This window comes from Pseudomonas sp. LS-2, from assembly GCF_003605735.1.
Classification (GTDB): domain Bacteria; phylum Pseudomonadota; class Gammaproteobacteria; order Pseudomonadales; family Pseudomonadaceae; genus Aquipseudomonas.
This window is the reverse complement of the sequence record NZ_QXTJ01000026.1, coordinates 57,672-173,014: the sequence shown is the minus strand read 5'-3', so window position 1 is coordinate 173,014 and position 115,343 is coordinate 57,672. Positions and strand designations below refer to the sequence as shown.

The following is a 115,343-nucleotide window of genomic DNA, read 5'->3' as shown; positions in this document are numbered from 1 at the left end:
CGCGCTCGATGAATTGGAAAGCAATCGGGAGATTGGGTGCATCGTGCTGACGGGCTCGGCCAAAGCCTTCGCCGCAGGCGCTGACATCAAGGAGATGGCGGAACTCAGATACCCGCAGATCTACCTCGACGACCTGTTCAGCGACAGCGACCGCGTGGCCAACCGACGCAAGCCCATCATTGCCGCCGTTTCAGGCTTTGCCTTGGGCGGCGGCTGCGAACTGGCGCTGATGTGCGATTTCATCCTGGCCTCGGACACGGCCAGATTCGGTCAGCCCGAGATCAAACTCGGCGTATTGCCGGGTATGGGCGGGACACAGCGGCTCACGCGCGCGGTGGGTAAGGCCAAGGCAATGGAAATGTGCCTGACCGGGCGCATGATCGATGCGGTGGAGGCCGAACGCGCTGGGCTGGTGGCGAGAATCGTGCCTCAGGCTCAATTGCTCGACGAGGCGCTGAAGGTGGCCCAGAGCATCGCCGCGAAGTCGCTGCCCGTGGCCATGATGGTCAAGGAAAGCGTGAACCGCGCTTTCGAGGTCAGTCTGGCCGAGGGCATTCGTTTCGAGCGCAGGGTGTTTCATGCGGCGTTCGCCAGCGAAGACCAGAAAGAAGGCATGGCTGCGTTCATAGAAAAACGCGATCCGGATTTCAAACACCGTTGATCGGGTCTGCACCTGCTAACCCTGCGCTCGCGACAGGGTTTACCTCAGGCCAGTTTTTCGGCGGGAAGCGGGCTGCGCCGGAACACGCTGCGAAGGGGACGGCAATGCCCCGGATGCACCAGACACAGCTGTTCCCCATGGCGTGTGTACAGTTGTAGCAAACGTACGCATTGCGCAGGGCTCAGCCCCAGCCAGCCCTCGGTGTCGGTCTTGCCTTCGAACAGAATGTCCTCGGCGCCGATACGCGCCAGAAGGGCGAGGTCGGGGGTCGGCATCCGCACGATGTACCAGGTGCAGTTGGCCAATGGCAGTTGCGTATCACCGGGGTGCGTCAGTTGCAGATCGTCGAGGGGCTCGTCGCCGGTTTCGTTCTCGACCGGCGAGTGGGCAGTGTTTAGCGGTGTGTAGTGAATCCCGGTGTCACTGATACTCAATGTTGCGCGGCTGGTCTGCAGGATCAACGGGGTGTGGCTGTCGATCCGCAGTTGCTCATCGGGACGCAACTGCAGCAGGCTTCCCCCGGGCTCATGGACCACACCATCGAGTTGCAACGTGCGGTTGAGCTGCGTCGCGATGGGCGCGTCGTCCAGGACGCCACAGATCACCGGCTGATCGGGATCACCCTCGAAAAACCGAACCTGCAGCCGGCTCCCGGCGGGTTGTTTTCCCACGCTGGCGAACACCGGCGCCCAACTGTCCTCTCCACCAAAGGCCGGCGACTCCGATTGCCAGTCGTAACGAATCTTCAACCGTCCGTGAGCGTCGGCTTCATCGTGGGTCTGTATCGCGCTGAAAACGCCTGTAAACGTCGGCCTGGGGCTTTCCTGTGCCGGACGAAACGGCATCGTCCACGGCAGGACCAGAAAACGGTTCTCGTAACTCGCCAGAACGGGCTTGTCGAAATGGGTGCGCTGGGGATGCAGACTGGCAACGGCAAGCGGGGACTGGTTGGCGGTGGCAATCGCCTGGAGAATCTGGACCACGTTCGCAGTCGAACAGTGCCGCAACGGCGTCAACTGCTTCGCTGAATGCTGCACTTGGGTCAGCAGCCACTGATCATTGAGCAAAGGGTCCGTGTGCCCCTCGACCCTCACCACCTGGCCGCTGCGCAATGAACAATGACGGCTGCGCCCGATGATCTCGCGGCGTTCGCAGCGCAGGCGTTGCAACTCGCGTTCGCTGACCTGGCGCTGCCGACCCGGAGGTTCGTCGGCGACGGATTGCGCCCAGACCGACTGGTTATCGGCGTACTGTTGAGCCAGCGAAACGGAAGAAAACGCCGGGGCATAGAACTCTCCGGCGTGGCTGCTGTAGCAGTTGCGCATCGACAGTTGCTCGGCCAGATGGTCGACGGCAATCGCAAACGGCCATTCCGGGAAACCCGCCGGATCGTCGGAAAACACCAGCGCATGCCGGTCCCTGTGGTGTTCGAAACGAAAGCCGATGCCTTCTTCTTCGCACAGCCGGCGCAACAGATGCAGATCGCTTTCGTCGTACTGCACACAGTGTTTTCGGGGTGGATAAAGGCCGATCAGTTGCTCGAAACGAAAGGCCTCCTCGTGCAGGCGGTGATCATGCAGCAGGTTCGCGAGAATCTGCGGGACGCTCATGCCGTTGTAGGTCCGCCTTCGAACCCTGCCGGCAAGCCGTTGCACCGAAGGCATCAGGCACAGGCGGTACAGGCTCAGCTCCGGCCCGCGGTGCAGTTGCCGCAGGGCAAAGACCTCGCCCTGCAGCCCGTCGGTTTCATTTGCTCCCGCGCCCATGGTCAACCAGGCATTGCGGTGCAGCAGGCCGGCGCAGTCCAGTGCGGGATCGGGGCTGACCAGATCCACGTCGAAGCGAAAGGGCGCATTCAGACGGTCCTGGCCGTGGACGCCGATCACCTGCAGATCGTCAGGACAGTCGGCGATGGCCAAGGTCATTACCACGTGCTGATCTTCGCGCATCCGCTATTTCACCTTGAAAATTCGAGGCGCAGAGGGTACGAAAAGCCACAGGATAAAAGGGCGACTTCTGAATTTTCGGAAACAGACTACAAGCTGCGTTTGCATATCTCAGCGTCTGTGGTGCCGTTTTCCCCGAAACTTATCCTCTTCCGTTTGATCAACTCGCACACTTCAGGGGTTTCATATGGCGGCATCGCGTATAAAATGCGCCGGGCGCCATGAAACTCCCGTGGCGTGTCATCATCGGTCACCATTTACAGCATTCATCGCCATCGGCCCGGCGCGCCACGCCGTGCCGGCATTGACGATCTATCGCCATCGGAACAAGAGAGCAATCATGGGCGCACAGTGGAAGGTCAAACACAAAGAAGCAGCAGCCAACGCCAAAGGGCGGATTTTCGGCAAGCTGTCCAAGGAAATCATGATTGCCGCGCGTTCCGGCGCGGACCCCGAGATGAACGCCCGGTTGCGTCTGGTGGTCGAGCAAGCGAAAAAGGCCTCGATGCCGCGTGAAACCCTGGAGCGGGCGATCAAGAAGGGCGCCGGCCTGACCGGTGAACACGTCCATTTCGAGAAGGTCACGTACGAAGGCTTTGCCCCGCACAAGGTGCCAGTGATCGTCGAATGCCTGACGGACAACGTCAACCGCACGGTTGCCGAGATTCGCGTGCTGTTCCGCAAAGGTCAGATGGGCGCGGCCGGTTCGATCACCTGGGACTTCGACCATCTGGGCATGATCGAAGCGGCGGGCGCTGGCGAGGCCGATCCGGAAGAAGCCGCCATCGAGGCCGGCGCTCAGGATGTCGAGGCCGGCGACGAAGGCGTGACGCTGTTCTACACCGAGCCCACCGATCTGGACGCCGTGTGCAAGGCGTTGCCGGAGTTCGGTTTCACCGTGGAGTCGGCGAAGATCGGCTACCGCCCCAAAAACCCGGTCGAAGGCTTGAGCGACGAGCAGATGGCTGAAGTCGAAGCCTTCCTCGAAGCCATCGACAGCCACGATGACGTGCAAAACGTTTATGTAGGTCTGGCGGGCTGATTCCAGGGCACAGGCTTCAGGCCAGCGCCGGGTAGTCGATGTAACCGCGCTCGTCCCCGCCGAAGAAACTGCTCCCGTCTGCGGCATTCAACGGGTGGCCACCCTGAAAACGGGCCGGCAGATCAGGGTTGGCAATGAACGGACGGCCGAACGCGATCATATCGGCGCGGCCGTCCAGCAGGGCTCTTTCGGCGCTCTGCTGGTCATAGCCGCCCGCCAGCATCAGCACGCCGGTGAAGTCGCCGCGCAGACGCTCGATGATCGCATCCCAGCGCGGGTCGAACTGTTCGTCGCGCACGGTGCCGACCATCGCTGGCTCCACCAGGTGCAGGTAGGCCAGGTTCATCGCGTCGAGCTGGCGAACGATATAGCTAAAGGTTTCTTCGGGGGTTTCGTCGCCCATCCCCATGAAACGTCCCATCGGTGTCAGTCGCACGGCGACCCGATCCGCCCCCACTTCCTCGACGACCGCTCGGGTCACCTCCAGGACCAGACGAGCGCGGTTCTGCAATGAGCCACCGTATTTGTCGTCACGCCGATTGCTGGCCGAGTTGATGAACTGGTCCAGCAGATAACCGTTGCCCGCATGAATTTCCACACCGTCCATGCCCGCCAGCAGGGCATTGCGTGCGGCTGCACGATAATCCTCGATGATGGACTCGATCCCCTCGACGGTCAGCGCCTGTGGCACCGGCACATCGCCCCAGACGCCATTGCCTTGTTCGTCAATGATGAACGTCTTGCCCGGCACCGGCAGGGCACTGGGTGCCACGGGTAAAGCCCCCTGGGGCTGAAACACCGGATGGGAAACCCGGCCCACGTGCCACAACTGCAGAAAGATCCTGCCGCCTTCGCCGTGCACCGCGTCACTGACCTGTTTCCAGCCAGCCACCTGTTCTGCACTGCGGATACCCGGCGTCCAGGCGTAACCCTGTCCTTGCTGGGAGATTTGCGTGGCTTCGGTGACGATCAATGCCGCGCTGGCTCGCTGGCGGTAGTACTCGACGTTCATCGGCGTCGGTACGTTGCCCGGTTGTCCGGCGCGGGAACGGGTGAGCGGCGCCATCGCGATGCGATGGGCCAGGGTCAGGTTGCCGAGGGTGATGGGGGTGAACAGTTTCATGGTGGCCGTCTCGCTGTGCGGAATGTGGGTGTTCGATGGCCTCCACGTTAGGGGGTGTGGCTCAGGGAGAGAATCGGTCGGCGGCGCAAAAGGGCGTTGCGTGTAACGCAAGGCAGATCACCCCGCCAAAATCTCCTGCATGAACCCCATAAACGCCTTCACCCGCTTCGACCCACGGTGATTGGGCAGGTACAGCGCCGAGATCTCGCCCTTGGCGTTATCCGGGTAGGCCGGGCTGTTTTCGAACAGCTCGACCAATTGCCCCTCGACGATGTCCTGGTCGATCAACCAGTCCGGGAGCAGGGCGATGCCGGTGCCTGAGTGAGCCAGTTCACGAAGCACTTCGGCGTTGTTGCTCTTGAAGCGTCCGTTGACCGGTACGCGGATTTCTCCGTCGAGGGAGAGAAAGGTCCAGGCCTGTTGTGGGGTGCCGTAGTTGAAGCGCAGGCAGTCGTGGCTCGACAGCTCGGCGGGTGTCTCTGGGCGGCCGTGGCGTTCGAGGTAAGCGGGGCTGGCGACGACACGCCGGCGAAACGTTCCGACCGGGCGACTCACGACGCCATCCATGGGCGCAGCCAGGCCGAGGCGAATCGACAGATCGACGCGTTCGCTGAACAGGTCGACGATGCTGTCGGTGAGGGTGATGTCCAGTTCCAGGCGCGGGTAGCGGCTCATCAGCGTCCCGAGTCTGGGCGCAATAATACGTCGGCCGAATGCCGTGGGGACCGAGATGCGCAGCGGCCCGGAGGGTTCCTCATCGCTGTCCATCACGATGGCATCGGCGTCGGCCACCTCTTCGAGGATCTTGCGCGCCCGTGAGTAATAGGCGGCGCCGGCCTCGGAGACGGTCACCTGGCGGGTGGAGCGGTTGAACAGGACGGTTCCCAGTTGCGCTTCGAGCGAGTCGATCATCCGCGTCACGCTGGAAGTCGCCACGCCCAGTTGCCGGGCCGCGGCAGAGAAGCCTTTGGCGTCGACGGTTTCCACGAACATTTTCAAGGCCAGCAGCTTATCCATCGATCATCCCGGTGCGTCCACTCATACGTTGCGCGAGTGTAGGCGGTGGCGGTCTGGGCGCCAATGGCGCCAGGTTCGATCAACGGCCATGATCTATTCCTGTATGGAATCCGCTGTATAAAAAACATGAATTTTATTTATGACCGCTGGACCTCTACCGTAGGGCGATCACGAAGCAGAGGAGCCGCCATGAGCGCCCAGTCGTCATCCCCGACCGTTGAATCGTCCGCCGCCGAAGAGCACTGGAAACGCAACCTCGCGGTCTGCGTGTTTGGCGCGTTCACCACCATCATCGCGATGACCTTGCTCCTGCCGTTTCTGCCGTTGTATGTCGAGCATCTCGGCGTCAGCGATCCTGCGGCCGTCGTGCAATGGTCCGGAGTGGCGTTCGGCGCGACATTTCTCAGCGCTGCCTTGACGGCGCCGTTGTGGGGACGGCTGGGTGATCGCTACGGCCGCAAGCTGATGTTGATTCGCGCCAGCCTGGGCATGGCGATTGCGATGTCGCTGATCGGCCTGGCAGAGAACATCTACCAACTGGTGGGGCTGCGTTTGCTTGCCGGGCTGCTGGGCGGCTATGCGTCGGGTGCGACGATCCTGGTCGCGACCCAGACCCCCAAAGAACGCTCGGGCTGGGCTCTGGGAATGCTGTCATCGGGGATCATGGCGGGCAACCTTACCGGCCCGTTGATTGGTGGACTTTTACCCCCGCTGATCGGTATCCGCAACACCTTCTTTCTGGCGGGCGGGGTGATCTTCATCACTTTTCTTGCAACCTTGTTCCTGATGAAGGAAGCGCCACGTCCAAATCGCCAGGCTGGAGCAGCCAAGGCTGGCGCGGTGCGTCCATGGGATCTGATCCCGGACAAGAAGCCGGTCATCACCATGTTCGTGGTGGCGTGTCTGGTGATGTTCTCGATCATGTCCATCGAGCCAATCATCACGGTTTACCTGATCCAGCTGGGCACTGAGAACGTAACGCTGATGGCCGGGCTGGTGATGTCTGCGACGGCACTGGCCAGTGTGTTGTCGGCCTCGCGCATCGGCAAACTGGCCGATCGCATCGGGCACTGGAGAGTGGTGATCGGTTGTCTCATCGCCGCGGCGGTGTTGCTGATCCCCCAGGCGTTCGTCACCAGTGAGTGGCAACTGGTGGTCCTGCGTTTTCTGATGGGTATTGCACTGGGCGGTCTGCTGCCGTGTATCGCAGCGATCATCCGCCATTCCGTGCCCGACGTCATCGCCGGGCGAATGCTGGGCTATTCGACGTCCAGTCAATATGTCGGGCAGGTTCTGGGACCCTTGACCGGTGGCTATCTGGGTGGGCATTTCGGCATGCCCATCGTATTCATCGCGACCTGCGTGCTGATGGCCGGATGCGCAGCCGTGATGCTGGCGATGCGGCCTCGATGATTGGCTCGCAAGGTACGGCCTGATACTTCAGTCAAGGCGAGGGGGGGGGCGAATCGTGTCCTCGCCGACCTCTGTCACCGCCGGCTTGATCGCCACGAAGCAGCGCCAGTCACTGGCACGCTGTTGACGCCTGTCAATAGCGTCTGTAACGACGGCCAATCCGTCTTTCAACAGCTGTTTTTGTAGGACTCTTCTCCAAACCGATTCAGACGCCTCTTGATCGTTTCCGGTGGTCTGGCATCGCCGCGCGGATTGACTCATCGTCCGCGCAGCGAAACGTCAGGCGTCTGTCCTGCCCTCGCTCATCCACCTCTGTCACCGCGCATGGACGCAGCGGATCAACCCTTTTGCCAAGGAGGCAAACCATGCTCGAAAAAACACCGGTGTTCTTCAATCACAGCCGCCACAAGCTGCACATCGACGGCTGCACATCCCCCATCGACGTCCTCGCCTTCGAGGGCGACGAACAACTCAACCAGCCATTTCGCTACACCGTGGAATTCACCTCGTCCGATCTGGACATCGGCCCCGAGCAGATGCTCGCCCGGGACGCCAGTTTCACCTTGCATGTCGCCGCCCACCTGCTGCCCAAGGTCTATCGCGGCCTGCCGGTGCCCGAGGTCAAACCGCTGCGCACGCTGTGCGGCAGGATCACCGCGTTCAAGCGGCTGTCTGCCTCGCGGGACGAGGCGCACTATTCGGTGGTGATGCAGCCGCGTCTGGCGCTGCTCGATCGCGGGCGCCAGTACCGCATTTACCAGCACCAGTCGGTGCCGGAGATCGTCGCAAGCATTTTGCGCAGCCGGCACGAATTCGAGGGCTACGAGTTCTCGTTCAAGCTGCTGCGCGAATACCCACGCCGCGAGCAGGTGATGCAGTACGGTGAGAGCGACCTGGCGTTCATCACGCGGATTGTCGCCGAGGTTGGCATCTGGTTTCGCTTCAGGACCAACGAGAGTGGGCTGTTCGAGGTGGTCGAGTTCAACGACGACCAGCGTCACTACCTCAACCCCGGCATGAAGATGCCGCACCTGGCGCAATCGGGGCTGGCGAGCACCGGCGAGGACGCGGTGTGGGGCTTGCAGGTCAGCCATCAGGTGGTGGAGAAGAACATCCATTTTCGCGCCTACGACCCGCGCAACGCTGCCGCCAGACTGGACAGCAACGTCGATCAGAGCCGGGGCTCGACGACGACCTACGGCGAGGCCTATCACTACGCCGAGCCCTACACCGTGCTCGGCGACAAATTCAATCAGTACGAAAAACTCGAGAGCGAAAGCGGCTACTTCTATGCGCGTCTGCGTCACGAGCTTTACCTCAACGACCGCACCCGCCTGAGCGGTTTCAGCAGTAGCGCCATTCTGGCCCCGGCGCAGATCATCGACGTCACCGGCACCGCGCCGAGCGCGTTCAAACCCGGCGCGGTGGTCACCCGGCTCATCACCCGTGCCACCCGGGNCCCGTTCGACCGCGACGTGTGCTTCCGGCCGCCGCTGCCAGCCAAGCCGCAGATCGCCGGCACCATTCCTGCGCGGGTCACCAGCCAGATCGTCGACGACCTCTACAGCGATATCGACATGGAAGGCCGCTACCGGGTCAACTTCCTGTTCGACCGCGACAGCTGGAACAACGGCGGAACAAGCATGTGGCTGCGTCTGGCCCGACCCTACGCCGGCCGCACCTACGGCCTGCACCTGCCGCTGATCTGCGGCACCGAAGTGGCCGTCGCCTTCGAAAACGGCGACCCCGACCGGCCCTACATCGCCCACGCGCTGCACGACAGCCGCCACCCCGATCACGTCACCCTCGACGACAGAGACTACACGCGCAACGTGCTGCGCACCCCGGCCAACAACAAGCTGCGCATGGAAGATGAGCGAGGGAAGGAACACGTCAAGCTCAGCACCGAACACGGCGGCAAGAGCCAGCTCAACCTTGGGCATCTGGTGGATGCGAAGAAGCAGAAACGCGGTGAAGGGTTTGAGTTGCGCAGCGATGGTTGGGGGGCGCTGCGTGCTGGCAAGGGGCTGTTTGTCAGTGCGGATGAGCAGGCCAGAGCGCAGGGTGATGTACTGGCGATGTCCAGCGCTGCGGCACTGTTGAGAACGGCCGTCCAGCAAATCGCTTACTGGCAGCAGAAAGCCCGGTCACACCAGAGCCGCGCCCCGGTTTCAGACGCCCTCGAGCAACTCAAACACAGTGCCGATGGGCTGAAGGATGCCGCCATTGTGCTCAGTGCGCCTAAAGGAATTGCCGCGGTGACGCCCGCCAGCCTGTTGCTGGAAAGTGGTCAGGCGTTGCATGTGCACACTCAGGACGACATCAACCTGGCCGCCGAGCAGCACCTGTTCGCCCATGCCAGACAGAGCATTTCGATGCTGGCCCAGGAGGAGGGCATGCGTCTGGTGTCCGGCAAGGGCCCGCTGGAAATCGAGTCTCACGACAACCTGCTCAACCTGATCGCACAGCAGGACATCAGCGTGCAGTCAGTACAAGGTCATCTGCAACTGACCGCCAAAAACGGCATCACCCTGGGCTGTGGCGGTGGCGTGATTCGCATCACCCCCACCGGGGAAATCCAGATCCACAGCCCCGGCCTGATCAGCCTCAAGGGGCAGCACCGGTTAAACGGCCCCGCCAGCGAAGCGTTCGCGCTCCCGGAACTGCCCGGCTCGGTGTGCAGGGAATGCCTGAAACGGGCCAAAGCCCTGTCGGTGGGTTTCTCGATACGGGAGACGCAGCGATGAGCCCGGTTCAGGTGGAGGACTGGATTGCCCTGATCGAGGTCGCGTGCCAGCAGGCGTCGACAGATTGCGTTGACGTCATTCTGGATCAGGCGGGGATGGCCGCGCCGCTGCTGCCCAGTGTGCTAAGCGTGCAATCCGCGATGCCTTGGCACTCGCTTTTCACCGGCTTGCCGGAGGAGGTGCTCGCCGATGTGGGGCCGTTGCTGGTGCGCATCGACTTGGCTCAGCCGTTCCAGCGTCACTGGCTGATCGGCCTGCTGCGATCACTGCCCCTCGACTCGCAGCCGCTGATGCTGATCTCCCAGTGGCCATTTGAGGCACTGGCCACTCATCTCACTCAGTGTCTGGACGCGCGCAACGGCCGCTTTTCCGGATTGCTGCGCTATTACGACCCTCGCGTGTTTGCGGTGCTGTTCAGCCATGTGCTGCGCGCCGAACAGCAACAGCCGTGGCTGCGGCCGGCGCTGCTCTGGAGCTGGCTGGACCGTGACGGGACCCCTCAGCACCTGACGGGATGCAGCGACACCCCGCAAAGCCCGCAGCCTTTCGGTGCCACCGAACTGAGCGCCCGCCAACTGGGGATGCTCAGTTGCGTGAGTGATGTCGCTCGGATGCTCAAACGCCGTGGTCATTCTCTGCCTGTCGAGCAGGGGGACGAACAGCGTTTTCAACTGTGCTACGCCGCGATGTTGCAGGCCTGCGAGGAAAGGCTGTCGCTCGACTGCGAGCGCGAAGCCTTTGTCTGCGAACAGGTGCGAAATGCCTGAGCGCTTCGCTTACACAAAGGAATCGAATCCGATGCCAAACGACAATGCTTCACCTTGCCGTGTCCCGCTGCTGGCTGGACTGCTCGTTGCTCTGATGGGGCCGGGCGCACAGGCCAGCACCCTCGGGGCCATCAACCATACCCACTGGGCGATCAATCACTTCAGCGTGGATGGCCGCTCGGGCATTGACATCATCGGTGCCTATCAAGGTGGCGGCGGTGGTTGTTGTTACGTGGCCCCTACGAAATGGCGACCGGGGATGACGGTGCGGGTGGATTGGGAGACGGGCGTGGCTTACGCAGATGGATTTCCTGGGTATGCAGATGAGGAGAAATATGTGGCGTGGCGGGACGGAATACGGGCCCAGAAACGCCAACACACCAAACTCGTCGAAATCCCCGACTACACCGGTCAGAAGGTCTGCGGTCTTACCGTGCATTTCCTGCCCTGCGACGAGTTGCAGGTCACTACCTCCTGCTACGCCTACGGCAGCCCCGAATACCCGATCAAGACGCCGTTGCATCTGCCGGAGGCGACATCATGCCCGCAATGAATCATCCCCCCGTGTGGTACCCGCCGCAGTTTCCGCTCGAAGGTCGCCTGCCGCGACACCCGCATCAGGTCTATCAGAACCTGGATCGTCAGGAGCAGTTGGCCCGCGACCATCAGAACGACTTGAGCGTCGCCGCCGGACGCCGGGTGCTGGCGCCGTGCTGCAAGACCCTGCACATCAGCCTGTGTTTCGACGGCACCGGCAATAACCTCAACAACGATTTCTACCTCTCGGAGCCGAAACACCCGACCAACATTGCCCGGCTGTTTCGCGCCAGCATCGGCGACGGCCATGCCGGGGGCACGGCGCAGACCGCAGGGGCCGAGCGCTTGATCGATCCGCCCGGCACTGGCCTCGGGGAGTATTTCAAGTACTACATGCCGGGCGTCGGCACGCCGTTTCCGGAAATCGGCGACCTGGATTACAGCACCTTCGGTCTGGCATTCGGCGGGTATGGCGAAAAGCGGATCAACTGGGCGTTGCTGATGATCGTCGATGCCCTGCGCCGGATGCTCGGCCTGCCTCGGCTGGACAACGCAGCATTGAGCGCTGCCGTCAGGGGCATGGGCACGCTGGCCGGTTATGAGTCCATGAGTGGCCATCGATCCCGCAGCCTGGTTCTCACCAGCCAGCTTGAGGCGTTGCATAAGCCGTTGCGCGCCGCGCTCCTGCATCTCAACCCCGGCCAGCCGAAGTTGCTGGGCATCAAGCTGTATGTGTACGGGTTCTCTCGTGGCGCAGCGGCGGCGCGGGCCTTCGTCAGTTGGTTGAACCGGTTGCTGACGCCCCGGGAAGGCACCTTCGCCCTGGACTTCCTCGATCTGCACCTGCCGATCACCGTGGAGTATCTCGGGCTGCTGGACACCGTGGCCTCGGTGGGGCTCGCCGATATCATGCCGAGCGTGAACGGCCACATGAGCTGGGCCGACGGCAATCAGCAACTGCCTGAAAACGGGCTGGTGAAGCGCTGCCTGCACATCATCGCCAGCCATGAACAGCGCCTGTGTTTTCCGCTGGAGTCGATTCGTCGCGAGGACGGGGGGTATCCGGACAACTGCGTCGAGGTGGTGTATCCCGGCGTGCACTCGGATCAGGGAGGAGGGTATCCGCCGGGGGATCAGGGGAAGGCTTTTAGCCCTGACATCCGAGTGGGTGACGGCCCACTGTTGTCGCAGATCGCTCTTAATGACCTGTACGCCGACGCGTTTGCTCATGGGGCTCCTCTGAAAGTCCCTGAGGGTATCCTTCCTGAGGATTTGAAAGATGATCGCTGGCGGGCAATGGATGTTGAGTTAGCGCAGGCATTTGAGGCCTCTCCAATACTTGTCAACCGCTTTAATGCCTGGCGCGAAGCAACTCTGAGCTTGGCCCCCTCAGTGAGACCGCTGTCCGACGACCAGATCGAGTGCTATCGACCGCTGTCCGGAACCGAAAGCCTCGAAAACGCCCTGCGCAACCAGATGGACTGGCTCACGGCCTGGCGCATCGACCGCTACGGGTTTCTCTCCCTCAAACAGACCGAGTTCTATCGCCAGGCCAGCGACGCCCACGCCGACCTGACAGAACGCAGCAAGGCCCAGGCCGCACGGGATGCCCGTCAGGCCACCGTGGAAACCAGTCGAGAACGGCAAGACGTCCTCGAACGGCTCGGCATGCAACCCAAAGCCCCGTTGATGCCCGGCGTGCCGGACTTCGACGCCGACATCGCCCAGACCCAATTGCGCGAAGCCGCCGAGGAGTTCGCGGCGGAGTTTCGCGGCCCGGGCGTGCTGGCCAAGGTGGCCCAGCGTGTGGCGCTGGTAGCTTTTGTGCCGGGTGTGCTCCTGCACGCTGCTAGCGCCGAGGCTCGGGCCGAGCGCGAGCGCATGAGGGACGCGGGAAAGGCCAAGGTGCTGCTGATGTTTCCGCCGCCCGTCAATGAAGTCGAACATTTCGACGAGAACAGGCGCGCAAACGTCGACGAGACCCGCAATGCCAGCAAGCCCGAAGGCCTGCTGCGGGCGCTGTTCGACGATCAGGTCCACGACTCCCGCGCCTGGTTCTTGTACGCCCAGGGCAAAGAGCTCGGTGGCACCTATTTCAGCGAACGCATGGTGTTCTTCGGCGATGCCGGTCGCCGGGATCTGGCGTTGTACGGCGAAGGCGACGGCGAGCGTCTGGCAGACCATCACTTAAGCCGTGGCCACGCCGAACCTCCTGCAAAACAGCCCCCGGTGATGGACGCCGAGCGCCTGGCCCACGTGCACAAGGCCATCGACGAGCTGTTTGCCGCGCACCACGCCAAGATCAAGGGGCGCACCGATGCAGGCGTGTGAATCGATGCTGCGACCGAGCATGCCAGTGAAAGCCAGAGGCCAGCGCCTGTTGCTGATCGCCTCGATGCTCGTCGGCACGGCCATCTCAGCGCCTGGTGCTGAGGCCGGGATCATTGAGGCCATCAACCACACCCACTGGGCAATCAATCATTTCAGCGTCGATGGCCGCTCGGGCATCGACATCATCGGCGCCTATCAAGGGGGTGGGGGCGGCTGCTGTTATGTGGCTCCGCCGAAATGGCGACCGGGGATGACCGTGCGGGTGGATTGGGAGACCGGAGTGAGTGGTACTAAAGAGTTTCCTGGGTTCGCTGACTGGCCTAAATATTTGGCGTGGAAAGCAGAGGTCAACGCCCAAACGCGCCAACACACCAAACTCGTCGAAATCCCCGACTACACCGGCCAGAAAGTCTGCGGCATCACGGTGCACTTCCTGCCCTGCGACGAGTTGCAGGTCAGCACCTCCTGCTACGCCTACGGCACCCCCGAATACCCGATCAAGACGCCGTTGCATCTGCCGCAGCCACAGTCCTGTCCGCAGAACAAACACAAACACAAAGACAACGATTCAGAGGTCAGTCAATGAAACCCATTGTTCGAAAGGGCGACGCACTGCTCGAGCACGGTGGTGCGGTGCTGGAAGGTCATTATTTGTCCGAGGGCCGGCCCATCGCATGCAAGGGCGACGCCGCTTTGTGCAGCTCCCATGGTCGCACGCAGATCGCCGAAGGTTGCGATCTGCTGCAGTTCGACAATCGCCCGGTGGCACTGCATGGGCATCGTTGCGCGTGCGGCTGTACGTTGGTCAGTTCCATGCCGGACACGCAGGTGGGGTCATGAAACCGGCACCGCACTATGCGCCGTATCCCCTCCAGCCCGCGCCTGTGTATAAACGATGGTGGGCGGCGGGATTGGTGTTCTTCGCCGTTCTGGGGGCCTTGCTTTGTATCTGGAGTCTGTCGTCCTCGGAAAAGGTCGTCCAGGCCGTGCTTTTCCAGGGCTTCCCCGTGGCGGGGGGCGTGGCGGTGCTGTGGGCGTTCTGTTTCCTGGCGAGGGCGCTGACCTACCAGCTCAATCGAGACAACGCTGCCTGCTACAGCGAAACCGCAGACCGGATAACCCGTCAATGGTGGGACGAACACCGCACAGGTGCCTCGCTGGTCGAGAGGGTGTTGCTGGCCCCGTCCTGCAGCGCGCCCCAAGTCGCTACCGACATCAGGTGGGATGAGCACAAACCGGCTGTATCGAATGCGTCGGGTCAAGGCGCCGCCGTTCGCCACCCTCAGGTACACGGTGATGACGTGCAGGAGCGCGAACGGCAACTGGCGGTGCTGCTCGCATTGCAGTGGCATGTGCAACGACAAGCCGCCGCGCTCGCCCCGCAGAGTTGCTACTGGCAGGGCTCGATGTCGAGCTGGACGGCCTTCGCGGCGCAGGCCACACAGAGCGAGCCGACGCTCGTGCTGCCCGAACGCCCCGAGCTTTTTCGCGGCATCGACACCCTTGATTCGATCATCGACTCGATGCAGGGCGCCGCCGCCGACAGCCGTGTGCTCTGCGCCGGTTGTCAGTCCACAGCGATTATCGAGGGCAGTCCGGTGCCTGCCGGCGAGGCCGCATTTCTGTGGGTGATGGCCCCCAGCGGCGGAGTGCGTGTCTGTCGAGGAGAGTGGTATGACGCCGGTGCCGATCCGTTGGCGGCCGTGGCCGAGCGAGCGATGCAACAAGCCGGACTGACCGCGCCGACAGCGGCGTGCGTGTCGTTCGCGCAACCCGACATGCCCGATCTGCCGGCCTGTGGCTGGAACCTCGACACGCAGGGGCAAGATGCCCATTTCGGCGCGTTGCCCGGCTTGCAGGGCCCGGTGGCCCTGACCCTCGCCGCCATGCACGTCGCTCAACAAGGGGTGCCTTGCAGCTGGCTCGCTGCAGATCCCCACCACACGCTTGCCCTTGGAATCGTGAACATCCCATGACTCGAAAAATTGATATGACCCGCTTCTCCATGCCGGGAATCGTTGCACTCATGGCCGCCACGGTGGCTGTTCTGATCGTGATCGCCGGCGGGCTCTGGTGGCTGTGGGCCGGCAAGCCTGCCATCGACCGTGCAGCGTGGCAGGACCTGATACTCAAGGGCGTGCTGTGCTGGATTGTGCTCTGTGCCACGGCGTTGTTGAGCTGGCACCGGGTTCAGTCCGGCATACGCAAGCTGGTGCTCAGCACGCGACCAGTGCCTGCACTCTTCAGCACGGAGTCAACCAAGGACAATGAGCCAGACCTGATTCAGGACCTGCGCGACCGTCACGGTCCTTTATGGCGCTACAAGATCCGCTTTCTGCTGGTGATGGGCGAGCCCGCGCAGGTCGAGGCCGTGGCGCCGGGGCTCCAGCAAAAACAATGGCTGGAAGCCCGGCGAACGGTGCTGCTGTGGGGCGGCAGTCTGCTCGCGCCGCAGACCAAGCCCGTTCCGCTGTGGCACAAGGTGACGCGCTGGAAACCGCTGGACGAGGTGGTCTGGGCACTTGACGTCGCCCAGAGCAAGGATGCGCCTGCCATGGGCAAATCCATACGCAATCTGCGCAGGCTTGCCCGTGAGCAGCGTTGGCAGATGAAGTTGCACGTATGGCAGGTGTGTCAAAGCGACTGGAGTCAGGATGATCGCCCGTCGCAACAGGTGGGCTGCGTGCTGCCGTCGCGCATGAATGGACAGGCATTGCAGGCAATCTTCGAGCGATACATCCCGACGCTCTGTGAAATGGGTCTGGGCCAGGTCAACGAGAAAAGGGGCCATGACTTTCTCTATCGCCTGTCTCGGGAATTGAAGGAAGAAATCATCCCCCGCTGGAACCATGTCCTGAAGCCGTTGTTCAGTGAGCTGGCCCGAGACGTGCGGCTGCGGGGGTTGTGGTTCAGCCTCCCGGTCCCCAAGAGCAAGGCCCCGAGTGATGACATCAATGACCGCTTCTGGAGCATCGATCCGGTCTGGGATGGCGTACTCGGCGACCGCAGTGCTTCGCGCAGGATCGGCTGGGCGCCCATGCGCATCGCTCAAACAGCGACGCTCACTGTCCTGGCCCTCAGTCTGGTCGGCCTGCTGGTGTCCGGATACAGCAACAGCACGCAGATCACGCAAGTGCAGCGCGCGTTGTTCGCGGTGCAGTCCTCTGAAGACCCCGACCGGCAACTGCTGTCCCTCAGCGAGTGGGTGCGCGAGCTGGGGCGTCTGGATCAGCGCGAGCGTGACGGCGGGCCTTGGTATCAGCGGTTGGGCCTGAGCCAGAACCGCACGTTGCTCGACACGTTGTGGCCGCAGTACGTGGCGGCCAACAACCGGCTGATGCGCGACCATGCAGCGGATAATTTGCAGCGTCAGTTGCAGGCGTGGGTCGATCTGCCGGCGGGCAGCGCTGAGCAAAACGCGAGCGCCTCCGTGGCTTACGACCAGTTGAAGGCCTGGCTGATGATGGTTCGCCCGGAGCAGGCCGAGCCTGTGTTTCTGGCGCGGGTGCTGGGAGAATCCGAGCCTTCCCGTGACGGGGTTTCGCCGGGCGTGTGGCGGGAGGTCTCGCCCTTGCTCTGGCAGTTCTATGCCGAGCAGTTGGGCCGCCATCCGACCTGGCGCATCGGCACCGATCCGCAACGGGTGACGCAGGTGCGTCAGCGGTTGTTGGGGCTGCTGGCCCAGCGCAACGGCGAGGACGCGCTGTATCGGCAGGCGCTGGGATCGGTCGGCCAGCAGCATCCGGCCTTGAGGTTGCGGGACATGCTGGGGGAGGTCGCGCCGTGGCCGCTGATGTCTGGCGAGGGCAGCGTGGCGGGGGTGTTTACCCGCGAGGCGTGGGAAGGGCAGATCCGTGGGGCCATCGACGAGATCGCCAAGGCCCGTCGCGAGGAAATCGACTGGGTGCTCAGCGACAACCACACGGGCGTCGCCGCCGAGCTGAAGCCCGATGCCCTCAAGGCGCGGCTGACCGAGCGCTATTTCCGGGATTACGCCGCCGCCTGGCTGGGCTTTCTCAACAGTGTGCGCTGGCAGAAAGCCGACAGCCTGAGCCAGGTGATCGATCAACTGACCCTGATCAGCGACGCCCGCGAGTCCCCGCTGATCGCCCTGATGAACACGCTCGCCTGGCAGGGACAGGCGGGGCAACGCACGGCGGCGTCCATTGGCCCGCTTGATACATCGCTTAAAAACGCCGCATTGAAAAACACCACGCCGCTCGACCACATCCCCGCTCTCGACACTGCGCTGCCGGGCCCGCTGGACGCGACCTTCGGGCCGCTGCTCACATTGATCGGCAAGGATCCTCAAGTCCGGACCGAGGATCAACGGCCGAACCTGCACGGCTTTCTGACCCAGGTCACCCGTGTGCGCCTGAAGTTGCAGCAGATCAGCAGCGCGCCCGACCCGCAGGGCATGACCCAGGCGCTGGCGCAGACCGTGTTTCAGGACAAGAGCATCGACCTCACCGACGCCCAGGCCTACGGCGGCTTGATCGCCGCGAGCCTCGGCGGACCATTGCGCGGGGTCGGACAGGCGCTGTTCGTGCAGCCGCTGGAGCAGGCCTGGCAAAAGGTGCTGCAACCGGCGGCGTCCAGCCTCAATCGCCAATGGCAGCAGTCGATCGTCGAGCACTGGGACGAGGCGTTCAACGGCCGCTATCCCTTCGCCGCCACCGGCAGTGACGCGTCACTGCCGATGCTGGGCCAGATGATTCGCGCCGACTCCGGACGCATCGAGCAGTTCTTGCAGCGCGAACTGGGCGGCGTGCTGCGCAAGGACGGCAACCGCTGGGTCGCTGATCCCCGGCATAAACAGGCGTTGCGCATCAATCCGGCGTTTCTGGCGGCGATCAATCAACTCAGCCACCTGGCCGACATGCTGTACACCGACGGTGGCATGGGCCTGGCGTTTGAACTGCGCGGCAAGGCGGTGCGCGATGTGGTGCAGACCACCTTCATGCTCAACGGCGCGCGGCATGAGTACTTCAACCAGAAGGAAAGCTGGCAGCGTTTCGCCTGGCCCGGCAGCACCGACTACCCCGGCGCGCGCCTGACCTGGACCAGCGTGCACACCGGTGCGCGGTTGTACGGGGATTTCGAAGGGACCTGGGGCTTGATCCGCCTTTTGGAGAAAGCCCGCATCACGCCGCTGGACGACGGGGACAGCCGATATCGGGTGGTGGTCGAAGCGCCCGATGGCCTGAACCTGTTGTGGCACTTGCGCACCGAGCTGGGGGCCGGGCCGATGAGTTTGCTGACGTTGCGGGATTTCACGTTGCCCAAGCAGATTTTTCTCACCACCGCGAGTGCGAGGCCCTCCCTTGCTCTAAATGAGGTTGCCCCATGAGTCTGTCGGCATTGATAGCGACTTGTCTGGGTGAGCGCGACGGATTGTCCATCGCCAGGGACCGATCTGAGGTCTGGACGTCGTGGTTGTTACCGATCAGCGCCGCGTCTGCCGTTGGCGAAGATCCGGGCTATGACGATGACTTCCAGCGCATGCGCGAGGAAGCCAACCGGTTATCCGCCGCAGACACCGATCAGGTCATTCGCCTGGCAGAAAAGCTGCTCAAGCAGACCTGCAAAGATGTGCGCGTCGCCAGCTACTACCTGTGGGCGCGGCTGCACCGCGACGGCGAGGCGGGACTGGCAGACGGTCTGAACCTGCTGGCGGCGATGGTTGAGCGCTTCGGCACCGAGCTACTGCCCGCACGGCCGAACAGCCGAAAAATGGCAATGGAGTGGCTGGCCAGCAGCAAGGTGCTGGACAGTCTATCCCTGCATCCCGAAGTGGTCCGGCCCGACGCCGAGCGAACCGTGGCGTCGCTGGTCTGGCTGACCCACGGCCTTGATGGCTTGCCGGCCGAGCAGCGAGCGGATCTCGGGGCGCTGCATGCGGCGCTGGCAAGCCGCCTGGCAACGTCGATCAAGACCACTGGCGACGGGGCGCCGCACAGCGCCAGTCACGAAACCACCGGCCAGGGTGCGGCGCCTGTCGCCAGTGCGGTCAAGTCGGCTCGCGACCTGCTGGACAACGGCCGAGTCCTGGCCGGATACCTGCGCGAGCAACCCCATGGCTGGCTGGCCGGGCATCGTCTGATGAAGAGTCTGCGCTGGGACACGATCCATCAGGCGCCGCCCGAGGATGCCAGCGGTAATACCCGTCTGGCGCCGCCCCGCAGCGAATACCGTGCCCAGCTCAAACGTCTGTACCTGCAGCAGAGTTGGAGCGAGTTGCTCGATCAGGTCGAACGGATCTTCGCCGAGAGCACCCACCATCTCTGGCTGGACCTGCAGTGGTTCCTGGTTCAGGCGCTGAGCCGCCAATCCGCACCCCACGACACCTGGGCCGACATCGCCACGCGGGACCTGAGCATGTTCCTCGAACGTCTGCCGGGGCTTGAAGAGTTGCGCTGGAGCGACGGCAGTCCGTTCGCGGATGAGACCACACGGGAATGGATCGCGCGGCAGGTTCAGGGCAGTGGGGTGTCGCACGGGATGCCCACACCTTCGGCGATTGCCACCCGTGACGTCGAGGTGCTGTCGCTGGAAAGCGAGGCCCGGGCCATGGCCGACAGCAAAGGCGTCGAGCATGCGCTGGCGTGGCTGGCCGGGCGTCCCGAGATACGCGCTGGCAGGCAGCACTGGTTGCTGCGGCTATTGATGGCGCGGGTGGCCGAACACGCCGGCAAAGGCGATCTGGCGCTGCATCTGCTGGGGGAGCTGGACCTCACGGCGCAACACCATGAGCTGCGCGGATGGGAGCCCGAACTGCATTTCGAGGTCAAGGCACGCTTGCTCACCCTGCTGCGGTTGAAGGCCCAGCGAAGTGCCGCTGACAAATCCGCCCTGAACGACCGCATGGAGCCGTTGCTGGCGGCGCTGGTGGCGATGGACCCGATACGTGCCGCGCGGTTGTGCGGCTAGCCCTCATTCAACAGGAAAATTGCTATGGACATGGACAACCTGACACTGCGCTACTTCGAAGCCGAAATGCGTTACCTGCGCGAGGCGGGGAAGGAGTTCGCCGAGGCGTTTCCCGACCGCGCAGCCGCCCTGGGCCTGGACAAACCCGGCGCACACGACCCCTACGTCGAGCGCTTGTTCGAGGGGTTCGCCTTCTTGATGGGGCGCCTGCGGGAAAAGCTCGACGACGATCTGCCGGAGCTGACCGGGGGGCTGGTGGGCCTGTTGTGGCCGCATTACCTGCGCACCAGCCCTTCGCTGTCGGTCGTCGAATTCGCGTCTGAATCGGGTGTGATGAAACAGGTCGAACACATCGGCAAGGGCTTCGAAATCCTTTCGCAACCCATCGGCCCACAGCGCACGCGCTGCCGCTACACCACGACTCAGGACCTGACCCTGCGGCCGCTGACGCTGGATACCGTGCGTCTGGCTCACGAAGCGGACGGTCGCGCGGTCATTCGACTGGCGTTTTCCTGCCACGCGTTGAGCGATTCAGTGCCGCTCGACCTGAGCGCCATCCCCCTGTATCTGAATGCCGATCCGGCCATCGCCAATGCGCTGCATCACGTATTCACTCAGAAGGCGAAAGCCTTGTACGTGCGCACGCCGGGAGCGCGCGAGCGGCAACCGCTGGACGGGTATTTCGGTGCAAGGGGGTTCAGCCGGGACGACTGTCTATGGGCACCGGACGACAGCGCGTTCAGCGGTTATCAGCTACTGCTGGAGTATTTCACCTTCCCCGAGAAGTTCATGTTCTTGACCCTGCGCGGGCTTGAGCAAGTGGAGCTGACGCCCGGCGCGGGCGGCTTCGAACTCGACGTGGTGCTGGATGGACCCTGGTCCCATGGGTTCACGCCGAGCGCCGAGCACGTTCGTCTGCACGCGGTGCCGGTGATCAACCTGTTTGCGCTGGAGGCCGATCCCCTGACGCCCGATCCGTTGCAGAGCGACTATCTGTTGCGGCCGATGCGCTTGCAGGATGGACATATCGAAATCTATTCGGTGGATCAGGTCACCGCCAGTACACGTTCGGGCCGCAAGGAGTACGTCCCGTTCACCAGTTTCCGGCACAAGGGCGGGATGCTGCGCGACGATGCGCCCGAGCGCTATTTCCACACGCGGCTCAAGCGCGGCCCGAACGGGCTGCACGACACCTGGTTGATTCTCGGTGGCGAGGGGTTCGAACAGCATGACGCACTTGCGGGCGAGCGCATGTCGCTGACACTGACCGGCACCAACGGACAATTGCCCCGCAAGGCACTGCAAAGCACGGTGCTCGACACCCTTGTGTCGTCCTCCCAGGCAGGGATGCGAGTGCGCAACCTGTGCGCGCCGACCTTGCCGTGTTATCCGCCGAACCGCGACCGCTTTCACTGGCGGGTGCTCAGCCACCTGGGGTCGAATTTTCTGCCGATGCTCGACAACGCCGAAGTGCTGCGCGGCACGCTGGCGTTGTACGACTGGACGGGCAGTGAAATGAACCGGCGACGCCTGGAGGCCATCGTCGAGGTTCGCCATCACCTGCTTCAGCGCTTCGAGCGGGGCTTCCTACTGCGCGGGGTCGACATAGAAGTCACGCTGGACACCGACGGTTTTGCCGGTGGGGGCGATGTCCACCTGTTCGGTGAAATGCTCAACCGGTTCTTTGCCCTGTATGCCGACATCCATCTGTTCACCCAGCTCACGCTGGTTCTTCAACCGACCGGGAAGTGCCTGCGATGGGACGAAAACCACAGTCAGCGGATTCCCGGATGACCGTTTCGCGATTTCTCGCGCAAATGGAAGGGCAGGTGGCGCAGGCGGGGCTTTATCGCTTCTGCCAGTTGCTGGAGAGGGCGGCGCCCGAACGCCCGCTGCTGGGCAGTACCGAGCATCCCGAGGACGATCCGGTGCGCTTTCGGCCTGACCGGGGCATGGGGTTTCCGGCCAGTGAGTTGAGGGCCATCGAGCCCTGTGCAATCGATGATCGGCACCCGCCGACGGTGCGCACTCGGCTGCTTGGTTTGTACGGGGTCGATTCGCCGCTGCCGACGGGATATCAGGATGACATTGCTCAGCGCCGTGAAGGGCACGAGGCGCTGGAAGCGTTTCTCGACCTCTTCAATCACCGGATTTTCAGCCAGTTCTATCGCATCTGGCGCAAATATTCCTACCCCGTGAGCTTTGAAGAAGGCGGGACGGATGCCACCTCCCAATGCCTGTTCGGCCTGGTCGGTCTTGGCATTCCCGGTACCGCGAGCAAGATCACCACTCCCATGTCGCGGTTTCTCGCGCTGCTCGGTGTGATGCGCTTGCCGACGCGCAATGCAGAAGGCGTCGTCGCGCTGGTCAGGCTGCTGGCGCCGAATACCCAGGCCCGGGTCACGCCCCATTGGCCGCGAAAGATTCCCCTGAATCCGCCGGCGCGTCTGTCGCCCGGCAATCCGGTCAGCCTGTCCCAAGGCACGCCGCTGGGCAGCGTTGCGCGGGATGCCAACAGCCAGCTGTTGCTCGACCTCTTCACCGATGACGCAGACGAAACCCGTGGCTGGTTCCCCGGCGGGCAGCTTCACGGTGATTTGCAGGTGCTGCTCAGGGTTTACCTGGGCTGGCGTTGCACCGCAAGGCTCCAGTTGTCGCTGCCTGTTGATCGCCTGCCGTTGCCAGCATTGGGCGATGCGGCCGTGCTGCTGGGCATGACCGCCGTACTGCGGCCCAAGTGCCAGGGCCAGTCTCACTGCCATAAGGTCAGCATCCATTTGGGCCGCTATCAGGGCCTCTCTCTAAATTCTCAGATCAAGGAAACTCAACATGCTTGCATTCGCCCTTAACGCTGCACGATTGGCTGCGCTCGGCTTGTTGCTCACGGCGTGCGGAACGGTCCAGAGCGTGACCGACAGCACGTCTTCCGTCGCAAGCCGTGTGTTCTACAAACAGATCAAAACCCTGCATCTGGATTTCGACGGCCGGGTGGCGTTGAACACCGCAGGCTCAGAACCGAGCGGCTTTTCGGTGCCGACGCTGGTACGCGTCTATCAATTGCGCGATGGCAAATCCCTGAACCCTGCGAGCTACGAAGAACTCTTGCGCGACGCTGATCGTGTGCTCGGTGACGGGGTCCTCGATCAACGATCATTGGTGGTCAGGCCGGGGGAGGGCGTGCAACTGAATATGCCGATGGACAGTCGCGCGCAGGTCATTGCGGTGGTGGCGCTGTTCCGCGAGCCTGACCTTAGTCACGGCACCTGGCGTGTGACGTTGAGCCGTGACGATCTTGACCCGGACAACCCACGGGTGATCGAACTGGCGGGCAACGGGCTGACGTTGCGGCCAATGGTCGGAGGCTAAGCAATGAGCGAGCCCAATCCATCACTCTACGAAACGCTGCTGCAGAACTTCACCGGCGAACTCGATCTGATTCGGGTCGACGAAGAAGACCAGTACATCCTGTCCGTGCTCGACAATCTGCAGCGCATCCTCAACAGTCGCGCCGGCTCCCTGAGTCATCTGCCGGATTACGGCCTCCCCGACATGGGGGTGATTCTGCAGGCGCTTCCGGGCGCCGCCCATGGGTTGATGCGGACCATGGCCGACACGCTGCTCCAATACGAGCCCCGGCTGATCGCGGTGGACATCGAGTTGCTCCCGCAAACGCAGCCGGGGTATCTGGACTATCGACTCGATGCCCGGCTGCACGGTGACAGGCAGGCGACCTTCGGCACGACGCTGGGTCCTGAAGGGCGCGCGTTGGTGCGGCATTTAAAACGGCATCGATTGATGGCCGACTCCTGACCCACTCCTCCCAACGGGCGTGTGGGAGCGGGGCCCGCTGGCATGTGTGATGAACCCTTCGCGGCTTCATTTGTACTCCGGTGCCGCAGGATTTACCCTCAGCGCCACGCCTTCGACAACAACTCGACAACAACTCGACGACAAGTCGACAACAAAAGGGGAAACGCCAGATGAGCTGGTCAGCCAAACAGTATTCGATGTTCGAGCAGCAGCGCACACGGCCGGTTCGTGACCTGGTGGCAGCGATTGCCACGCAGAACGTGCAGAGCGCCATCGATCTGGGCTGCGGCCCCGGCAACTCCACCGAAGTGCTGGCCGAGCGGTTTTCCGATGCGCGGATCACAGGTCTCGACAGCTCCGAGGACATGCTTGCCGATGCCCGTCAGCGGCTGCCAGACCTGACGTTCGAACTGGCGGACATCGGCGACTGGAACCCTGCGCAGACCTACGACGTGATCCTTGCCAACGCATCGCTGCAATGGGTGCCCGACCATGCCGTGCTGTATCCGCGTCTGGTCAAGCGTTTGAATCCCGGTGGCAGTCTGGCAGTGCAAACCCCGGACAACCTTGAAGAACCTGCGCACCGACTGGCTCGCGAAATTGCAGCCAACGGTCCGTGGGCTGACAAGATTGCCTCGGTCAAGCACCCTGATCGACATCCCGCGGCCTACTATTTTGAATGGCTGAAGCCCCATTGCGCCGACGTGGATGTCTGGCGCACGACCTACCATCACCCCCTTTCCGGAGGCCACGCAGCGGTGGTGGAATGGTTCAAGGGTTCGGCGCTGCGGCCTTATCTGCAGAAACTGGATCAGGGCGAACAGGCCGCGTTCCTGGACGCCTACCTGAACGCCATCCGCCAGGCCTATCCGGCACTGGCCGACGGCACCGTGTTGCTGCCGTTTCCGCGATTGTTCATTGTCGCGGTTCGCTGAACGCCACTGTCTTTAGCCGTGCCGCTACAGGGCTGTGCCGTTTCGCTTCTGGCTGAAGGCCGTGGGAGCGAGCGCCGTAGTTGCTGTTGCCAATGGAGTGAACCATGAGCTAAACCCCGCAAGACCTGGCCTCCCGCCTGATCCGAAATTTCAATGAGGTATCCCTGCAGGACGAGCGCCGTGACCCGCTGTACCAAAGCCAGGCTGCTCGTCTGGGCACGCGAACGGTGGCGCTGAAGCTGGGCGCTTCAGTGGACATCGTGGCACCGGGCAGACGTTCCTGTCCTTACCACTTCCATTATGCCCAGGAAGAGATGTTCGTCATCATCGAAGGTCAGGGAACGCTGCGTGTTGCGGGGGAAATGCTTCCCCTCAGGTCCGGCGATGTGGTGTTCATTCCACCGGGGCCAGAGTATCCGCACCAGATCATCAACACCTCCGATGCACCGCTCAAATACCTTTCCATCAGTACTCGGGAGACACCGGAAGTGTGCGAGTACCCTGACTCCGGCAAGTACCAGGCGATGGTGACGATCAATGGCGCCCGTGCCTTTACCGCGGTGCAACGTCCCGACACCACCCTCGATTATTGGGAGGGCGAGCCTTGACCTCCGGCGCGTTTGCGACAGAACGGCTGTTCAATCTTTTGGTTATAACCATAGATCCTTTCGATCTACGGTTTTTATAAGAAAAATCGCTATGCTGCGCGCCAGTTTTTTCCCGCGTTTGCGCGTCTGTTGGGCATGACAATGGATTTTGGCAATACAGGTTTCGTCGTGGCAGGTTTGGTGGTCGGATTCATCGTCGGCATGACCGGCGTGGGCGGCGGCTCGCTGATGACCCCGATTCTGCTCTGGTTCGGTATCAACCCTGCCACCGCCGTGGGCACCGATCTGCTGTACGCCGCCATCACCAAAAGCGGTGGCGTACTGGTCCACAGGAAGAACGACAACATCGACTGGGGCATTACCGGTTGGTTGACCCTGGGGAGCGTTCCGGCGGCCGGGCTGACGCTGTGGTTTCTCAGCAGCCTGCACACAGCGCCCGACGCCATGAATTCAGTGATCAAGCAAGCACTCGGGTTCGTGTTGCTGTTGACCGCACTGGCGATTTTTTTCAAGAAACGTCTGTTGGCCTTCGCCCATCGCCACGCCGGGGATCACTACCGACTGAGCGACAAGAATCTCAACCTGCTGACCGTACTCACCGGTGTTCTGCTGGGGGTGATGGTGGCGCTGACCTCCATCGGCGCGGGCGCACTGGGCACCGTCGCGTTGTTCATCCTGTATCCGTTTCTGGACACCCGTCGGCTGGTCGGTACCGAGATCGCTCACGCCGTGCCGCTGACGTTGATCGCGGGCCTGGGCCACGCCAGCATGGGCAACATGAACTGGTCGATGCTGGGCTTCCTGCTGATGGGTTCGCTGCCGGGGATCTACATGGGCAGTCATCTGACCGGCCGCATTCCGGACGCCATCCTGCGCCCGTGTCTGGCGGTGATGCTGTGCGCCATCGGTTACAAACTGGCGTTCTAGAGTGGCCGGCAAGAATTGCGTTTCGATGGATCAGCAAGGGGGAGTGCAGTGATGGATATCGTGGCCGAGCCGCAATTGATTCGCCTGGTCACCGACCGCCTGATCCTGCGCCCGCCGTTGGGTGGCGATGCGGCGCAGATCAGGGCTTACCACCTCGATAATCGGGATCACCTGCAGCCGTGGCAACCGACGCGCTCGCCCGGTTTTTTCGACATCGAATACGTCATCCGGCGGATCAGCTTCATCGAGCATGAACGACTGGCCGGCCGTTGCCTGCACTTGCTGGTCTGTGAGCGCGACAGCGGTCAGATGATCGGCGAGTGCAATTTCAGCAACATCGTTCTAGGCGTGTTTCAGGCCTGTCACCTGGGTTATTCGCTGGCGCAGCACGCCGAAGGCAAAGGGCTGATGCGCGAAGCCTTGCGCGGGGCCATCGACCATGTGTTCGACGACCTTGAGCTGCACCGGATCATGGCCAACCATCGACCGGAAAATCTGCGCAGCGCTCGGGTACTGGAGGCGCTGGGGTTCGTGCGCGAAGGCTTCGCCCCGTCCTACCTGAAGATCGACGGTCAGTGGGCGGACCATGTGCTGACAGCGCTGGTCAATCCTGCGCAGCGTTGAGCTGCCGGGTTACAGGCTGGAACGAAACGGAATCGGCTGGCGAGAGACGCCCGGGTCGCTGGCGGCATGCCCGACCATTTCGTCATAGACCACCGGGTGCACGATAAACAGCGGCACCTCCGGTACGGACGACAGGCATTTGCGTGCCTCGTCGACGGACGCCACATGCAGCACACCGCCTTTGGGGCTGCTGACGGCATGGGACTGACCTTGCATGCGGGCATGAATGACGTATGAGCCACCCTCGACGGAAATCAGGTCGAGTTCTTCGATCTCACCGGCCTTGATGTGTTTGCTGAGCTTGTCCAGATCCATTACGGCACCTTTACGCACTGAGGCGTTGTCTGTTCCGTGGCTAGAAGCGGGCTGTTTTCACGGCCTGCATGGATTGGAAGGTCACCGACAGCGCAAGTTCAAGGCGATTGAATCGCGATGTCAGCGCAGAGCAAAACGCCGCTGAAACCCGACCGTCGGGCATCAGCGGCGTTATTGCAGCGATGATGAAACGTTGTTCAAGCGTGGCTTAGTACAGCTTGTCGATGACGCGAACGCCGGGCTCTTGCTGCGCGCTGCCCCATTCACTGCTCAGGGTGTCGAGCACGCGCCCCAGGAACTGCTTGTCGGCTGCTGCCTTCTTGCCGACATAGCCCTGACCCTTGCGGTACATCTTCAGTCGGGCACGCATGTGCGGGTGTTGTTCGTCGAACTGTTGTTCCTCGGTGCATGCACCCAAGCCGTCCATATGCACATCACCTTTCTCACAGACCCAGAGAATGTGGCTATCGAGGGAGTCCTTCTGCGCCGCGAACAGTCGAGCCAATTGGTCGATGGTAGGTTGATTGTTCAGATTCATCATGGAGTACCCCTTGTGCCTTTTCGTTAATCTGTCTGGTTAGTTCAAACGCAATGGCGAATCGTCCATCGATCCGCAGTCCTTTCCCACGCTGACAAACAAGGTCCGTCGGTTCACAGAGCCGGTGCCGGGCGTTTGGATGTAGTGGGAAGAAGAAGCTGCTACGTAATGGTTCGAAACCAGGGAGAGTGTCAGCGGACGTCATGAGGACACTGGCGACGTTTGCGTGGTCGGCCACAAGTGTCATGAGGACGTATCGCCAGCGCTCGGCCCGAATGGCTCGATCATGCCGGTTCAGCTTCATCAATCTGCCTTGTGGGCAGCCCACATCCAGAGGTTGTTCAACGGCTACGTCGAACGGGCCCTGAATACTTTTGCCAGCTCTCCCGATCGGGGAGACGCTTGAACTATGCCGTTACGAAAAAGCTTCGTCAACCGTTTTGTAGTGATTATTTTCAGGCACTACATTTTTTGTAGTTTCGATACACAAAGGTCGATTCGTGACTACAAAGTCAGTGTTTGCGGGGCTTTGCACGCAGGGTATGGACAGACGGTCAGCCGCGGTCGACGATAGCCGTCGTTTTCTCCCCATTCATTGAAGGTGATTATGCAAACGCTCGTGCTCCCGACGTATGACGATGTGGTCGCTGCCGCTCAACGCATCGAAGGCCATGCCCACAGGACGCCAGTGCTGACCTCCCGCACCGTGGATGCCGAGCTGGGCGCGCAGGTATTCTTCAAGTGCGAGAACTTCCAGCGCATGGGCGCTTTCAAGTTTCGCGGCGCCTTCAACGCGTTGTCGAAGTTCGACGCGACCCAGCGCAAGCACGGGGTGGTCGCGTTCTCGTCGGGCAATCACGCCCAAGGCATCGGGTTGTCGGCACGACTGCTGGGCATTCCCGCGACCATCGTCATGCCCCATGACGCGCCGGCCGCCAAGGTTGCAGCGACTCGAGAATACGGAGCGACCGTGGTGTCCTACGACCGCTACACCCAGGACCGTGAAGCCATCGGCCGACAGTTGGCCGAGCAACAGGGACTGACGTTGATTCCGCCGTACGATCACCCGGACATCCTCGCGGGGCAGGGCACCGCGGCCAAGGAACTGTTCGAAGAAGTCGGTCCGCTGGATGCGTTGTTCGTCTGTCTGGGGGGGGGCGGTCTGCTGAGCGGATCGGCACTGGCCACCCGCGCGCTGGCGCCTGACTGCAAGCTGTACGGCGTAGAGCCCGAAGCCGGCAATGACGGCCAGCAATCGCTGCGCAGTGGCAGCATCGTCAAGATCGACACGCCGAAAACCATTGCCGACGGCGCACAGACCCAATACCTGGGCAACTACACATTCGGCATCATCAAACGCGATGTGGACGACATCCTCACCGCCAGCGACGCGCAGTTGGTCGAGGCGATGCGTTTCTTCGCCGAGCGCATGAAGATGGTGGTCGAGCCAACCGGTTGCCTGGGCTTTGCCGCTGCACGGGCGATGGCCGACGAATTGAAGGGACAGCGCGTGGGCGTGATCATCAGCGGCGGCAATATCGACCTGGACAATTACGCCAGACTGTTGGCCCGGTAGAGGCCGTGGCGTCATCTGTAGCAGCACGGCTTGCCGGCGGTGACGTATTCAAGGTCGCCACCGCCGGCAAGCCGGACTGATACAGCGCCATCCCCGGAATGATCGTTCCCACGCTCTGCGTGGGAATGCATCAGGACGCCGACGCTGAGCGTCGAGGGCGGCGTTACCACGCAGAGCGTGGGAACGATCAGCGATTACGCCAGACTGTTGGCCCGGTAGGGGCCGTGGCGTCATCTGTAACAGCACGGCTTGCCGGCGGTGACGTATTCGAGGTCGCCACCGCCGGCAAGCCGGACTGCTACAGCGCCATCCCCGGAGTGATCGTTACCACGCAGAGCGTGGGAACGATCAGCGATTACGCCAGACTGTTGGCCCGGTAGATGCCGTGGCGTCATCTGTAGCAGCACGGCTTGCCGGCGGTGACGTATTCAAGGTCGCCACCGCCGGCAAGCCGGACTGCTACAGCGCCTCATCCTCGGAATGATCGTTCCCACGCTCTGCGTGGGAATGCATCCCGTGACGCTCCGCGTCACATCACACGCCGCCCGAGCGCACTGCTACAGAGGACGGATCGTCGTGATCCTTACGCCTGATCTTCCTTCTGCAACTCGAACAGCAGCAACGAGCGCGGTGTCACGGTGTATTCGGAACCGAACTCGAAGTGATCCTTGCCACGGATGTCCGGCTGGTTGGTGTCAATCAGACTGACCCAGTTCACGCCCTCCGGCACCTCAGGCAAGGTGAAATTGACCCCCTCATGGTGCGAGTTCACCACCAGCAGCATGGTCGCTTCCGAACCGCGACGACGAATGCCGGTCTCTTGCGCGCGGCCATCCATCAGCATGCCCAGGCAGCGACCATTGCCGTCCTGCCATTGCTCAATGGTCATTTCCTCACCGCTCGGTGACAGCCAGGTGACGTCCTTGACCCCCAACTCTTCGTTGTAGTCGCCGACCAGGAAGCGTCCGCGGCGCAGGATCGGGTAGGTCATGCGCAACTTGATCAGGCGTTTGACGAACTTGTGCAGGGCCTTGCCGTCTTCGTCCCAGTCCCAGTTGACCCAACCGATTTCGCTGTCCTGGCAGTAGGCGTTGTTGTTGCCGTGCTGAGTACGGGCGAACTCGTCACCGGCCACCACCATCGGCGTGCCTTGAGAGAGCAGCAGGGTGGCGAAGAAGTTACGCATCTGGCGCAGGCGCAGCGCGTTGATTTCCGGGTCCTCGGTCGGGCCCTCGACGCCATGGTTCCAGGACCGGTTGTCGTTGCTGCCGTCCTGATTGTTCTCGTCGTTGTCTTCGTTGTGCTTGTCGTTGTACGAGACCAGATCGTGAAGGGTGAAACCGTCGTGAGCGGTGACGAAGTTGACCGACGCATACGGCCTGCGACCCCGCTGATTGAACATGTTGCCCGAGGCGGTCAGGCGGCTGGCGAGGTCGGCCAGCTGGCCCTCGTCGCCTTTCCAGAACGCGCGTACGGTGTCGCGGAACTTGTCGTTCCATTCAGCCCAGCCGGGCGCAAAGTTGCCTACCTGATAACCCCCGGGGCCGCAGTCCCAAGGCTCGGCGATCAGTTTGACCTGACGCAGCACCGGGTCTTGACGGCAGGCCACGAGGAAGCTGTGGCGTTCGTCGAAACCGTCGTGATAGCGGCCCAGGATGGTCGCCAGGTCGAAGCGGAATCCATCGACATGCATTTCACTGGCCCAATAGCGCAGCGAATCGGTGACCATTTGCAGCACGCACGGGTGGCTCAGATCGAGCGTATTACCGGTCCCTGAATCGTTGATGTAGTAACGCTTGTCGTCCGGCATCAAGCGGTAGTAGGAGGCGTTGTCGATGCCGCGCATGGACAGGGTCGGACCACGCTCGTTGCCTTCGGCAGTGTGGTTGTAGACCACATCGAGAATGACTTCGAGCCCGGCATGGTGCATGTGCGCGACCATCTCCTTGAACTCGGCGATCTTGCCATGGGCCAGAAAACGCGGGTCCGGCGCAAAGAAAGCGATGGTGTTGTAACCCCAATAGTTGGTCATGCCCTTTTGCAGCAGGTGCTGGTCATTGACGAAGGCATGAATCGGCAGCAGCTCGACCGATGTCACCCCCAGGCCCTTGATGTGCTGGATCACGTCATCGACCATTAGCCCTGAAAACGTGCCTTTTAGCTCATCCGGCACTGAGGGGTGACGCATGGTGAAGCCACGGGTGTGGGTCTCGTAGAAGACGGTCTTTTCCCACGGCACGTTGGCTCGCTGGTCACGGCCCCAGGTGTAGGCAGGGTCGATGACCTTGCATTTGGGCACGAAGGGCGCGCTGTCGCGTTCATCGAAACTGAGGTCATCATCGGGGTGGCCGATGGTGTAGCCGAACAGCGCCTCGGACCATTTCAGCTTGCCGACCAACTGTTTGGCGTAGGGGTCGATCAGCAGCTTGTTGTGGTTGAAGCGATGGCCGTTCTTCGGGTCATAAGGGCCATAGACCCGATACCCGTAAACCAGCCCCGGGTGAGCATCGGGCAAATAGCCGTGAAAGATTTCATCGGTGTATTCGGGGAGTTCGATGCGCTCCAGTTCCTCCTCACCCGTGGAGTCGAACAGGCACAGCTCGACCTTCGTGGCGTTGGCCGAAAAAATTGCGAAATTGACCCCTAGCCCGTCCCAGTTGGCGCCGAGGGGAAAGGGCAGGCCTTCACGGATGCGTGACGCACTGGCTTGCGGGCTGTCGGCCTTGGCGGATTCATTCTGGGGGGCGGTTTTCTTTTCTTGCTTGCTCATGTGTATTCCTGACGTTCGAATGATTTCCTGAAGGCGAACAAAGCCTTTGTCGCAGGCTGGACTGCGCCATTGCTGGAGGAACGGGCGGGTAATTACCGCAGGTGTTAGCGATCGTTTTCAGGCGATCCCTGCGGTAGGTCTACTGCGCAAGGGTATTCGTCGACGACGAATGCTCAGGGCGCGGGTGGCTTGGCGGCGGCGGGCGCCTTTTTCGCGGCAGGCTTAGTGGCAGGCTTGGCGGGTTTCGCAGCCGGTTTTGCGGCTGAACCGTCCGCGCCGCTGGCTGCGACCTTGGGCTTGGCAGCGGGTTTGGCCGGCGCCTTCGCCGCCGGTTTCGCAGCGGGCTTGGCGGCCGGTTTTTCAGCGGCTTTAGCCGCAGGTTTCGCTGCTGCCTTGGCCGCGGGTTTCGCGGCGGCAACTTTTGGCTCGGCCTTTGGTTTGGCGGATTTACCCGCCGCCGCTTTCTTCGGCGCCTTGGCTTCGGCTTCCGCCAGTTTGCGTGCCATTTCCCAATGGCGTGCATCCTGACCGTGTGGCTTGCCCTCCGTTTCCCAGATCTGGTGGGCAAGCTCGCTGATTCTTTTCTCGTCGGCACTCATCTCGACACTCCCAGGTGTTACAAGGTTTGAATAAGCAGGTTTACAGAAAATTCCTTGAGCGCTGCGCTGAGCGACAATTCCTTGTTGGTTGTGACTGTAGTCTGTGAAAAAAGTCCCTTCCAATTTGGATCTGAATCAGCGAACGGCAGGATGATTCGTGTATCGCCCCAATGTGCTGCGTTGATGAATGGAGTTTGCGCGGTGCCCAATAGTTCAGCCGGCAAACGTGGAACCACAACAATAGCCCGCATATCCTCCCTTTCCCGGGCAAATGCCATGACATGAGCGGCGCGATCGCCGATCACCTCCAGCGGTTGATATCGACCTTCACTGAACAACGCGGGGTATTGATTGCGCAGCATGAGCACCTGCGCGATCAATGCCTGTTTGATCCGGCCGTCCTGCCAGTGGGCAAGCAACTCGGTGAGGGGCGTGGATTCACGCAGCGCGCGTTCCCGTGCGGGGTAATCCACCGGACGACGGTTGTCCGGATCCACCAGGCTGAAGTCCCAGAACTCAGTGCCCTGATACAGATCAGGAACACCGGGCACCGTCATTCGCAGCAAAGTTTGCGCCAGACTGTTCAAGGCGCCGGCAGGGGCGATGCGATTGGCCGTGGCACCGATGGACTGACGCAATGCAACGGCGTCCGGGCTCAGCAGCAGGCTTTGCAGAAACGTGCGGCAGGCGGTTTCATACGCTTCGTTCGGCGCGCTCCAGCTGCTGTGCAGCTTGGCTTCACGCAGGGCTTTTTCCTGCCACTGCGTGAGCCGTTTGGCGTACGCCTCGAAGGCCTCCTCGCCCTCCAGCGCAAAGGGCCAACTGCCCAGAATCGCTTGATAAAGCATCAACTCGTCACCGGCGCCGATCACGGTTTCCCCGGTCTTCAGCGGAGCCGAAAGTTGCTGCCAGCGTTCGACCTGTTCAGCGTACCAGTCGGCGTTTTCGCTGAGCACCGCCAAGCGCGTGCGGGTGTCTTCGCCGCGCTTGTGATCGTGGGTGGCGGTGGTCAGCAGGTTGTCGGGGAAGCTTGCACCGCGTTCGATGCAGACCTGATGAAAATCCTCCACCGGTGCACTGAAATGTTGCGGGTGAAAGCCAACGTCGTTGCGCGAAAGCAACACCGCCGAGCGATAGAACGAGGTGTCTTCCACCGACTTGGCGGCCACCGGCGAGGTCAGTTGCTGGAAGCGGTTGTGGGCTTTGCGGCGCATCTCCCGCAGGGGTCCGCTGGGGTAGTCGCGCAGGCGCTCGCCGCCGAGCCAGCGCTGTAGATAATCGAGCACCGGCCAGTCGCCTTCGCTGAGCATGTCTCGTGCGCCGGCCATGGCCTGCTGGAAGAATCGCTCGTCTTCTTGCGAACGTCCGCAAGCGGTGATGTAGGTGCGGTAGACCGGGAAATTGCTGACCAGCGCCAGCAGCGCCCGCCGTATGGCGCCCAGGGTCAGGTCACGGCTCATCACGTCGCTGCGGGCCACTTGCAACAGTGACTGGGCCAGATTCTCGAAGTCTCCCGCCAGGCTGCCATGCAGCACCAGATCGCGGGCCTCGAGCACCTCGAGATTGAAATCGGCGGTGCGTCCGCTGATTTGGCTCCAGAGTTCACCGAGGACGGCTTCCCCTTTCGGATCGTGCTGCAACAGCGACACCTGGTTCATGAATTCATAGCCAGTGGTGCCGTCGACGTTCCAGTCTTTGCGCAATTGCTCGTCAGCGCCCAGGATCTTCTCGACGAAGATCGGCAGGTGCGCAATCTCGGTGCCGGCGGGACGTCGTTTCAACAGGCTGTCGACCCGGCGTCGAAGCTTGCGGCAGTACCCGCGCGGGTCGGCCAGACCATCGATGTGGTCAATGCGCAGACCGTCCACCAGGCCCTCGGCGATCAGTTCGAAAATCTTGCCGTGAGTGGCCTCGAACACCTGCGAACGCTCGACCTTCAGACCGCCCAGTTCGTTGATGTCGAAGAAGCGCCGCCAGTTGATGTCGTCTCCCGCGGTGCGCCAGCTGGCGAGGCGATAATCCTGATGTTCCAGCAACTGGTGCAGTCGCTTGAAGCCTTCGGGGTTGCGCGAATCGAACAGCGCAAGTCCACTTTCGATGGCCCGGGTCAGGTCGGGATGGGTCTTGAGCAATTCCACCAGCTCGGCCTTGGCCTGACGCGCGCGCTCGTAGGCCTGGGGAAACTCGTCCAACTGGGCGAAGCGTTGCGCCAGTTCGTCCAGCTCGGGCCGTTTCGCGGCATTGAGCAGCGGCGCATAGGTGCCCGGATTGATCGGGAAGTGATGCTGATAATGCTCGACGCGGAAACTGCCGTGCTCAGGATCGAAGCGCAGCGGCACTTCGCCGTTCTGCAACACCGTGCCGTAATCGGTGCTGAGGAAGGGCAGCAGCAACTGGCCTTTGAGCAGCGGGTCGGGGGAGTTCCACTGGATGTCGAAGAACTTCGCGTAGGGACTGCGCTGGCCCCATTCCAGCAGATCGAGCCACCACGGGTTGTCAGCGCCTCCGACGGCCATGTGATTGGAGACGATGTCCAGAATCAGCCCCATGCCATGTTCGCGAAGGGCTGCCACCAGACGGCGCAGCGCCGGCTCGCCGCCCAGTTCGGGGTTGATCAGACGTGGGTCGACCACGTCATAGCCGTGCATCGAGCCTGCACGTGCCTTGAGCAGCGGCGAGGCATACAGGTGACTGATCCCCAGTTTCGCGAAATAGGGGACCAGCTTCGTCGCGTCATCGAGGGTAAAGTCTTTGTGAAATTGCAGACGTTGAGTGGCACGCAGCGATTTAAGCATTGGATGGGCAACCTGATTCATTGATCACGCTCCGCTGCCTGCTGACGTGCTGCGGCGAGGATCTCCAGACGGCGTGCGGCATTGGGGTCGTCCAGCAAGGCGCCGCTGTCTCCTGGCAGCCGTCGACGCCAGTTGGGATGACTGTCGATGGTGCCCGGCAGGTTGGCCTGCTCCTCGACGCCCAGTGCGTCCTCGATGGGCAGCAGCACCAAGGGCGCACGGGTGTGGCCCAGATAGCGCACGCTGCCGTCGATGAGGTCGCTGTCATTCCTTTCTTTAGCAGCTTTACTGCCTTCACTGTCAGGGTTGTCGTGCATGGGGTAGTTCTGCTTGAGCGCAGCGCGCAGGCCCTGACGCTCACGCTCACGGCCCTCGCGCCAGTGGCGTTCGGTGTCATCGTCGATATGGCCCAGGGTCTTGTTCCAGTCAATATCCAGCTCGGTCAGCCAGCCGGTGAGGGTCGGCAAGTCGTGGGTGCTGGTGGTGGCCAAAGCATCGTCCGACCATTTCATGATCGGTTTGAAGTGGCCGTTGTCCTGTTCGAACAGCAGCACACGCATGCCGAGAATCTGCCGCGCCGAGAGCTTCTCGTGCAGGCCTTCAGGGACCGTGCCCAGGTCCTCGCCGAGTACCACGGCCTTGTGCCGCCAGGACTCCAGACACAGCAGGCGCAGCATGTCGTCCAGCGGGTAATTCAAGTAAGCGCCTTCACTGGCCGGCGAGCCCAGCGGCACGACCCACAGCCGCTGCAAACCCATTACGTGATCGATGCGCAGGCCACCGGCGTGGGCGAAGTTGGCACGCAGCATTTCGATGAAGGCACGAAAACCGTTGCGTTTCAGACCCGTAGGGGAGAACGCCGAGATGCCCCAACTTTGCCCCGAGCGATTAAGGATGTCGGGCGGCGCACCCACCGTCAGCGCCGACAGCAACTCGTCCTGACGGCTCCAGGCTTGACTGCCTGCGCCATCGGCACCTACGGCGAGGTCGCCGATCAGGCCGATGCTCATTCCGCTGCTGCGCGCTGCGGTCTGGGCGCGTTCAAGGCCGCGAGCGATCAACCACTGGGCAAAGGCGTGAAAGCCGATCTGCTCGCCGTGGCTGGCGGCGAACTCCTCGATGGCCTTGCTCCGGGGATTTTTGTATTGCTCGGGCCATTCATGCCAATTACCGCCGATACCGAGTTTTTCGCCTTCATCACGCAGCGCTTCGAAGCGGCAATGGTTTTCCAGCGCTTCGCCGCCGGCGTGGCGGAAGCTGTTGAAGTCTTCGTGCAACGGATGGCCGCTGCCGATGAAAGAGGCATAGAGCGAGCGGAAGATTTTCCATTTGGCGGCGGCCGCAGCGGGCCAGTCGATCAAGGGCAGGGCTTCCAGACGCTTGAGTTCATCGCCAAGGCCGGTTTCATCAATCGCCATGCGCACGGCGCGCTCGCCAAGGATCGCGCCGGGTGCGGCGTACAGCGCGTTGAGGAACAGACGGCTGGAAGGGGAATACGGGCTGAAACGCTCGCTGTCATTGGCGAACATGGCGTGGACAGGGCTGATCGCGATCGCCGCTGCCCCGCGTTCGCCCGCCGAGCGAGCGAAGGTTTCGAGGGCCTGCGTGTCGCCGAATCCGCCGTCGCCTTCGCGGCGCAGGTAATACAGTTGAAGCGTCAGCCCCCAGGCGCGCGGCACGCTGGTATCGGCGGCCATGGCCAGCGAGTAAGCGGTTTTCGGGGCGACGGCGATGGTCAGGTGCTGGCCGTCGATTGCCAACTGCTGATAGCCCACCGTCGCGAGCGCGGGCAGTTCGGCATTTGTGGTCAGTTTCGCATCCAGCCGCGAACCGTCTTCCAGTTCCAGCACAAAGGGTGTTTGCGGTTTGAACCAGGCAGACAGGTCAAGGTTGCTGCCGTGATCGACGGTCAGCAGCGGCGGAGGCGTGGTGGACAGGCTCTGGTCTTGCAGACGCTTGAGGCTGGTGCTGATCTGTTCATCGTTTTCGGCCGGGTAACCCAGTCCGTCGAGGACCTTGCGCAGCACTTCGGGGCTGACCCGTTGCGGTCGTGCGTTGGCGTCCTTCCAGTCGACCGACAGTCCCGCCTCGGCCGCCAGCATTTCCAGTTGCTCATTGCTCATCCTGTTCCTCCACAACGTCACTCGATATCAGGCTGACAATGGCCGTGTATGGATTGAGGCTGCCGCTTTGGGAAAGTTCGGCCGATTTTGGACGGGATTCATGAAGAACGTGCTGCACGCGGTGCTTATCGATCTGCACCGCATGGGCACTCAGGTTGAGGTCGATGCGCAGCGTGCTGCCATCACCCATCTTCCAGCGCGCGCTCACCGCCTTGTCCGCCAATACGTCAGCCCCCAGCGCCTCGGCCCCTTGCAGCCGTGGGAAAATCTCGTTCTGACGTATGCGCAGCAACTCCTGGTAGAACGCTTGCCAGTTGCGATGGTCCTGGCCGGTATCGGTTTCCAGATACAGGGCATCCACCGCTGGACGTGACGCCTCAAAGGTCTGCACGGCGTTGGGGTCGGGAATGCGCTTGCGCTTTTCCGGGTCGGCGAAGGCGGCGAAATCGGCGAACTCGCCGCGACGCCCCTCACGCACGGCATCGGCCAGCTCATCGTGGAAATCAGTGAAGAACAGGAACGGCTCGCTGGCGCCCCATTCGTCCCCCATGAACATCAGCGGGATCATCGGCGACAACAGCAACAACGCGGTGGCGGCGCGCAACGCTTCAGGCGGGCACAGCTGCACCAGGCGCTCTCCCAGTGCGCGATTGCCGATCTGGTCGTGGTTCTGCAGAAACAGCACGAACCCCGTGGGCGGCAAATGCGCGCTCGGCTCTCCGCGAGCGTGACCGTGGCGGGTGGATTCGCCCTGATAAACGAAACCCTCGCCTAACAGACGCGCCAGTTTGTGCGTCGATTGCTCGGCGAAGTCGGTGTAATAGGCGTCGGTTTCGCCGGTGAGCAGCACATGCAACGTATTGTGGCCGTCATCGTTCCACTGCGCGTCGTAACCCTGATCGATCCGGCTCGCTTCGTTGAATTCGTTCTCCAGCGTCAGCCACACATGACGGCTCTGAGGGACCTGTTGCCGTACCCGCTGCGCGAGTTCCTGCAGAAAGGTCGGGTCCTCGATGGCGTGAACAGCGTCGAAACGCAGGCCATCGAAGCGGTAATCCAGCAACCACATCAAGCTGTTGTCGATGAAGAAGTCACGCACCTCGCGACGACGAAAATCGATGGCATCCCCCCACGGCGTCTTTTTGTCGCTACGGAAAAAATGCTTGGCGTAGGTGCCGAGGTAATTGCCGTCCGGGCCGAAGTGGTTGTAAACCACGTCGAGAATCACCATCAGGCCCAGGCCGTGAGCGGTATCGATCAGGTGCTTGAGCTGATCCGGCGTGCCGTAGGAGGATTGCGGCGCGTAAGGCAGCACACCGTCATAGCCCCAGTTGCGTTGCCCGGGGAATTGCGCGATGGGCATCAGTTCGATAGCGGTTATGCCCGTTTCGGCCAGGCGTTGCAGGTGCTGTTCCACCCCGACGAAACCGCCGAGTGCGCCAACATGCAATTCATAGATGACCGCTTCATGCCAGGGCCTGCCGCTCCAGTCAGCGGTTTGCCATTGATAGGCGTTGTGATCGACGACCAGGCTGTGACCATGCACCTCGCTGACCTGAGCCCGGGACGCCGGGTCAGGTACCAGAAGGTCTTCGTCGATTTTGTAGCGGTATCGCGTGCCCGCCGGGCATCGTGTTTCGAGGACAAACCAGCCGTCTTTCTGCGGCAGAAGGGCCCGTGACGGCCCGTCCTCTATCTCGACGCTGACGTAATCGGCATCCGGCGCCCAAAGGGCGAACCGAGTGTGTTCGGAATCCAGCAAGACGGCGCCGTGGCGCCAGTTCTCATCCGTGCGCGAAGGCATCCGTTACCCCTTTTTCAGTTCATGAATCAGTATTGCAGCGCAGCGCCCACGTTCTTCTTCAACAGTTCCTGATACAGATCGGCATAGGGTTCGACCGCCTTGTGCCAGTCGAACGGGGCAGCCATGGCGCGGCAACGCATGGCGTTGAGCAGCGGTGGATTGGCGTAGACCTTGAATGCACGGGTCAGCGCTTCGGTGTAGCTTTCCACAGTCGATTCGTCGAACAGGAACCCGGTGCAACCATCTTCGATCGTGTCCGCCAGACCGCCGGTACGACGGGCCACCGGCAGCGAGCCGAAGCGCTGGGCGTACATCTGGCTCAGGCCACAAGGCTCGTAACGCGACGGCATCAGCAGAAAGTCGCTGCCGGCGAACATGCGTCGCGCATCGGTTTCGTTGAAGCCGACGCGAACGCTGATCTGACCGGGAAAACGGGCAGCGAGGGCGCGCATGGCGTCTTCTTCGTCCGGTTCGCCGCGACCGATGATCGCGATCTGTCCACCGTTGTCGACAATGTGCTCGGCCACGCCGATGGTCAGGTCCAGGCCCTTTTGGTAGACCAGTCGCGAAACGACGGCGAACAGTGGGCCGGTGGAAGGCTCGAGTTCGAACAGTTCGCGCACGTGATCGGCGTTGATCTCCTTGCGCGTCCATTCATTGGGCGCAAAACGGCAGATCAGGTGTTCATCGGTGGCCGCATCCCAGCTTTCGTCGATGCCGTTCGGGATCCCGCTCAGTTGGCCGCGATTGGCCTTGCTTTGCAGAAAGCCTTCCAGCCCGCAGCCAAAATCGGCGGTGGTGATTTCCTTGGCGTAAGTCGCACTCACCGTGGTGATGTGGCTCGCGTACGCCATGCCCGCCTTGATGAAAGACAACCGACCGTAGAACTCCATGCCGTCCGGCCCCAGCGCTTCATCCGGGATCCCCAGTTCACGGCTCGACGCCGTGCTCACGAAACCCTGGTACGCCAGGTTGTGGATGGTGAAGATGGTCGGCGTGGTCTGACCGCGCCACTTCATGTAGGCAGGGGCCAGGCCCGCTGGCCAGTCATGGGCGTGGACCAGTTCCGGGCACCACTGGGTTTTCACCGCGCCCGCCGCGAAGTCGGCAGCCGCCAGACCCAGACGGGCAAAGCGAATGTGGTTGTCCGACCAGTCACGGCCGTGATTGTCGCCATACGGCGTGCCTTCGCGCTCGTACAGCTCCGGGCAGATCAGCACATAAATGACCAGACCGTCTTTCATGTCCATACGGCCGATCTTGCAGGGAGGCAGTGCGGCATGCCCGCTCAGTTCACTGATGATGTGAATCGGGTTTCCGCTATTGATGACCTGTGGGTAGCCGGGAATCAGCACGCGTACATCGTGCAGGTGGCGCATGGCGCGCGGCAGTGCAGCAGACACATCGCCCAGACCGCCGGTTTTCACCAGATCGGCCATTTCCGATGTCACGAACAGGATTTTTTTCCTGTTGGCCATCGACATGCCTGGTTGGACAGGAGGCAGTTGCAGCACAGGTGCGCTCGTCGTTGCGAAGACCGGCAGATGGGTCAGCTCGCTGGCCGGCTGATTAAAACTCTCTCCCTTCTGGGTTTTGACAGCGGCACTAATCATCGTTTTCTCCCATTCGATACGCAGTGTTGGTACAGCACTTGAGTTGTAATTGGCCATGTCCTATGGCCAGGCACACAAGACCTACGCAAGATCGATACCCATTTACCGACTGCATAGTGAAGGACAGGGTGAAAGCGGCCTCTGCTCGGGCTTCAACCAATAGCATAGGCGCTCTAATGTGCTGACCCAGGGCATTTGTAGAAGTTTCGACTTTTTTTCACGGAAATGTCTGGCGTGCGGGATGGCTGCTTTTTGTAGGAAAATTTTCATCGCGCTACAAAAACCCCATGACCATAGAACGCGCCGTTCTGGCGCACGATTTACCTCGAAATCACGTTTAGTGCCGCTGGTCGGATTGTTCGACAATCAAACCAGTGCGGCTCGGAGAGCATAGCGGGTCGTGCGCTTTTCGCGACCGGTCAGTCACGAAGTAAATGGCGTCGCCTTTTCTCGGTGCAGCAGAGACCGATTCTTGTGCGGATTCGGAAAATTCCGACTTTTGTATCGGGATATTTTGGTGCGGCTCACGTTAGAATCCCCGTCACGCGGCAGTCGGTCAGGTTCCGCCACTGCCTGTTACCCCCCGAGTTGTAGAGGAAGTCAATGCAAGCCCCTGAGGTGCTGGTCCTGCAGGCCAGCTATAGCAATCCGGTTCACGCTGAAGCCATCGGTTTCCTGCTCAATCAATACGCTGAAGACGCCATGGGCGGCGGCGAGTCGCTGTCCATGGACACCCGCCAGCAGTTGGCGATCGAACTGGCCAAGAGGCCCCATGCCTTCAGCGTCCTGGCCTTCATCGCCGGCGAGCCGGTCGGGCTGGTCAACTGCTTCGAAGGTTTCTCCACGTTTGTCTGCCGTCCGCTGGTCAACGTTCACGACGTGGTGGTCATAGCGTCCGCTCGAGGCCAGGGGATCAGCCAGAAGATGCTGGGCAAGGTCGAAGAAATCGCCCGCCAGCGCGGCTGCTGCAAGATCACCCTTGAAGTGCTGGAAGGCAACAAGGTTGCCCAGGGCGCCTACGAGAAGCTGGGTTTCTCCGATTATCAACTCGACCCGCAGATGGGACGGGCGCTGTTCTGGCAGAAGGCGTTGTAATCCGCGTCGCCACATTCTGTAGCCGTTCGGCTTGCCGGTGGCAGCGATCATCCAGACGCCACCGCCGGCGAGCCGGGCTGCTACAGAAATCGTATCGACTGTTGCCCCGGCAGCACCTGCCAAAATATTTGTAACAGTTATGTCCTGTAAGACGCTTCCATGCGCGCGGTAGGATCGCCTCCCGTATTGAATTCAGGACACCCATGTCACTCTCACTGGAACCTCCCAGTCGTCGATCCCGCTGTCTGAACGCCGATCCCTCCCGCACACGCCCCGGCGTTGAAATGCGCTTTCCCATCCAGATGCTCAACCGTCACGGCCCCCACTCACGTGGGCCGGGATTTGTCGCGCCTGTGAAATCACCACTGAACGGGAAGAACTGAAGCATGGAATGGCTTGCGGATCCGACGGCGTGGCTTGGCCTGTTGACGCTGATCGTGCTCGAACTGGTGCTGGGCATCGATAACCTGGTGTTCATCGCCATCCTTGCCGACAAGCTGCCCCCGGAGCAGCGAGACCGGGCACGCGTGCTGGGGCTGTCGTTGGCGCTGATCATGCGCCTGGGCCTGCTGGCGAGTATTTCCTGGATGGTCACGCTGACCGAGCCGCTGTTCGACGTCTTCGAGAAAAGTTTCTCCGGGCGCGATCTGATCATGCTCTTCGGCGGTATTTTCCTGCTGTTCAAGGCGACCATGGAGTTGCATGAACGGCTGGAGGGCCATGTCACCCAGCAATCGGGCAGCGCGACTTACGCTCTGTTCTGGCCGATCGTCGCGCAGATCGTGGTGCTCGACGCAGTCTTCTCGCTGGACGCGGTGATCACCGCCGTCGGCATGGTCGATGAGCTATCGATCATGATGATCGCCGTGATTTTCTCAATTGGCATCATGATCGTCGCCAGCAAACCCTTGACCGCGTTCGTCAACGCTCACCCGACCGTCATCATGTTGTGTCTGGGCTTCTTGATGATGATCGGCTTTAGCCTGACCGCCGATGGCCTGGGGTTTCATATTCCCAAGGGCTACCTGTATGCGGCCATTGGCTTCTCGATCCTCATCGAAGTGTTCAACCAGGTGGCGCGCTCGCGGCGCAAACGCAGTCTGAAGGGCAATCTTCCCCGGCGAGAGCGCATGGCCCATGCGGTTCTGCGTTTGCTGGGTGGGCGCAAGCCGGGTGTCGAGGAAGTGGGCGAGGACATCGTCGACATGCTCGATGGCGATGCGGAAGGCGCGGTTTTTGACCGTCGTGAACGGGTGATGATCAGCGGCGTGCTGCAACTGGCGCAGCGGCCGATTCGCAGTGTCATGACGGCACGCACGGATGTCGACATGATCGATCTGGCAGACGATGAGGCAATCATCCGTCAGCAGTTGATGGCGTCCTCCTACTCCCGATTGCCACTGATTCGTTCAGGGCGAGGCGAGGAACCGTTGGGGTTCGTGCACAAGAAAGAGTTGCTCAATGGGTTGTTGGCCGGTAGTCAGCTTAACCTTGAACACCTCACGCGCACGGCGATCAACCTGTTGGAGACGTTCTCGATCCTCAACGCGCTGGATCAGATGCGCGCAAAGTCCACGCACATTGCCTTCGTTGTCAACGAGTTCGGGGACTTCGTCGGCATCCTGACCATGACCGACATTCTGGAATCCATCGCCGGTGAGTTACCCGACGCCAGCGAGATCGATGGCCCGGATCTGGTCGAGGAGGGCGAAGGTGTGCTGGTCAACGCCGCCATGAACCTGACCCACCTGCGCGAGCGCATCGGTTTCAAGGCGCGTGCCTGCGATGAATATCAGACCTTGGCGGGGCTGGTGATGAGCCTGCTGGATCGGCTGCCAGCCATTGGCGATGAGCTGCAATGGGAGGGCTGGCGCATGAGGGTGGTTCAAGTGCAGGAGCGCCGGGTGACGCGGGTGTTGTTGCGCAAGGTCTGAGTTTCAGCGTTTGCCACGGCGTCAGAACGGTTGCTACCTCCCAAAACAAGAAGGCCTGCATTGCGCAGGCCTTCTTGTTGTGTCGCAGAATATCGTGTCGCGGGTCGCTGTGTCACAGATTGCGCTGCGGGGTTATTTCAACGCCACTTCCGGAGCGGCTTCTGTTTGCTTGGCGGTCTTTTCCATCATCGCAAAGTCACTCAGGCCCTTTTGCGCGTAGGGGTCGCCAATCATGCGCGGACGCGCCTTGAAATCCAGACTGACCAGGCTCTTGGTGGTGTCCAGCTCGTCAAAGCTCAATCCGGCCAGTTGCGCCCAGGTGTGAATCAGGTTGGAACTGGTGTACGGGCGGTTGTGAATGCTGTCGAAATTCCAGTCGTGGGTCTCGCGCCACTTGGGTGAGGCGTAAGCAATGAACGGCACCGTGTACATCGGGATCGTCGGCTTGGCCTCGTTGCGCCCCAGCACGTCACGGCTCGGCGAGTCGTAGACGTCCTCGCCATGGTCGGAGAGGTACAGCAGGAAGCCGTTCGGATCGGCCTTGCCATACTCCTTGATCAGGCTGGACACCACGAAGTCGTTGTACAGCACCGCGTTGTCATAGCTGTTGTAAAGATCGAGCTTGCTGTCGTCGACGGCGGCGGGCACGCCGTCGCGGCCGGAGAACTTCGCGAATTCCTGGGGATAGCGGTATTGATAGCTCATGTGTGTACCCAAGAGGTGCACGACGATCAGCTTGCGCGGCGCCGCATCGGTGAGCGCCTTGGAAAACGGTTCGAGCACGTCGCCGTCGTACTGACGGGCGTTCTGGTTGCGGTTGTTGTTCAGATAGACCTGCTCGTCGGCCTGTTCGGAAAAGGTCGTGAGCATGGTGTTGCGCTTGGTCATGGTCTGCTGGTTGGTGATCCAGAAGGTCTTGTATCCGGCCTGTTTCATGACGCTGACGATGGACGGCGTCTTCAGGTAGAGGTCAGGGTTCTCTTCGTCGGCGAATGTCAGAACCTGTTGCAGCGCCTCAATGGTGTAGGGGCGCGGGGTGATGACATTGTTGAACACCTGCAACTGGTCTTTCATGGCATCCAGGTTCGGCGTGGTCTGGCGTGGGTAGCCATATAGATGCATGCGGCCGCGGTTGGTCGACTCGCCGATCACCAGAACCAGCGTGGTCGGCAGATTGGCCTGTTGATCCTTGAGGTTTTTCAGGGGGGCAATATTGCTGCTGGCGGTGAGCATGCCTTGCATGTTGTCCAGCTGCTGGGTGTAGCGATGGTAAGCGACCAGCATCTGCCACGGCACCGCGGGCTCTATCCGCGACTCGAACGCTTCCAGCCCTGAGGCCAGGTCATCGTGACGCGCCATCTGTTTTGCCAGGGGATAGCCGATGATCGCGACCAGCAATGCGACGGCGGTGACCCATGCTCGGCCGCGCGGCAGGTAAACCGGACGCAGACGGGTCCAGAGGAAAATCGCGAAGGCGGTGTGGGCAAGGAAGGCCAGCACGATCCACCAGGCGAAGTACTGGGTCATGTATTCGCCTGCTTCGGACACGTTCGATTCGAACATGATGAAGATGACGCTCTGGGAGAATTCTTGCTGATAGATGAAGAAGTAGCCCAGGCTGGCCATCGAGCAGGCCCACAGCACGACGCCGATCACGGCGGCCATGATCCGGGTTTTGTTGGGGAACAGCAGCATGGGGGCCAGCCAGATGCCGCTCATCACGAACGCCTGGCGAAAGCCTGCAAAGCCGGTGATGCCGGTCAGCTGAATCAGCAGTTGGGTGATACCGGAAAAGTACCAGAAGAATACGAACAGCCAGATCAGGCCGGTCCAGTCGAAACCTTTCGGAGTCGTGGTGCTCCGTTTTGTTGTTGCCATCAGGCGCTCCAGCAGTGGATCCGTCGAGCGGCCAGGGCAGCCGCGTCGTCTAGCGTGAGGGACGATCAGCGGGCAGGGCTTGCCCGGCCGACGTTTCACAGAGGGGCGGGAGTATGGTGATCAGCAGGTGAAAAAAATGTGAGTCGAATGTCAGAACCGTGTCTAAAAGCACACAATTGCTATTTTTCAAGCGACAGGAACATTACAGGATGTGTCTGGTCCGACGATGAGCGACGCCGGCGATAGCATCCACACGTCGAATTCGATCGGGGAGGGGGTATTTCAGGGGCAAGCCACTGGTCGGGCTTGCCATGGTTCACGCATCGGCGGGGGTCTCAGGCTTGCAACGCGTTGCCGGGGGCGGCGAGCTGTGCGTGCTGCAACATCATCGTCAATTGAGCGACTTTCTTCTGCAGCTGGTCACGTTCTGCCCGGAGCTGGCTCAGCTCGTCGCGACGAACGGTGACGTACAAAGTTTGTGGAACGCTTGCTGGTAGTACTGTGCCCATTGCTCACCTCGCAAATGGCGGGATTCAACTTCGTAAGGTTCAAGCAATGACACCATCGCGACCCGACTTGTCTGTGCTCCTACCTCTATCGGCGCGAATTCTGATTTCTTTTGTGGGAAAAGGGAACTTTTTTATTTTTTAATGTCGCGAACGTTTCTTGATCGCGTAATCCGGCGTCATAGGGCAGTCTTGACGCCTCTGTGTCACTGAACATGAAACTAATTTCACCGGGAAACCTTCGTTTGCCTCCCCGGACTAACCCAATATGCGGCACTGGGCTATAAAATGAGGCACCCCTGTTTACGAATTAAGGAGCACCTCTACATGCAACTCGGGATTGTTGGACTAGGCCGCATGGGCGGCAACATCGCACGTCGACTGATGCTCAATGGCCACACCACTGTGGTCTATGATCGCGATGAGCAGTCTCGCACCAACCTCGCCAATGAAGGTTCGACGCCAGCCAATGACCTCAAGTCACTGGTGGCCGCACTGGAAAAGCCGCGAGCCGTCTGGGTGATGTTGCCTGCTGGCGCTCCAACAGAAGACACGATCGATACCTTGGCCGACCTGCTCGACAAAGACGATGTAATCATCGACGGCGGCAACACGTTCTATAAGGACGACGTTCGTCGCTCCCACGCGCTACAGGAAAAAGGCCTGCACTACGTCGACGTCGGTACCTCCGGCGGCGTCTGGGGGCTGGAGCGTGGCTACTGCATGATGATCGGCGGTGAAACCGAGGTCGTGAATCGTCTGGATCCGCTGTTCAAGACCCTGGCACCCGGCATCGGCACCATCCCGCGCACCAAAGACCGCGCCAAGGATGCCGATCCGCGTGCCGAGCAAGGTTATATCCATGCCGGCCCTCCGGGCGCCGGTCACTTCGTCAAGATGATCCACAACGGCATCGAGTACGGAATGATGCAGGCCTTCGCCGAAGGCTTCGACATTCTCAAGACCAAGAACTCGGACAACTTGCCGGAAGATCAGCGCTTCGATCTCAACCTGGGCGATATCGCTGAAGTCTGGCGTCGCGGCAGCGTGGTTTCCTCCTGGTTGCTGGACCTGACCGCCGACGCGCTGGCCACCGACCCGCAACTCAACGCCTATTCGGGCTCCGTGGCCGACAGCGGTGAAGGCCGCTGGACCATCGAAGCTGCCATGGAGCAGGCCGTACCGGTTCCGGTGCTGTCGACTTCTCTGTTCGCTCGCTTTCGCTCCCGTCAACAAAGCACATACGGCNGGGTTTGTCCCGCAGCAAGCAAAAGGCTCCGGTCGCTCCGGCGACCACGCTGTTCCTGTTCGGCGCCCATGGCGATCTGGTCAAACGGCTGTTGATGCCGGCCCTCTATAACCTGTTCCGTGACGGACTGGTTGGCGAGAACCTGCACATCGTCGGCGTTGACCACAACACCGTCAGCGATGCCGATTTCGCCAAAAAGCTGGAGGACTTCATTCGTCAAGAGGCGGCCAACAAAGTCGCCCAGGGCGGGGAAGAGCCTCTGGACCCGGCGCTGTGGGGCAGCCTTTCCAAACGCATCACTTACATCACAGGTGATTTTCTCGACGATTCCACGTACGCGGACATCGACGCGAAGATCAAGAGTACCGGCACGCAGAATGCCGTGTTCTACCTGGCGACCGCGCCACGTTTCTTCAGTGAAGTGACCAAGCGCCTCGGTTCGTCGGGGCTGATGGTCGAAGGCGACGAATTTTTCCGTCGCGTGGTGATCGAGAAGCCGTTCGGCCATGACTTGCCCAGTGCAGTGGCGCTGAACAATTGCTTGCTGAAGGTGATGAGCGAGAAACAGATTTACCGGATCGACCATTATCTGGGCAAGGAAACGGTGCAGAACATTCTGGTCAGCCGTTTTTCCAACGGTCTGTTCGAGTCGTTCTGGAACAATCACTACATCGATCACGTGCAGATCACCGCAGCGGAAACCGTGGGCGTCGAAACCCGCGGCAGTTTCTATGAAACCACCGGCGCGCTGCGAGACATGGTGCCCAATCACCTGTTTCAACTGCTGGCCATGGTCGCCATGGAACCCCCGGCAGCCTTCGGTGCCGACGCGGTTCGTGGCGAGAAGGCCAAGGTCGTGGGCGCTATCCGGCCCTGGTCGGAAATGGAAGCACTGGCCAACTCCGTGCGTGGGCAGTACACCGAAAGCACCGTGGGCGACAAGAGCGTTCCGGGTTACCGTGAAGAAGATCGGGTCGACCCGAACAGCAACACGGAAACCTATGTGGCGCTGAAGGTCATGATCGACAACTGGCGCTGGGTCGGTGTGCCGTTCTACCTGCGTACCGGCAAGCGCATGAGCGTGCGGGACACGGAGATTGCGATCTGCTTCAAACCCGCGCCGTACGCACAGTTTCGCGACACTGATGTGGATCGCGTGGAACCCAACTTCCTCAAGATCCAGATCCAGCCCGACGAAGGCATGTGGTTCGACCTGCAGGCCAAGAAGCCGGGGCCGACCCTCGACATGCAGACCATCGAGCTGGGCTTTGCCTACAAGGACTTCTTCGAGATGCAGCCGTCGACCGGGTATGAAACCCTCATCTACGACTGCCTGACCGGTGATCAGACCTTGTTCCAGCGCGCCGACAACATCGAGAACGGCTGGCGAGCGGTGCAGCCGTTCATCGATGCCTGGGCCAAGGATCCGCACGTGGAGATGTACAAGGCGGGCGAAGACGGACCGGCGGGGGCAGACGAGCTGCTGGCTCGCGACGGTCATAGCTGGCAACGACTGGGATGAGTGATTCCTCGCAACCCCTCATCCGCTTTCTGTTGTCCGACATCGATGGCACGCTGCTGCGACCCGATCACAGCCTCAGTCAGGCCAACATTGACGCGGTGCGCAAGCTGCGAGCGGCCGGGATTCATTTCTCGATCGCCAGCAGCCGGCCGCCGCGGGCCATGCGTCAGCAGATCGAAGCCTTGGGGATCGATCTGCCGACGGTGGCCTTCAATGGGGCCAACATCATCAATCCCGACGGTAGTTTGCTCAAGGCGCACCGCATCGACCCCGATGCTGCGCGAACCAGCCTTGCGCTGTTCGCTGGCGAAAAGGTGTCGGTGTGGGTGTTTGCCGACGATCAGTGGCTGTTGCTCGATCCGCAAGGGGATTACGTCGAGCATGAGCGCAATACACTGGGTTACGACTTCGTCCAGGTCGATCATTTCGAGGATTACCTCGATCGCATCGACAAGATCGTCGCCGCCAGCAAGGACTTCGAGCTGCTCAAACGGCTTGAGGTCGAGCTCAATCCGCTGATTGCAGATTCGGCACTGGCGGCGCGCTCGCAGTCCTACTACCTGGACGTCACTGCGCTGGACGCCAACAAGGGAACGGCGCTTCAGACGTTGTCCGAGGAACTGGGCGTGGCGCTGGCGCACACGGCGGCGATCGGCGATGCCGGTAACGACGTGGCCATGTTCGTGCGCGCAGGGCTGTCGATTGCAATGGGTCAGGCCGAGACCGGTGTGAAGACCCAGGCCAATTACGTGACCGGCAGCAACCTGGAGGATGGACTGGCGACGGCCGTCGAACGTTACATTCTGCCGCGTTGAATGGATAACACCCGCCTGTAGCAATACGGCTTGCCGACGGTTGCGGTTTGGCCGACGCAGATGCTTCGGTCGATACACAGAACCGCCGGCAAACCGTGCTGCTACAGGTATCGGCTGCTCCATACGGAGCAGCCGTCACCGCAATGACACCGGAAGGGACCAGTACCCCATGGCTGTATTGATCGAAGATTACGCGCTGCTCGGCAACTGCCGGACCGCAGCGCTGGTGGCCCGCGACGGGTCGCTCGACTGGTTGTGTTTCCCGCGTTTCGACGCTCCTGCCTGTTTCGCCGCGCTGTTGGGCGACAGCGACAACGGTCGCTGGAAGATCGCCCCCACCGACCCCAAGGCCCAATCCCGGCGCCAGTACCGCGACGGCACGCTGATTCTCGAAACCTTGTTCGCCACCGACACTGGCCGCGCGTTGCTGGTCGACTTCATGCCCATGGAGGTCGAAAGCAGCCTGGTGCGTCTGGTCATCGGGCTGGAAGGCACGGTGGATTTCTCCATGGACCTGGCGATTCGCTTCGATTACGGCAGCACTGTGCCGTGGGTCGAGAAGCGCGATCCGCACATCATGACCGCCGTGGCCGGACCGGACATGCTGGTGTTGCACACGCCCGCTGAGTTGCACCCGCTGGATCATCACACTGAAAGTTTCTTTACCGTCAAAGCCGGTCAGCGGCTCGGGTTTGCGCTGGGCTGGCAAGCGTCCCATGAACCGGTGCGCGCGGCCTTTGACATCGAGCAGGGTCTGCAACGCACCGAAGCGTTCTGGCGTGAGTTCTCTGGGCGCTGCCCTGACGTCGGCCCCTGGACCGACCAGGTCAAGCGTTCGCTGATCACCCTCAAGGCCATGACCTATGCCCCCACCGGCGGCATCGTCGCGGCGGTTACCACCTCGTTGCCCGAGCAACTGGGTGGCGAGCGTAACTGGGACTATCGTTTCTGCTGGTTGCGCGACGCGACGATGACGCTATTGGCGTTCATGAATCTGGGCTATTACGAAGAGGCCACGGCCTGGCGCAACTGGCTGCTGCGCTCGGTGGCCGGCAATCCCGAACAAGTGCAGATCATGTATGGCCTGGGCGGCGAGCGGCGCTTGCCGGAGTATCAATTGCCCTGGTTGAGCGGTTACGAGAACTCGCGGCCGGTCCGGGTCGGCAATGCGGCGGCCACGCAGATGCAGCTCGACGTTTACGGGGAAGTGGCGGACGCCATGACTCAGGCCCTGAAGAGCGGGCTGCCGCGCTTGCCGCGCAGCACGGAAATCCAGAAGGTCATCATGCCGTTCCTGGAAAGCGTCTGGCATCTGCCGGACGCCGGCATTTGGGAAATCCGCTCCGAGCCACGGCATTTCACCCATTCGAAAGTCATGGCCTGGGTCTCGTTCGACCGTAACGCCGGTGTGCTGGCGAAAAGTGACAACCCTGAAGATCGTGCACGCGGTCAGCATTATCGGCGGGTCGCCGACGAGATTCATGCCGACGTGTGTAAAAACGGCTATGACGCAGAACTCGGCAGTTTCGTGCAGACCTACGGCGGCACGGAACTGGACGCGAGTCTGCTGCAGATCGCCCTGACCGGCTTTCTGCCGGTGGACGATCCGCGCGTCGCTGGCACGGTGGCGCAGATCGAGAAATCCCTGATGCAGGATGGCTTGTTGTTGCGTTACGACAGTGAGCGCAGCACCGATGGTGTGTCCGGGAGCGAAGGCACGTTTCTCGTTTGCTCGTTCTGGCTCGCCGATGTCTATGTTTTGCAAGGCCGCGATCAGGAAGCGAGTGATCTGTTCGATAGGCTGTGCGGGCTGTGCAACGACGTCGGGCTGCTGGCCGAGCAATACGACCCGCGAGCCGGGCGCATGCTGGGCAACTTCCCGCAGGCGTTCAGTCACATTGGCATCATCAACACGGCGCTGAACCTGCATCGTGTGGTGTGCCCGGTGAGGGCTCGCGCCTCTGTGGAGGAGGCCACCGCTTGATGTCTCAAATCCTGGGGCCGTTCAGCTCGCCGGCGATGGCGTTTTGAGGATCGCTACCGCCGGAAAGCCGGGCCGCTGCGGATGTCTTGCGTTAACCGGCAAGCGTTTTTCAACCCGACAGGCTCGTTGTGGGCAGCTGCTCATCGCGCCTTTCGAAAGGTGAAATTGATGCGCTGCTCGCCCAGTTGCGGATGCTCGGCCTGTCGGATGGGCATGACGCCGTGATAGCGCAACCGATCTTCGCCGCCCCAGACCACCACGTCACCATGAAACAGCGGCACCTTCTGAGTGGCATCGCTGCGTGCGTGGCCGCCGAACAGGAACATCGCAGGAATCCCAAGTGACACGGACACCACCGGCCACTGGTAGCCGCGTTCGTCCTTGTCCTGATGCAGCGCCAGTTTCGCGCCGGGCACGTACCGGTTGATCAAACAGGCATCGGGGACGAAGTCAGCGAACCCTGCAGCTTCGGCAGCGGATCGCGCCAGCTCCATGAAGACCTGGGGCATCTCGGGCCACGCCTGGCCGGTCTGTGGGTCTATGGTGCTGTACTGATAGCCGTTGCGGTCGGTGGTCCAGCCGAACTGGCCGCAACTGCTGAGCGCAACCGACATCGTGTAGCCGCCGGGGGTCACCATGTTGCGAAAGGGCGCTCGCGTCAGAACCGCTTCGAGGGCCGGTAGCAGGCGATCGATCAGGGGCAGGGCGAGGCCGCGGAAGACAAAGGATTGCGGGCCTATCCGATCGGTCGCCGGCGGCTGTGGGGCCTCGTCGGCGAACAGATCGAGGGTAGTCGGTGTCGTGCCTTTGCGTTGCATCATCGCGGCGTTACCGAATCAAAGCGCTTTGCTTACCTTGACGTCACTGATCACGTCGTCACTGTCACTGTGCATTTTCTGCAGCGCAGCCAGGGCTTCCTCGGCGGACGGTGACTGCAGCAGGGCGAACTCGAAGCGGCGCTCGCCGTTGAGCTTGTAGCTGATCGCGTATTTGACGACAGGGGCCTGGGTACTCACATGGAATTCCTTGAAAGCGATGGGGATCTTGCGCCAAAAACACGAAGCTTTCACGCGCGCCGGTGTTCAATGGCCGTCAGCTCAGTCGAGAGGACGAGCGCCGCACGATTTTGATCGAATGGGTGAATGTGGTCTTTCGACCACCGTGGGTGTCCATCTTGCGCCCGGCGGTGTCGATGGTGATGTTCCAGAAGCCGGTGCTGGGAACGGTGATCTTTGCCGGGAAGCGGTCGAATGCGCCGCCGTGATAGGTGTGCCGGCCGCCGTTCTTGAAGCTGCGGAAATTCGCGTCGCTCATGAGGCGGATGTTGCAGAGCTGAGAGCACTCGATGACGACCATGTCGTCTTCGTTGAGGTGCTCGCGCTGGTGTACGAATTTCATGGATGTCTCCGGGGACAGGGCAATCTCGAAAACCCGAAACGATATCACGACGCGCAGAGGCTTGCGCGGGACAGCGCCTGAATCGAGGGCTGAACGCCTAAAAAAGTGCCACTATGACGGATTTAATCGACACTTGGCTTGTCGTAGGACCTTTACTGGAGGGATTGTATGAAACTGGCTGTTGTTGTTTTGGCTCTCGCGATGACCGGTTGTGCCACCGTGGCGGACATCGAGCACACGCTCCCCACCATGAGTGTGATTTCCGGCAAGAATCCTCAGGAGTATGCCGAGTGTTTTGTCGCCAGAATCGCTGACAGTCGCAAGCCTCCACAGATCGAACCGCACCGTGAAGGGTTGCGGGTCATCGTCCCGCAGAAATTCGCCAGCAGTGAGCCCACGGCCATCGTCGATATCGAGAAGCGCTCCGCTGGCGGCAGTTCGATCAAGCTGTTTGAAAGCGGGGGCAACAACCCCCTGCGTCCCAAGGACATCCAGCACGCGGTCAATGCCTGCATTTCCGGGGAGTGATAGCGCTTATTTGCACGTCACCAGCACGCTGCGGGTCTTGTAGTTGCCGACGTCGACACCCAGGGTTTTCTCGGCATCCTTTGGCTGGGGCGTGCCGTTGGTGCTGACAATGTTGTAGCCGGTGCCTGCGCACGAGGCGTCGGCTTTTTCGTAGCAAGCGGCCCAGGACATGGCTTCGCCGGAGCAGTCGATGCTCAGGGCTTGTTTGCCATCCTTGAGGTAGGTGTTTTGCGCGGTCGCGCAGCCGGTCAGGCCCAGTACAGCAATGACGGACAGGATCTTGATCATTTTCGAAGGCTTCACGATGAGAGTGCCGGGAAATAGACAGCTTCTGTGAGACTGATGGTCAGTGCCATCGTTCCGGCATCACTGAAACATTTTTCGAAAGGTCAGGGGGTTCAGGCCTCGTTCGCGGACCTGAACCCAAAAGCCTGAAGTCTCAGGCCTTCTTGTCGGCGCGGCGGCGCGGCGCAGGTGTGTCCTGAAAGACAGATGCGACTTCAATGGCGCTGCTTTCACTGGAGAAGGGGCCTGCGACCGCTTCGTCGTCGTGACCGACCAGCCACCACTGGCCGTCTTGCAGTTTTTTGATCTGGTAACCGTTTACGCTTTTGACTTCCGACATCGATCCATCTCGATAAGTGATTCAGGTCGGCATGATAAGGCGCAATGGCATTATTTTCCTACGTAAACGGATGAACGCGGCTACGCTTGCTTGTGTCATGGCACGGTCGTTCTGCGGGCTCGGATGCCCCCATACCCATGATGAGATGGACATTCGGTGATCGCCGACGNGTGGTCGCAATATCAGGCGTTGTGCGGAACTATCTGCACAACTGTTCCTCTACCAAGGCAGCGAACGGCCAGTGGCGAGGCATTGTAAGGTAACCGCCGCCTCATTAGACTGCGCCGCAACACCCCCAGCCCCATCAAGGACTTATATGATCAAGAAATGCTTGTTCCCTGCAGCCGGTTACGGTACTCGCTTCTTGCCAGCGACCAAAGCCATGCCTAAAGAGATGCTGGCAGTTGTCAACAAGCCACTGATCCAGTACGGCGTGGAAGAAGCACTGGCTGCGGGTCTGAATGAAATCTCCATCGTGACAGGTCGAGGCAAGCGCGCGCTGGAAGACCACTTCGACATTAGCTACGAGCTGGAGCACCAGATCAAAGGCACCGATAAGGAAAAATACCTGGTCGGTATCCGTCGCCTGATCGACGAGTGCAGTTTCTCCTACACCCGCCAGACCGAAATGAAAGGTCTGGGTCACGCGATCCTCAGCGGCCGTCCTCTGATCGGCAATGAATCGTTCGCTGTGGTCCTGGCGGACGACCTGTGTGTGAACATCGATGGTGACGGCGTCCTGGCGCAGATGGTCAAACTGCATCAGCAGTACAAGTGCTCGATCGTCGCGATCCAGGAAGTCGATCCGAACGAGACGAACAAGTACGGCGTCATCGCCGGTGAAGAGATCAAGCCGGGCCTGTTCCGCGTTACCGACATGGTCGAGAAGCCAAAGCCTGAAGACGCACCTTCGAACCTGGCGATCATCGGTCGCTACATCCTGACGCCGGACATCTTCGAGAAGATCGAACAGACCGAGCCAGGCAAGGGTGGCGAAATCCAGATCACTGACGCCCTGATGAAGCAAGCCGCCGAAGGCAACGTTCTGGCTTATAAATTCAAAGGCCAGCGTTTCGATTGCGGTGGTGCCGAAGGTTATGTCGAGGCGACCAACTTCTGCTTCGAGCATTTCTACAAAACGGGTAAATCTACCCAGTGATCCGGTTGTGTCGGTGATTTTGCTGACAGCTGTATTGCAAACAGAGCCACCTTCGGGTGGCTTTGTCGTTTCTGTCCTGCAGGCCTTGCCGACCGCGCTGAAGCGGTTATGCTAGCCCTCCTGCCAAGGAGAAAGAAATGAGTTACGACTTCGACCTGTTTGTGATCGGTGCCGGTTCCGGTGGTGTTCGCGCTGCACGTTTTTCCGCGGGGTTCGGTGCGCGTGTTGCGGTTGCCGAAAGCCGTTACCTGGGAGGCACCTGTGTCAACGTCGGCTGTGTTCCCAAGAAGCTGATGGTGTATGGGGCACATTTCTCCGAAGACTTCGAGCAGGCCAGGGGCTATGGCTGGACCACGGGCGAGGCGCAATTCGACTGGTCGACCCTGATCGCCAACAAGAACCGGGAAATCCATCGTCTCAATGGCGTGTATCGCAATCTGCTGGCCAACAGCGGCGTAACCTTGATGGAAGGTCATGCGAAGTTGCGAGGCCCTCACGAAGTGGAAATCAACGGGCAGCTGCGCACCGCCGAGCACATCATGATCGCCACCGGTGGCTGGCCGCAGGTGCCGGACATTCCAGGCCGTGAGCACGCCATTACCTCCAACGAAGTGTTTTTCCTCGAGCAGATGCCCAAGCGTGTCGTGGTCGTGGGTGGCGGCTACATCGCGGTCGAATTCGCCTCGATTTTCAACGGCCTCGGCGCCGACGTGAGCCTGATGTACCGCGGCGAGCTGTTTCTGCGCGGCTTCGATGGCAGCGTGCGCACCCATCTGCACGAAGAGCTGTCCAAGCGCGGCATGGACATTCGTTTCAAGACCGAGATCGAGTCTATCGAAAAGCTCGCCGACGGCACCTTGCAGCTGAGCCTGAACGACGGCAGCAGCATCAGCACGGACTGTGTGTTCTATGCCACAGGCCGCCGTCCGATGCTCGACAACCTTGGCATGGAGTCGGTGAACGNCCACCGAGCCGTCGATCATCGCCGTGGGCGATGTCATCGGTCGCGTGCAGCTGACCCCGGTCGCGCTGGCGGAAGGCATGGCGGTGGCGCGGCGGCTGTTCAAGCCTGAGCAATACCGGGCCGTCGACTACAACCACATCCCGACGGCGGTGTTCAGTCTGCCGAATATCGGCACGGTCGGCCTCACTGAAGAAGAGGCGAAGAAGGCCGGGCATGAGGTGCAGGTCTTTGAAAGCCGCTTCCGGCCGATGAAGCTGTCCCTGACTGACAATCAGGAGCGAACCTTGATGAAGCTGGTGGTGGATGCGAACACCGACCGGGTGCTCGGTTGTCATATGGTCGGTCCTGACGCCGGCGAGATTGTCCAGAGTCTGGCGATCGCCCTCAAGGCAGGCGCAACCAAGCAGATTTTCGACGATACTATCGGGGTGCATCCGACAGCCGCCGAGGAATTCGTGACCATGCGTACGGCTGTGCGCTGACCGCGCAAGTCATGGATGTAAGGGGGCGGTTTCATGGATGACAGCCGGCCCCGCACTGTGTCGGAGAAGGACGGACCCACGTTTTGACCAGCAAGAGTTTTACGGCATCCATGCCCCTTAATCCCGCTGCACCTGAAGACCGGCCGCTTGACGACCAGGACGCTGGCAAGGATCGAGCGCTGCACGAGAGTGAGCGGCAGTTCCGAACGCTGGCCGACAACATGAGTCAGTTGGCCTGGATCGCCGACCCCTCGGGGCAGATCTACTGGTACAACGCGCGTTGGTACAGCTACACCGGCACTTCCCACGAAGCGATGATGGCCCTGGGTTGGCGTTCGCTGCATCATCCCGATCACTTGCAGCGGGTCGATACGAGAATGCGCCGTTGTTTCGCCACCGGCTCGATCTGGGAAGACACTTTCCCGCTGCGTGGGAAGGACGGTCTGTATCGCTGGTTTCTGTCCCGGGCGCTGCCCATTCGTGACGATCAAGGCAACATCACCTACTGGCTGGGAACCAGCACCGATATTACGGCGCAGGTCAAGGCCGAGGATGCGCTGCGCGAACTCAATGAGAGTCTCGAGCGGCGTGTGGCCGAGCGCACCCGGGAACTGGCGCAGATCAACGAACGCTTGCAAGTGGAGATCAGCGAGCGCGCTCAGGCTGAAGAGGCCTTGCGCCACGCGCAGAAAATGGACGCCATCGGCCAGTTGACCGGCGGCATCGCCCACGACTTCAACAACATGCTGACTGGCGTGCTCGGTGCGCTGGACCTGATCCAGCGCCGGGTGGCAGCGGGGCGGGTCTCGGAGATCGATCGTTACATCGATGCTGCCATGAGTTCGGCGAATCGTGCTGCGTCTCTGACCCATCGTCTGCTGGCATTCGCCCGCCGTCAGTCACTGAACACCTGTCCGGTGGACGTCAACGATATGGTGACGTCCATGGAGGAGCTGTTGCGCCGTACCATTGGCGAAAGCATCGAGCTGGAAATCGATCTGAACAGTGCTTTGAGTTTGACCCATACCGATGAGCATCAGCTGGAGAACGCGCTGCTGAACCTGGTGATCAACGCTCGGGACGCCATGCCTGACGGCGGGCGACTGTTGATCCAGACCGAGGCCGTGCATGTGGCAGTGCTGCACGATGCGCTGACGCCGGGCGACTATGTGCGCCTGAGCGTTCAGGACACAGGTGCCGGCATGTCCGCTGAAGTGATTGCGCGGGCATTCGATCCGTTCTTCACCACCAAGCCGATAGGTCAGGGCACCGGGCTGGGCTTGTCGATGGTCTATGGCTTCATCAATCAGACGGGTGGGCAGGTGCAGATCGACAGCGTCGAAGGGCAGGGCACGCGCATCGATCTGTACCTGCCGTGCCACTTTGAAGCCAGCGGACAGCACACCTCGGTCAATGAAGGTTCAGCGCCTCCTCGGGCGGGTCAGGGCGAGCGGGTATTGGTTGTCGAGGATGAGCCGGATGTGCGAATGCTGGTGGTCGATGTGCTGCGCGAACTGGGTTATTCGGTCGAAGTGGCCTCGGACGGCGCGAGCGCTTTGCCGATTCTGCAAGGCGCCGGGCGTATCGATCTGTTGGTAACCGACGTCGGATTGCCGGGCCTCAACGGACGGCAGTTGGCAGAAATTGCTCGCCAGCACCGGCCGCAGCTGCGGGTGTTGTTCATGACCGGGTACGCCCGCAATGCGCTGGTGCGGGGTGATTTTCTGGAAGAGGGGATGGACATGCTGACCAAGCCGTTCAGCATCGACGATCTGGCATTGCGCGTCCGTGGTCTGATCGAGTCCGAGGGCTAGCCTTCAGGTGGCGTGTCGGTCTCGGTCCGGGTTCCTCGCAGGTTTTCCAGCGCCACCTCGGTCTTCATCAGGATCAGCTCGAGTACCCGACTCTGCTGCTCGCGCTCGGTGAGGCGCTCCTGAAGCCGCGTGGTTTCATTCTGGGCGTTTTGCAGGCGCTCCTGCAGCAACGCGCTTTGAGTGTGGGCTTGCAGGTGTTGTTCCTTCAGGGAACGGATCTGCTCGTCCTTGTCTTGCAAGCGTGATCCGCTGTCCTTAACCGCCTGAGCCAGTCGCGCATTCTCTTTCTGCTCGACCTGCAATTCCTTTTGCGTGCTCAGCAGCGTTGCGGTCTGGAGACCCAGCTTCGTAGTCTGCGCAGCGTGACGGTCGACAAGATCGGCCAACTGGCGCTGGGTGTTGCGCAATGCGTCTTGCAACTCCTGCTTCTGAGCGTCCAGTCTGTTCTGAGCCTCACCGATCTGTTCCTGGGCCTGGGCTCGCAAGCGATTGCTCAGCCGCGTCACCATACTGTTCAGTTCTTCGTCGATAAGGCCAGGAGGGACTTGACCCTCCGTCGTGTCGAGCTCACGCATCAGACGATGAATAGTGGTTTTGGAACCTGTATTACCCATCTCGATTCGTACTGCGTCGATACTGGGATTTTCACCTCTAGCAATGAGGGTCTGCCTCGCGAGCAGCACGTCTGCCTTGTTTATCCCGGTTCGGGCCATACCGATTCCTGCCGATTCGTACTGTGTACGTAGTGGTGGTTACGTACCATGAAAGGCGCGTATTGTGCGGGATTATTCCGGCGGTGTCTGCTCTGGATTGAACAGTGGCTTGAGCCGTGGGTTGAAGATCGGTCAATGAAGTCGGTAGGCTGGCAACGCTTCCAATGCCTGGCAGCGTTCCTCAAGATGTAATGGAATTCTTCTATATAAGTGTTCTTTTATAGCGAAAACCAATCACCGGCATCAGGTTTGCCAATGAGCCCTTGTCGGAGATTGTGCGTAAGATCCTTCCCATCGAATTTCAAACCCGATTTTTCAACCCTAAGGAGATTCACCCGATGCCTATCATTAACAGCCAAGTAAAACCGTTCAAAGCGACCGCTTTCAAAAACGGCTCTTTCGTTGAAGTTTCGGATGCTGACCTGAAAGGCAAATGGTCTGTGGTGTTCTTCTACCCGGCCGACTTCACCTTCGTCTGCCCAACCGAGCTGGAAGACCTGGCTGACAACTACGATGCGTTCCAGAAACTGGGCGTTGAAATCTACTCCGTATCGACCGATACCCACTTTGCTCACGCGGCCTGGCACAACACTTCGCCAGCCATCGGCAAAATCCAGTACACCATGATCGGTGACCCGACCCTGACCATCTCCCGCAACTTCGACGTGCTGATCGAAGACGCTGGCCTGGCTGACCGCGGTACTTTCGTGATCAACCCAGAAGGCGAGATCAAGATCGTTGAACTGAACGACGGCGGCGTCGGCCGTGACGCTTCCGAGCTGCTGCGCAAGATCAAGGCCGCTCAGTACGTTGCTGCACACCCGGGCGAAGTTTGCCCAGCCAAGTGGCAGGAAGGTGAGGCTACCCTGGCTCCTTCCCTGGACCTGGTCGGCAAGATCTAAGTCCTCGTGACCGGATCGGGGGCGATGAGCCCATAAGCACGTAAACCGCATCGCCCCCAAAAAACGCCCGGGCGGTAATCGCCTGGGCGTTTTTATTTGCAGATATCGAATTTTTGAAGATAAGGAAAGCCCTCATGTTGGACGCGAATCTTAAAGCACAGTTGAAATCGTATCTGGAGCGGATCACTCGCCCAATCGAGATCGTTGCGTCCCTCGATGACGGCGCGAAATCTCAGGAAATGCTGGCCCTGCTCAACGATATCGTCAGCAGCTCCAACCAGATCACCCTGAACACCAATGGCACCGACGCACGCACGCCATCCTTCGCCCTGAACAGCCCGGGTCAGGACATCAAGCTGCGTTTTGCCGGCCTGCCAATGGGCCACGAATTCACCTCCCTGGTACTGGCGTTGCTGCAAGTCGGCGGCTACCCGTCCAAATCCAGCGAGGACACCATCGAACAGGCTCGCAGCCTGAGCGGTGAGTTCAAGTTTGAAACCTACTTCTCGCTCAGCTGCCAGAACTGCCCGGACGTGGTCCAGGCGCTGAACCTGTTGGCCGTGCTCAACCCGAACGTACAGCACGTCGCCATCGAAGGCAGCCTGTTCCAGCAGGAAGTCGACGACCGCCAGATCATGTCGGTACCGAGCATCTACCTCAACGGTGAACTGTTCGGTCAGGGCCGCATGAACCTGGAAGAGATTCTGGCCAAGATCGACACCAGCGCCGGTGATCGTCAGGCCGAGAAACTGAACGCTAAAGAAGCCTTCGACGTGCTGGTCGTCGGCGGTGGCCCGGCAGGTTCTGCCGCAGCGATCTACGCAGCACGTAAAGGTATCCGCACCGGTGTCGCGGCCGAGCGCTTCGGCGGTCAGGTGCTGGACACCATGGCCATCGAGAACTTCATTTCCGTGCAACACACCGAAGGCCCGAAACTGGCCGTGGCCCTTGAAGAACACGTCAAGGAATACGAAGTCGACATCATGAACCTGCAACGCGGCGATCAGCTGATCCCAGGCAAAGATGGCGAGCTGCACAAGGTCAAATTTGCCAGTGGTGGCGTGCTCAAGGGCAAGACCGTGATCCTGGCGACCGGCGCCCGCTGGCGTGAAATGAACGTGCCGGGCGAGCAGCAATACCGCAACAAGGGCGTGGCGTACTGCCCGCACTGTGACGGTCCGCTGTTCAAGGGCAAGCGAGTGGCGGTGGTTGGCGGTGGCAACTCCGGGGTTGAAGCGGCAATCGATCTGGCGGGCATCGTGTCTCACGTGACCCTGCTGGAGTTCGACAGCTCGCTGCGCGCCGACGCCGTGCTGCAACGCAAGCTGCACAGCCTGCCGAACGTCACTGTGCTCACCAGCGCGCTGACCACGGAGGTGACGGGCGACGGTCAGAAGGTCAACGGCCTGCGTTACAAGAACCGCATCACCGGCGAGGAGATCAATGTCGAGCTGGAAGGCATCTTCGTACAGATCGGTCTGTTGCCCAATACAGAGTGGCTCAAGGGCACCATCGAATTGTCGCCCCGTGGCGAGATCGTGGTCGATAACCGGGGCGAAACGTCAATCCCGGGTATCTTCGCCGCAGGCGACGTGACCACTGTGCCGTACAAGCAGATCGTGATCGCAGTGGGCGAGGGCGCCAAGGCTTCCCTCAGCGCGTTCGATCACCTGATCCGGACCAGCGCACCGGCTTGATGCCCGACTGCGCAGGGTTAAACGAAAAAACCTCATGAGCGATCATGAGGTTTTTTTTTGCGCGGTTGTCTTTTGTAGGTGTACGGTTGCCCGCGATGTGCAATGTGTCTGTTGGAGCAGTTTCGACTGATCCGACGTTATTGCGGGCAAGCGCGCTCCTACAGAACTAGAACACTCTGCGCGGCGATCAAACCGGCGTTGGCTGAATGATCTCGACCCAGTAGCCATCGGGGTCCTTGATGAATGCCAGGCTTTTCATGCGGCCGTCGGTCAAGCGTTTCTGGAAGTCCACACCCAGTTCTTCGAAACGGGCGCAAGCCGCATGAACATCAGGCACCGAGATGCAGATGTGACCGAAGCCACGCGGATCGGTGTTGCCGTTGTGGTACGAAAACGCCGGGTCTTTTTCGGTGCCGTGGTTGTGGGTCAGTTCGAGTACGCCGGGGATGCCTTTCATCCAGACGGTGCGTGCAGCATCGTCGGCCGGGATCTGTGCCTTGTCCACGAGTGCCAGGAAATACAGGCTGAATTCCGCTTCCGGGAAGTCGCGTTTTTCCACCAGACTAAAGCCCAGTACGCGGGTGTAGAAATCCAGCGAGGCGGTGGCGTCCTTGACTCGCAGCATGGTGTGGTTGAACACGAATTGGGCAGTGGCGGGGTCCGGTTGGGCGGTGACGCCAGGGAAAGAATTCAGTTCGTGCAGACTCATCGGTGACTCCGGGTTGATCCTGTAAATGTTGCGACATGATACGGGACATGACGCCCGAGCCAAACCCGAATGTGCCCATGACCGCCACGGCACTTGTGAGCGTCGTCCATGTGGCTCACACTTTCCGGCTCGACGTTCAAGGTATCGGTCATGTTTTTCACGCTTCGCACATTGTCTGTGACGGGCTTATGTCTGTGGTGGGGGCTCGGCTGCGCCGTCGCGGCGGACGCATTGATTGTCTGGCCCAGTGACTGGGAAGTCGAAGCGTTGCCATCGCCGCCCTCCAGCCCGGATCGACCGTCGATACAGATTCGTCAGCGGGCGGTGAAAAACGATCAGAACGGCGATCCGGCGATGGTGGTCGAACTGACCCAGACCCGCTTGCAACCCGGCCATGAAGTGAACGTTCAAAGTGTCTTGCTGGAGATTCGCAAAGCCGTGCAGGTGAATTTCGTGCGCGGTGGCTTTCAGAGTGTCTGCACCAGGATGAAAGAGAGCACCTTGAGCGACGTGCCGGCGATGGAAACCACGTGCACCATCACCCAGAACGGCGCACATGTCATGACGCAGACGCTGGTGGCGGCGGCCAATAAGGAGATGGCATGGTCGCTGTCGTATGCCGGGTCGGCTGACGGGTATGCTGCGCATAGGGATGAAGTACTGCGGATCAAGGACGGCTTGCGCTTGAATGTAACGCCCTGAACTTTATCCCAGGCAATAAGAAGCCCGCCGAAGCGGGCATGGGGCGCTAATCCTTTAGCAGCCTTCATCCTGTAGAAAGGCGTGTGAAAAAAACGTGAAGAGAGGATCGAATCCTCTGATTGTCAGCAGATTCCGATAGGCGTCGTTCAGTCGCCTCAATGGAATGATCATTGCGTCGCTGTTATCAATGCCGCTGATAACACTAACTCATTACTACTTTCTGGTGATTGACGTGATCGTCAATATCAAACTGCGCGGCAACACATCAGCAGCAAGTCCGTGCGTTAAACAAAGTTGAACGAGGGCCTGGCGCCGGGTGGGTGCAACTCGCATCTTGCGTCCCGGATGACGAAGCGAACGGTCGATTAATTACGCTTATAAGAAAGCCCCGAAGTACGGGGCTTTCTTTACAAGGCGTAGACCGTGCGATACCGCGGATCAGCCGCGCAGCCAGGAATCGACTGTTTCAGCGCCGTACTGTTCTTTCCACGACTTCAGGCCGCGGTGATTGCCGCCCTTGGTTTCGATCAGTTCGCCGGTGTGAGGGTTGTGGTAAACCTTGACCACGCGGGCGCGGCGGCGCTTGGGACCGGTCGGCGCAGCGGCGGTGGCCGAAGGATTGGGGTCCAGGATGGCGATGATGTCACGCAGGCTCTTGTCATAGGTGCTCATCAGGGCCTGGAGCTTCTGTTCGAATTCGATCTCCTTTTTCAGTCCGGCATCATTCTTCAGGTTTTCCAGCTGGGCCAGCTGTTCCTGAAGGGCTTTTTCTGCGGCGCGAAACTCGGCAAGTCTGGACAAATATAGTACTCCGGCGATTAACGGCTGTTGTCAGCCCAACGCAAGCAACAGGGATGCAAGTCTGGATCCTGTGCTCATCTATTCACGACCCCCCAGTGCCTTGGATGTCATCGGTTGAAAAAAACTAACGGTGCGTTGTCAGCTTCACATCACAGACGGGATAGTTAGGGTGTGCTCGGACAAATAATGCACGTTTTTTCCCAGTTGGAAAATAGGCGAGGGGCAATTGTTAAATGAAGAATGCGTCATAACATAATCGGATCTGACAAAAATTGCCGTCGCAGGAGAAAAACGCTGTAAGTAATTTCTCAAACTAGGGCGTTACAGGAAACTATCGAATTGTGCGGCCTGTCGCTGTTCGCGCTCCCCTACAGCCCTTGTTGAAGGGCAGGGTCATCAGGGTTCAGTTGCTCGAGTTCCGCCAGCAGGACCTGCACCTTCTGCAGCTGTCCGGTGTCCTTCCAGTACTGGATGAGCAGCGTTCTTGCCCGCCGGTTCGCCGGTTGCCTTTGCAAGATGTCTTCCAGTTGTCGCAATGCCGGGTCCATTTGCTGAAGGTCGTGCAGGGCAATCGCGAGGTCATAGCGATAGTCCGTGTTCTCCGGTTCCAGTTCAACAGCCTTGGCCAGGGCCAGTAGCGCGTATTCGTTCTGTTGATGGCGAAGCAGCCAGTTGCCCAGGGCATGTTGCAGCAACGCCGATTGCGGGTGTTTTTCAAGCAACCGGCCCAACTGTTGTCTGGATTGATCGGACTGGCCTTGTTTGTCCAGCAATAACACTTGGTCGAGTCCGGCCTGAAGGTTGTTGGGCTCCAGTTTCAGGGCAAGGTCCAGGGCCTGGAATGCCTTTTCCGTCTTGCCCTGGCTGACCAGCAGTCGTGCCAGTTGTATCTGGCTTTCGCCGCTGGGCGGTTGCGAGATGAGGGTGTTTTCATACTGTTCGGCGCCGTCCTGAACGGCGCCGAAGTACAGCCCCAGATCATCCGGTGTAAGACCGAGGAGGGCCCGGACAGCGGCGAACCGTACGCTTTGGTCCGGATCGTCGAGCAGGGGGCCTATGAGCACGCTGCGCTGGGCGTCGGGCACTATCGCGATGAGGGTTCCGATGGCGGTCTGCTGGACCAGCGGCGCGGGGCGCTTGAGGTCGCCGTCGAGGATTTTCAGGGCCTGGGCGCTGGGGTAGTTCGCCAGTTCGCTGATCAGGCCGGCGCGGCGTATGTCGGACAGGTCAGTGCGGGTCAGTTGTTGGTAGAGGACGCGCGCCGCACCGGGCTTTCCGTTGTGGGCCTGTTCGAGGGCTTCGGCGTAGCTGTGGTTGACCACGGGGGCGGCGGGAGGGCTGTGCCATCCGCGCACCAGCAGACCTGCGCCGACGATCAGCAGCAACACGACCAGCGCAATCGCGACCTGCCAGCGACGGCGGGCACTGAGGCGGTCGGGGGAATGCTGAGGGGGCGCTTTTGACATACCGATTTCCATTTCTGCGTGGGGAGCAGCTTCGGGGAGTGGTCGCTGAGTGTCAAACGGGAATCGCTTTGGCAAAGCCGACACAAAACGCAAAAAAGCCCCGAACCTTGTGAGTCCGGGGCTTGAGCAGGGTAGAGGGTTACGCAACCCCGCAGCAGGGCTGGAACGGTCAGGCGTTAGGCTGCCAACCGCCTCCCAGCGCCTTGTAGATTGCTACGATTCCGCGATACAGATCGATTTCCGCCAGCGCCTGACTGTCTTCGGCCGCGAGTCGTTCACGCTCGGCATCCAGCAATACCAGGAAGTCGGCAGTGCCTTCCTTGTACTGAATGCTCGCCAGGTTGGCAGCCGAGCGGCTGGCTTCGCTTTGACGCACGAGCGAGACCAGACGCTGTTGACGCTTGTCGTAGTCGCTGAATGCGTTTTCGGTTTCTTCCAGCGCCAGCAACACCTGCTGCTCGTAGTTGGCCAGTGCGCCTTCGGCATCGGCATTGGCGCCACGAATCCGCGCTCTTACGCTGCCCAGGTCAAAAGCCGCCCATGTGATGCTCGGGCCCAGCCCCCAGGCTTGCGCAGCACCGGAACCGATCTGTGAACCACGGCTGGCGGTGAAGCCCAGAAAGCCGCTGAGGCTGACCCGTGGAAACAGGTCAGCGGTCTGCACGCCAATGCGCGCTGTCTGCGCCGCCAGTTGCCGTTCGGCGCTGAGTACGTCCGGACGGTTTTCCAGCAGCTTGGTCGGATCGCCAATTGGCAGCGTCTTGGAGATCGCAGGCAGCTTGGCCGGGGCCAGACTGACCGTCATGGCATCCGGGCGCTCGCCCAGCAGTGTCGCGATACGGTTGCGTTCACGGACCTGCTCGGCCTGCAGTTGTGGAATGGTCGCTTCCACGGCTGCCAGTCGCGCATCGGCGCGTACCACGTCGATCTCGTTGCCAACGCCTTCGTCACGCAATTGTACGGTGACGCTACGGGACTCCTGCTGGTTCTTCAGGTTGGCCCGGGCGATGTCCTCGCGCAGTTGCGCGCCCCGCAGCTGACCATAGGCATCCACCAGTTCGGCGATCATGGTCACTTGCAGTTGATACAGATTGGCTTCGGCCACTTGCTGATCGGCGTCGCTGGCTTCCAGTTCGCGCTGGATACGACCGAACAGGTCGATTTCCCAGGCCATGTCCAGGCCCAGGTCGTAACGTTCCTGATTGACCCGGTGCTCGGTTTCACCCGGCACCTGAGCGCGGCCGATCTCGCTGCTGGCGCGGCTGGTCACCACGGGCATGGCATCGTTGCTGATGTCATCGCGGATGGCGCGTGCGGCTTTCAGGCGGGCGAAGGCAACGCGCAATTCACGGTTGCCCTGAAGCGATTCGGCCACCAGCTTGTTCAGCGTCGGATCGTCGAACTGCTGCCACCAGATCGTTTCGATGTGGCTGCGGTCGTAGGTGCCCTGCGCGGCGGCCGTGATGTTGGCCGCTGCGGTATCCGGCTTCTTATAGTCCGGGCCGACGGCACAGGCCGCCAGCGCCAGGACCAACAGGCTCGGCAGGAAGAGTTTTGCAGCCTTCATCAATGAGCCTCCGGAGCGATGGACTGAACGCGTTGAGCCTTGGCCGCCTTGCGAGCCTCTTTGCGTCCAACGTAGTTGCGGATGAGGACATAGAACACCGGTGTCAGCAGCAGACCGAAGAAGGTCACGCCAAGCATCCCGGAGAACACCGCCACACCCATGGCGTGACGCATTTCGGCACCGGCACCGCTGGACAGGACCAGTGGCACCACACCCATGATGAACGCGAAGGACGTCATCAGGATCGGGCGCAGACGCAGGCGGCAGGCTTCCAGAACGGCCTCCAGCGGGGTCTTGCCTTTCTCTTGCTCATCCTTGGCGAACTCGACGATGAGGATGGCGTTCTTACAGGCCAGGCCCACCAGTACGATCAGGCCGATCTGGGTGAAGATGTTGTTGTCACTACCGGCGATGATCACACCGGCGATGGCCGACAGCAGGGTCATCGGTACGATCAGGATGACCGCCAGCGGCAGGCTCCAGCTTTCGTACAGCGCGGCCAGTACCAGGAACGCCAGCAGTACGCAGAGCGGGAAGACCAGCAGCGCAGTGTTGCCCGACAGGATCTGTTGATAGGTCAGGTCAGTCCACTCGTAGGTCATGCCGTTAGGCAGTTCCTCTTTGAGCAGCTTGTTCATGGCCGCTTCCGCCTGGCCCGAGCTGAAGCCTGGACCCGCAGCACCGTTGATTTCCGCAGTGATGAAGCCGTTGTAGTGCATCACGCGATCCGGGCCCGAAGTGTTGGTGACGTGCAGCAGTGTCGCCAGCGGGATCATTTCGCCCAGGTTGTTGCGCACTTTCAGCTGACCGATCTGCTCGGCGTCCTGACGGAACTTCTGTTCAGCCTGAACGTTGACCTGATAGGTGCGACCGAAACGGTTGAAGTCGTTGGCGTACAGCGAACCCAGGTACACCTGAAGAGTGTCGAAGATGTCGCTGATGGCCACGCCGTGGGTCTTGGCTTTCTCGCGATCGATGGCCGCATCGACCTGAGGCACGTTGACCGTGTAGCTGGTGAACAGTGCTGCCAGTTCTGGAACGTTGTGGCTCTTGGCAATGATGTTCATCGTCTCTTTATAGAGCTCGTCATAACCCAGGTTGCCACGGTCTTCGATCTGCAGACGGAAACCACCGATGGTACCCAGGCCCTGTACCGGCGGCGGAGGGAAGATTGCCATGTAGGCTTCCTGGATCGACGCGTACTTGCCATTCAGCGCCCCGGCGATAGCACCGGCCGACTCGCTGGCCGCCTTGCGCTCGTCGAACGGTTTGAGCGTCACGAACACGATGCCGGAGTTGGGGCTGTTGGTGAATCCGTTGATCGACAGGCCCGGGAATGCCACCGCACTTTCAACGCCCGGTTGCTTGAGGGCGATGTCCGACATGCGCTTGATCACGTCTTCGGTACGATCCAGGCTCGCGGCGTCCGGCAGCTGAGCGAAGGCCACCAGGTACTGCTTGTCCTGCTGCGGCACGAAGCCCGTCGGGGTGGACGAGAAACCCAGCCAGGTCATGACGATCAGGCCGGCGTACACCAGCAGCGCGACGCCACTGACGCGGATCACTCGACCCACCGCGCCGACATAGCCATTACTGGCCTTGACGAAGAGGCGGTTGAACGGACGGAACAGCCAGCCGCCCAGCAGTTTGTCGAGCAGGCGCGAGAAGCGGTCTTTGGGTGCGTCGTGCGCCTTGAGCAGTACGGCAGCCAGTGCTGGCGACAGGGTCAGGGAGTTGAAGGCCGAGATCACTGTCGAGATGGCGATGGTCAGCGCGAACTGTTTATAGAACTGTCCCGTAAGCCCGGAGATGAACGCCGCCGGGACGAACACGGCACACAGCACCAGCGCTGTCGCGATGATCGGGCCGGTCACTTCGCGCATGGCGATCTGTGTGGCTTCCATCGGCTGATGGCCGAGCTCGATGTTGCGCTCAACGTTTTCCACGACCACGATGGCGTCGTCCACGACGATACCAATGGCCAGAACCAGGCCGAACAGTGACAGCGCGTTGAGGGAGAAGCCAAACAGGTGCATGACGGCGAACGTACCGATCAGCGACACCGGCACAGCGGCCAGCGGGATGATCGAGGCGCGCCAGGTCTGCAGGAACAGAATCACCACGAGCACGACCAGAATCAGCGCTTCGAACAGGGTGTGAACCACCGCCTCGATGGAGCCGCGCACGAAGATGGTCGGGTCATAGACGATGCTGTAGTCCATGCCTTCAGGGAAGTTCTTCTTCAGCAATTCCATCTCGCCGCGCACTTCGTTGGAAATGTCGATGGCATTGGAACCAGGACGCTGGAAGATCGGGATGGCGACCGCCGGCTGATTGTTCAGCAACGAACGCAGGGCGTATTGACTGGAACCCAGTTCGACCCGGGCGATGTCCTTCACGCGGGTGATCTCGCCGTTTTCGCCAGCACGAACGATGATGTTCTCGAACTCTTCCTCAGTGACCAGACGGCCCTGGGTGTTGATCGACATCTGGAAACTGGTGGCGCTCGGCGAGGGTGGTGCCCCCAGCTGACCGGCTGCAACCTGACGGTTCTGCTCGCGAATCGCGTTGACCACATCAGTGGCGGTCAGGTTGCGCGAAGCAGTCTTGTTCGGGTCGAGCCAGACACGCAGCGAATAGTCGCCCATACCGAACAGCTGCACGTCGCCGACACCGTTCAGACGAGCCAGCTCATCCTTGATGTTCAGCACTGCATAGTTGGACAGGTACAGCATGTCGTAACGCTGATCCGGCGAGGTCAGGTGGACCACCATGGTCAGGTCGGGGGAGGCCTTGTCCACGGTGATACCGATGCGGGTCACTTCTTCCGGCAGCTTCGGCTCGGTCCGGGTTACCCGGTTCTGTACCTGCACCTGCGCGGTGTCCAGATTGGTCCCCAGCGCGAAGGTGATGGTCAGGGTGAGTTTGCCGTCAGCGGTGGCCTGGGAGGACATGTACAGCATGTTCTCGACGCCGGTGATCGCCTGTTCCAGTGGCGCGGCCACGGTTTCGCCGATGACCTTGGGGTTGGCGCCGGGGAAGTTGGCGCGCACGACCACGGTCGGCGGCACGACTTCGGGGTATTCGCTGATCGGTAGCTGGAACAACGAAATGGCACCGGCGATCAGGATCAGCAGCGATAGCACCGCCGCGAAGATCGGTCGCGTGATAAAGAATTTTGAAAAATTCATCGAGTGTGTCCCTTAACCGCGTGGCGTAGCGGCAGCGGCAACCTTGGCATCCAGTTTCTTCTGGGCCTGAGGCTGGTTGCTGGCTTCGAGTGCTTGGCGTTGTTGTTGCAGAGCGGCGAGGGTGTCGGCGCTGGCCATCTGGGTGTCCTGCGGGTCGATCGGTGAGCCCGGACGTACACGCTGCAGACCGCTGACGACGATGCGGTCGTCCTTGGCCAGACCGCTGCGTACGATGCGCAGGCCTTCGAGCTTGGGACCCAGGTCAACGCTGCGGTAAACCGCCTTGTTGTCCTTGTCGACCACCAGCACGAATTTCTTGCCCAGATCGGTGCCCACTGCTTCGTCCTTGATCAGCATGGCCGAGTAGGTACCGCTGCCGACCAGTTTCAGGCGGGCGTACAGACCCGGGGTGTATTCGCCGTTGCTGTTGTCGAACACTGCGCGACCACGGATGGTGCCGGTGCGCGGATTGACCTGGTTGTCGACGAAGTTCATCTGACCCTGATGCGGGTTCTCGGCTTCGTTGGACAGGCCCATGTACACCGGCGTGGTCGCGCCACGTTTGCCATCGCGGGCCAGTTGGTTGTACTTGAGGAACACGCGCTCGTCGGCGTCGAAGTAGGCGTATACCTTGTCGGTGGACACCAGGCTGGTGAGGATCGTCTGATCGGCGGTGACGATGTTACCCGACGTGATTTCCGCACGGCTGACGCGACCGGTGATCGGCGCGGTAACCCGGGTAAAGCTCAGGTTCAGGCGAGCCAGATCAAGCTGAGCCTGGATGGCCGCGACGGCGGCTTTGGACTCCTGCGCGGTGGTGGTCCGCGAGTCAGCCAGTTCCGCCGAGATCGCGTTATTGGTGCGCAGACGCTCGCCACGCTGGGCTTCATTGTTGCTGCGAACCGACGCTGCCTTGGCCTGTTGCAGTTGTGCTTCGAGACGATGCACTTCGGCTTCGAACGGCCGCGGGTCGATCTGGAACAATAGATCGCCTTTCTTCACCAGCGCGCCGTCGGTAAATGCCACGGAGTCGATCTGCCCGGAGACCCGAGGACGAACCTGCACGGTTTCCGGCGCTTCCAGACGCGCGGTGACTTCATCCCATTCATTGACAGGCTGCTCAAGCACCTTGGCCACATTGACCTTGGCCGCAGCCGGCGCTTGAGCAGCAGTCTCCGGGCCTTTCCCGCAAGCACTGATCACGACCAGTGCCAAAGCGGCAAGGGGATAGCGCAAAGGAGTAAGTGACTGAACCATGGGAAAATCCGCCGATGTTATTGAGATGGGCGGATTCTGTTCCCGGGGGTTTTATTGCACGAATCGAATAAGCCGAAGGTAAATATCAGTGGGAATGATATTTACCTTGGCGAAGGCTCTGGGACGGGGAGTGGCTGCTTGATGAGGTGTTTTGGGACGTGTTGGTTGAGTCTCTTGCCTGTCCGCGGCCTTTCTTGCGCAATGAAACGCGTTGCGAAAATGCCCGGCAAGGCTTTGTAGTGATTGCAAGCCAAACTTGTCGTCGACTGTAAATCCATTATTATGGGGCGGCCTTTTCCCATCTTGCATCCTCCTCTGTGCATGTGTCCGATCCAGCTACTTCAGCGCCGGGTCGTCATTGCTGAACCAGACCTCGATCACGCCTTTTACGCCTTTCTGAGCAGGAGAAAGCGGTTCTATCCGCCAGGCTGCATCCGGTTTTCTGACCCTTATCCCGGCCTGGATGGCTTTTGCGCATTCGCGCCCGCCTTCGTCGTGGTATCGCACGGTGGTGTTGGATACTTGAGCGGGAGCGGGGCGGGCAGCGCGAAAAGCTGTTGCGACAACGTCCTCGATCGGTGGAACGCTGGCCCTCAAATCGTCGCGCCACCAGGATCTGAATCCCCGAACTTTGTCACGCTTATCCGGGCCGTAGATCTGCATGTAGATCGTCTTGCCCTTGCAGGCTGGATTCGCCATCTCTCCAGCGCCGCCCTTGGAGGAGGCAACGGACCTACCGGCGCAGCCCTCTTGAATATCCGCCAAGTCTCCAGGCGTACGAGCCCCTTTCACTTGCTTTTGTCCTACGAGTTGATCACGCCTCGTCGAGCAGGGGTGCATCGTGTTCCAGGCCCCGAACTCACTGTAGTCATAGCCCCAGTAAACGGCTGAAATCGGAGAATCCTTGACCAGGCAAGATCCTGAGGCCAATGCAGGGAGCCCAGACCGGGCCTCCACTATCACTTGGCACGCCGACCCCATACCTTGCTTGAGCGCTTCGCACGAAACAACAGTGTCCGCGATCATGCGCAGCCCAAAGTCGGAGTGTATGAGCCAACTCGCCTCGCCCTTGACGCAATAGGCATCCCCGGCGCGTAGCAGTGCCGCGGCCAGCCGATTTGCGGGGCCGGCTGAGTTAACGGTGTCTTCAGGGGGCGGCAGTTGTTCCCACAGTTGAGCGATTTCCGACATGGCTGCGCGCTCCCCCGCGACCCGTGAGCTCTGCACGGCCCGGTGCCCCTCAAGTGACTGCCATGCAGCCACGGCCAACGACAAGGCTGCGCCTGCACCCAGAGTCGCGCCAACGGCTCCGACCTGCCGTCCCCAGACACTCCTGGACGCCCCGCCAACCGCAAGCGGGTCGGGAGTCGCTTTACCAGAAGCCTCGGGCAATGAGGACGTCATGTCGGAGCCCACGTCGAACATGACCTCCAGGTGCTCTTGGAGCTGAATGATCAGAGCGGCGGAAAGACAACGTCCCAAGTCCGTTCCTAACGAAAAATAGGATTCCCATTGGTTTTCGCTAAAGAACTGGTCGCCGGTAGGTTCCTGAGGAAATTTAGGGTTCTGACGCTTGTAGTTCGCCACGTCTATCGAAACCGACCTGAACGTGTTGGGTTTAACCAGAATGAGAATTGCAGGTCCTGAAGAACCCTTGCCGGGGTATTCGACCGTGGCGAGCGCCAGGCAGGTTTCGTTTTCGTCGTCAGCCAGATTCTGCAGTGTGCCGAAGTACCTGGCGCTGCTGGACCAGGCGTTCTTTATGGCTGGAGAGATTGTTGATGCCAGCGACGAGGGGTCCCGGGGCTGACGGAACGTGATGACAATGTCCAGATCGATGCGTGCTTTGCGTACCAGGTTCTCAACATCCTCGAACGAGTAACCTGGGTCCGCTCCACAGTCGGCGAGCACGATCACGCTGGCCCGCTCAAGCAACAGTGCGTAAACGCCTGTGTTCTCGAAATGCCCACCGTCGCTCACGTACCAGTTATCTTCGGGACCGGCGCTGAATTTTGCGGACAGTTCCTGAAGCAACGCACTCGACTTGTTCACCATGCCTTTGAGTGCTCGCCCCATGAATGAGCTGCCTGCGACAGGCGTGCCCCTGCGTTCAGCTGGCGAGAGCCAGTACCCCAGTCGCACCCCCGCGAAGGTGAGTAAGGCTGCGAGCCCGCTTTGCGTGCGGGCACCCAGTCCCGGGGCGGCCGCGGCCCCGGAAATTGCCAACCACGCGCCCAGACTGAGCCGGCGAATTCCCCTGAACTCTCCCCGCCAGCCTTCCAGGCTCAGTCGTGAGTCGCCACCAGCCCGCACACTGAAGAGCAGACCCTTACGATCCCGGTTGAACAACCTGCCCTTGGGATCAGCTGTCTGGTTGACGCAGGTGTTGATGATGTGAACGGGCCCTCCGGCCAGATGCGGGCCGTAGTCTGCCAGCGATACGTCGTCCTCTGGAGTCACTTTGCCAACGTTGCGGACGTTGCTCGTGGTCAGCTCATATGCGTCAATCGGTTCAAGAGCCGAGATCGCTCCGCGACCGCTGAAGCGCAGGTTGTTGGTGGCCCCGAGATAACTGCGCACCAGTCGGGCCTTGTAAAACGTATGCAAGGAAGACAGGTTCAGGAAACCCAGGTTTGAACCGGTTGCGGTGACATAAAGGGCTGGGGGGACAAAGATTCATAGCAACGCCAGCCAGCCCGATACGAATTCCGGCTCGACCACCTCGGGTGGCTTACCACCGGATAACATGAGGTGTGGAAACACAGGCGCGAATGTCACTTTCAATACCAGCGACACCCAACATACGAGCAGCGCAGCGGTGAGCAGATAACCGACCAGTTGAAGAAGGTGGGGCACGATGAGACTGGTGGCCCCGGCAGGCTTCTGTTCCCGTCCTTTGGTGGTCCGAAGACTTATCATCAGGGCTTGGGCAGCGCCGGAAATGACAGCCAACAGTATGCCCAGGTCCAGTGTTTCAAAAACGCGCGTTTCGAATGCCAGAAGCCAGGCAAGACGCTCAGCGACGCCCAGTGCGAGAAGGAGCAGCGTAATGCCCAGGCACACCATCAGCCAGAACGTCAGCCCATTGCGCATCTCGGCAAGGGCATCTTGCTGGCGTTCATGGTCACCAGCCTCCCTGGAACCTCTAGGTTCCACTCGGCACCAAGTGAGGGAAGCGTGAAGCGCGGACGTGGCTAGAAGAACAGTGACTGCGGCTGCAATTGCCGGCAGAACATTGACGAACGCAACGGTATCTTGCAAGGGCGGGGATGGCGGCATGAGTTGTCCGACTTGCAGGGCAGCAGCCATCAATACTGCACCCAATGCTGCTTTTCCCACGCAATACCAACCGAATCGTTTGGTGACCCATTGGGTATCCCAATAAGTGAACCCAAGATGCAGTGCGATAGGTAAAACGACGGCAAGCAAAAGCCAGGCTGTTGGCAGCCAGGGTTTGAGGAGTAACAAGCCATGGAAGAGCGTCGCAGGGTCAGCGGCATAGCCTGTGTTTGCGATAAGTTGCCACACGCCAAGATCAAGGGCAGCCAGTAGGCTTCCTGCCAGAACCGCCAGAAGGCCAAATTCGAAATGCAACGCCAGGAGGCTGCGCAGGTAGATGGCAGCGGCGAATAACCGGTCCACAAGTCCTGCCGGAGCCAGGTAGCGTCCGTTTGCTCGCAACCACCAGCCGAACCATGTACTTTCGGCGTCGGCCATCGCGGCTTCCACCCGGTCGGCTGCGGCAACCCCATCTAGCCCCGTAGGCTTTGCTACGCCGGAAAGCTCACGATCATAAAGTCGCCCGAGCATACTGCCAACATAGCCGCCGCCGGAGACCGTCGACAATACGTCGAACCGACTGAGCAACTTCTGCTTCGCGAGGCCGCGCAGCAGGCCCAGGCAGAAGGTTGCGCTGCGGATCCCTCCTCCGGAAAGGGCCAGACCCCAGACGTCACTGACGCCATCTTCCTTTAATTGCCCAGCGACCGATGCGCCATCCATTCTGAGTTTGTTTCGGCGTTGTCGAATCAGGTCGTTCGAATCGTTAGGGCGCGCTTTTGCCTGTCCGGCAGCCACCTTCGCCTGCTCGTCTGAATGATCTTCAGCCATTGCCTGCTCTCCTTATCCTGATGAAAGGTTCGGAGAGATTCAGCCTCCAGACCGCGACTTGGCATCCTTGCAGCATTCGCGACCTGAACGTGCTGCGCTGGTAATCAGCGTTGTAACCTGGTGGAGAGGACGTAACTGAGCTATCCGTGGGCTAAGCATGGATCCAGAAAGCGAACTCCGCAAATTGCTCGGCATTCCACCAGTCGGCGTTACCGCGGCCATACTGAAAATTCCTCGCGCCCGCCTGACTTTGCAGCGGTGCAATAACGTCGCCCACGCTGTTGCGCCGAGCGGTATTGTCCAAGGTCTCCGGTACCACAAGCACGATGTGTCCGGATTTTCCGTCTTCCTTGCGTCTGGCGACGATGATGCCGACGGCCCCTTGATTGACCTCCTGCTGAAGCTTGTTCACCGTGCCGGTCTGGCGCCATCCGAACCCCAGCCCAAGGTCGCGCAACCACCTGAAAATGTCATTGGCGCGCATCTCTCTGATGGTGTCTCCGATAAGGGGCTGGACTTGTTGGCCGCTCGCCAGTTTCAACAGGGCAGGCGTGCTCCACCAGCAACGCGGCAGATAGGCACCGGCGAGGTAACAGAAGTCGTGGGCGTAGATGTTGCAAAACGTCAGTCCGTCATGTGGCCGGTAGCGTAGATGGTCGGGATCGTCGACGGCGAGCCAGAGGATGATCTGCGCAATCGAGTCCCGTAACTCTGCCGCGGTAGCGCCTGTTCTGCCGGGTTGGCTGGCCTCGTTGAGCGTGTGTGCATTGGCGGGATTGATCCTGCGGGTCATTACACCGTTTTTACGTGGCATGAAGACTGCCGGGATATTGGAGGTTCCGGGTAGGCCAGCGATAGGGGGGCTGAGGGTTTGCGTTAGAGAACTCTGGTGAGCGGGTGCCATGGCTTCGATGGGGGAATCCTCGGGAGCTGCCACCAGGAACTTCCTGAACGAAAACCCCTGAATGAATGCGCCGGACAGACTGGTCTCGATTTCCAAAAAACCATTCTTCGCGGCTTTGCTCAAGGCGCGAACCGGGTGACCGTCGGGGAGATTGGCGATGACATTTGCTTGTGCAGGCTCGCTGATCAAAGGACCGCTCCGCACTCGTAGCATGCCTTCGCGGGTCTGCACTCGCATCGGCGTCCCTTCCAACGTGACGGGTGTGGGCAGAGCAATGATGGCCTGATCAGGCGCCGGCGCTGGAAGGGCTGCGCTCGATTTATCGGTAGCTACCGTCTTGCACAGACGGACGAAGTCAACCAAGTTCTCGCCGTAGAATCGTCCATCGCTTTTGTGTCCCTGTTTCAGCCCCTTGGAGGGGTTGAAACCCCCGGTGTTGTAAACGATGCCCACATGGGTGAATTCCAGGTCGGTCAGCGGACTCTGGCGATGGAAAAGGTCAAGTTCATGCAACGCCGCTTTGAGTTCCCCCATGGCCCGAGCCAGCGAGCCACTGAAAGTAGCCCATTCGCGACTGAGGAAGAACCCCGGCTCCGTCTTGAAAAACTGCAGGTCTAACTGGAACACGCCATAGCCATGGCAAAACTTGTTGGCGTCCTTTGCGACCTTTTCGTAACCGGGAACGAACTTGGCCATGTCCACCAAGGCCTGGTGTGCCATGGTGAACATAGTCTCTCCTTGCTCGCTGGCCAAAAGCGCTGCCTTGTTGCGAGGGAATGCATTTCGACCAGCTGTATCATCAAGCGTGTCGCCAACGCACAGCGCCATGATCTGTGGCAGCGCAAGGTCGGCTTTTCGCAGGAAAGGCCAGATGCTGCCGGTCTCCTGACACGCCAAGGCGGCGATGTGATCCACCGTCAGGGGTGTTCCTGCGACAGTTTGCGCAATCTCGTCTTGAAATTGCTCTTTGAACCAACGAATGTCTTCTCTGCTCGCCATTCCCTGTCCCTCGTTCAATGTCGTGGTCACGGAGGTGGCCGCGTGCATGAAGAATAGGCGCCAGGATTTTCTATGCGCGGAGCACTGACAAAGGGAGGTTATGGGGATCGGCGATGTATCAAAGACTGTCCGGATCGCCAAAAAACATCTGAATCCGCGAACGCAACCAGCGCTCGCCCGGGTCGTTGTCCTGGGAACCGCGCCAGGCCATGTGCAGTTCGAAGGTGCGCGATTCCAGCGGCAGTTCTTCGGAACGCACGCCACCGGCGGCCGTCAATACGTCGGCTGCGTAGTCCGGGACGGTGGCGACGATGTCGGTGCCGGAGATGAGGGTCGCCAGGCCGTTGAACTGCGGGACGGCGAGCACGACGTGGCGCTTGCGCCCGATCTTTTCCAGGTACTCGTCGATGAAGCCACCCAGGTCACCGGCGAAAGACACCAGTGCGTGGGGGCGCGCGCAGAAGTCGTCCAGGGTGATGGCGCCGGGCATGGAGTCGGCGCGCAGCAGTTTGGGCCGACTGCGACGCAGGACTTTGCGCTTGGCGTTGGCCGGCAGGTCGTCGGTGTAGCTGACGCCGATGGAGATTTCGCCGGAAGACAGCAATGCGGGCATCAGAATGTAGTTGGTGCGGCGCACCACCAGTACGATGCCGGGGGCTTCCGAGCGCAGGCGTTTGAGCAGCGACGGCAGCAGGGCGAACTCGGCGTCGTCCGACAGGCCGATCCGAAACACGGCGGTGCTGGTGGCCGGGTCGAAATCGGCGGCGCGGCTCACCGCCGTGGAAATGGAGTCCAGCGCGGGGGAAAGCAGGCCGAAGATTTCCACGGCCCGTGCAGTCGGCTCCATGCTGCGACCGGTACGCACGAACAGCGGGTCGTCGAACAGACCGCGCAGTCGGGACAGGGCGGCACTGATGGCTGGCTGGCCGAGGAACAGTTTTTCCGCCGCACGCGTGACGCTGCGTTCATGCATGAGGGTTTCGAACACGATGAGCAGGTTGAGGTCGACGCGACGCAGGTCGTTGCGATTCATGACGGGGGTCTCGGGGACATTGGTCGATACGTTGGCCGCACGGGTGCAGGCCAGTGTTCAGCTCAAGCGCGGATATTAAGGGTAAAAGCCGATTGTCCGCACCGTTAAATTCATGCGCAAGCATACAAACGTGTTATCCATCACGACCGTCGATAATTTGCGCTGAACCTTATGAGGCAAAAATCGCCCAATTCGTACGCACCCGTACTCGGCGAATGCCCCGGCGTGTTGGCCGTTTTCCAGGCCACTGATGCGTGCGCTCATCCGGAATTTTCCGGCCGGGTTGCAATGTCCGGGCGAGATAACAACAATGACCGCCTTGAACAGCCGAGCATTCGATGGTTATCTAATGGCCGCCTTTCAGCAACAGAATCGATGACAGGCATGTCGACTATTAATAGCCACTGATAGTGTTACCGGCAGAGCCCGGATAGAGTTCATGGCATCAAGGTTCATAAGGCGAGGTTCGAAATGTCCCGCACGATCCGTTTTCATCAGTTTGGCCCGGCCGAGGTGCTCAAGGTAGAAGAGCAGCAAGCCGCGTTGCCAGCACCCGGAGAGGTGCAGATACGCGTCCAGGCGATCGGTGTGACCTGGTACGACGTGCTGTGGCGACAAAACCTGGCATCTTCCCAGGCACGGCTGCCAGCCGGGCTGGGCTCCGAAATGGCCGGCGTGGTCACTGCCGTCGGTGATGGTGTTTCCGATCTGAAGGTTGGCGACAAGGTTGCCAGTTTTCCATCGGCAGACCCTAACGTGCACCCCGTGTACGGCGAAATGATCAACTTGCCGCACACCTCCGTGACCCGTTATCCCGATGTGCTGACACCCAACGAAGCGGCGGTTCACTACACGCCGATGCTGGTGGCGTACTTTGCTTTCGTGGAACTGGCTCGCGCTAAACCCGGGCAAACCGCACTGGTCACTGATGCCAGCCATTGCGCAGGTCCTGCATTCCTGCAATTGGGCAACGCGCTGGGTCTGAAAGTGATTGCCGCGACCAAAACCGAGTCGTGCCGCGATTACTTGTTGACCATGGGTGCTGACAAGGTGGTGGTCACCGAAGAGCAGGATCTGCTCATGGCGATCAACAAGTACACCGACAACCGTGGGGTGGACATTGTCCTGGACGGTCTCGGCGGTCCGCAGATGTCGATGCTGGGCGATGTGCTCGCGCCTCGCGGCAGCCTGATCCTGTACGGCCTGCAAGGCGGCAATCAGACGCCGTTCCCGGCTTGTGCCGCGTTCCAGAAGAACATCCAGTTCTTCGTTCACTGTGTGGGCAACTTCACTGGCAAGCCAGAACTGGGTATCAACCAGGACGAAGAAGCGGTTAAACGTGCGTTGCGAGACATCAACCAGATGACCGCTGATCGGGTTCTCGTGCCTCAGATCACCAAGGTCTTTGCGTTCGATCAGATCGTCGAAGCGCATCGTTTGATGGACGGCTGCCCGGTAGGGGGTCGTGTGGTGGTGGAAGTCGAGTCTGCCTGAGCGCAATCCAGCGCGCTCCGTTGAATGTTCGACGCTTCTGGCCTGGCGTCGACGTTGTGAATCCGGTCATCGGTTGATCGATGTCCGCCCCGTCAGTGACCGGCCATGCAATACCAGACAAAGCCTTCCCGATTTATCAGGAAGGCTTTTTGTTTATTCGTCTAAAAGAATTAAACAGGTTCTCGACCGTGCAAAAGTGTTGAGCACGCACGGCTTCTCCCATGGAAGGTTAATCGGGTTTAAACACAGTCCGTTTAAAAAGAGATGCGTTCAAGTGGAAAACTGACGGGCAAACCGTCGATGTTCTGTACCTTGTATTTAATCTTCAGAGTCCGATAATGCGGGGGTAAAACATACTCAAGGAACGAGTCATGCCCCTGTTATTCATGTGGCCGGCCATCACGCCGTCTTTCAACCCGGTGCCCATGGGGCAAGCCACTTCAGGCTCGCGGCTTCTGGCCATTTTTATATCGGCATTGCAGCCGGACAGTTGTTGATCTGATGATCTCGGAACGGATGCTGTTACTTCGTGGCAGTGTGTGGGTATTCGATTCTTTATCACGATGATGGATCGTGACGAGTTCGATGTTATCGCTGGGCTGAATTATTCAGGTGTCGACATTATGAGCTCTCTTCATGAGCAGGCAATGAACTATGTCTATCAGCAAGTACTGCAACGTCTGCTGAGTTATTTCAACCGCGCCGAAAGAACGGCATTGCAATTATTGATACAGCGGCTTGTCGTGGCGGCCGGCGGCATCGACCGAATCGGTCATTACAAGGTCCTGGTCGCGTTCAGTGGCGGCAAGGACAGCGCCTATACAGTCGCATTGCTGCGCGCGGCACAGCTGAGTATCGCCGGGCGCGGACCTGAGACGTTCAGCCTGCGTATCGCCAACATGCGCCACCCCGGTATGACCTCGGCGGTCATGGACAACATTAACCGCTGCTATTCGGCGCTGTTTCTGCACGACGATCCCAGGGTCGAGCTGCTGGTGGTCGATCACCAGTATGTTCAGACCTTTGAACCGGATCTGCCGTTCTCCATTGCCGGACGCGAGCAGAGCCGATCCGACATGTTGCTCGGCGGGCACCTGACGGCTGGCGATGCACGCACCACCTTCTGCAACAGCTGTTATCTGGGAATGGCCGAGTTTCTGGGGCGCGCCGCGTGCTGGCGCGATGGCGTGGATGCGGTGCTCAGCGGCGACTCGCTCAAGGAGCAAAAACAGTACGCCACGTGGATCATGCGTCTGGCCCGGCGCAACGGGCAAGAGGTCGCAGACTGGCACACGCTCAGCTTCAGTTCGGCGCTGCACACCATCGATACGGTCGGTCGCGCCTACTACCGGGAGCTGTATGGCGAGGATACGCAGCCGGCCGGTTCCATGCGTCGGCCCATGGGCTACCCGATCAAGCCCGTTTCACCGACCTTCCTGACACTGGTGGATCTGATCGGATTCCGGCTGGAGGATCACTGGCCTTTGCTCACGGATTTTCTGGGCTTTCGCTTCGATGACCTGGCGTTCAGTTTCAGTGAATCCGATTGTGCAAACCCGCTGCTGATGGCGCACATGCGCGGGCTCAGGGCCGAATTCGTGCAGGGGCGCAACTATGCTGACGGCATCCATGAGTACCTGGAACTGGCAGCGGCCATGATGCGTCGCAAGCGTATGCCCCGACGCCTGATCGTGCAGGCGATGGCGGCCTACGATGACCCTGACAAACTGGACGAGCGCCGCGCGCTGGCAGCGGGCTACGCCCAGGAAGCCTTCGGCTTGAGTGAAGTGCAACTGGTCTGCCTGCTGTTCGCCCCGTTCGTCGATGCCGGGGCACAGCTGGAACCTTTTCTGCGCCGCTGTCATCCGGGCATGTTGGTGGCGCAAGGGGACCTGCACAAGGCATTGGCCGGCCAACCCGCCCCCGATCAGGTCGTGCAGTGGCTGGTGGAAGTCAGCGGCTTGAGTCTCAAGGGGCTGCAGAATCTTTACGCCAAGCGTCGTGTGGATTTCAGTGACGACAGCTCGCTCATTGCCAGGGTGCGTGCCAGCGATCCGGACAAGGGTCGAGTGGTGACGATCGATCCGAAGACCGGTGAAACCGTGTCCGAACTGGTGTCCGGTCGCTGAAGGATGGCCGAAGCCATAGACGCCAGTGTCAGTCTATGACCGCAATTTTTTTCTATGACCCTGCGAATTACGCATGGATGGGGTGTGTCCGATGAATAACAACAAGACCGATTTTGCCTACCAGATGGTGTATCGCTACCTGTCGCGGCTGACCAACGAACTGCCCGGTGGACCGGCTGTGAAGTTACCGTCCCTGCGCCTGCTGGCCCGGCGTCTGCGAGTGTCCATCTCGACGGTACAGAATGCCTATTCGTTGCTGGAGAAAGAGGGCCGCATCTGCTCGATACCCAAGTCCGGCTATTACGCGTTGCCCCAGCCTTGCAACGACACGCATTGCGAAGGCAACGATCTGCTGGAGCGCTATCAGGCCAGCGCACGGCGCCCTGACATGTTCGTGTTCGGCGCCGATGAACCCACGCTGCTGCAATCGCTCGATGGCGCGTTGCTGCATCTGGAGCGAGACCTGATTCGCCATTATCCCTGCCAGCCCGACCCGCGTTTCCAGCCTTTTGGCGACGTCGAACTGCGCAGCGCCCTGGCGGGGTATTACACCTCGTCGACGGAGCGCTGCTGGCATCCGGATAACGTATTCATCGGTCCGGACAAGACCGGCGTCTTGAAGACCGTGCTCAAGGCATTGCAACTGCGCGACTGCGCGGTGCTGGTGGAATCGCCCTGCAGTTGGAGCATGCTGCGCACATTGCAGTCTCTGGGTATTCGCGTCGTGGAGTGGTGCGCAGATGCCGAGGGCGTCCTCGACATAGACGAACTCAATGGGCTGTTGCAGCACGCGGACATCCGCATGGCGATCCTGTCGTCTCGGATGGACCCTGTGCGGGGCCGGATCATGCCAGGCGAGCAACGGCAGCGGCTGGCCAATCTGTTGAATCGTCATGGTCTGTGGGTGCTGGAAAACGACAGTCAGGGCGTGCTGTGTTTTGACGATCGAACGGCTCCCTTGCGCGATTTGATTGATCCCGAACGGCTGCTGATTCTCGGCGGGCTGGACAAGACCATCGGGCTGGAGGCGCCGTTTGGCTATCTGCTGAGCCGCCATTCACGGCCTCTGTGGCATCAGCAGATGCTGCTGCGTTCGTTTCGGCTGCCGCCGTTGCGGCAGAAGGCAGTTGCGCGGCTGATCAGCTCGGGTCAGTACGAGCGGCATCTGCACCATCTGCGCCGGAGCCTGCACGAACGAATGGGAAATCTGGGGATGCTGGTCAATCGATATCTGGGGGAGGAGGTGCGTTTCGAGCAGCCCCAGGGCGGAGCGACGATCTGGCTGAGCAGTGTCAACCGGGTAGACATGGGACGTGTGTTCGAGCGCTTGCTGGAGCGGCGGATCGTCATCGCACCGGGGGAACTGTTCAGTGTGCGCGGCCTGCACCAGCAAAGCCTGTGCCTGAGCGGTGCCGCAGACTGGAGCCAGAACATCGAATCGATGCTGGTCATGATCCGCGACGCGTTGGTGCAGGAGCGGCTGGTGTGACGGGGCAGTCGCGGGGTGGCGGTAGGTTTATTTGATGCCCAGCCGATGATCGAGCGACAACCTGCCAGCGCCCTTGGCGATGATGATCAGCAGCAGGCCGGCCCAGGTCAGGTGCGTGGCCCAGGCGTCGGGGTAGACGAACACCTCGATCACCGTGGTCATGCCCAGCAGCGCCAACGCCGACAGCCGCGAAAATAGCCCCAAAATCAGTAGCAGCGGGAACAGATGTTCGGCATAGGTTGCCAGGTGTGCAGCGATCTCCGGCGGCACCAGTGGCAGGTTGTACTCGGTGCGAAACAGCTCGTAGGTGCTGTCGGTGATGGTCAGAAAGCCTTCGACCTTGGTACGGCCGGACATCAGGAAAACACCGGCGATGGCCAGGCGCGCGATCAACGACAGCCATGAGTCGGAAATCAGTTGGTGAAGGCGGTCGGTCAGACGGTTCCAGGTGCCGCGCAGCGATTTGGGCCCCGACAGTTCAGTGCGTAGTGTTTGCATGGTGTGCTCCGGTTTCCCGTTGAGGGAAGGTCAGTCAGGAAAGCTCGGTGGCTGCGAACACGTCGGCGCTGACCAGCCGTGTGAGCAGTTCGAGGATGTCCAGCGAAGGCTGAACGTCACTGGCGTGATCAGCCGCCTGTTCAAGCGGGGCCCCGGCAGCGCAGGCATCGAGAAATGCCGACTCACCGATCGCCAGCGCCTGCCAGGTGACGACGCCGCCGGTGCGCACCAGCAGCGCGCCTTCACCGCGCCAGTCGAGTGCCTCTGGCATCGCCAGCCGTTCGCGGTTGTGCCGCCAGATCGTGAACACCGGCTGTTCGGCAAACCACATCCAGCGAGCGGCTGCACGTGGCGTGAGCCGCAGCGAGGTTAGCTGCTCGGGTGAGAGGCCGGCGATCCGGTTCAGATCGATGCCAGGTTCTTCGGCGCTGGTGTGGCACTGGTTCCACAACAGATCCAGTCGCGCGACGTTGCCCAGATACGGCATCTCCCGCGCATGTTCGAAACGGTCGAGAAAATCGGGGAAGCTGCGGCCGTGATGGACCAGTCGTGCATCCACCGCAGGCGACTGCCTGGCATGAATCGCCGCTGCGGCGAGAAACCACTCGCTGCCCACCAGGCGCTCGACTGTGGGGAAGTTGGCCTGCAAGGCATCCACCGCACCCTTCATCACCGTGTTGCGGTACACCGTGAAACCGGGCTGTTCGGTGAGCAATGTCAGCCTGTCGGCTTCGGGGTCGTAAAGTGCTTCGACGAAGGCATCCTGGAATTGGCTCAGTGACTGTTTCATGGCAGCAGCTCCAGCAGGGATTGGGCCCGGTCGCGTTCCTGCAGCAGTTCGCCGAACGGCGGAAGGTGGTCGTCGCGCTCAATGAGGGTCGGTCGCGGGCCTATGCGGCGGATCAGTCGTTGGTACAGGGCCCAGACCCCTTCGGCGACCGGGGCGTCGTGGGAGTCGATGAGCAGCGCAGCGCCCCCGGGATCCTCACTGTGCCCGGCCAGGTGAACCTCCACGACCGCCTCGCCGGGGAACGCATCCACATAATCGTTGGCGTCGTAGCCCATGTTGTGGGCGCTGAGAAACACGTTGTTGATGTCCAGCAGCAATCCGCAGCCCGTGCGCTCGCTCAGCTCGGCAAGAAACCCGATTTCGCTGAAATCATGGCCTGGCATCTTCAGGTAGTGGCTGGGGTTTTCGATGGCGATGCGCCGCTGAAGGAATGCCTGAGTGCAATCAATATTGTTGGCGATGCGCTGCAAGGCTTCCTCGGTGCGAGGGAAGGGCAGCAGATCGGGGTGATACTGACCCCGCCAGGCGGACCAGGTGAGGTGCTCGGAAACAAGGGCCGGTTGAACCCGGTCGGCGAGAGTCTTGAGCCGCTGCAGGTGTTCGCGGTCTGGCGCGCAATCGGCCGCCAGCGACAGGGACACCCCGTGCAGGGACAACGGATGACGACTGCCGATCGTTTCCAGCCAGGCCAGGCGCGGGCCGCCGTCGATCATGTAGTTCTCCGGATGGACCTCGAACCACAACCCTCGGGCAGCACAGTCATAGGCTGCTTCGTAGTGGTCGGCCTTGAGGCCCAGTCCGGCACCCAGTGTGAGTGGTGTGTTCATGATCGACGTCTGCCCTTGCGCTTGGTTCTAGGGTATTGCCCTGAGGGTCTCGTCGGTTACATCGCGGTCAGCGAACCCATGCCGTGCGGGGTCTTGATCGAGGTGCAGGTGCCGGCCGGAACGTTCTTCCAGGCGTTGGTCTGGTAGTCGGTCTTGGCGGTGCCTGCGCAGGTGGTGCCAGCGCCGGCCTTGCAGTCGTTCTTGCCGGCCATGGCCACGCCGTAGCATTTTTCCATGGCCGGTGCGGCCATTTTTTCGGCGGCCATTGCGCCAGAAGCCATGGAAGCGAAAGCCAGAGCGGCGGCAGCGAGTGTGATGTTGTTCATGTCGTTTCTCCAATTACCTTGATTGAGGGTGGTCGCAGCACCTGCGTATCAGCCACGCTGTGCATCTGATCCGAAAGGTAGTTCGCTGGAAAAACCAAGACGGTTACACCGCGTTGCAAATATTTCTGAAATTTTTCTTCGGGGGTGTAAACCCGGCCCGATCAGTTGACGACGCCATACTCGACCAGCAGCGTTTCCATCCAGTCCATGAACACGCGACAGCGTTGCGGCAGGTGGCGGCGGTGGGCGTAGAGGAGGGACACGGGCATGGGCGCTGGCCGGTAATCGGGCAGGACTTCCACCAGATCGCCGCGTTGCAGTTGATATTCCTTGGAAAGGCGCGGCGCCTGGACAATCCCCAATCCGCCAAGACAGGCCGCTTCATAGGCCTCGACGTTGTTCACTTTGACGCTGCAGGGCATTGCCAGGCGGTGGTCCTTGCCGTCGCGGTGGTACTCGAACACCGCGCTGCTTGCGCCAAAGGCTGAAACATAGTCGATCAGCCGGTGCCGTTGCAGGTCTTCCAGGGTCTGCGGCACGCCGTAGCGTTCGGCGTAACCGGTGCTGACGCAGTTGATCATGCTGAAGTGGCCGACATTGCGCGCGACCAGCGAATTGTCCGGCAACTCGCCCACGCGCATCACACAGTCGAAGCCTTCGCGAACCAGATCGACCCTGCGGTCGGTGCTGCTGATTTCCAGCTCAATCAGCGGATGACGGTCTATGAATTCACTCAGACGCGGCAGCACCAGCCTGCGCGCCACGGCAGTGGGCATGTCCACCCGAAGGCGTCCGCTGAGCACCGCGTTGTCCTGGCGGAACAGGTTCTCGACATCGTCCATCTGCGCCAGCAAATCCTTGCTGCGCTCGTACAGCACCTGACCGTCCGGAGTGGTTTGCACTTTGCGCGTCGTGCGCAGCAACAGGCGGGTGTCGAGCAACTGTTCCAGCGCACGGATCTGCTCGGACACGCTGGAGCGGGGCAGGCCGAGCGCATCGCTGGCCAGGGTGAAGCTCGAAAGCTCGGCGACGCGGACGAAGGTCTTGAGCAGATCCAGTTTGTTCATCGATGCGTTTCTCGATTGTTCGTTCAGGGCGATCAGTCATTTCGATTGTCGGACGTTTATCGAATCCTGTTCGAACAATACTCTGGTCCTCACTGACTGAACACAGCCACTCGAGGAAATACACATGAGCAATAAAATCGCGATCATCACCGGTGCAAGCCGTGGTCTGGGCAAGAACACCGCGCTGCACCTGGCAAGGCAGGGTGTCGATATCATCGGCACTTATCACAGCCGTGAAGATGAGGCGCAAAACGTCGTCGCTGAAATCGAAGCGCTGGGGGGCAAGGCGAAAATGCTGCAACTGGATGTGGGCGACAGCGGTCGTTTCGAGACGTTCGCCACGCAGGTGTCAGCGCTGCTGAGCGCTTATTTCAAGGCCGAGCGCTTCGACTTTCTGGTGAACAACGCCGGGGTGGGCATGTACGCCAGTTGCGCGGAAACCACCGAAGCGCAGTTCGACCACTTGATGAAAGTGCATTTGAAAGGGCCGTTCTTCCTGACGCAGAAACTGCTGCCGCTGATCGCCGATGGCGGCCGTATCGTCAATCTTTCATCTGGCCTGGCGCGGTTTTCGCCCATCGGGTACGCAGCCTACGCTTCGATGAAAGGCGGGATCGAGGTCTGGACCCGCTATCTGGCCAACGAGCTTGGACCGCGTGGCATCACGGTCAACGCCATCGCCCCCGGTGCCATCGAGACCGATTTCGGTGGCGGCACCGTGCGTGACAACAAGGATGTGAATGCCTGGGTCGCGGCCAACACCGCCATGAAACGTGCGGGTCTGCCGGATGACATCGGTGCGGCGATTTCGATGCTGCTGGGCGACGGCGGACGCTGGATCACCGCGCAACGCATCGAGGTGTCGGGCGGGATGTTCGTCTGAGGTCGTCATTGGCCGCAGTGTCGCCGCCTGCAAGCCGTGCGGCTGCATCAACCCTTGATGTAATAGATGCACAGCGACAGGGTCACCAGCGAGCCGAGTGTCGAAATCAGAATGGTACTCGACACCACCGACGCCTCGCGCTTGTAATACTCGGCGAGCATGAACGGCCCGGTGCCGGTGGGCAGGGCGCTGAGCAACAGCGCGGAGTTGGCCCACAGCGGCGGCAGGTGAAACACGCGAAAGGCCAGAAACCAGGTCAATAGCGGGTGGGCGATCAGTTTGATCAACACCAGAAGGCTCGTGCCATGGCGCGGGCCTTGTTGTTTGTGGGCCAGAAACAGGCCGAGTGAAATCAGCGCGCAGGGCGTGGTCGCAGCGCCCAGCAGGCTGAGAAACTTGTCCAGCGCGCCCGGCAGCGGTATGCCGGTCCAGGCCCAACAGGCCCCCAGAATCGGCGACACCACTAATGGGTTCCTGGCCAGCGCGAGAAGCACTTTGAGCACGATGCGGTGGACCCGAGCCTCGCTCTGCAGGCCGATCTCGATGCACACCAGGGCGATGCCGAACAATACGCACACCACCAGCAGCGAAGCGATCAGCGCCGGTTCCAGTCCCGTCGGTCCCAGCACCATCACGCACAGCGGAATGCCGATGTAGCCGGTATTGGCGTACGACGCACTCAACGCATCGATGCTCGCGTCGGCAAAGTGCCCGGCCTTCTTGCGGCGCAGCAGCAGGGTGATCACGAACATCGTCATCGTGGACAGGGTGAACGCCACGACGAAGCCTGGATGCCAGATCTGCTCCCAGGTGGCCGTCGCGGTCGCGTTGAACAACAGCGCTGGCAGGCAAAGCCAGACCACCATCCGGTTGATTTCCGAGGCGGCAGTAGGGCCAAGGCGGTTGGTGCGACGGCAGAGGTAGCCGACCAGAATCAGGGCAAAGATCGGCAGCAGCACACTCAAAACGGAAGACATCGGGCCTCGGCCTTGGCTCACAGGGAAGCGATTATTTGAAAGGGGTGTTGAAACAAGCGGCAAAGATTAATGACCGAAATCGTTAGCGTCCAACCTTTCTTTGCGCTAGGGGGTCGGTTTTACGGCTTCTGAAGCCTGACCCAGAGCGGTCAGGAACAAGGAGAGGTGGGTGCCCGAACGGTTTCCGGACACCGGGTGAGGGTCATTTCTTGACGGGGGCGATGTCAGTGATCTGGCCGTTGGTGGTCTGCACTTCAACGTACTTGTCGTTGATGCGTACCCACTGACTCTGCTTGGAAGGCTCCTTGAGGCCTTTGGCTTTCCAGTCTTTGATCGCCGCTTCAGGGCGCTGGAATTTTTCCGGGGCACGATCGCCTTTTTCCAGATCCCGCATGTTGTCTTTGGAGGGTTGAACGGTCTGCGCTGGTGCGTCCTCGGCCTGGACGGCGATACTGGTGAGCGAAACACAGCCCAGAATCGTCAGACCGGCGATGAGCGTTTTCTTGTTCATATGAAGCTCCTTATCCAGTGCGTAATGCGCTGTTCATAAGCTCCGACCTTGAACGGGGTGAATCATTCAGTGGTTTTATGAGGGGAGCGGCAGTCAAGCCGCCCCGCAACGTTCAGCGTCAGTTGCTCAGGGCCGCCGTCACACTGACCGACAACGGTGTGGTCGAACGGCCGATCAACGTGCTCAGTTGCTTGCCGTCGTCGAACAGCGCGCCCTTGGCTGCGGCAGTGTCCGAGTCTGACAGCAGGTCAGCCACGAATTCCGGCAGACCGGCCTGCAACAGCGCCGCTTTGTAACCCGCTTGCGGCAGATCGGTGTAGACCAGCGGTTTACCGACCTGGCGGCTGACCTCTGCGGCGAATTCGCTCAAGGTGTACGACGTATCTCCGGCCAGTTCATAGACCTTGCCCGCTTGATCATCTGCGGATGTCAGGACCGCGACGGCTGCCTCAGCGTAATCGGCACGTGCCGCAGAGCTGATGCGGCCATCGCCTGCACTGCCGAAATGCGCGCCATGGGCAACGTCTGCTGCGATACCTGCGGTGTAGTTTTCGTGGTACCAGCCATTGCGCAACAGCACGCCCGTCAGGCCGGACTGGCTCAGCGCAGCTTCGGTCTGACGATGCTCTTCAGCCAGACCCAGCAACGAGGTGTCGGCATGGAGCACGCTGGTGTAGGCCAGCAATTTGACCCCGGCGCGCTTGGCGGCGTCGATCACGGCCTGGTGCTGAGCGACGCGCTGGCCGACTTCACTGGAGGAAATCAGCAGGACCTTGTCGGCCCCGGCGAATGCGCTGTCCAGGGTTTCAGGTTTCGAGTAGTCCGCTTCACGCACCTGCACGCCCCTGGCGGCCAGGTCGGCGGCTTTCTCGGGGCTGCGCACGGCGGCAACGATGTGTGCGGCGGGGACCTTCTGCAGCAGGCGGTCGATAACGAGACGGCCCAATTGGCCAGTGGCACCGGTGATCACGAACATGATGGTTTCCTGCATGACATTGAATGTGCGCTCAGCATAAACGCCATGCTAACCTTTGGTAAGTACGCACAAAAAGGTAAGTGTCATGAATGATATTTCGCATCCCTCTGCAGAAAACACCTCACTGCTCGAACGTATCCGCATGGGGGAAATACTGGCGCGGGATTGCCCATCGCGGGAAATCCTCAACCACGTCTGTAGCCGCTGGGGCGTACTGGTCCTGGTGGTATTGCTCGACGGGACTCATCGCTTCAGCGAACTGCGGCGCAAGATCGGCGGCGTCAGCGAGAAGATGCTGTCGCAGACGCTGCAAAGCCTGGAGCAAGATGGCTTTCTGGACCGCAAGGCATTGCCGGTCGTGCCGCCCCACGTCGAATACAGCCTGACCTCGCTGGGTGAAGAGGTCGCCCGGCAGGTCGACGCCCTGACCACGTGGATCGAGCAAAACCTGCCGCGGATCATGGACGCGCGGCAGGTCAGGGCTCAGTTGCAGGACAGTTGATCAGGCGAACGTGGCGCCACGGGTGTTGACGAACAGCGAGTAGATCGAGTGACTGCTGGCCATGAACAGCCGGTTGCCTTCGCGCCCGCCAAAGCACAGGTTAGGGCAGCGTTCAGGCAGCGAGATATGCCCGATGGCCTTGCCTTGAGGGTTGAACACCCGCACGCCGTCGAGCTTTTCCAGGTCGGCTTTCGGATCGCCGTTGCCGCCCCAGCCACACCAGAGGTTGCCCGCTTCGTCGCACTTCATGCCGTCGATGGCGGCGTAATCCAGCCCTTCGATGTGCTTGCGGCGCGCACCCAGCGTGCCGTCCTCGTTGACGGCGATGGCCCATATCAGCCGGTTGGGGGTCGCACGGCCCTCGACCACGTACAGGGTTTTCTCGTCCGGCGAAAAGCACAGGCCGTTGGGACCCTTCAGGTCGTCGATCACCCGGGTGACCTTGCCACTCTGCCCATCGATCCGATACACGGCGTGCGGCTGGGTCGGGGTGATCTTGTGCCCCTCATAGTTGTTGCCGGTCTGAAACGGTGGATCGCTGAACCAGATCGAACCGTCGCGCTTGCAGACCACATCATTGGGCGAGTTGAAAGGTTTGCCTTCGAAGCTGTCCGCGAGCACGGTCTGGGTGCCGTTGGCCTCGGTGCGCGTGATGCGCCGACCTTCGCTGGTGGTGGTCGAGCCTTCACAGACGATCAGGCGGCCCTGCCGGTCGCGACACATGCCATTGGAGAAATTGGAGTGTTCCCGGTACACGGTGAAGGTGTCGGTGATTTCGTCCCAGCGCATGATCCGGTTGTTGGGAATGTCGCTGACCAGCAGGTATCGCCCGTCACCCACCCACACCGGACCTTCTGCCCAGCGCATGCCGGTGGCGAGCTTCTCGATGCCGGCGTTGAACACCCGCAGCTCGAGAAAGCTGTCGTCCAGAATGTGAATCAGCGGATCAGGATAACGCTGGCTCAGCGGCTCGACCGCATTGGCGAGGCGGGGCAGGGTGATGCTGCCAGCGGTTGCGAGGGCGGCCGAAACGGCCAGGGATTTCTTCAGAAAGTGTCTACGACCTTCATTGCCTGTCAGGTCAGAAAGCGTTGAATCCATTGAGCGATCTCCGTCGTGTTGTTTTTTTTACGGCGCGCTAGTAATACCTCGTGATAAGACATCGTACAAGTTAATGATGGGCAGGAATTCTCCGCAGCCCACTGCGCATGTCGCACTGCATCCTCTGCACGGGCCGTTGCGGTCAGCGCGCTTTGTATTTGCTTGCGGACTGGGTTAGCGTTCAGCCGGTCTGAATCCTTCCGGCGTTCCCCATGCTCGACACCTCGCATCAACAGGCTGTCCGCTTGCTGCCTTTCCAGCCTCCGTTCGACTGGCAACGCATGCTCAACTTCTTCGCTGCGCGGATGACCGCCGGGGTCGAAGCGGTGATCGACGGCGTGTACCTGCGCAATATCGAATTCAAGGGCAGCGTCGGCACGCTGTCGGTGGCTATGGCGCCGCAAGGGAATCATCTGATCGCCACGGTGCACGGCGAAGTGAGCCAGCATATCGACGATCTGGTCGAGCCGATTTCCCACATGTTCGACCTGTATGCGGCGCCGGATGAGATCGACCGCTGCCTGTCCAGCGACCCCTGGCTGGCGTCGCTGGTGCAGACGCGTCCGGGACTGCGGGTGCCGGGCTCGTTTTCGGGGTTCGAGCTGGTGGTGCGGACCATCGTCGGCCAGCAGGTGAGCGTGAAGGGCGCAACGACCATTGTCGGGCGTCTGGTGCAGCGCGCCGGGGTTCAGGTGCCAGAGAGCCCGAATGAACAACTGGCCTGGCGCTTCCCGACTCCCGATGCGCTGGCGCGGGTGGATCTGGACAAGATCGGCATGCCCGGCAAGCGCGTGGAAACCATCCAGCGCGTGGCGGCGGGGGTGGCCAGCGGAGAGATTTCGCTATCGGTCGGACATGGCGATGAGGTCGCCGAGCTGCGCCGCCAGTTGCTGGCGATGCCAGGCATCGGGCCGTGGACCGTGGAATACATCGCCATGCGTGCCTGGCGCGACCCGGACGCTTGGCCGGCTTCGGATCTGGTGCTGATGAACCTCATGACCCTGCAGGACCCGAACCTGACGCGCCTGGCGCTGCACAAGGCCAGGGCCGAGGCGTGGAAACCCTGGCGCGCCTACGCGGCCATGCACATCTGGAACTCGGCGGCGGATGTCGCCGGTAAAGCCAAAGGCGGTTGAGCACGAATTCGAGCGCAAGAACGGGATGGCGACGCCCGACAGGGCGGTTAAGATGGCCCCATCACGACCGGCCTCGATTGACGGTAAGGCCCGCTCGGCGTTCGACAAGGAACCCTCCAATGACTTTCGTCTATCGCTACATCGATTCCCCTGTCGGGCAGTTGAAGTTGATCGCCAGGGGGCCGTGCCTGGCGGCAATTCTCTGGGAAAACGACCGCCCCAATCGCGTGCTGCTCGGTGACATGAACCAGGATCAGGGCAGCGACATTCTCGATAGGGCGCAGCAGCAATTGGCCGAGTATTTTGCCGGGACCCGCCATCGTTTCGAGCTGGAGCTGGATTTTCACGGCACCGAATTCCAGAAGAAGGTCTGGCAGGCCTTGCTCACCATTCCCTTCGGCGAAACCCGCAGTTACCTCGAGATCGCCATTCAGATCGGCAACCCGGCTGCGGTGCGCGCAGTCGGCGCGGCCAATGGCAAGAATCCGATTTCCATCGTCGCTCCGTGTCATCGGGTGATCGGCAGCTCTGGCGCACTCACCGGGTTCGCCGGTGGTCTGGCGGCCAAGACGCTGCTGTTGACCCTGGAAGGCGGGATGCCGCAGCCCTCGAAAAAACGTCGCAATGATGCACCGTCGACTCAGGCTTCGCTGTTCTAGACTCACGCGTCCTGGTCGTACAACACACCTATTCAACGGAGATGAACATGCCTTCTTCTGCCCAAACGTTTCGTGATCTGCACCATCAATCCACCGTTCTGCGTCTGCCCAACGCGTGGGATGCGGGCAGNACCACCAGCGCCGGCGTGGCGTGGGCCCAGGGCTATGCCGATGGCCGGGTGTTTCCGATAGAGGTCGCCGTGAGTGTGGCGGCGAGCATCGCACGGGTGATCAAGGTGCCGCTGTCGATAGACATCGAGAACGGCTATTCGGATGAACCGTTAAGGGTTGCTGAGAACGTCAAGCGCGTGCTCGATGTCGGCGCGGTGGGCATCAATCTGGAGGATGGTTCGGATACGCCTGACCTGTTGGCGCGCAAGATCGAAGCGATCAAGGAAATGGCAGCGAAGAACAATCTGGATGTCTTCGTCAATGCCCGTGCCGACGTGTACCTGGCCGACCTGGTGGATGACGCCTCCAAGGTCGAAGAAACCTTGAAGCGCGGCCGGTTGTATCAACGTGCCGGTGCCGATGGTCTGTTCGTTCCGGCGGTGGTCGATGTCGAGGCGATCACGGCCATCGTCCAGGGCATCGATCTGCCGCTCAACGTACTGGCGCGGCCTGGGCTGCCCGCGGCCGATGAGCTGGCAAAACTGGGCGTCCATCGTCTGAGCGCCGGGTCTGCGGTGGCACAGACCTTGTGGGGGCATGCACAGGAACTGGCGCGCGGTTTCCTCGAAGAAGGTCGCTCGGAGCCGGTGACGCAGACCCGCATGACCTACCCGCAGATTCAGGCGTTGTTCGGGCATTGATGCCAAGGGCGACATCTTGTAGCAGTCCGGCTTGCCGGCGGTCGCGTTGCGTCAGTCGACATGGGTCAGTCGAACAGATGTGTGGCTGGGGCCCTGCGACCGTTGGCAAGCCGGACTGATAAAGGTCATTTCTCGCTTCCGGCAGAGTGCCCGCCCTGACGCTCGGCGACCGCTCGCAACGTCTTGAGCGTCACCATCGGCGCATCGATCACGAACCGGTTGGCCAGCCATGACGGAATGTCTCCGGCGGGTTCTGCCTGCAATTGATACGTCACTTCCGTCTCGCGCTCGCCCTTGGGCACCATCTGCCAGATCCCCTGCAACTGCTCGACGCGGATCACACCGGGCACAGGGGGCTGCATGTCATTCACCGCGCTCAGATGGCGCAGCACGCCGCCGTCATCGGTCAGTTCGGTCCGCACCTGTAACACCATGTCCCGCGTGTTGGCCGGCCATGGCAGGGCGGTAGTCAGGTAGACGAAGGTGCTGTCACCGTCGACTTTCAACAGGCGCATGTCGGCGCAGGCGTACAGCCATTTACAGGCGATGGTCAGGTTTTCCTGCAGATAGCTCAGGGTCTGCACGTCGGCCTTGATCAGCGCNGCCGTCTTCGTCTTTGGCGAGTTTCCACTCATCTGCGGCGGCCGAGGCGCAAAAAACAGGCAGCAGCAGGGCGCACAGGACGGGCAGTGTTTTCATGAGTGAAGCTCCTGGACTGCACGTGGGCAGGGCGCGGGTGTTCAGAGCATAGGTGAGATCAGAGGGGCGTTGTGCTCGAGCGTCGGGTTCCGGGACTTGAGTGCAGAGCGCCAAGCGCCCGCTACACGCCCAGGCTCGCCCGGGTCTGCTGGTACTGGATCATCGACTCTCATGAGGATCGCGGCGTGACTGGACAAATGGTTCTAGCCAGAATTATCCGAAAAGAGTACAAATGTGCTCCATGACGACTCTATCCCCCAAACGCGCTGCGATCCTTACGTTCATCCGTGATCGCATCGCCCAGAACGGCCAGCCGCCAAGCCTTGCGGAAATCTCTGCAGCCTTTGGATTCGCTTCGCGCAGCGTGGCGCGCAAGCACATCATGGCGCTCACCGAGGCCGGTTTCATTGAAGTCACCGCCAATCAGGCGCGGGGCATTCGGCTGGTGCAAACCCGCCCCCGCGCCGACATGCTCGAAATCCCCGTGCTAGGTCGCGTCGCCGCGGGCGCGCCAATCGGCCCGGACATCGACATTCACGACACCTTCACCCTGGACAGCCGCACCTTTGTGCGCGTCCCCGATTACCTGCTGCGGGTAAAGGGCGATTCAATGATCGAGGACGGCATCTTCGACGGCGATCTGGTGGGCATTCTGCAAAGTGCCGACGCCAGGGACGGGCAGATCGTCGTGGCCCGTCTCGATGGCGAAGTGACGATCAAGCGCCTGGAGCGCGGCAACGATGAGTTCCGCCTGCTGCCGCGCAACCCGGCCTATGCGCCGATTGTCGTACGTCCCGATCAGGACTTCGCCATCGAAGGCGTGTTCTGTGGTCTGGTAAGGCGGGAATGATGGGCGCGGTGGTCAGCCTCGACGCGCTGCTGGACGAGCGTCGGGTCTGGAAAGGACGTCCACAGGTTCAGCCGGTTGCCGCGCAACCCACCGGCCATGCCTTGCTCGACTCGGCCCTGCCCATCGGCGGCTGGCCACCGGCAGCCCTCACTGAAATCCTGATTCCCGCCCATGGCAGTGGCGAGTTGCGGCTGTTATGGCCGACGTTGGCGAGGCTGTCCGACAGCGGCGAACGCATCGTCCTGGTGGCCCCGCCATACGTGCCATACCCCCAGGCGTGGCAGGCGGCAGGTGTCGATCTGCGGCAGTTGTCGGTCATCCAGGCCAGCGAACGGGATGCCTTGTGGGCGGTGGAACAGTGCCTGCGCTCGGGCAGTTGCGGCGCGGTGCTGTGCTGGCCGAACAAGGTCGATGACCGCGCCTTGCGCCGTTTACAGGTCGCTGCCGAAACCGGCGAAACCCTGGCCTTCGCCTGTCGCGAGCAACAGGCCGCTGCCAACCCTTCGCCCGCCGCCTTGCGCATCGCCATCGACGTACGGCCCAGCCAGCTACGGGTGCTCAAGTGCCGGGGCGGGCTGGCGCCTTCCTCTGCGATTCCATTCACCACTGACGCCTGAGGTTTCCATGCTCTGGGCCTGTGTCCTGTTGCCACAACTGGCGCTGGACGGCGTCATGCGTCGTCGCGCCGACCCCACAGAACCGCTGGCGTTGATCAGCGGCACGGCCCAGCGTCGCGTGTTGCAAACCGTCAATGCCGCGGCCCGTGAACTGGGTTTACGCCCCGGTCAGTCGTTGACCGCTGCCCATGCCATGAGCCGTGACTTCGCCACCGTCGAATACGACCCTGCCGAAACCGAACGCTGGCATCGGTTGCTGGCGGCATGGGCCTATCGCTTCAGTTCTCAGGTCAGCCTTAGATACCCGCGAGTGCTGTTGATGGAAGTCGAATCCAGCTTTGGCCTGTTCGGGCCCTGGCCGGTGTTCGAAGCGCGTCTGCGCCAGGAGCTGACCGAGCTGGGTTTCACTCATCGCATCGTCGTGGCCCCCAATCCGGTGGCGGCACGCATGCTCGCCAATGCGCACGACGGGCTGGCAGTCAGTTGCAATGACAGTTTGTCAAACGTGCTGGAACAGATGCCGGTCAATCGCATTGGTTTGCCACCGGAGGTCTCGACCGCGTTCGCTCGCATGGGGCTCCATCGTCTGCATCAGGTGCTGGCCTTGCCTCGTGACACCTTGGCTCGACGCTTTCCGGCACCGGTGCTGCAACATCTGGACAGCCTGCTTGGGCGCCGGCCGGTGGCTCTGGAGTGTTACGTGCCGCCGGATCATTTCGACACCCGCATCGAACTCAATTTTGACGTCGAATCCCATCAGGCCCTGCTGTTCCCGCTCAAGCGCATGATCGCCGATCTGGCGTTGTTCCTCGGCGGACGGGACAGTGGGGTGCAGCGTTTCGTGATTCATCTGGAGCATGTCCCGGGCGTCGGCGGTGTGGCCCCGGACACCGTGATACCGGTAGGGCTGCTCAGCGCCGAGCGCGAAGCGAACATGCTCTTCGAACTGGCCCGTGGTCGTCTGGAGCAAGTGGTGGTGCCGTCACCGGTACGCGCCTTGCGTTTACAGGCGCGGGATCTGCCGGCGTTCGTACCGTCCCATCGCGAGCTGTTCGATGATCGGCCGCAGCAAAGCATGCCCTGGGAGCAATTGCGTGAGCGCTTGCGCGCGCGTTTGGGGGACGAGGCGGTCAACGGTCTGGGGTTTCGTGCGGACCACCGCCCGGAGTGCGCCTGGTTACCGACGAGTCCTGAGAAACCTGTCCTGATGATCCAGAAAGTGACACGGCCGGGCTGGTTGTTGCGCGAGCCCGAGCAACTGAACGAATCCAGCGTGCGGGTACTGGCCGGTCCCGAGCGCATTGAGTCCGGCTGGTGGGACGGCGGCGATATGCGCCGCGACTATTTCCTCATCGAAACCCGCAACGGCCAGCGGGGGTGGGCGTATCGCAGCGTCGGTGATGAAGGCAGCCTGTTGCTCCACGGCTGGTTCGCATGAGCTGCGATTATGCCGAGTTGCACTGCCTGTCCAACTTCAGCTTTCAGCGCGGTGCGTCCAGCGCCAAGGAGTTGTTCGAGCGGGCGAAACAGCATGGCTATCGGGCGTTGGCCATCACCGACGAATGCACCCTGGCGGGGGTCGTGCGCGCCTGGCAGGCGGCGAAGGAGTGCGGGCTGCCGTTGATCATCGGCAGCGAGATTTGTATCGAGAGCGGCCCGAAAGTGGTGCTGTTGGTGGAGAATCTGGCGGGTTATCAGGCCCTGTGCGGCTTGATCACTCAGGGCCGACGGCGCAGCAAGAAGGGTGAATACCGTTTATTGCGCGAAGACTTCCAGCATACGTTTTCGGGATTGCTGGCGTTGTGGGTGCCGGATCTGGACCAACGCGGCGAGGTGCTTGAGGAGCAGGGCCTCTGGCTGCGCGGGATTTTTCAACGCGATCTTTGGCTGAGCGTGCAGTTGCATTGCGGACCGGACGATCACAAGCGGCTGTCGTCCCTGTTGGCACTGGCGCGCTTGATCGACATTCCAGCCGTGGCCAGCGGTGATGTGCACATGCACGCCCGGGGCCGTCGCGCGTTGCAGGACACCATGACCGCCGTGCGTCATCACACCACCGTCGCCGAGGCCGGGCATCGGCTGTACCCTAATGGTGAGCGACATTTGCGTCCGCGAGCCGTGCTGGCCGAGCTGTATCCCGCGTCGTTATTGGCCGAAACCCTGAACATCGCACGGCGTTGCACCTTCTCGCTGGACCAGTTGCGCTACGAATACCCTCGCGAACTGGTCCCCGCCGAGTACACGCCCAGCAGTTGGTTGCGAAAACTTACCGAAGACGGCGCACGCTGGCGCTGGCCCAAGGGCGTACCGGACCTGGCGCGTGCCAACATCGAGAAAGAACTGAAGATCATCGCGACGATGAAGTACGAAAGTTACTTCCTCACCGTGCATGACATCGTTCGCTACGCCCGCGAGCAGAGCATTCTGTGTCAGGGCCGAGGCTCGGCGGCCAACTCGACCGTGTGTTTCGTGCTGGGCATCACCGAGCTTGACCCCTCGCAGACCAACCTGTTGTTCGAGCGTTTCATCTCCGAAGAGCGCAACGAGCCGCCGGACATCGACGTCGATTTCGAGCACGATCGCCGCGAAGAGGTCATTCAATATGTATTCCGGCGTTATGGCCGGGGCAGGGCAGCGCTGACCGCTGTCGCCAGCACCTATCACGGCGCCGGTGCGGTTCGTGATGTGGCGCGGGTGCTGGGGTTGCCGCCCGACCAGATCAACGCGCTGGCCGATTGCTTCAGCCGCTGGAGCGACAACCTGCCGCCTGCGGAACGTCTGCGTGAATGCGGCTTCGAACCCGACAGCCCGGTGCTGCGTCGGGTGCTGACGCTGACGGGCGAACTGATCGGCTTTCCCCGGCACCTGTCGCAACACCCCGGTGGTTTCGTGATTTCCGAGCACCCGCTGCAGACCCTGGTGCCGGTAGAAAACGCCGCCATGGCCGACCGCACCATCATCCAGTGGGACAAGGACGATCTGGATCTGGTGGGGCTGCTCAAGGTCGACATTCTGGCGTTGGGCATGTTGAGCGCGTTGCGCCGTACGTTCGATCTGGTCGAACTGCATCGGCACAGGCGCTGGACCATCGCGACACTGCCGGATGAAGACGAACCCACCTACGAGATGATCAGCCGCGCCGACACCGTTGGCGTGTTCCAGATCGAGTCGCGGGCGCAGATGTCGATGTTGCCGCGCCTTCAGCCCAGGACTTTTTATGATCTGGTGATTGAGGTCGCCATTGTTCGACCGGGCCCGATTCAGGGTGACATGGTGCATCCGTATCTGCGGCGCAGAAACAAGGAGGAGCCCGTCACCTATCCCTCCGAAGAGCTGAGGGCCGTGTTCGAGCGCACCCTGGGCGTGCCTCTGTTCCAGGAGCAGGTGATGCAACTGGCGATCGTCGCCGCCGGTTATTCGCCTGGCGAGGCCGACCAGTTGCGCCGCTCCATGGCCGCCTGGAAGCGCCATGGCGGGCTCGAACCCCATCGAATTCGTCTCAGCGAACGGATGAAGGAGAAGGGCTACCCGGATGAATTCATCACTCGCATTTTCGAGCAGATCAAGGGCTTCGGCAGTTACGGCTTTCCCGAATCCCATGCCGCCAGTTTCGCGCTGCTGACCTACGCCAGTTGCTGGCTGAAATGCCACGAACCGGCCGCGTTCACCTGCGCGCTGATCAACAGCTGGCCCATGGGTTTCTACAGCCCCGATCAGTTGCTGCAGGATGCCCGTCGTCATCACATCGAAATCCGCCCGGTGGACGTGCGATACAGCGACTGGGATTGCTCGTTGGAACCGGTTGAAAACCCTGAGTACACGCGCAATCTGGCGATCCGCATGGGCTTGCGCATGATCCGTGGCTTTCGTGAGGAAGATGCTCGACGCATTGAGGTGACGCGAAGTCAACGGGCTTTCAAGGACGTTACCGACCTGTGCGTTCGCGCGGATCTGGACAACCGCGCCCGGGCTTCACTGGCCGATTCCGGTGCCTTGCGCGGCTTGGCCGGGCATCGTCACCGCGCCCGGTGGGAGATTGCCGGAGTCGAGGTGCAACAGCCGTTGTTCGGCGATGATTGTTTCGGTGAAGAAGTGCAGGTGGCGTTGCCCTTGCCCAGCGTGGCGCAGGATCTGGTGGCCGATTACGACACCCTTGGCACCACGCTCGGGCCGCACCCGTTGGCCCTGCTGCGCAACAAACTGTCGGCAAAGCGCTTTCGCAGTTCAAAGGACTTGTTGACCGAGGAGCATGGGCGCAGTTTCAGTGTGTCGGGGCTGGTGGTGGGTCGGCAGCGGCCCGGCACGGCCAGTGGCGTGACCTTCGTCACCCTGGAAGACGAACACGGGATGATCAACGTGGTGGTCTGGCGCGACCTGGCCGAGCGTCAGCGCAAGGTGCTGGTGGGGTCGCAATTGATGCAGGTGTTCGGCAAGTTCGAATACCAGAAAGGCGTGCGCCATGTGATCGCCCAACGGCTGTTCGACTTGACCCCGCTGCTGACCGGGCTGGATGTGCGCAGTCGGGATTTCAAGTGAGTGATGTCCGTTAAAGCCCCCCTCCGATTCGATGACGCCACCGCCGGCAAGCCGTGCTGCTACGAGGCGACAGCCGATGTCCCCGACCGAAACCGCTGCCGGTACTCCACGGGGCTGATGGCCAGGCGTTTGACGAATACCCGGCGCAGGCTGTCGGCATTTTCGAAGCCGCACCGATGGGCGATTTCCTTCATCGATTGTTCGGTGGTTTCCAGGTAGCGGCGCACGGCGTCGATGCGGGCGTCGGCCAGAAAGGCCATTGGCGGGGAGCCGGTTTCCTTGGCGAACAGCCGGGAAAGGTTGCGCGGGCTCATGTGCACACGCTCGGCCAGGGACGCCAGGCTGTGGTTGAGGTGCAGATGAGCGAGCACGTAGTCCTGAATGGCCTCCACTTGCGAGTCGACCCCGCCCTGAACGTCCAGCAACGGGCTGAACTGCGATTGTCCGCCCGCACGTCGCAGGTAGACCACCAGGTATTTGGCGACATCGATGGCCATGCGCTTGCCGAAGTCTTCTTCGATCATCAACAAGGACAGATCAATCCCGGCGGTTACGCCTGCAGTGGTGTAGATCGTGCCGTCCTTGACGTGAATATGGTCCGGGTCGACATGGGCCGACGGAAACAGCTCGCTCAGGTGCGCGGCGTCCATCCAGTGGGTGGTCACCGATTTGCGCTCGATCAAGCCTGCCGCGCCAAAGGCAAACACGCCGTTGCAGATCGCGGCCAGCCGTCGGCAGCGCTTTTCCTGAACCTTGAGCCAGTCGCACAGGGTCGAGTCCGCATACACGTCGAATATGCCGAGCCCACCCGGCACGATGATGGTGTCGAAGTGCGGGCAGGGGTCGAAAATGGTGCGGTCCGGTATCACCGTCAGTCCACTGGACGACAGCAGCGGACTGCGCGTGGTGCCGACCGTTAGCATCTCGTATTCACACTCACCGTTGCTCAACACCTTGACTTGAGCGAAGGCGTCCTTGGGGCCGGCGATGTCCAGCAGTTGAAAGCCTGGGAACAGGACCATGCCCACGCTGATTTTGCGCATTGGGTTTCCTTATAGGTGTGAGCATTTACCAACGTTGCCATGGTCTCAGGGAGGTGCCGGATACGCCCTTTGCTCTGGGAGCGAATTCACCGATGCCCCGTAGCAGCACGGCCTGCCGGCGGTGGCGTCTTCAAGATCGAAACCGCCGGCAAACCGGACTGTTACTGGTTGAGTGAGCGTCGGTACATCTGCCCGTGACATCGCTCATGCAATAACCGCGCTATCTCACCAATGTTCGCGCACTCAGCTCATCGCGGACCGATTCCCGCCGCCAGAACCACCAGCCGCTCATAGTCCCCAGCGCCATCCAGAACACTGCATTGACCAGCAACGACGACACTCGAAACTGCGCCTGCAACGCATCCGTTGCCAGCGCGTGATGCTCCGCCGGTTGCGGTGCACCAATGACATGCGGTGCCACAATCAGCAAGACGGCCACGACACGCCATAGCCAATGCTTGCCGAAGACGATCAACGCAAGGCCCACAGCGGTCGCCAGCGCCGTCGCACCCCACCAGTCCTGACGCGAAGACAGGTCGGCAGCCACGGTCCCCGGCAATTCCGGGGGCAACCCCGCAGCGGGTGCCAGACAGAACGTCGCATAACCCGCAAGCCCCCACAACACGCCATGCCAGGGTTTAGCGGGTGTCTTCAGGTTGTACAGCGCGCTCAGCAACAGGGCAAAGCCGATGGCGACCACCAGATCACCGCCGAACGTGGACAGCGTGCGCTGCCAGCCGTCTTCAGGGGTCCATGCTTCTGCGTCATGCTCGTGTTCATGAGCGCCGGCAGCATGCTCATGAGTCTGCTCATGGGTGACTTGCGCGGTTTCATAGACTTCGGCCTGCAGAATCAACGGCGTGATCCACAGGCTCTGCATCAGCGTCAGCAACAAGGCGGCAATGGCCCCGGTGTAACAGGCCGTGGTGAGGATGCGTTTGAACATGCTCGGGCGCTCCGAAAAAGATCAGTCAATGGCAAGGGAAACCCGCACTGTGGCGGGTGTCGTGGGCGGCGTTATGCACCAGTTCCAGATGCGAAAAACCGGCGAAATACACCAGCGACATGCCCATCAGTATCGAGCCGAAGGTCACCAGCAGACGGTTGCCACGGCTGCGGCTGGAGGCGTGTGTGAGTACGGTGCTGCTCATGCGATATTCCTCAACTCAGGATTGTTGTCGTTCAGATCGGTGTCGGGTTTCAAGGCACTCAAGCGTGCTTGCAGCTCGTCTATGTCCAGTAGCGAATGCTCCTCCAGGACCTTGATCAGGGCTTCCAGATAGCGCTCGTAGTAATCCCACGGCGGCTGGTTGTCACAGGGCAGCTGTTCCCAGATCGAGATCGAGCCGATCAGGTTCTGGCGAAAGGCTTCCCATTCGAAATGACCGGCCTTGGACAGCGCCAGTGCCAGGCCGTACAGGCTGCGTTGCCAGTCTTGAGTGAAGTGCAGGCGCCCCTGGGCACGCGGTGGCGAGTCTTTGTGGCCGAGCTGGCTGTTGGCGGCGAACTCTTCGAATCGGGTAAACATGGCGAGGCTCCTCAGGCAGCGGGCAACTGGACCAGCGCCACGCCCATCATCGATTCCGGAGTGACCAGGGCCGCCAGTTGCTCTTCGCTCAAGTGCTCTGAGTTGACTGGTCGTTCGGGCACCACGAACCAGCGAATTTGCGCGCTGCTGTCCCAGACCTCGACCTTGGTGTCGTTGCCGATCGGCACCCCGAATTCACGCAGTACGGCACGCGGCTCACGAACACCGCGAGCACGAAACACCGGATCCTTGTACCAATACGGCGGTAGCCCGAGGATGGGCCACGGGTAGCACGAACACAGGGTGCAGATGATCAGGTTGTGAACGCCGGGGCCGTTGGCGACCGCCAGCATGTGTTCGCCCTCGGCGCCGTCCATGCCCTGAGCCAGATTCAGCTCAGCGATGGCCTTGGGCGTATCGGCCAGTAAACGCGCCTTGTACGCGGGATCGACCCAGGCGCGGGCGACGATTTTCGCGCCGTTGAAAGGCCCGGCCACGGTCTCGAAGTGGGCCAGTACAGTGTCCACCGAATCGCTGCCGATCACGCCTTTTTCGATCAACAAGGCTTCCAGCGCGCGCACCTTGGCGGCGCTTTCGGCTTCCCGTTGTTTTTCGTAGTCGAAGAGTTGGCTCATGGAAAAGCTCCGTTGCAATAGAGGTTCGTCAATCGTTGATGGGGATCAGAGCGGCGCTTGCAGATAAGCCTCGAACAGGTCCGCGTAGAGGGTGGTGTTGGGCTCGCTTTTCTCCTCGCCCCAGATGTCCATGGCATCGAAGGCCACGCGATAAACCGGCATTGCCTCGCCAATCCCGTCCGCGCCCGTATTGACGAAATAGGCAAAGGCGCCCGGATACACCTCCACGACTTTCCCCGGCTTGTTGCGCAGGTAGCCGGGCAGGCGGGTGTGGTCCACGGCGACCGGATTGGCCACGGTGATCACATCACCTTCGCGGAACAGGGCCGCGCCCGGGTAAGGCCGCAAGCCGGAATCGCCTTCGTTGAGGTAACGCACGATCTGTTCGCGGATCGGTGCACTGGGCATGTCGGGCAGCGGTGCGTCGGGCGCCTTGCGGTAGAATTCGGCCCGGCTTTTGAGCTCCTCACCGCTGATGTAGCCCTGATCGACAAAGAAACCGGAAATGCCGCCCAACCACTTTTCGTAGTAGCGAAACTTGAAGTATTCGAACGGCTGCATGGCTTCGGCACCGGTGCGCAGCGAGGCCCAGGTCCAGTCGCTTTTGAACGCCGTGGGCAGCGTGTTCATCGGGTACTTGGGCAGGGCGTCGATCAGGTGTGCGCTCTCGGCCATCATCGTGGTGTGAATGCCGAAGATGCGCTTCTCCCATTCCTGAACGAAGACCTGTTTCTCGAAGTCCACCGGGCCAAGGTTTTCCAGGCCACCGAGGTAGTGTTGTAGTTTCATCAAGCGCTCCAGTGTGTGGGAAAGGGTTCAGGCCAGTTGTGCGCGCGGCTTGCTGGTCAGTGCATCGCCCAGGCGTTCGGAGACGTAGCCGAACACGGCGCCGGTGATCAGCGCGGTGGCGGCGATTAGCGCCGGGTTTTCAAGGCCTGGCGTGGTCATTGGCTTGCCGCCGACCGCGGTGGTGCCCACTGTGGAGGCAAAGCCCCAGACGATTGCCGGCAGGATGCTCAGCAGCGGCACTTTCGAGGCCTGAACCATCAGTGCGCTGCCGGCGCCGACCAACAGGGCGATGAAGAACGGCGCCTCGCTGACGGTGGCGATGCCCAGCAGCACCAGCGAGCTGATCACCAGACCCGTGAGGTTCGAGGCCACGCTGCGTACGAAACCGGCGTTGCCCCCGCCGACGACGAAGAACGAGGCCCATGCAATGAACGTGACCCAGACAGGGACCGGTAGCACCGTGGCGGTCAGGTAGGTGTCCAGCACGGCGAGCAGGCCGATGCTGACGGTGTAGGCTTCTTGCTTTTTCATGGAGTCATTTCCTGTCTGTTGGTTGAGAGGCGTTGTGTTGGCGGTGGCGCGGGCAGGTCAGAAAGCTCAAGCCGCGTGCAGACAGTCGAGAAAGCCCTGGCGCAGCTGTTCGCTGTCCAGGTCGCGACCGATGAACACGAAGCGGTTGTCACGGGTTTCGTGGTCTTCCCAGCGGCGGCCGGGCACGGCCTCCAGCAACATATGCACGCTGTGGAAGTGGAAGCGGCGAGCCTCGCTGGAGAAATTCAGCAGGCCCTTCATGCGCATCAGGCGTTGACCCTGATCGTTGACCAACTGGTTGATCCAGCGGTTGAAACGCTCGGGGTCCAGCGCGCCGGAGGTGACAACCGAGCAGGATGAAATCGAAGCGTCGTGTTCATGATCGTGGCCCTCGTCTTCGAGAATGTCCGGCTCGATCATCAGCAGGTTCGGCAGGGAGAAACGCCTGGTGCCGAGCAGGGCATCCACCGGGACGCGGGAATGGGCGGTGTGCAGCACGCTGGCCGTGCGATTGACCAGGCGCACCTGATTGCCAATGTTCGCCAGCGCCTGCTGACTGACCAGATCGGTCTTGTTGAGAATCAGGGTGTCGGCGAAGGCGATCTGCTCGCGGACGATTTCGTCGCTCAACTGACCGTTCAGGTGCAGCGCGTCGACCACCGTTATCACCGATTCGAGTTCGACCCGGCTGCGCAGATCCGGGTCGGCGAGGAACGTCTGCAACACCGGCGCCGGGTCGGCCAGCCCCGAAGTTTCGATGATCAGACGGTCCAGTCGATGACCCGCCAGCTCGAGCATCTCCTTCACGCTGGCGACCAGATCGGCGCGCACCGTGCAGCACACGCAGCCGTTGTTGATCTCGATCAGCGCCTCTTGCTCGGAAACGATCAACTGGCCATCGATGCCGACCTCGCCGAACTCGTTGACCACCACGCCAATCCGGTACTCCCGGTTCTGGCTCAGCAGGTGATTGACCAGTGTGGTCTTGCCTGCGCCGAGAAACCCGGAAATGACCGTTACGGGAATTTTGCCGATCGCCATGATGTTCGCCCCTTGTCGCTGTTGTCTGCGCTGCCAGGTGGAGCAGCTTCAGAGCGATAGGTGCGATTTCCAGTCCGCTTTGCAGGCCATGTCCGGGGTGGACATGCTGTTGTCACGTTTGGTCAGGTTATGTGGCTGCAATGGTGTGAATGGTGAGAAATGGACAGGAAGAGGGCGGCGTTGCCGTTTTGGAACGAACCGACAATGCGCGAATGCGGCACCGTTTTGATGCGTGATGACCGAATAACCCATCACCATCCGGTCTGCTCATACCAACGTATCTGACACAACTCTCCCCTGTAGCTGTCCGGCTCGCCGGCGGTGGCGGTCCCAGTGTCGCCACCGCCGGCAAGCCGTGCTGCTAAAAGGGGGGGATTCAACGCGGCCCCGTCATACCTCGACCTCCACTGCACGCCCGGTCTTGATCGATTCCAGCGCGCAGTTCGCCAGGTGCAACGCTTTCAGGCCATCGCGCGCATTGGTCGGCAGTGGCTCGCCCGCGCGCACGGCATCGAGGAACTGGTTCAGTTCGTTGCGGTACGAATCGGCATAGCGTTCGAGGAAGAAGTTCAGCAGCGGTTCGCGCACTTCGGTCTGGCTGGCGCTGTAGCTGCGTACGGTGCTCGGGCGGTGGTTGTCGTTGAGGAGCATGCCTTTGGACCCGAACACTTCCAGGCGCTGGTCATAGCCATAGACCGCTTCACGGCAGCAGTTGATGTGGCATTGCTTGCCGGAGGCGGTGCGCAGCAGGACCATCACGCTGTCCCAATCGTCCAGTTGCGCGAGCGCAGGTTCCACCAGGCGACTGGCGATGGCGAACACCTCGACCGGCTCTTCGCCCAGCAGCGTGCGCGCCGTATCGAAATCGTGAATGGTCATGTCGCGAAAGATGCCACCGGAGTGCTTGAGGTTGTCCAGCGAGGCCAGCCCCGGATCGCGGCTGGTGATCACCACCTGACGCACGTCGCCGATGCTGCCCTCGGCAATCGCCTTGCGCATTTGCAGGGTGTCCGGGTCGAACCGGCGGTTGAAGCCGAGCATGACTTTGCCATTCAGGCGCTCGACATCAGCCACCGCTTGCGCGGCCTTGGCGAAGTCCAGGTCGATGGGTTTCTCGCAGAGCACCGGTTTGCCCAGTTTCACGGCGCGCAGCATATAGTCGATGTGAGTATCGGTGTGCGTGCCGATCACCACCGCGTCCACGTCATCCCGGGCAATCGCCTCGGCGCAGTCATAGGCCGCCGCGCAACCCAGTTTTGCGGCCAGTGTGTCGACACCTTCGCGCCATGGGTCGGCGATGACCGACAGTTGCACATCAGGGTTGGCCGCGACGTTGGCGGCATGAATGTTGGCGATGCGGCCTGCGCCGAGGACTGCGATGCGTAGCATGGGTGGATCTCCTTGGATTGTTGTTGTGGGTAGATCGGTTGATGCATGTCTGTTTTCTGGATGAAAAGGGCGTCAATGGGCCAGGTTGAACGGCGTGACGATCTGCACCTGTGAAGCGGGTATCGGATCGACCTTCCACAGCCGGTGAAACTGCAGGATGTGCAGGAACGCGTGGCGGGCATCGACCTGCAGGTTGTGGTCGATGATCGCTGCGATTTTTTCTTCGGCCAGTAGCTGGCGGTTTTCCTGGTCCAGGTCGTGGCCGATGAACACCGCAAGCGTTCTGTCGAGCGCGGCAAAGGCATCGACGATGGCGCGGTTGCCGCCGCCAACGCTGTAGATGGCCTTGATCGACGGGTTGTCCTGCAACGCCTGAGTCACCCGTTCGAGGGTCGGCTCATAGACGCCGAAGCCTCCTGTGATGTCGACGACGCGCAGATGCGGCGCACGGCTGCGCAGCCAGGTGCGAAAGCCCATCTCGCGCTCTTCCTCGCCACGGAACAGGTCGCTGCTGATGACGACGGCGACGTCTTGTGCGTTCTTGTCGAGCCAACTGGACATCAGGTAGGCGGCGGTCTGCCCGGCGGTGCGGTTGTCCATGCCGATGTAGCCGATGCGCTCGCTCTGAGGCAGGTCGGACACCAGCGTCACCACCGGAACGCCGGCCGCCGTCACTCGATTCACCGCTTCGTTGATCTGCGGCTCGTCTGCCGCTTTGAGGATGACACCCTGACTGCCTTTGCCCGCGCAGCGCAGGATGAGGTCGTGCATCTGCTGGGTGTCGATCTCTTGGTACAGGTGAAAACGCGGAAACACACGAAAGGGCGCCAGACTGCCGAGTTGCGCGTGAATGGCTTCCTGCACTGCATCGCTGAAGCGTTTGGGCGTGTGCAGGATGATGTCGATGTGGAAGGTGCGGCCCACGGCAGGCCCGGATTTCTCCTGGGCCTCGAGTTCCTCGAGGGCTTGCTGAATGCGTCGGTTGGTCTGGTAGTGCACGCTGCCGCGCTCGTGCAGGACGCGGTCGACCGTGGCTTTGCTGACGCCGGCCTGGGCGGCGATCTGCTTGATGGAAAAACGTCTGGCGCGGTCAAGCATGGGAATCCCCTGAGCCTCTATTGAGGTCTTGTTGAGGTCGATTCGGGCCTGTGTGAGGTGTTCGCAATGCTAGTCTCAGTTCCAATCGTTGTACAGATGGAAATTAAATTCTATCTACACGGCGAGCATCCGCAGCCAAAAACAACAACAGCAGGAGACAGGCATGTCAGCATTGGATCTTTCTACCTCGTTCACCGGTCGTTATTTCGTCGTCACCGGCAGCACCCAGGGCCTGGGCGCTGCCGTGGCACATACCCTTGCGCAGCGGGGGGCGGCGGGTCTGATCATCTGCGGACGCAGTCGCGACAAGGGGGAACAGCAGGTGCGGCAACTGGCCGAACTGGACTGCCAGGCTTTCTTCGTCGAGGCGGACATGGAAAACGTCGACGACTGCCGTCGCGTCGTCGCCGCCGCCAAGGAACACTTCGGGACTGTACACGGTTTGGTCAACTGCGCCGGAATGTCGGATCGCGGCAGCATCCTCGACACCTCACCGGCGTTGTTCGACCGCATCTTCGCGGTCAACGTCAGAGCGCCGTTTTTCCTCATGCAGGAATGCATCAAGCTGATGATCGCCAACGATGTCGAAGGCTCGATCGTCAGCATTCTCAGCGTATCCGGCCATGGCGGGCAGTCGTTTCTCTCGGCCTACGCGGCGTCCAAGGGCGCGCTGGCGATCCTCACCAAGAACGTTGCGTTCAGTACTTTGCGCAATCGCATTCGCGTCAACGGCCTGAACATCGGCTGGATGGACACCCCCCACGAAGACCAGATCCAGCGCCAGTACCATGGCGCCGATGACGGCTGGCTGCCCCGCGCCGAAGCGCAGGCACCGTTCGGCCGTTTGCTCAAGCCCCAGGAAGTGGCCAACAGCGTCGCTTATCTGCTCTCCGATCAGTCGGGCATGACCACCGGCTCCGTGATCGACATGGAGCAGGGCATCATGGGCTGTGGTGACAGTTCGACACCGCGTCCCGATGCGCCGCTGACCCTGGACGGGGTGAAAGGAGCAGGGTTGTGAGCCTGTTCGCGACTTCTCGGGACATCGACGTTCAAGCCTTCGCAGCGTTGTGCGACCAACCGGTGAACCTTGCGCACTACCCCCTCGCCCAGGAGGTGGTCAGCCGGGTGCTGATCTATGACGCCGACACGTTGAGCACTGCCGCACGACAAGACCGGCAAGGGATGCTCAGCGAGCTGCACCATCTGTTCCGCGATGGCCCCGGGGTCATGGTGGTGCGCAGTGCATTCCCCGATCATGCCGTGGTCGACCGCCAGAGCGAGGTGTTCCGCCAGATCATCGCCGTCGAAGCCGAGAGCGGCGTGCGAGCGGATCATTTCGCCAAGGCGGGGGCCAATCAACGCATCTGGAACTCCCTGCAAAAGGCCGCCGAGCATTCGCCCGACTCGTTCATCGAGTACTACGCCAACCCGTTGCTCGGGCTGATTGCCGAGGCGTGGCTGGGGCCGTATTTCCAGGCCACGGCGCAGGTCAACGTGGTGACACCGGGCGGTCAGGCGCAGCAACCCCATCGCGACTATCACCTGGGCTTTCAGAGCGACGAGGTGGCCGCACGTTTCCCCTTGCCGATGCATCGGCTGTCGCAGCACCTGACGTTGCAAGGGGCCGTCGCCCACACTGACATGCCGTTGGAAACCGGACCGACCCTGTTGCTGCCGTTCTCTCAACATTACGAACTGGGCTATCTGGCGTGGCGTGATCAGGGCTTCATCGACTACTTCACGCGCCACGCGATTCAGTTGCCGTTGAACAAGGGGGATCTGCTGTTCTTCAATCCGGCGCTGTTTCATGCCGCAGGGACCAACCGCACGACCGATCAGTTTCGCATGGCCAACCTGCTGCAGATTTCCTCGGCGTTCGGCAAGCCCATGGAAACCGTCAACCGCGAGAAGATGATGCTGGCGCTCTACCCTTTGATGCTCAAGCAGCTGGAGCAGGGCGAACTGGACGAGGAGGGCATGCAGGCGGTGATTGCCATGAGTGCCGATGGCTATTCGTTCCCGACCAACCTGGACACCGATCCGCCGCTGCACGGCATGGCGCCACAGACCGGGCAACAGTTGATGGAACTGGCGCTGGGTGAACGTTGGGAGGTGGGGCGGTTCGCCGAGGCGGTGGAGGTGATGCGGGCCAAGCGGTTGGCGTAGCACGGTTGCTTTTGCCGAAGGCGTGGGAGGTTGTCGGGGTGGCGCTCCGGCTTGCCGACGATCTGGCGCGAAGCGGCAACAAACCCCTGTAGAAGCGGTTTGCCTGATAAGCCGCGTTAGCCGAGTTGCCGCGCTCTGTAGCAGCACGGCTTGCCGGCGGTGGCGTTCTTGAAATCGCTACCGCCGGCGAACGGAACGCCGCCCGGCCGGACTGCTACAGGTGAGATTGTTGTGTCAGATACGTCGGTATGAGCCGGTTTGACGACTGCTGCGCAGCCGATCGCCGACAAGTCGGGCTCCCACGGCCTGCGGCCAGAATCAAGAGCTAGGATCCAGGACTCAGGAGCCATAATCGGACGCCCGCTAGATATTCTCCGGCGTCACGATCTGCAACGGCACCAGCACCCGGTGTCGTTGCGGATCGATGGCGTGTGCCTTGGGCAGTTGCACCATCAGTTCGATCAGCTCCTTGGCGATCAGCCGCGGTTGTGAGTCGATCACCAGAGTGACCAGCCCCTTGCGCATGGCCTGGCGCGATTCCACCGTGGGCTCCTGGAGAATCACGCACATCGGTGGGCGCTGCGGCGTGGCGGCCAGCGCGTTGATCACGCCCTCGACGCCACCGCCGGCGACATAGATGCCGCGAAGGTCTTGATGCCTCGCCAGCAAATCCAGCGTCGCCTCTTCAGTGATTGCGCCGTTGTCCAGGGTGATGATCGGCGGCAGTACCCGAAACTGCGGGGCCTTTTCTTCGAAGAAACTGCGCACCCCCGCTTCCCGTTGTTCATGCCCGAGAAAGCGGTGCCCGCCGAGCATCACCGCGACGCTGCCGCCGGCCGGATGCGAACCATGAGCGATCAGCCAGGCGGCCGTGCGCCCGACTTCATGATTGTCCGTTCCGACATACGCCCCCGGGTGCAGCGTCGGCAATTCGGTCAGAAGCGACACCACGTGCACCCCGCGCTGACGCACTTGCTCGATGGCCTCGATGATCGCCGGGTGCTCGAAACTGACCAGCGCAATGCAGTCGCAGGGCTCGGCCATTTGATGAATCTGGCGGGCAATGGCCTGGGGCGAGCGATCGTGAATCAAGTCGACATGACAGACGATGTTTGCCGCCCGCGCATCCCGCGCCTGCTCGACGATGGCGTCGCTCAAGGTCTTGTAGAACGTCTGCGAAGTGCCCAGCAACAGGAAGCCGAAGTGGTAGGCGGGTTTCTTTTCGTTGATGCGTTGCGAGATCAGGCGGGCGGCGAAATAGCCTACCGCTTCAGCGGCTTCGTGGACCTTCTCGGCGGTCTGCGGATTGACCGGCGCGCGCGCGTTGAGCACGCGGTCGACGGTGGCGACGCTCAGGTTGGCATGCTGCGCAACGGTCGCGATGGTCGGGCGTTTTTTATTATTCATGGAGCCTTGGCCGATGGGAATCGCCAGCGCTGTGATAGAAAACCATCAAGCGCAATCAGGGCTGGATGATAGCTTGAGAGAGAATACTTTCAAGCGCTTGTGGCAGGCATGGGCATCTCTATAGTTGGAGTCAGCGAAGTGACTAAACGGCGCGGTATTCAACCTTCGGAGAACAATAACAATGTCCCAGATACCTTTCGATCCTGGACGTGGAAAAGATTACAGCCTGACCGGTGAACAGGCCCGGTTGGCCGAAGAGGCCGGGCTCGTATCGGCGGTCTGGTACCAGTGCCCGGTGCCGCGCAAACGCATGAAGGAACTGATGCAACGCAGCGATGGCCGGGCCATTCGCGACACCGCCCTGTGGCTGGGCGCCATGGTCCTCAGCGGCCTGGGCGGCTATGTGCTTTGGGGCAGTGCGGCCTGCGTGCCGTTCTTTCTGGTCTACGGATTGTTGTACGGCACCGCCGCCAACTCGCGCTGGCATGAAACCGGCCACGGCACGGCGTTCAAGACGCGCAGGATGAACGACGTGGTTTACCAGCTCGCGTGCTTCATGGTCATGTACGAACCGCAGGTCTGGCGCTGGAGCCATGCCCGTCATCACACCGACACCATCATCGTCGGCCGTGATCCTGAAATCGTCGAGCCACGGCCACCGCGCCTGAACATGATCGTCCTCAAATTTTTCTCGCTGCCCCACGTCTACAACAGCTTCAAATCGCTGTTCCTGCACGGGTCGGGGCAGATGAGCGCCGAAGAGAAAATCTTCGTTCCCGAATCCGAATGGCCCAAGGTCTACCGCACTGCGCGGATCTGGCTGGCACTTCATGGTCTGGTGATCGCCTCGGCGCTGTACCTCAATTCCTGGCTGCCGCTGATGTATGTGCTGCTGCCGACGATGTATGGCGGCTGGCTGAGTTATGTGTTCGGCCTGACCCAACATGTAGGCCTGGCAGAAGACGAGCTGGACCATCGCAAGAACTGCCGCACGATTTATATGAATCCGGTATTTCGGTTCTTTTATTCGGACATGAATTACCACCTGGAACATCACATGTTTCCGATGGTGCCTTATCACGCGCTGGCGAAACTTCACGAAGAAATAAAGGACGATTGCCCGCCGCCGTACAAGAGCCTTGTCGAGGCATACCGGGAAATCATTCCGACCTTGCTCAGGCAGCGCAAAGATCCGTCGTTCTATATCAAACGCCCGATCAAGGAAGCGGCTCCCGAATCTGCTCAGACCGCTGACCATCAGGAGTCGGCGTTCAGCTGA

At 61.0% G+C, this 115,343-nt stretch carries 96 protein-coding genes and 10 pseudogenes (1 of these 106 only partly in view); 54 read left to right on the top strand and 52 right to left on the bottom strand.

Annotation, left to right across the window (positions count from 1 at the left end; genetic code table 11):
- A protein-coding gene (locus tag D3M70_RS15650; RefSeq protein ID WP_120126634.1) for an enoyl-CoA hydratase crosses the window boundary here: on the top strand, positions 1-661 show its 3' portion. It extends 113 nt beyond the left edge of the window; the window shows 661 of its 774 coding nt (coding positions 114-774); its start codon lies beyond the left edge, outside the window; its stop codon occupies positions 659-661.
- Positions 662-705: 44 nt separating this feature from the next.
- Here D3M70_RS15650 and D3M70_RS15645 read toward each other — a convergent pair whose 3' ends face one another.
- Positions 706-2,610, bottom strand: a complete 1,905-nt coding sequence (locus tag D3M70_RS15645) for a type VI secretion system Vgr family protein (protein WP_120126633.1) — start codon at positions 2,608-2,610, stop codon at positions 706-708.
- Positions 2,611-2,947: 337 nt separating this feature from the next.
- Between D3M70_RS15645 and D3M70_RS15640 the strand changes: the two genes are divergently transcribed.
- On the top strand, positions 2,948-3,649 hold the full coding sequence (locus tag D3M70_RS15640) for a YebC/PmpR family DNA-binding transcriptional regulator (protein ID WP_120126632.1): 702 nt from the start codon (positions 2,948-2,950) through the stop codon (positions 3,647-3,649).
- A 16-nt stretch (positions 3,650-3,665) separates the two neighbouring features.
- Here the strand turns inward: D3M70_RS15640 and D3M70_RS15635 are convergent, their stop codons facing one another.
- Both D3M70_RS15635 and D3M70_RS15630 read right to left on the bottom strand, forming a co-directional pair.
- Positions 3,666-4,772, bottom strand: coding sequence for an alkene reductase (locus D3M70_RS15635; protein WP_120126631.1), 1,107 nt, complete (start codon positions 4,770-4,772; stop codon positions 3,666-3,668).
- 117 nt (positions 4,773-4,889) lie between these two features.
- On the bottom strand, positions 4,890-5,789 hold the full coding sequence (locus tag D3M70_RS15630) for a LysR family transcriptional regulator (RefSeq protein WP_120126630.1): 900 nt from the start codon (positions 5,787-5,789) through the stop codon (positions 4,890-4,892).
- A gap of 189 nt (positions 5,790-5,978) precedes the next feature.
- Between D3M70_RS15630 and D3M70_RS15625 the strand changes: the two genes are divergently transcribed.
- The 19 genes and pseudogenes from D3M70_RS15625 (at position 5,979) to D3M70_RS15540 (ending at position 27,418) form a co-directional block, all read left to right on the top strand.
- Positions 5,979-7,202: an MFS transporter gene (locus D3M70_RS15625; protein ID WP_120126629.1), complete on the top strand. Its 1,224-nt coding sequence runs from the start codon at positions 5,979-5,981 to the stop codon at positions 7,200-7,202.
- A 365-nt stretch (positions 7,203-7,567) separates the two neighbouring features.
- A pseudogene (locus tag D3M70_RS33255) lies at positions 7,568-8,660 on the top strand (type VI secretion system Vgr family protein); the annotation flags it as partial.
- A gap of 1 nt (position 8,661) precedes the next feature.
- Positions 8,662-9,949 (top strand): type VI secretion system Vgr family protein (locus D3M70_RS33250; protein WP_256659863.1); only part of this gene is annotated, 1,288 nt, incomplete at its 5' end.
- Positions 9,946-10,716 (top strand): DUF4123 domain-containing protein, encoded by a 771-nt coding sequence (locus tag D3M70_RS15615; RefSeq protein ID WP_120126627.1) that lies wholly within the window; start codon positions 9,946-9,948, stop codon positions 10,714-10,716. The genes D3M70_RS33250 and D3M70_RS15615, both read left to right, overlap by 4 nt.
- A gap of 31 nt (positions 10,717-10,747) precedes the next feature.
- On the top strand, positions 10,748-11,269 hold the full coding sequence (locus tag D3M70_RS15610; protein WP_120126626.1) for a DUF3304 domain-containing protein: 522 nt from the start codon (positions 10,748-10,750) through the stop codon (positions 11,267-11,269).
- Positions 11,257-13,584, top strand: a complete 2,328-nt coding sequence (locus D3M70_RS15605) for a DUF2235 domain-containing protein (protein WP_120126625.1) — start codon at positions 11,257-11,259, stop codon at positions 13,582-13,584. Before D3M70_RS15610 ends, D3M70_RS15605 begins: the two co-directional genes overlap by 13 nt.
- Positions 13,585-13,648: 64 nt before the next feature.
- On the top strand, positions 13,649-14,170 hold the full coding sequence (locus D3M70_RS15600; RefSeq protein ID WP_256659880.1) for a DUF3304 domain-containing protein: 522 nt from the start codon (positions 13,649-13,651) through the stop codon (positions 14,168-14,170).
- Positions 14,167-14,424 carry a PAAR domain-containing protein gene (locus D3M70_RS15595; protein ID WP_120126624.1) on the top strand — a complete coding sequence of 86 codons (258 nt, stop codon included), beginning with the start codon at positions 14,167-14,169 and terminating at the stop codon, positions 14,422-14,424. Before D3M70_RS15600 ends, D3M70_RS15595 begins: the two co-directional genes overlap by 4 nt.
- Entirely contained in the window at positions 14,421-15,560 is a 1,140-nt protein-coding gene (locus D3M70_RS15590) for a hypothetical protein (protein WP_120126623.1), read from the top strand. The genes D3M70_RS15595 and D3M70_RS15590 overlap by 4 nt, the downstream gene beginning before the upstream one ends.
- Positions 15,561-15,610: 50 nt before the next feature.
- Entirely contained in the window at positions 15,611-18,934 is a 3,324-nt protein-coding gene (locus D3M70_RS15585) for an ImcF-related family protein (protein WP_120126834.1), read from the top strand.
- Positions 18,931-20,514, top strand: a complete 1,584-nt coding sequence (gene tssA / locus D3M70_RS15580) for a type VI secretion system protein TssA (RefSeq protein WP_120126622.1) — start codon at positions 18,931-18,933, stop codon at positions 20,512-20,514. The genes D3M70_RS15585 and tssA overlap by 4 nt, the downstream gene beginning before the upstream one ends.
- Positions 20,515-20,538: 24 nt before the next feature.
- A complete protein-coding gene (tssF, locus tag D3M70_RS15575; RefSeq protein ID WP_120126621.1) occupies positions 20,539-22,308 on the top strand; it encodes a type VI secretion system baseplate subunit TssF in 1,770 nt (589 codons plus the stop codon).
- Complete coding sequence (gene tssG / locus D3M70_RS15570; RefSeq protein WP_120126620.1) at positions 22,272-23,363, top strand: type VI secretion system baseplate subunit TssG; 1,092 nt, start codon at positions 22,272-22,274, stop codon at positions 23,361-23,363. Before tssF ends, tssG begins: the two co-directional genes overlap by 37 nt.
- Positions 23,344-23,880: a type VI secretion system lipoprotein TssJ gene (gene tssJ, locus D3M70_RS15565; protein ID WP_120126619.1), complete on the top strand. Its 537-nt coding sequence runs from the start codon at positions 23,344-23,346 to the stop codon at positions 23,878-23,880. Before tssG ends, tssJ begins: the two co-directional genes overlap by 20 nt.
- Positions 23,881-23,883: 3 nt before the next feature.
- Positions 23,884-24,324, top strand: coding sequence for a type VI secretion system baseplate subunit TssE (gene tssE / locus D3M70_RS15560; RefSeq protein WP_120126618.1), 441 nt, complete (start codon positions 23,884-23,886; stop codon positions 24,322-24,324).
- Between the two features lie 170 nt (positions 24,325-24,494).
- Entirely contained in the window at positions 24,495-25,259 is a 765-nt protein-coding gene (gene tam / locus D3M70_RS15555; RefSeq protein WP_120126617.1) for a trans-aconitate 2-methyltransferase, read from the top strand.
- 125 nt (positions 25,260-25,384) lie between these two features.
- Entirely contained in the window at positions 25,385-25,867 is a 483-nt protein-coding gene (locus D3M70_RS15550) for a cupin domain-containing protein (RefSeq protein WP_165869821.1), read from the top strand.
- A gap of 141 nt (positions 25,868-26,008) precedes the next feature.
- Positions 26,009-26,794, top strand: a complete 786-nt coding sequence (locus D3M70_RS15545) for a sulfite exporter TauE/SafE family protein (RefSeq protein WP_120126616.1) — start codon at positions 26,009-26,011, stop codon at positions 26,792-26,794.
- 51 nt (positions 26,795-26,845) lie between these two features.
- Positions 26,846-27,418 (top strand): GNAT family N-acetyltransferase, encoded by a 573-nt coding sequence (locus D3M70_RS15540; protein WP_120126615.1) that lies wholly within the window; start codon positions 26,846-26,848, stop codon positions 27,416-27,418.
- 9 nt (positions 27,419-27,427) lie between these two features.
- On the opposite strand, the gene D3M70_RS15535 is transcribed toward D3M70_RS15540, so the two are convergent.
- Positions 27,428-27,733, bottom strand: a complete 306-nt coding sequence (locus D3M70_RS15535) for a DUF6482 family protein (protein WP_120126614.1) — start codon at positions 27,731-27,733, stop codon at positions 27,428-27,430.
- A gap of 208 nt (positions 27,734-27,941) precedes the next feature.
- Complete coding sequence (locus D3M70_RS15530) at positions 27,942-28,271, bottom strand: hypothetical protein (RefSeq protein ID WP_120126833.1); 330 nt, start codon at positions 28,269-28,271, stop codon at positions 27,942-27,944.
- A 607-nt stretch (positions 28,272-28,878) separates the two neighbouring features.
- Between D3M70_RS15530 and D3M70_RS15525 the strand changes: the two genes are divergently transcribed.
- A complete protein-coding gene (locus D3M70_RS15525; protein WP_120126613.1) occupies positions 28,879-29,847 on the top strand; it encodes a threo-3-hydroxy-L-aspartate ammonia-lyase in 969 nt (322 codons plus the stop codon).
- Positions 29,848-30,071: 224 nt separating this feature from the next.
- Positions 30,072-30,227 (top strand): hypothetical protein, encoded by a 156-nt coding sequence (locus tag D3M70_RS31990; protein ID WP_165869812.1) that lies wholly within the window; start codon positions 30,072-30,074, stop codon positions 30,225-30,227.
- Between the two features lie 203 nt (positions 30,228-30,430).
- On the opposite strand, the gene glgX is transcribed toward D3M70_RS31990, so the two are convergent.
- The 7 genes and pseudogenes from glgX to glgA all read right to left on the bottom strand — a co-directional run bounded on the left by glgX (position 30,431) and on the right by glgA (position 41,551).
- The gene (gene glgX / locus D3M70_RS15515; RefSeq protein ID WP_120126611.1) at positions 30,431-32,617 is read right to left on the bottom strand and encodes a glycogen debranching protein GlgX; all 2,187 of its coding nucleotides are present in this window, start codon (positions 32,615-32,617) and stop codon (positions 30,431-30,433) included.
- A gap of 179 nt (positions 32,618-32,796) precedes the next feature.
- Positions 32,797-33,069 (bottom strand): annotated as a pseudogene (locus D3M70_RS34230) (hypothetical protein); the annotation flags it as partial.
- A gap of 48 nt (positions 33,070-33,117) precedes the next feature.
- Positions 33,118-33,216, bottom strand: a pseudogene (locus tag D3M70_RS34225) (DUF2934 domain-containing protein); the annotation flags it as partial.
- Between the two features lie 17 nt (positions 33,217-33,233).
- Positions 33,234-36,032: a malto-oligosyltrehalose synthase gene (locus D3M70_RS15505; protein ID WP_256659861.1), complete on the bottom strand. Its 2,799-nt coding sequence runs from the start codon at positions 36,030-36,032 to the stop codon at positions 33,234-33,236.
- The gene (gene malQ, locus D3M70_RS15500; RefSeq protein WP_120126609.1) at positions 36,029-38,134 is read right to left on the bottom strand and encodes a 4-alpha-glucanotransferase; all 2,106 of its coding nucleotides are present in this window, start codon (positions 38,132-38,134) and stop codon (positions 36,029-36,031) included. The genes D3M70_RS15505 and malQ overlap by 4 nt, the downstream gene beginning before the upstream one ends.
- Positions 38,124-39,938 carry a malto-oligosyltrehalose trehalohydrolase gene (treZ, locus tag D3M70_RS15495; protein WP_120126608.1) on the bottom strand — a complete coding sequence of 605 codons (1,815 nt, stop codon included), beginning with the start codon at positions 39,936-39,938 and terminating at the stop codon, positions 38,124-38,126. The genes malQ and treZ overlap by 11 nt, the downstream gene beginning before the upstream one ends.
- Positions 39,939-39,964: 26 nt before the next feature.
- Positions 39,965-41,551 (bottom strand): glycogen synthase GlgA, encoded by a 1,587-nt coding sequence (glgA, locus tag D3M70_RS15490; RefSeq protein WP_120126607.1) that lies wholly within the window; start codon positions 41,549-41,551, stop codon positions 39,965-39,967.
- A gap of 603 nt (positions 41,552-42,154) precedes the next feature.
- On the opposite strand from glgA, the gene D3M70_RS15485 reads away from it, so the two are divergent.
- Both D3M70_RS15485 and D3M70_RS15480 read left to right on the top strand, forming a co-directional pair.
- Positions 42,155-42,646, top strand: a complete 492-nt coding sequence (locus D3M70_RS15485; protein WP_120126606.1) for a GNAT family N-acetyltransferase — start codon at positions 42,155-42,157, stop codon at positions 42,644-42,646.
- Between the two features lie 386 nt (positions 42,647-43,032).
- The gene (locus D3M70_RS15480; protein WP_120126605.1) at positions 43,033-44,580 is read left to right on the top strand and encodes a TerC family protein; all 1,548 of its coding nucleotides are present in this window, start codon (positions 43,033-43,035) and stop codon (positions 44,578-44,580) included.
- 132 nt (positions 44,581-44,712) lie between these two features.
- Here the strand turns inward: D3M70_RS15480 and D3M70_RS15475 are convergent, their stop codons facing one another.
- Positions 44,713-46,458 (bottom strand): phosphoethanolamine transferase CptA, encoded by a 1,746-nt coding sequence (locus D3M70_RS15475; protein ID WP_120126604.1) that lies wholly within the window; start codon positions 46,456-46,458, stop codon positions 44,713-44,715.
- A gap of 335 nt (positions 46,459-46,793) precedes the next feature.
- A complete protein-coding gene (locus D3M70_RS31985; protein WP_165869811.1) occupies positions 46,794-46,967 on the bottom strand; it encodes a DUF6026 family protein in 174 nt (57 codons plus the stop codon).
- Positions 46,968-47,252: 285 nt separating this feature from the next.
- Between D3M70_RS31985 and gnd the strand changes: the two are divergent.
- The 4 genes and pseudogenes from gnd to D3M70_RS15455 all read left to right on the top strand — a co-directional run.
- Positions 47,253-48,212, top strand: a pseudogene (gnd, locus tag D3M70_RS15470) (phosphogluconate dehydrogenase (NAD(+)-dependent, decarboxylating)); the annotation flags it as partial.
- A 1-nt stretch (position 48,213) separates the two neighbouring features.
- A partial coding sequence (zwf, locus tag D3M70_RS15465; RefSeq protein WP_256659860.1) for a glucose-6-phosphate dehydrogenase occupies positions 48,214-49,735 on the top strand: 1,522 nt, incomplete at its 5' end.
- Entirely contained in the window at positions 49,732-50,550 is an 819-nt protein-coding gene (locus D3M70_RS15460; protein WP_120126601.1) for an HAD family hydrolase, read from the top strand. The genes zwf and D3M70_RS15460, both read left to right, overlap by 4 nt.
- A 169-nt stretch (positions 50,551-50,719) precedes the next feature.
- Positions 50,720-52,534, top strand: a complete 1,815-nt coding sequence (locus D3M70_RS15455; protein WP_120126600.1) for a glycoside hydrolase family 15 protein — start codon at positions 50,720-50,722, stop codon at positions 52,532-52,534.
- 140 nt (positions 52,535-52,674) lie between these two features.
- On the opposite strand, the gene alkB is transcribed toward D3M70_RS15455, so the two are convergent.
- The 3 genes from alkB to D3M70_RS15440 form a co-directional block, all read right to left on the bottom strand.
- Complete coding sequence (gene alkB / locus D3M70_RS15450; protein WP_120126831.1) at positions 52,675-53,352, bottom strand: DNA oxidative demethylase AlkB; 678 nt, start codon at positions 53,350-53,352, stop codon at positions 52,675-52,677.
- A gap of 18 nt (positions 53,353-53,370) precedes the next feature.
- Positions 53,371-53,550 carry a hypothetical protein gene (locus D3M70_RS15445; protein ID WP_120126830.1) on the bottom strand — a complete coding sequence of 60 codons (180 nt, stop codon included), beginning with the start codon at positions 53,548-53,550 and terminating at the stop codon, positions 53,371-53,373.
- Between the two features lie 76 nt (positions 53,551-53,626).
- Positions 53,627-53,932, bottom strand: a complete 306-nt coding sequence (locus D3M70_RS15440) for a DUF1883 domain-containing protein (protein WP_120126599.1) — start codon at positions 53,930-53,932, stop codon at positions 53,627-53,629.
- 168 nt (positions 53,933-54,100) lie between these two features.
- Here D3M70_RS15440 and D3M70_RS15435 point away from each other — a divergent pair, with 168 nt between their 5' ends.
- Complete coding sequence (locus tag D3M70_RS15435) at positions 54,101-54,460, top strand: hypothetical protein (protein WP_120126598.1); 360 nt, start codon at positions 54,101-54,103, stop codon at positions 54,458-54,460.
- Between the two features lie 6 nt (positions 54,461-54,466).
- Here D3M70_RS15435 and D3M70_RS15430 read toward each other — a convergent pair whose 3' ends face one another.
- Positions 54,467-54,748, bottom strand: coding sequence for a hypothetical protein (locus D3M70_RS15430; RefSeq protein ID WP_120126597.1), 282 nt, complete (start codon positions 54,746-54,748; stop codon positions 54,467-54,469).
- A gap of 151 nt (positions 54,749-54,899) precedes the next feature.
- On the bottom strand, positions 54,900-55,085 hold the full coding sequence (locus D3M70_RS15425; RefSeq protein WP_120126596.1) for a hypothetical protein: 186 nt from the start codon (positions 55,083-55,085) through the stop codon (positions 54,900-54,902).
- Positions 55,086-55,401: 316 nt separating this feature from the next.
- Between D3M70_RS15425 and galU the strand changes: the two genes are divergently transcribed.
- From galU to D3M70_RS15410, 4 genes and pseudogenes are all read left to right on the top strand, one after another.
- Complete coding sequence (gene galU, locus D3M70_RS15420) at positions 55,402-56,244, top strand: UTP--glucose-1-phosphate uridylyltransferase GalU (RefSeq protein WP_120126595.1); 843 nt, start codon at positions 55,402-55,404, stop codon at positions 56,242-56,244.
- Between the two features lie 137 nt (positions 56,245-56,381).
- Positions 56,382-57,207, top strand: a pseudogene (locus D3M70_RS33245) (FAD-dependent oxidoreductase); the annotation flags it as partial.
- A 1-nt stretch (position 57,208) separates the two neighbouring features.
- Positions 57,209-57,690 (top strand): annotated as a pseudogene (locus tag D3M70_RS33240) (glutathione-disulfide reductase); the annotation flags it as partial.
- A 152-nt stretch (positions 57,691-57,842) separates the two neighbouring features.
- Positions 57,843-59,504 (top strand): annotated as a pseudogene (locus D3M70_RS15410) (ATP-binding protein); the annotation flags it as partial.
- Here D3M70_RS15410 and D3M70_RS15405 read toward each other — a convergent pair.
- A complete protein-coding gene (locus tag D3M70_RS15405; RefSeq protein ID WP_120126593.1) occupies positions 59,501-60,217 on the bottom strand; it encodes a DNA-binding protein in 717 nt (238 codons plus the stop codon). The pseudogene D3M70_RS15410 and the gene D3M70_RS15405 sit on opposite strands and share 4 nt — an antisense overlap.
- Before the next feature lie 338 nt (positions 60,218-60,555).
- Here D3M70_RS15405 and ahpC point away from each other — a divergent pair, with 338 nt between their 5' ends.
- Entirely contained in the window at positions 60,556-61,119 is a 564-nt protein-coding gene (gene ahpC / locus D3M70_RS15400) for an alkyl hydroperoxide reductase subunit C (RefSeq protein ID WP_120126592.1), read from the top strand.
- Positions 61,120-61,253: 134 nt separating this feature from the next.
- A complete protein-coding gene (ahpF, locus tag D3M70_RS15395) occupies positions 61,254-62,816 on the top strand; it encodes an alkyl hydroperoxide reductase subunit F (RefSeq protein ID WP_120126591.1) in 1,563 nt (520 codons plus the stop codon).
- Positions 62,817-63,003: 187 nt separating this feature from the next.
- Here the strand turns inward: ahpF and gloA are convergent, their stop codons facing one another.
- A complete protein-coding gene (gene gloA / locus D3M70_RS15390; RefSeq protein ID WP_120126590.1) occupies positions 63,004-63,525 on the bottom strand; it encodes a lactoylglutathione lyase in 522 nt (173 codons plus the stop codon).
- A 150-nt stretch (positions 63,526-63,675) separates the two neighbouring features.
- Here gloA and D3M70_RS15385 point away from each other — a divergent pair, with 150 nt between their 5' ends.
- Positions 63,676-64,227, top strand: a complete 552-nt coding sequence (locus tag D3M70_RS15385; RefSeq protein ID WP_120126829.1) for a DUF4946 domain-containing protein — start codon at positions 63,676-63,678, stop codon at positions 64,225-64,227.
- A 438-nt stretch (positions 64,228-64,665) separates the two neighbouring features.
- Here the strand turns inward: D3M70_RS15385 and D3M70_RS15380 are convergent, their stop codons facing one another.
- From D3M70_RS15380 to D3M70_RS15340, 9 genes are all read right to left on the bottom strand, one after another.
- Positions 64,666-65,028 (bottom strand): histone-like nucleoid-structuring protein, MvaT/MvaU family, encoded by a 363-nt coding sequence (locus D3M70_RS15380; RefSeq protein ID WP_120126589.1) that lies wholly within the window; start codon positions 65,026-65,028, stop codon positions 64,666-64,668.
- A 368-nt stretch (positions 65,029-65,396) separates the two neighbouring features.
- Positions 65,397-66,494: a HEAT repeat domain-containing protein gene (locus tag D3M70_RS15375; RefSeq protein ID WP_120126588.1), complete on the bottom strand. Its 1,098-nt coding sequence runs from the start codon at positions 66,492-66,494 to the stop codon at positions 65,397-65,399.
- A 169-nt stretch (positions 66,495-66,663) separates the two neighbouring features.
- Positions 66,664-68,061 carry an efflux transporter outer membrane subunit gene (locus D3M70_RS15370; RefSeq protein ID WP_120126587.1) on the bottom strand — a complete coding sequence of 466 codons (1,398 nt, stop codon included), beginning with the start codon at positions 68,059-68,061 and terminating at the stop codon, positions 66,664-66,666.
- On the bottom strand, positions 68,061-71,252 hold the full coding sequence (locus D3M70_RS15365; protein ID WP_120126586.1) for an efflux RND transporter permease subunit: 3,192 nt from the start codon (positions 71,250-71,252) through the stop codon (positions 68,061-68,063). The genes D3M70_RS15370 and D3M70_RS15365 overlap by 1 nt, the downstream gene beginning before the upstream one ends.
- 12 nt (positions 71,253-71,264) lie before the next feature.
- Positions 71,265-72,509 (bottom strand): multidrug efflux RND transporter periplasmic adaptor subunit MexE, encoded by a 1,245-nt coding sequence (gene mexE, locus D3M70_RS15360; protein WP_120126585.1) that lies wholly within the window; start codon positions 72,507-72,509, stop codon positions 71,265-71,267.
- A gap of 336 nt (positions 72,510-72,845) precedes the next feature.
- Positions 72,846-75,089 carry a hypothetical protein gene (locus D3M70_RS15355; protein WP_133306473.1) on the bottom strand — a complete coding sequence of 748 codons (2,244 nt, stop codon included), beginning with the start codon at positions 75,087-75,089 and terminating at the stop codon, positions 72,846-72,848.
- A 96-nt stretch (positions 75,090-75,185) separates the two neighbouring features.
- A complete protein-coding gene (locus D3M70_RS15350) occupies positions 75,186-76,619 on the bottom strand; it encodes a hypothetical protein (RefSeq protein ID WP_120126583.1) in 1,434 nt (477 codons plus the stop codon).
- A gap of 151 nt (positions 76,620-76,770) precedes the next feature.
- A complete protein-coding gene (locus D3M70_RS15345) occupies positions 76,771-78,522 on the bottom strand; it encodes a hypothetical protein (protein WP_120126828.1) in 1,752 nt (583 codons plus the stop codon).
- Positions 78,523-78,640: 118 nt separating this feature from the next.
- Positions 78,641-79,555, bottom strand: a complete 915-nt coding sequence (locus tag D3M70_RS15340) for a LysR family transcriptional regulator (RefSeq protein ID WP_120126582.1) — start codon at positions 79,553-79,555, stop codon at positions 78,641-78,643.
- A gap of 471 nt (positions 79,556-80,026) precedes the next feature.
- On the opposite strand from D3M70_RS15340, the gene D3M70_RS15330 reads away from it, so the two are divergent.
- The 4 genes from D3M70_RS15330 to D3M70_RS15320 all read left to right on the top strand — a co-directional run bounded on the left by D3M70_RS15330 (position 80,027) and on the right by D3M70_RS15320 (position 84,667).
- The gene (locus D3M70_RS15330) at positions 80,027-81,049 is read left to right on the top strand and encodes a zinc-dependent alcohol dehydrogenase family protein (RefSeq protein ID WP_120126580.1); all 1,023 of its coding nucleotides are present in this window, start codon (positions 80,027-80,029) and stop codon (positions 81,047-81,049) included.
- Between the two features lie 371 nt (positions 81,050-81,420).
- Entirely contained in the window at positions 81,421-81,546 is a 126-nt protein-coding gene (locus tag D3M70_RS33235) for a hypothetical protein (protein WP_256659859.1), read from the top strand.
- 126 nt (positions 81,547-81,672) lie between these two features.
- Positions 81,673-83,178 (top strand): hypothetical protein, encoded by a 1,506-nt coding sequence (locus D3M70_RS15325; RefSeq protein ID WP_120126827.1) that lies wholly within the window; start codon positions 81,673-81,675, stop codon positions 83,176-83,178.
- A gap of 91 nt (positions 83,179-83,269) precedes the next feature.
- The gene (locus D3M70_RS15320; protein WP_120126579.1) at positions 83,270-84,667 is read left to right on the top strand and encodes a PLP-dependent aminotransferase family protein; all 1,398 of its coding nucleotides are present in this window, start codon (positions 83,270-83,272) and stop codon (positions 84,665-84,667) included.
- A gap of 27 nt (positions 84,668-84,694) precedes the next feature.
- On the opposite strand, the gene D3M70_RS15315 is transcribed toward D3M70_RS15320, so the two are convergent.
- The 5 genes from D3M70_RS15315 to D3M70_RS15295 form a co-directional block, all read right to left on the bottom strand.
- Positions 84,695-85,165: a DoxX family protein gene (locus D3M70_RS15315; protein WP_120126578.1), complete on the bottom strand. Its 471-nt coding sequence runs from the start codon at positions 85,163-85,165 to the stop codon at positions 84,695-84,697.
- Positions 85,166-85,199: 34 nt separating this feature from the next.
- A complete protein-coding gene (locus D3M70_RS15310) occupies positions 85,200-85,955 on the bottom strand; it encodes a DNA-binding domain-containing protein (protein ID WP_120126577.1) in 756 nt (251 codons plus the stop codon).
- A complete protein-coding gene (locus D3M70_RS15305; protein WP_120126576.1) occupies positions 85,952-86,782 on the bottom strand; it encodes a DUF692 domain-containing protein in 831 nt (276 codons plus the stop codon). Before D3M70_RS15305 ends, D3M70_RS15310 begins: the two co-directional genes overlap by 4 nt.
- A 56-nt stretch (positions 86,783-86,838) precedes the next feature.
- Positions 86,839-87,108, bottom strand: a complete 270-nt coding sequence (locus D3M70_RS15300) for a DUF2282 domain-containing protein (RefSeq protein WP_120126575.1) — start codon at positions 87,106-87,108, stop codon at positions 86,839-86,841.
- A 161-nt stretch (positions 87,109-87,269) separates the two neighbouring features.
- Positions 87,270-88,175, bottom strand: a complete 906-nt coding sequence (locus tag D3M70_RS15295; protein WP_120126574.1) for a LysR family transcriptional regulator — start codon at positions 88,173-88,175, stop codon at positions 87,270-87,272.
- Positions 88,176-88,299: 124 nt separating this feature from the next.
- Here D3M70_RS15295 and D3M70_RS15290 point away from each other — a divergent pair, with 124 nt between their 5' ends.
- A complete protein-coding gene (locus tag D3M70_RS15290) occupies positions 88,300-89,058 on the top strand; it encodes an SDR family NAD(P)-dependent oxidoreductase (RefSeq protein WP_120126573.1) in 759 nt (252 codons plus the stop codon).
- Between the two features lie 47 nt (positions 89,059-89,105).
- Here D3M70_RS15290 and D3M70_RS15285 read toward each other — a convergent pair whose 3' ends face one another.
- The 3 genes from D3M70_RS15285 to D3M70_RS15275 all read right to left on the bottom strand — a co-directional run bounded on the left by D3M70_RS15285 (position 89,106) and on the right by D3M70_RS15275 (position 91,522).
- Positions 89,106-90,035, bottom strand: a complete 930-nt coding sequence (locus D3M70_RS15285; protein WP_120126572.1) for an AEC family transporter — start codon at positions 90,033-90,035, stop codon at positions 89,106-89,108.
- Between the two features lie 202 nt (positions 90,036-90,237).
- Positions 90,238-90,546, bottom strand: coding sequence for an RcnB family protein (locus D3M70_RS15280; protein ID WP_120126571.1), 309 nt, complete (start codon positions 90,544-90,546; stop codon positions 90,238-90,240).
- A 118-nt stretch (positions 90,547-90,664) separates the two neighbouring features.
- Positions 90,665-91,522, bottom strand: coding sequence for an SDR family oxidoreductase (locus D3M70_RS15275; protein WP_120126570.1), 858 nt, complete (start codon positions 91,520-91,522; stop codon positions 90,665-90,667).
- Between the two features lie 85 nt (positions 91,523-91,607).
- Here D3M70_RS15275 and D3M70_RS15270 point away from each other — a divergent pair, with 85 nt between their 5' ends.
- Entirely contained in the window at positions 91,608-92,024 is a 417-nt protein-coding gene (locus D3M70_RS15270) for a helix-turn-helix domain-containing protein (protein ID WP_120126569.1), read from the top strand.
- Here the strand turns inward: D3M70_RS15270 and D3M70_RS15265 are convergent, their stop codons facing one another.
- Positions 92,025-93,125 carry an SMP-30/gluconolactonase/LRE family protein gene (locus D3M70_RS15265; RefSeq protein WP_120126568.1) on the bottom strand — a complete coding sequence of 367 codons (1,101 nt, stop codon included), beginning with the start codon at positions 93,123-93,125 and terminating at the stop codon, positions 92,025-92,027. It abuts the gene before it with no gap.
- A 212-nt stretch (positions 93,126-93,337) separates the two neighbouring features.
- Between D3M70_RS15265 and D3M70_RS15260 the strand changes: the two genes are divergently transcribed.
- From D3M70_RS15260 to D3M70_RS15250, 4 genes and pseudogenes are all read left to right on the top strand, one after another.
- Positions 93,338-94,261, top strand: coding sequence for a DNA-3-methyladenine glycosylase (locus tag D3M70_RS15260; RefSeq protein WP_120126567.1), 924 nt, complete (start codon positions 93,338-93,340; stop codon positions 94,259-94,261).
- A gap of 119 nt (positions 94,262-94,380) precedes the next feature.
- Positions 94,381-94,920 (top strand): methylated-DNA--[protein]-cysteine S-methyltransferase, encoded by a 540-nt coding sequence (locus D3M70_RS15255; protein WP_120126566.1) that lies wholly within the window; start codon positions 94,381-94,383, stop codon positions 94,918-94,920.
- Positions 94,921-94,961: 41 nt separating this feature from the next.
- Positions 94,962-95,050 (top strand): annotated as a pseudogene (locus D3M70_RS34220) (hypothetical protein); the annotation flags it as partial.
- Between the two features lies 1 nt (position 95,051).
- The coding region (locus D3M70_RS15250) for an isocitrate lyase/phosphoenolpyruvate mutase family protein (protein WP_256659858.1) at positions 95,052-95,732 on the top strand (681 nt) is incomplete at its 5' end.
- Positions 95,733-95,857: 125 nt separating this feature from the next.
- Here D3M70_RS15250 and D3M70_RS15245 read toward each other — a convergent pair.
- Positions 95,858-96,334: pseudogene (locus D3M70_RS15245) on the bottom strand (START domain-containing protein); the annotation flags it as partial.
- Position 96,335: 1 nt separating this feature from the next.
- Positions 96,336-96,431, bottom strand: a pseudogene (locus D3M70_RS34215) (hypothetical protein); the annotation flags it as partial.
- Positions 96,432-96,663: 232 nt separating this feature from the next.
- Between D3M70_RS34215 and lexA the strand changes: the two are divergent.
- The 4 genes from lexA to D3M70_RS15225 are packed head-to-tail and all read left to right on the top strand — an operon-like array spanning position 96,664 to position 102,434.
- The gene (gene lexA / locus D3M70_RS15240; protein ID WP_120126564.1) at positions 96,664-97,281 is read left to right on the top strand and encodes a transcriptional repressor LexA; all 618 of its coding nucleotides are present in this window, start codon (positions 96,664-96,666) and stop codon (positions 97,279-97,281) included.
- Positions 97,281-97,898, top strand: coding sequence for a translesion DNA synthesis-associated protein ImuA (imuA, locus tag D3M70_RS15235; protein ID WP_120126563.1), 618 nt, complete (start codon positions 97,281-97,283; stop codon positions 97,896-97,898). The genes lexA and imuA overlap by 1 nt, the downstream gene beginning before the upstream one ends.
- A 7-nt stretch (positions 97,899-97,905) precedes the next feature.
- Positions 97,906-99,336: a DNA polymerase Y family protein gene (locus tag D3M70_RS15230; RefSeq protein ID WP_120126562.1), complete on the top strand. Its 1,431-nt coding sequence runs from the start codon at positions 97,906-97,908 to the stop codon at positions 99,334-99,336.
- A complete protein-coding gene (locus D3M70_RS15225; protein ID WP_120126561.1) occupies positions 99,333-102,434 on the top strand; it encodes an error-prone DNA polymerase in 3,102 nt (1,033 codons plus the stop codon). The genes D3M70_RS15230 and D3M70_RS15225 overlap by 4 nt, the downstream gene beginning before the upstream one ends.
- Positions 102,435-102,493: 59 nt before the next feature.
- Here D3M70_RS15225 and D3M70_RS15220 read toward each other — a convergent pair whose 3' ends face one another.
- From D3M70_RS15220 to D3M70_RS15170, 10 genes are all read right to left on the bottom strand, one after another.
- Positions 102,494-103,477 (bottom strand): GlxA family transcriptional regulator, encoded by a 984-nt coding sequence (locus tag D3M70_RS15220; RefSeq protein ID WP_120126560.1) that lies wholly within the window; start codon positions 103,475-103,477, stop codon positions 102,494-102,496.
- Positions 103,478-103,697: 220 nt separating this feature from the next.
- Positions 103,698-104,423 carry a CbtA family protein gene (locus tag D3M70_RS15215; protein ID WP_120126559.1) on the bottom strand — a complete coding sequence of 242 codons (726 nt, stop codon included), beginning with the start codon at positions 104,421-104,423 and terminating at the stop codon, positions 103,698-103,700.
- A gap of 25 nt (positions 104,424-104,448) precedes the next feature.
- The gene (locus D3M70_RS15210) at positions 104,449-104,628 is read right to left on the bottom strand and encodes a CbtB domain-containing protein (RefSeq protein WP_120126558.1); all 180 of its coding nucleotides are present in this window, start codon (positions 104,626-104,628) and stop codon (positions 104,449-104,451) included.
- Positions 104,625-105,005 carry a nitrile hydratase accessory protein gene (locus D3M70_RS15205; RefSeq protein WP_120126557.1) on the bottom strand — a complete coding sequence of 127 codons (381 nt, stop codon included), beginning with the start codon at positions 105,003-105,005 and terminating at the stop codon, positions 104,625-104,627. Before D3M70_RS15205 ends, D3M70_RS15210 begins: the two co-directional genes overlap by 4 nt.
- Positions 105,006-105,016: 11 nt before the next feature.
- Complete coding sequence (gene nthA, locus D3M70_RS15200; protein WP_120126556.1) at positions 105,017-105,640, bottom strand: nitrile hydratase subunit alpha; 624 nt, start codon at positions 105,638-105,640, stop codon at positions 105,017-105,019.
- A 45-nt stretch (positions 105,641-105,685) separates the two neighbouring features.
- Positions 105,686-106,429 carry a nitrile hydratase subunit beta gene (nthB, locus tag D3M70_RS15195; protein WP_120126555.1) on the bottom strand — a complete coding sequence of 248 codons (744 nt, stop codon included), beginning with the start codon at positions 106,427-106,429 and terminating at the stop codon, positions 105,686-105,688.
- A 27-nt stretch (positions 106,430-106,456) separates the two neighbouring features.
- Positions 106,457-106,960 carry a DUF1097 domain-containing protein gene (locus tag D3M70_RS15190; protein ID WP_120126554.1) on the bottom strand — a complete coding sequence of 168 codons (504 nt, stop codon included), beginning with the start codon at positions 106,958-106,960 and terminating at the stop codon, positions 106,457-106,459.
- A 66-nt stretch (positions 106,961-107,026) separates the two neighbouring features.
- Entirely contained in the window at positions 107,027-108,001 is a 975-nt protein-coding gene (locus D3M70_RS15185) for a GTP-binding protein (protein ID WP_120126553.1), read from the bottom strand.
- A gap of 390 nt (positions 108,002-108,391) precedes the next feature.
- Positions 108,392-109,390, bottom strand: a complete 999-nt coding sequence (gene iolG, locus D3M70_RS15175) for an inositol 2-dehydrogenase (protein WP_120126551.1) — start codon at positions 109,388-109,390, stop codon at positions 108,392-108,394.
- A 72-nt stretch (positions 109,391-109,462) separates the two neighbouring features.
- Positions 109,463-110,488: a LacI family DNA-binding transcriptional regulator gene (locus D3M70_RS15170; protein WP_120126550.1), complete on the bottom strand. Its 1,026-nt coding sequence runs from the start codon at positions 110,486-110,488 to the stop codon at positions 109,463-109,465.
- A 163-nt stretch (positions 110,489-110,651) separates the two neighbouring features.
- On the opposite strand from D3M70_RS15170, the gene D3M70_RS15165 reads away from it, so the two are divergent.
- Both D3M70_RS15165 and D3M70_RS15160 read left to right on the top strand, forming a co-directional pair.
- Positions 110,652-111,509, top strand: a complete 858-nt coding sequence (locus D3M70_RS15165; RefSeq protein WP_120126549.1) for an SDR family oxidoreductase — start codon at positions 110,652-110,654, stop codon at positions 111,507-111,509.
- Positions 111,506-112,657 carry a phytanoyl-CoA dioxygenase family protein gene (locus D3M70_RS15160; protein WP_120126548.1) on the top strand — a complete coding sequence of 384 codons (1,152 nt, stop codon included), beginning with the start codon at positions 111,506-111,508 and terminating at the stop codon, positions 112,655-112,657. Before D3M70_RS15165 ends, D3M70_RS15160 begins: the two co-directional genes overlap by 4 nt.
- Positions 112,658-113,020: 363 nt before the next feature.
- On the opposite strand, the gene D3M70_RS15155 is transcribed toward D3M70_RS15160, so the two are convergent.
- Positions 113,021-114,064 carry a LacI family DNA-binding transcriptional regulator gene (locus D3M70_RS15155; RefSeq protein WP_120126547.1) on the bottom strand — a complete coding sequence of 348 codons (1,044 nt, stop codon included), beginning with the start codon at positions 114,062-114,064 and terminating at the stop codon, positions 113,021-113,023.
- A 181-nt stretch (positions 114,065-114,245) separates the two neighbouring features.
- On the opposite strand from D3M70_RS15155, the gene D3M70_RS15150 reads away from it, so the two are divergent.
- A complete protein-coding gene (locus D3M70_RS15150; RefSeq protein ID WP_120126546.1) occupies positions 114,246-115,343 on the top strand; it encodes a fatty acid desaturase family protein in 1,098 nt (365 codons plus the stop codon).

Coding starts and splice junctions, on each gene's coding strand:
- D3M70_RS15645 (WP_120126633.1), bottom strand. CDS start 2,610: ATGCGCGAAGATCAGCACGTGGTAATGACCTTGGCCATCGCCGACTGT.
- D3M70_RS15640 (WP_120126632.1), top strand. CDS start 2,948: ATGGGCGCACAGTGGAAGGTCAAACACAAAGAAGCAGCAGCCAACGCC.
- D3M70_RS15635 (WP_120126631.1), bottom strand. CDS start 4,772: ATGAAACTGTTCACCCCCATCACCCTCGGCAACCTGACCCTGGCCCAT.
- D3M70_RS15630 (WP_120126630.1), bottom strand. CDS start 5,789: ATGGATAAGCTGCTGGCCTTGAAAATGTTCGTGGAAACCGTCGACGCC.
- D3M70_RS15625 (WP_120126629.1), top strand. CDS start 5,979: ATGAGCGCCCAGTCGTCATCCCCGACCGTTGAATCGTCCGCCGCCGAA.
- D3M70_RS15615 (WP_120126627.1), top strand. CDS start 9,946: ATGAGCCCGGTTCAGGTGGAGGACTGGATTGCCCTGATCGAGGTCGCG.
- D3M70_RS15610 (WP_120126626.1), top strand. CDS start 10,748: ATGCCAAACGACAATGCTTCACCTTGCCGTGTCCCGCTGCTGGCTGGA.
- D3M70_RS15605 (WP_120126625.1), top strand. CDS start 11,257: ATGCCCGCAATGAATCATCCCCCCGTGTGGTACCCGCCGCAGTTTCCG.
- D3M70_RS15600 (WP_256659880.1), top strand. CDS start 13,649: ATGCTCGTCGGCACGGCCATCTCAGCGCCTGGTGCTGAGGCCGGGATC.
- D3M70_RS15595 (WP_120126624.1), top strand. CDS start 14,167: ATGAAACCCATTGTTCGAAAGGGCGACGCACTGCTCGAGCACGGTGGT.
- D3M70_RS15590 (WP_120126623.1), top strand. CDS start 14,421: ATGAAACCGGCACCGCACTATGCGCCGTATCCCCTCCAGCCCGCGCCT.
- D3M70_RS15585 (WP_120126834.1), top strand. CDS start 15,611: ATGGCCGCCACGGTGGCTGTTCTGATCGTGATCGCCGGCGGGCTCTGG.
- tssA (WP_120126622.1), top strand. CDS start 18,931: ATGAGTCTGTCGGCATTGATAGCGACTTGTCTGGGTGAGCGCGACGGA.
- tssF (WP_120126621.1), top strand. CDS start 20,539: ATGGACATGGACAACCTGACACTGCGCTACTTCGAAGCCGAAATGCGT.
- tssG (WP_120126620.1), top strand. CDS start 22,272: ATGGGACGAAAACCACAGTCAGCGGATTCCCGGATGACCGTTTCGCGA.
- tssJ (WP_120126619.1), top strand. CDS start 23,344: ATGCTTGCATTCGCCCTTAACGCTGCACGATTGGCTGCGCTCGGCTTG.
- tssE (WP_120126618.1), top strand. CDS start 23,884: ATGAGCGAGCCCAATCCATCACTCTACGAAACGCTGCTGCAGAACTTC.
- tam (WP_120126617.1), top strand. CDS start 24,495: ATGAGCTGGTCAGCCAAACAGTATTCGATGTTCGAGCAGCAGCGCACA.
- D3M70_RS15545 (WP_120126616.1), top strand. CDS start 26,009: ATGGATTTTGGCAATACAGGTTTCGTCGTGGCAGGTTTGGTGGTCGGA.
- D3M70_RS15540 (WP_120126615.1), top strand. CDS start 26,846: ATGGATATCGTGGCCGAGCCGCAATTGATTCGCCTGGTCACCGACCGC.
- D3M70_RS15535 (WP_120126614.1), bottom strand. CDS start 27,733: ATGGATCTGGACAAGCTCAGCAAACACATCAAGGCCGGTGAGATCGAA.
- D3M70_RS15530 (WP_120126833.1), bottom strand. CDS start 28,271: ATGAATCTGAACAATCAACCTACCATCGACCAATTGGCTCGACTGTTC.
- D3M70_RS15525 (WP_120126613.1), top strand. CDS start 28,879: ATGCAAACGCTCGTGCTCCCGACGTATGACGATGTGGTCGCTGCCGCT.
- glgX (WP_120126611.1), bottom strand. CDS start 32,617: ATGAGCAAGCAAGAAAAGAAAACCGCCCCCCAGAATGAATCCGCCAAG.
- D3M70_RS15505 (WP_256659861.1), bottom strand. CDS start 36,032: ATGAATCAGGTTGCCCATCCAATGCTTAAATCGCTGCGTGCCACTCAA.
- malQ (WP_120126609.1), bottom strand. CDS start 38,134: ATGAGCAATGAGCAACTGGAAATGCTGGCGGCCGAGGCGGGACTGTCG.
- treZ (WP_120126608.1), bottom strand. CDS start 39,938: ATGCCTTCGCGCACGGATGAGAACTGGCGCCACGGCGCCGTCTTGCTG.
- glgA (WP_120126607.1), bottom strand. CDS start 41,551: ATGATTAGTGCCGCTGTCAAAACCCAGAAGGGAGAGAGTTTTAATCAG.
- D3M70_RS15485 (WP_120126606.1), top strand. CDS start 42,155: ATGCAAGCCCCTGAGGTGCTGGTCCTGCAGGCCAGCTATAGCAATCCG.
- D3M70_RS15480 (WP_120126605.1), top strand. CDS start 43,033: ATGGAATGGCTTGCGGATCCGACGGCGTGGCTTGGCCTGTTGACGCTG.
- D3M70_RS15475 (WP_120126604.1), bottom strand. CDS start 46,458: ATGGCAACAACAAAACGGAGCACCACGACTCCGAAAGGTTTCGACTGG.
- D3M70_RS31985 (WP_165869811.1), bottom strand. CDS start 46,967: ATGGGCACAGTACTACCAGCAAGCGTTCCACAAACTTTGTACGTCACC.
- D3M70_RS15460 (WP_120126601.1), top strand. CDS start 49,732: ATGAGTGATTCCTCGCAACCCCTCATCCGCTTTCTGTTGTCCGACATC.
- D3M70_RS15455 (WP_120126600.1), top strand. CDS start 50,720: ATGGCTGTATTGATCGAAGATTACGCGCTGCTCGGCAACTGCCGGACC.
- alkB (WP_120126831.1), bottom strand. CDS start 53,352: ATGCAACGCAAAGGCACGACACCGACTACCCTCGATCTGTTCGCCGAC.
- D3M70_RS15440 (WP_120126599.1), bottom strand. CDS start 53,932: ATGAAATTCGTACACCAGCGCGAGCACCTCAACGAAGACGACATGGTC.
- D3M70_RS15435 (WP_120126598.1), top strand. CDS start 54,101: ATGAAACTGGCTGTTGTTGTTTTGGCTCTCGCGATGACCGGTTGTGCC.
- D3M70_RS15430 (WP_120126597.1), bottom strand. CDS start 54,748: ATGATCAAGATCCTGTCCGTCATTGCTGTACTGGGCCTGACCGGCTGC.
- D3M70_RS15425 (WP_120126596.1), bottom strand. CDS start 55,085: ATGTCGGAAGTCAAAAGCGTAAACGGTTACCAGATCAAAAAACTGCAA.
- galU (WP_120126595.1), top strand. CDS start 55,402: ATGATCAAGAAATGCTTGTTCCCTGCAGCCGGTTACGGTACTCGCTTC.
- D3M70_RS15405 (WP_120126593.1), bottom strand. CDS start 60,217: ATGGCCCGAACCGGGATAAACAAGGCAGACGTGCTGCTCGCGAGGCAG.
- ahpC (WP_120126592.1), top strand. CDS start 60,556: ATGCCTATCATTAACAGCCAAGTAAAACCGTTCAAAGCGACCGCTTTC.
- ahpF (WP_120126591.1), top strand. CDS start 61,254: ATGTTGGACGCGAATCTTAAAGCACAGTTGAAATCGTATCTGGAGCGG.
- gloA (WP_120126590.1), bottom strand. CDS start 63,525: ATGAGTCTGCACGAACTGAATTCTTTCCCTGGCGTCACCGCCCAACCG.
- D3M70_RS15385 (WP_120126829.1), top strand. CDS start 63,676: ATGTTTTTCACGCTTCGCACATTGTCTGTGACGGGCTTATGTCTGTGG.
- D3M70_RS15375 (WP_120126588.1), bottom strand. CDS start 66,494: ATGTCAAAAGCGCCCCCTCAGCATTCCCCCGACCGCCTCAGTGCCCGC.
- D3M70_RS15370 (WP_120126587.1), bottom strand. CDS start 68,061: ATGAAGGCTGCAAAACTCTTCCTGCCGAGCCTGTTGGTCCTGGCGCTG.
- D3M70_RS15365 (WP_120126586.1), bottom strand. CDS start 71,252: ATGAATTTTTCAAAATTCTTTATCACGCGACCGATCTTCGCGGCGGTG.
- mexE (WP_120126585.1), bottom strand. CDS start 72,509: ATGGTTCAGTCACTTACTCCTTTGCGCTATCCCCTTGCCGCTTTGGCA.
- D3M70_RS15350 (WP_120126583.1), bottom strand. CDS start 76,619: ATGGCTGAAGATCATTCAGACGAGCAGGCGAAGGTGGCTGCCGGACAG.
- D3M70_RS15345 (WP_120126828.1), bottom strand. CDS start 78,522: ATGGCGAGCAGAGAAGACATTCGTTGGTTCAAAGAGCAATTTCAAGAC.
- D3M70_RS15340 (WP_120126582.1), bottom strand. CDS start 79,555: ATGAATCGCAACGACCTGCGTCGCGTCGACCTCAACCTGCTCATCGTG.
- D3M70_RS15330 (WP_120126580.1), top strand. CDS start 80,027: ATGTCCCGCACGATCCGTTTTCATCAGTTTGGCCCGGCCGAGGTGCTC.
- D3M70_RS33235 (WP_256659859.1), top strand. CDS start 81,421: ATGCCCCTGTTATTCATGTGGCCGGCCATCACGCCGTCTTTCAACCCG.
- D3M70_RS15325 (WP_120126827.1), top strand. CDS start 81,673: ATGAGCTCTCTTCATGAGCAGGCAATGAACTATGTCTATCAGCAAGTA.
- D3M70_RS15320 (WP_120126579.1), top strand. CDS start 83,270: ATGAATAACAACAAGACCGATTTTGCCTACCAGATGGTGTATCGCTAC.
- D3M70_RS15315 (WP_120126578.1), bottom strand. CDS start 85,165: ATGCAAACACTACGCACTGAACTGTCGGGGCCCAAATCGCTGCGCGGC.
- D3M70_RS15310 (WP_120126577.1), bottom strand. CDS start 85,955: ATGAAACAGTCACTGAGCCAATTCCAGGATGCCTTCGTCGAAGCACTT.
- D3M70_RS15305 (WP_120126576.1), bottom strand. CDS start 86,782: ATGAACACACCACTCACACTGGGTGCCGGACTGGGCCTCAAGGCCGAC.
- D3M70_RS15300 (WP_120126575.1), bottom strand. CDS start 87,108: ATGAACAACATCACACTCGCTGCCGCCGCTCTGGCTTTCGCTTCCATG.
- D3M70_RS15295 (WP_120126574.1), bottom strand. CDS start 88,175: ATGAACAAACTGGATCTGCTCAAGACCTTCGTCCGCGTCGCCGAGCTT.
- D3M70_RS15290 (WP_120126573.1), top strand. CDS start 88,300: ATGAGCAATAAAATCGCGATCATCACCGGTGCAAGCCGTGGTCTGGGC.
- D3M70_RS15285 (WP_120126572.1), bottom strand. CDS start 90,035: ATGTCTTCCGTTTTGAGTGTGCTGCTGCCGATCTTTGCCCTGATTCTG.
- D3M70_RS15280 (WP_120126571.1), bottom strand. CDS start 90,546: ATGAACAAGAAAACGCTCATCGCCGGTCTGACGATTCTGGGCTGTGTT.
- D3M70_RS15275 (WP_120126570.1), bottom strand. CDS start 91,522: ATGTTCGTGATCACCGGTGCCACTGGCCAATTGGGCCGTCTCGTTATC.
- D3M70_RS15270 (WP_120126569.1), top strand. CDS start 91,608: ATGAATGATATTTCGCATCCCTCTGCAGAAAACACCTCACTGCTCGAA.
- D3M70_RS15265 (WP_120126568.1), bottom strand. CDS start 93,125: ATGGATTCAACGCTTTCTGACCTGACAGGCAATGAAGGTCGTAGACAC.
- D3M70_RS15260 (WP_120126567.1), top strand. CDS start 93,338: ATGCTCGACACCTCGCATCAACAGGCTGTCCGCTTGCTGCCTTTCCAG.
- D3M70_RS15255 (WP_120126566.1), top strand. CDS start 94,381: ATGACTTTCGTCTATCGCTACATCGATTCCCCTGTCGGGCAGTTGAAG.
- lexA (WP_120126564.1), top strand. CDS start 96,664: ATGTGCTCCATGACGACTCTATCCCCCAAACGCGCTGCGATCCTTACG.
- imuA (WP_120126563.1), top strand. CDS start 97,281: ATGGGCGCGGTGGTCAGCCTCGACGCGCTGCTGGACGAGCGTCGGGTC.
- D3M70_RS15230 (WP_120126562.1), top strand. CDS start 97,906: ATGCTCTGGGCCTGTGTCCTGTTGCCACAACTGGCGCTGGACGGCGTC.
- D3M70_RS15225 (WP_120126561.1), top strand. CDS start 99,333: ATGAGCTGCGATTATGCCGAGTTGCACTGCCTGTCCAACTTCAGCTTT.
- D3M70_RS15220 (WP_120126560.1), bottom strand. CDS start 103,477: ATGCGCAAAATCAGCGTGGGCATGGTCCTGTTCCCAGGCTTTCAACTG.
- D3M70_RS15215 (WP_120126559.1), bottom strand. CDS start 104,423: ATGTTCAAACGCATCCTCACCACGGCCTGTTACACCGGGGCCATTGCC.
- D3M70_RS15210 (WP_120126558.1), bottom strand. CDS start 104,628: ATGAGCAGCACCGTACTCACACACGCCTCCAGCCGCAGCCGTGGCAAC.
- D3M70_RS15205 (WP_120126557.1), bottom strand. CDS start 105,005: ATGTTTACCCGATTCGAAGAGTTCGCCGCCAACAGCCAGCTCGGCCAC.
- nthA (WP_120126556.1), bottom strand. CDS start 105,640: ATGAGCCAACTCTTCGACTACGAAAAACAACGGGAAGCCGAAAGCGCC.
- nthB (WP_120126555.1), bottom strand. CDS start 106,429: ATGAAACTACAACACTACCTCGGTGGCCTGGAAAACCTTGGCCCGGTG.
- D3M70_RS15190 (WP_120126554.1), bottom strand. CDS start 106,960: ATGAAAAAGCAAGAAGCCTACACCGTCAGCATCGGCCTGCTCGCCGTG.
- D3M70_RS15185 (WP_120126553.1), bottom strand. CDS start 108,001: ATGGCGATCGGCAAAATTCCCGTAACGGTCATTTCCGGGTTTCTCGGC.
- iolG (WP_120126551.1), bottom strand. CDS start 109,390: ATGCTACGCATCGCAGTCCTCGGCGCAGGCCGCATCGCCAACATTCAT.
- D3M70_RS15170 (WP_120126550.1), bottom strand. CDS start 110,488: ATGCTTGACCGCGCCAGACGTTTTTCCATCAAGCAGATCGCCGCCCAG.
- D3M70_RS15165 (WP_120126549.1), top strand. CDS start 110,652: ATGTCAGCATTGGATCTTTCTACCTCGTTCACCGGTCGTTATTTCGTC.
- D3M70_RS15155 (WP_120126547.1), bottom strand. CDS start 114,064: ATGAATAATAAAAAACGCCCGACCATCGCGACCGTTGCGCAGCATGCC.
- D3M70_RS15150 (WP_120126546.1), top strand. CDS start 114,246: ATGTCCCAGATACCTTTCGATCCTGGACGTGGAAAAGATTACAGCCTG.